Annotated in this window: 95 protein-coding genes, 5 tRNA genes and 1 pseudogene (1 of these 101 running past the window's edge); 55 read left to right on the top strand and 46 right to left on the bottom strand. The window is 47.3% G+C overall.

Annotated features, from left to right (window positions below; genetic code table 11):
- The 3 genes from ACSTTG_RS16375 to ACSTTG_RS16365 all read right to left on the bottom strand — a co-directional run.
- On the bottom strand, positions 1-524 hold the 5' portion of the coding sequence (locus ACSTTG_RS16375; protein WP_438475576.1) for a hypothetical protein. 310 nt of this gene lie to the left of the window's left edge; 524 of the gene's 834 nt are visible here — the first part of the coding sequence; its start codon is at positions 522-524; the stop codon falls past the left edge of the window.
- Positions 517-969 carry a hypothetical protein gene (locus tag ACSTTG_RS16370; RefSeq protein ID WP_438475575.1) on the bottom strand — a complete coding sequence of 151 codons (453 nt, stop codon included), beginning with the start codon at positions 967-969 and terminating at the stop codon, positions 517-519. The genes ACSTTG_RS16375 and ACSTTG_RS16370 overlap by 8 nt, the downstream gene beginning before the upstream one ends.
- A 703-nt stretch (positions 970-1,672) precedes the next feature.
- Positions 1,673-2,674 (bottom strand): transposase, encoded by a 1,002-nt coding sequence (locus ACSTTG_RS16365; RefSeq protein WP_438475574.1) that lies wholly within the window; start codon positions 2,672-2,674, stop codon positions 1,673-1,675.
- 303 nt (positions 2,675-2,977) lie between these two features.
- Here ACSTTG_RS16365 and ACSTTG_RS16360 point away from each other — a divergent pair, with 303 nt between their 5' ends.
- The 3 genes from ACSTTG_RS16360 (at position 2,978) to ACSTTG_RS16350 (ending at position 10,413) form a co-directional block, all read left to right on the top strand.
- On the top strand, positions 2,978-4,360 hold the full coding sequence (locus ACSTTG_RS16360; RefSeq protein WP_438475573.1) for a hypothetical protein: 1,383 nt from the start codon (positions 2,978-2,980) through the stop codon (positions 4,358-4,360).
- A 72-nt stretch (positions 4,361-4,432) separates the two neighbouring features.
- Positions 4,433-5,560: a hypothetical protein gene (locus tag ACSTTG_RS16355; protein ID WP_438475572.1), complete on the top strand. Its 1,128-nt coding sequence runs from the start codon at positions 4,433-4,435 to the stop codon at positions 5,558-5,560.
- Positions 5,560-10,413: an OmpA family protein gene (locus ACSTTG_RS16350; RefSeq protein ID WP_438475571.1), complete on the top strand. Its 4,854-nt coding sequence runs from the start codon at positions 5,560-5,562 to the stop codon at positions 10,411-10,413. The genes ACSTTG_RS16355 and ACSTTG_RS16350 overlap by 1 nt, the downstream gene beginning before the upstream one ends.
- A gap of 80 nt (positions 10,414-10,493) precedes the next feature.
- Here the strand turns inward: ACSTTG_RS16350 and ACSTTG_RS16345 are convergent, their stop codons facing one another.
- From ACSTTG_RS16345 to ACSTTG_RS16335, 3 genes are all read right to left on the bottom strand, one after another.
- Entirely contained in the window at positions 10,494-10,925 is a 432-nt protein-coding gene (locus tag ACSTTG_RS16345) for a YccF domain-containing protein (RefSeq protein WP_438457406.1), read from the bottom strand.
- Between the two features lie 322 nt (positions 10,926-11,247).
- Positions 11,248-12,618: an L-serine ammonia-lyase gene (locus ACSTTG_RS16340; protein ID WP_438457407.1), complete on the bottom strand. Its 1,371-nt coding sequence runs from the start codon at positions 12,616-12,618 to the stop codon at positions 11,248-11,250.
- A 36-nt stretch (positions 12,619-12,654) separates the two neighbouring features.
- Positions 12,655-14,202, bottom strand: a complete 1,548-nt coding sequence (locus ACSTTG_RS16335; protein ID WP_438475570.1) for a sodium:solute symporter family transporter — start codon at positions 14,200-14,202, stop codon at positions 12,655-12,657.
- Between the two features lie 348 nt (positions 14,203-14,550).
- On the opposite strand from ACSTTG_RS16335, the gene ACSTTG_RS16330 reads away from it, so the two are divergent.
- The 5 genes from ACSTTG_RS16330 to ACSTTG_RS16310 all read left to right on the top strand — a co-directional run bounded on the left by ACSTTG_RS16330 (position 14,551) and on the right by ACSTTG_RS16310 (position 22,192).
- Entirely contained in the window at positions 14,551-15,834 is a 1,284-nt protein-coding gene (locus tag ACSTTG_RS16330; protein ID WP_438457409.1) for an MFS transporter, read from the top strand.
- A gap of 105 nt (positions 15,835-15,939) precedes the next feature.
- On the top strand, positions 15,940-16,956 hold the full coding sequence (locus ACSTTG_RS16325; protein WP_438457410.1) for an ester cyclase: 1,017 nt from the start codon (positions 15,940-15,942) through the stop codon (positions 16,954-16,956).
- A gap of 350 nt (positions 16,957-17,306) precedes the next feature.
- The gene (locus ACSTTG_RS16320) at positions 17,307-18,443 is read left to right on the top strand and encodes a porin (protein ID WP_438475569.1); all 1,137 of its coding nucleotides are present in this window, start codon (positions 17,307-17,309) and stop codon (positions 18,441-18,443) included.
- Between the two features lie 141 nt (positions 18,444-18,584).
- Positions 18,585-19,583, top strand: a complete 999-nt coding sequence (locus tag ACSTTG_RS16315) for a LacI family DNA-binding transcriptional regulator (protein WP_438475568.1) — start codon at positions 18,585-18,587, stop codon at positions 19,581-19,583.
- A gap of 248 nt (positions 19,584-19,831) precedes the next feature.
- Positions 19,832-22,192: a Lon protease family protein gene (locus ACSTTG_RS16310; RefSeq protein WP_438475567.1), complete on the top strand. Its 2,361-nt coding sequence runs from the start codon at positions 19,832-19,834 to the stop codon at positions 22,190-22,192.
- Positions 22,193-22,228: 36 nt separating this feature from the next.
- On the opposite strand, the gene ACSTTG_RS16305 is transcribed toward ACSTTG_RS16310, so the two are convergent.
- The 9 genes from ACSTTG_RS16305 to ACSTTG_RS16265 form a co-directional block, all read right to left on the bottom strand.
- The gene (locus ACSTTG_RS16305) at positions 22,229-22,669 is read right to left on the bottom strand and encodes a DUF4174 domain-containing protein (protein ID WP_438475566.1); all 441 of its coding nucleotides are present in this window, start codon (positions 22,667-22,669) and stop codon (positions 22,229-22,231) included.
- Positions 22,670-22,741: 72 nt separating this feature from the next.
- Positions 22,742-23,167, bottom strand: a complete 426-nt coding sequence (locus tag ACSTTG_RS16300; protein ID WP_438475657.1) for a L,D-transpeptidase family protein — start codon at positions 23,165-23,167, stop codon at positions 22,742-22,744.
- A gap of 281 nt (positions 23,168-23,448) precedes the next feature.
- Positions 23,449-23,613 (bottom strand): hypothetical protein, encoded by a 165-nt coding sequence (locus ACSTTG_RS16295; protein WP_438457415.1) that lies wholly within the window; start codon positions 23,611-23,613, stop codon positions 23,449-23,451.
- A gap of 165 nt (positions 23,614-23,778) precedes the next feature.
- A complete protein-coding gene (locus ACSTTG_RS16290) occupies positions 23,779-25,422 on the bottom strand; it encodes a BatD family protein (protein ID WP_438475565.1) in 1,644 nt (547 codons plus the stop codon).
- Positions 25,423-27,333 (bottom strand): VWA domain-containing protein, encoded by a 1,911-nt coding sequence (locus ACSTTG_RS16285; RefSeq protein WP_438475564.1) that lies wholly within the window; start codon positions 27,331-27,333, stop codon positions 25,423-25,425.
- On the bottom strand, positions 27,334-28,302 hold the full coding sequence (locus ACSTTG_RS16280; RefSeq protein WP_438457418.1) for a VWA domain-containing protein: 969 nt from the start codon (positions 28,300-28,302) through the stop codon (positions 27,334-27,336).
- Positions 28,295-28,873, bottom strand: coding sequence for a DUF4381 domain-containing protein (locus ACSTTG_RS16275; protein ID WP_438457419.1), 579 nt, complete (start codon positions 28,871-28,873; stop codon positions 28,295-28,297). The genes ACSTTG_RS16280 and ACSTTG_RS16275 overlap by 8 nt, the downstream gene beginning before the upstream one ends.
- Before the next feature lies 1 nt (position 28,874).
- On the bottom strand, positions 28,875-29,819 hold the full coding sequence (locus ACSTTG_RS16270) for a DUF58 domain-containing protein (RefSeq protein ID WP_438475563.1): 945 nt from the start codon (positions 29,817-29,819) through the stop codon (positions 28,875-28,877).
- Between the two features lie 2 nt (positions 29,820-29,821).
- Complete coding sequence (locus tag ACSTTG_RS16265) at positions 29,822-30,778, bottom strand: AAA family ATPase (protein WP_438457421.1); 957 nt, start codon at positions 30,776-30,778, stop codon at positions 29,822-29,824.
- A 217-nt stretch (positions 30,779-30,995) separates the two neighbouring features.
- Here ACSTTG_RS16265 and ACSTTG_RS16260 point away from each other — a divergent pair, with 217 nt between their 5' ends.
- Positions 30,996-31,193 (top strand): restriction endonuclease subunit S, encoded by a 198-nt coding sequence (locus ACSTTG_RS16260; protein WP_438457423.1) that lies wholly within the window; start codon positions 30,996-30,998, stop codon positions 31,191-31,193.
- A gap of 172 nt (positions 31,194-31,365) precedes the next feature.
- On the opposite strand, the gene ACSTTG_RS16255 is transcribed toward ACSTTG_RS16260, so the two are convergent.
- Positions 31,366-32,700: a (Fe-S)-binding protein gene (locus ACSTTG_RS16255; RefSeq protein WP_438475562.1), complete on the bottom strand. Its 1,335-nt coding sequence runs from the start codon at positions 32,698-32,700 to the stop codon at positions 31,366-31,368.
- Between the two features lie 59 nt (positions 32,701-32,759).
- On the opposite strand from ACSTTG_RS16255, the gene ACSTTG_RS16250 reads away from it, so the two are divergent.
- The 4 genes from ACSTTG_RS16250 to ACSTTG_RS16235 all read left to right on the top strand — a co-directional run bounded on the left by ACSTTG_RS16250 (position 32,760) and on the right by ACSTTG_RS16235 (position 38,573).
- A complete protein-coding gene (locus ACSTTG_RS16250; RefSeq protein ID WP_438475561.1) occupies positions 32,760-34,160 on the top strand; it encodes an FAD-binding oxidoreductase in 1,401 nt (466 codons plus the stop codon).
- 278 nt (positions 34,161-34,438) lie between these two features.
- Positions 34,439-35,383 carry a DUF7973 family transport facilitator gene (locus ACSTTG_RS16245; RefSeq protein WP_438475560.1) on the top strand — a complete coding sequence of 315 codons (945 nt, stop codon included), beginning with the start codon at positions 34,439-34,441 and terminating at the stop codon, positions 35,381-35,383.
- Between the two features lie 14 nt (positions 35,384-35,397).
- Positions 35,398-36,891, top strand: coding sequence for an FGGY family carbohydrate kinase (locus tag ACSTTG_RS16240; protein ID WP_438475559.1), 1,494 nt, complete (start codon positions 35,398-35,400; stop codon positions 36,889-36,891).
- Complete coding sequence (locus ACSTTG_RS16235; RefSeq protein ID WP_438475558.1) at positions 36,888-38,573, top strand: glycerol-3-phosphate dehydrogenase/oxidase; 1,686 nt, start codon at positions 36,888-36,890, stop codon at positions 38,571-38,573. The genes ACSTTG_RS16240 and ACSTTG_RS16235 overlap by 4 nt, the downstream gene beginning before the upstream one ends.
- Before the next feature lie 102 nt (positions 38,574-38,675).
- Here the strand turns inward: ACSTTG_RS16235 and ACSTTG_RS16230 are convergent, their stop codons facing one another.
- From ACSTTG_RS16230 to ACSTTG_RS16220, 3 genes are all read right to left on the bottom strand, one after another.
- Positions 38,676-39,629, bottom strand: coding sequence for a YhfZ family protein (locus ACSTTG_RS16230; protein WP_438475557.1), 954 nt, complete (start codon positions 39,627-39,629; stop codon positions 38,676-38,678).
- A 260-nt stretch (positions 39,630-39,889) separates the two neighbouring features.
- Positions 39,890-40,918: a dihydroorotase gene (gene pyrC / locus ACSTTG_RS16225; RefSeq protein WP_438475556.1), complete on the bottom strand. Its 1,029-nt coding sequence runs from the start codon at positions 40,916-40,918 to the stop codon at positions 39,890-39,892.
- Positions 40,919-41,034: 116 nt separating this feature from the next.
- Positions 41,035-41,199: a YqaE/Pmp3 family membrane protein gene (locus tag ACSTTG_RS16220; RefSeq protein WP_438457431.1), complete on the bottom strand. Its 165-nt coding sequence runs from the start codon at positions 41,197-41,199 to the stop codon at positions 41,035-41,037.
- 164 nt (positions 41,200-41,363) lie between these two features.
- Here ACSTTG_RS16220 and ACSTTG_RS16215 point away from each other — a divergent pair.
- Together ACSTTG_RS16215 and ACSTTG_RS16210 are read left to right on the top strand one after the other, a co-directional pair.
- Positions 41,364-42,215: pseudogene (locus tag ACSTTG_RS16215) on the top strand (MOSC domain-containing protein); the annotation flags it as partial.
- On the top strand, positions 42,216-42,485 hold the full coding sequence (locus ACSTTG_RS16210) for a 2Fe-2S iron-sulfur cluster-binding protein (protein WP_438457608.1): 270 nt from the start codon (positions 42,216-42,218) through the stop codon (positions 42,483-42,485). It begins immediately after the preceding pseudogene.
- Between the two features lie 2 nt (positions 42,486-42,487).
- Here the strand turns inward: ACSTTG_RS16210 and ACSTTG_RS16205 are convergent, their stop codons facing one another.
- Positions 42,488-43,387 (bottom strand): DMT family transporter, encoded by a 900-nt coding sequence (locus ACSTTG_RS16205; RefSeq protein ID WP_438457432.1) that lies wholly within the window; start codon positions 43,385-43,387, stop codon positions 42,488-42,490.
- Between the two features lie 335 nt (positions 43,388-43,722).
- On the opposite strand from ACSTTG_RS16205, the gene ACSTTG_RS16200 reads away from it, so the two are divergent.
- Complete coding sequence (locus ACSTTG_RS16200; protein ID WP_438475656.1) at positions 43,723-44,382, top strand: DedA family protein; 660 nt, start codon at positions 43,723-43,725, stop codon at positions 44,380-44,382.
- Positions 44,383-44,500: 118 nt separating this feature from the next.
- A complete protein-coding gene (locus ACSTTG_RS16195; RefSeq protein WP_438475555.1) occupies positions 44,501-45,289 on the top strand; it encodes an AraC family transcriptional regulator in 789 nt (262 codons plus the stop codon).
- Between the two features lie 213 nt (positions 45,290-45,502).
- Here the strand turns inward: ACSTTG_RS16195 and ACSTTG_RS16190 are convergent, their stop codons facing one another.
- Positions 45,503-45,619, bottom strand: coding sequence for a hypothetical protein (locus ACSTTG_RS16190; RefSeq protein WP_438457434.1), 117 nt, complete (start codon positions 45,617-45,619; stop codon positions 45,503-45,505).
- A 237-nt stretch (positions 45,620-45,856) separates the two neighbouring features.
- Between ACSTTG_RS16190 and ACSTTG_RS16185 the strand changes: the two genes are divergently transcribed.
- Complete coding sequence (locus ACSTTG_RS16185; protein ID WP_438457435.1) at positions 45,857-47,425, top strand: polysaccharide lyase family 7 protein; 1,569 nt, start codon at positions 45,857-45,859, stop codon at positions 47,423-47,425.
- Positions 47,426-47,589: 164 nt separating this feature from the next.
- Here the strand turns inward: ACSTTG_RS16185 and ACSTTG_RS16180 are convergent, their stop codons facing one another.
- The gene (locus tag ACSTTG_RS16180; RefSeq protein ID WP_438475554.1) at positions 47,590-48,246 is read right to left on the bottom strand and encodes an HAD family hydrolase; all 657 of its coding nucleotides are present in this window, start codon (positions 48,244-48,246) and stop codon (positions 47,590-47,592) included.
- Positions 48,247-48,570: 324 nt separating this feature from the next.
- Between ACSTTG_RS16180 and ACSTTG_RS16175 the strand changes: the two genes are divergently transcribed.
- Positions 48,571-49,359: an oxalate:formate antiporter gene (locus ACSTTG_RS16175; RefSeq protein WP_438475553.1), complete on the top strand. Its 789-nt coding sequence runs from the start codon at positions 48,571-48,573 to the stop codon at positions 49,357-49,359.
- 64 nt (positions 49,360-49,423) lie between these two features.
- Here ACSTTG_RS16175 and ACSTTG_RS16170 read toward each other — a convergent pair whose 3' ends face one another.
- From ACSTTG_RS16170 to ACSTTG_RS16160, 3 genes are all read right to left on the bottom strand, one after another.
- A complete protein-coding gene (locus ACSTTG_RS16170; RefSeq protein WP_438457438.1) occupies positions 49,424-50,335 on the bottom strand; it encodes a M14 family metallopeptidase in 912 nt (303 codons plus the stop codon).
- A 2-nt stretch (positions 50,336-50,337) separates the two neighbouring features.
- Complete coding sequence (locus ACSTTG_RS16165; protein ID WP_438457439.1) at positions 50,338-51,645, bottom strand: inosine/guanosine kinase; 1,308 nt, start codon at positions 51,643-51,645, stop codon at positions 50,338-50,340.
- Between the two features lie 332 nt (positions 51,646-51,977).
- Complete coding sequence (locus ACSTTG_RS16160; RefSeq protein WP_438475552.1) at positions 51,978-52,436, bottom strand: CreA family protein; 459 nt, start codon at positions 52,434-52,436, stop codon at positions 51,978-51,980.
- 133 nt (positions 52,437-52,569) lie between these two features.
- Between ACSTTG_RS16160 and ACSTTG_RS16155 the strand changes: the two genes are divergently transcribed.
- The 3 genes from ACSTTG_RS16155 to ACSTTG_RS16145 all read left to right on the top strand — a co-directional run bounded on the left by ACSTTG_RS16155 (position 52,570) and on the right by ACSTTG_RS16145 (position 54,153).
- The gene (locus ACSTTG_RS16155) at positions 52,570-53,061 is read left to right on the top strand and encodes a flavodoxin (protein ID WP_438457441.1); all 492 of its coding nucleotides are present in this window, start codon (positions 52,570-52,572) and stop codon (positions 53,059-53,061) included.
- Positions 53,062-53,379 (top strand): divalent-cation tolerance protein CutA, encoded by a 318-nt coding sequence (cutA, locus tag ACSTTG_RS16150; RefSeq protein WP_438457442.1) that lies wholly within the window; start codon positions 53,062-53,064, stop codon positions 53,377-53,379. It abuts the gene before it with no gap.
- Positions 53,380-53,517: 138 nt separating this feature from the next.
- A complete protein-coding gene (locus ACSTTG_RS16145) occupies positions 53,518-54,153 on the top strand; it encodes a DNA-J related domain-containing protein (protein WP_438475551.1) in 636 nt (211 codons plus the stop codon).
- Positions 54,154-54,212: 59 nt separating this feature from the next.
- On the opposite strand, the gene ACSTTG_RS16140 is transcribed toward ACSTTG_RS16145, so the two are convergent.
- On the bottom strand, positions 54,213-54,839 hold the full coding sequence (locus tag ACSTTG_RS16140) for a hypothetical protein (RefSeq protein ID WP_438475550.1): 627 nt from the start codon (positions 54,837-54,839) through the stop codon (positions 54,213-54,215).
- A 798-nt stretch (positions 54,840-55,637) separates the two neighbouring features.
- Between ACSTTG_RS16140 and ACSTTG_RS16135 the strand changes: the two genes are divergently transcribed.
- The gene (locus tag ACSTTG_RS16135; protein ID WP_438475549.1) at positions 55,638-57,002 is read left to right on the top strand and encodes a sulfatase; all 1,365 of its coding nucleotides are present in this window, start codon (positions 55,638-55,640) and stop codon (positions 57,000-57,002) included.
- Between the two features lie 138 nt (positions 57,003-57,140).
- Here the strand turns inward: ACSTTG_RS16135 and ACSTTG_RS16130 are convergent, their stop codons facing one another.
- The 5 genes from ACSTTG_RS16130 to ACSTTG_RS16110 form a co-directional block, all read right to left on the bottom strand.
- Complete coding sequence (locus ACSTTG_RS16130) at positions 57,141-57,395, bottom strand: hypothetical protein (RefSeq protein WP_438475548.1); 255 nt, start codon at positions 57,393-57,395, stop codon at positions 57,141-57,143.
- Between the two features lie 600 nt (positions 57,396-57,995).
- Positions 57,996-59,642 (bottom strand): P-loop domain-containing protein, encoded by a 1,647-nt coding sequence (locus tag ACSTTG_RS16125; RefSeq protein ID WP_438475547.1) that lies wholly within the window; start codon positions 59,640-59,642, stop codon positions 57,996-57,998.
- An 81-nt stretch (positions 59,643-59,723) separates the two neighbouring features.
- The gene (locus ACSTTG_RS16120; protein WP_438457447.1) at positions 59,724-61,640 is read right to left on the bottom strand and encodes a sensor domain-containing phosphodiesterase; all 1,917 of its coding nucleotides are present in this window, start codon (positions 61,638-61,640) and stop codon (positions 59,724-59,726) included.
- 244 nt (positions 61,641-61,884) lie between these two features.
- The gene (gene fabV, locus ACSTTG_RS16115) at positions 61,885-63,099 is read right to left on the bottom strand and encodes an enoyl-ACP reductase FabV (RefSeq protein ID WP_438475546.1); all 1,215 of its coding nucleotides are present in this window, start codon (positions 63,097-63,099) and stop codon (positions 61,885-61,887) included.
- A gap of 78 nt (positions 63,100-63,177) precedes the next feature.
- Positions 63,178-63,783: an arylesterase gene (locus ACSTTG_RS16110; RefSeq protein ID WP_438475545.1), complete on the bottom strand. Its 606-nt coding sequence runs from the start codon at positions 63,781-63,783 to the stop codon at positions 63,178-63,180.
- Here ACSTTG_RS16110 and ACSTTG_RS16105 point away from each other — a divergent pair.
- The 9 genes from ACSTTG_RS16105 (at position 63,782) to ACSTTG_RS16065 (ending at position 74,303) form a co-directional block, all read left to right on the top strand.
- Positions 63,782-64,468: an ABC transporter ATP-binding protein gene (locus ACSTTG_RS16105; RefSeq protein WP_438457451.1), complete on the top strand. Its 687-nt coding sequence runs from the start codon at positions 63,782-63,784 to the stop codon at positions 64,466-64,468. The two genes, ACSTTG_RS16110 and ACSTTG_RS16105, sit on opposite strands and share 2 nt — an antisense overlap.
- Positions 64,458-66,893 (top strand): ABC transporter permease, encoded by a 2,436-nt coding sequence (locus tag ACSTTG_RS16100; protein ID WP_438475544.1) that lies wholly within the window; start codon positions 64,458-64,460, stop codon positions 66,891-66,893. The genes ACSTTG_RS16105 and ACSTTG_RS16100 overlap by 11 nt, the downstream gene beginning before the upstream one ends.
- A 547-nt stretch (positions 66,894-67,440) precedes the next feature.
- Positions 67,441-67,911, top strand: a complete 471-nt coding sequence (locus ACSTTG_RS16095) for a DDE-type integrase/transposase/recombinase (protein ID WP_438475543.1) — start codon at positions 67,441-67,443, stop codon at positions 67,909-67,911.
- A gap of 190 nt (positions 67,912-68,101) precedes the next feature.
- Positions 68,102-69,094, top strand: coding sequence for an IS110 family RNA-guided transposase (locus ACSTTG_RS16090; protein WP_438475542.1), 993 nt, complete (start codon positions 68,102-68,104; stop codon positions 69,092-69,094).
- A gap of 148 nt (positions 69,095-69,242) precedes the next feature.
- Positions 69,243-69,374, top strand: coding sequence for a hypothetical protein (locus tag ACSTTG_RS16085; RefSeq protein ID WP_438475541.1), 132 nt, complete (start codon positions 69,243-69,245; stop codon positions 69,372-69,374).
- 145 nt (positions 69,375-69,519) lie between these two features.
- Complete coding sequence (locus ACSTTG_RS16080; protein ID WP_438475540.1) at positions 69,520-70,104, top strand: DUF2971 domain-containing protein; 585 nt, start codon at positions 69,520-69,522, stop codon at positions 70,102-70,104.
- Between the two features lie 28 nt (positions 70,105-70,132).
- Positions 70,133-70,510, top strand: a complete 378-nt coding sequence (locus ACSTTG_RS16075) for a hypothetical protein (protein ID WP_438475539.1) — start codon at positions 70,133-70,135, stop codon at positions 70,508-70,510.
- A 42-nt stretch (positions 70,511-70,552) separates the two neighbouring features.
- Entirely contained in the window at positions 70,553-71,068 is a 516-nt protein-coding gene (locus tag ACSTTG_RS16070; RefSeq protein ID WP_438475538.1) for a hypothetical protein, read from the top strand.
- Positions 71,069-72,872: 1,804 nt separating this feature from the next.
- Positions 72,873-74,303, top strand: a complete 1,431-nt coding sequence (locus ACSTTG_RS16065) for an FAD-dependent oxidoreductase (protein WP_438475537.1) — start codon at positions 72,873-72,875, stop codon at positions 74,301-74,303.
- A 36-nt stretch (positions 74,304-74,339) separates the two neighbouring features.
- Here ACSTTG_RS16065 and ACSTTG_RS16060 read toward each other — a convergent pair whose 3' ends face one another.
- The 3 genes from ACSTTG_RS16060 to ACSTTG_RS16050 are packed head-to-tail and all read right to left on the bottom strand — an operon-like array spanning position 74,340 to position 76,728.
- Positions 74,340-75,263: a 5-oxoprolinase subunit C family protein gene (locus tag ACSTTG_RS16060; RefSeq protein WP_438457454.1), complete on the bottom strand. Its 924-nt coding sequence runs from the start codon at positions 75,261-75,263 to the stop codon at positions 74,340-74,342.
- Positions 75,260-75,976, bottom strand: a complete 717-nt coding sequence (locus tag ACSTTG_RS16055) for a 5-oxoprolinase subunit B family protein (RefSeq protein ID WP_438457455.1) — start codon at positions 75,974-75,976, stop codon at positions 75,260-75,262. The genes ACSTTG_RS16060 and ACSTTG_RS16055 overlap by 4 nt, the downstream gene beginning before the upstream one ends.
- Positions 75,973-76,728, bottom strand: a complete 756-nt coding sequence (locus tag ACSTTG_RS16050) for a 5-oxoprolinase subunit PxpA (RefSeq protein ID WP_438457456.1) — start codon at positions 76,726-76,728, stop codon at positions 75,973-75,975. Before ACSTTG_RS16050 ends, ACSTTG_RS16055 begins: the two co-directional genes overlap by 4 nt.
- A gap of 227 nt (positions 76,729-76,955) precedes the next feature.
- On the opposite strand from ACSTTG_RS16050, the gene galE reads away from it, so the two are divergent.
- The gene (gene galE, locus ACSTTG_RS16045) at positions 76,956-77,972 is read left to right on the top strand and encodes a UDP-glucose 4-epimerase GalE (RefSeq protein WP_438457457.1); all 1,017 of its coding nucleotides are present in this window, start codon (positions 76,956-76,958) and stop codon (positions 77,970-77,972) included.
- Between the two features lie 167 nt (positions 77,973-78,139).
- Here the strand turns inward: galE and ACSTTG_RS16040 are convergent, their stop codons facing one another.
- Together ACSTTG_RS16040 and ACSTTG_RS16035 are read right to left on the bottom strand one after the other, a co-directional pair.
- Positions 78,140-78,760 carry a LysE family translocator gene (locus ACSTTG_RS16040; protein ID WP_438457458.1) on the bottom strand — a complete coding sequence of 207 codons (621 nt, stop codon included), beginning with the start codon at positions 78,758-78,760 and terminating at the stop codon, positions 78,140-78,142.
- A 244-nt stretch (positions 78,761-79,004) separates the two neighbouring features.
- Complete coding sequence (locus tag ACSTTG_RS16035; protein WP_438475536.1) at positions 79,005-81,674, bottom strand: DUF2339 domain-containing protein; 2,670 nt, start codon at positions 81,672-81,674, stop codon at positions 79,005-79,007.
- 455 nt (positions 81,675-82,129) lie between these two features.
- Between ACSTTG_RS16035 and ACSTTG_RS16030 the strand changes: the two genes are divergently transcribed.
- Complete coding sequence (locus ACSTTG_RS16030) at positions 82,130-82,741, top strand: beta-phosphoglucomutase family hydrolase (RefSeq protein WP_438475535.1); 612 nt, start codon at positions 82,130-82,132, stop codon at positions 82,739-82,741.
- Here the strand turns inward: ACSTTG_RS16030 and bamJ are convergent.
- Both bamJ and ACSTTG_RS16020 read right to left on the bottom strand, forming a co-directional pair.
- The gene (bamJ, locus tag ACSTTG_RS16025) at positions 82,736-83,209 is read right to left on the bottom strand and encodes a BamJ family beta-barrel-assembly machinery protein (RefSeq protein WP_438457461.1); all 474 of its coding nucleotides are present in this window, start codon (positions 83,207-83,209) and stop codon (positions 82,736-82,738) included. The two genes, ACSTTG_RS16030 and bamJ, sit on opposite strands and share 6 nt — an antisense overlap.
- A gap of 6 nt (positions 83,210-83,215) precedes the next feature.
- A complete protein-coding gene (locus tag ACSTTG_RS16020) occupies positions 83,216-83,848 on the bottom strand; it encodes a thioredoxin domain-containing protein (protein WP_438475534.1) in 633 nt (210 codons plus the stop codon).
- A gap of 157 nt (positions 83,849-84,005) precedes the next feature.
- Between ACSTTG_RS16020 and ACSTTG_RS16015 the strand changes: the two genes are divergently transcribed.
- Complete coding sequence (locus tag ACSTTG_RS16015; protein WP_438457464.1) at positions 84,006-84,623, top strand: OmpA family protein; 618 nt, start codon at positions 84,006-84,008, stop codon at positions 84,621-84,623.
- A 13-nt stretch (positions 84,624-84,636) separates the two neighbouring features.
- Here the strand turns inward: ACSTTG_RS16015 and ACSTTG_RS16010 are convergent, their stop codons facing one another.
- Complete coding sequence (locus ACSTTG_RS16010) at positions 84,637-85,152, bottom strand: NUDIX hydrolase (protein ID WP_438457465.1); 516 nt, start codon at positions 85,150-85,152, stop codon at positions 84,637-84,639.
- Positions 85,153-85,524: 372 nt separating this feature from the next.
- On the opposite strand from ACSTTG_RS16010, the gene ACSTTG_RS16005 reads away from it, so the two are divergent.
- The 3 genes from ACSTTG_RS16005 (at position 85,525) to ACSTTG_RS15995 (ending at position 88,888) form a co-directional block, all read left to right on the top strand.
- A complete protein-coding gene (locus tag ACSTTG_RS16005; RefSeq protein ID WP_438475533.1) occupies positions 85,525-87,180 on the top strand; it encodes an ATPase RavA domain-containing protein in 1,656 nt (551 codons plus the stop codon).
- 11 nt (positions 87,181-87,191) lie between these two features.
- Positions 87,192-88,637, top strand: coding sequence for an ATPase RavA stimulator ViaA (viaA, locus tag ACSTTG_RS16000; protein ID WP_438475532.1), 1,446 nt, complete (start codon positions 87,192-87,194; stop codon positions 88,635-88,637).
- Between the two features lie 177 nt (positions 88,638-88,814).
- Positions 88,815-88,888: transfer RNA gene (locus ACSTTG_RS15995), tRNA-Cys, on the top strand.
- A gap of 33 nt (positions 88,889-88,921) precedes the next feature.
- Here the strand turns inward: ACSTTG_RS15995 and ACSTTG_RS15990 are convergent.
- On the bottom strand, positions 88,922-89,710 hold the full coding sequence (locus ACSTTG_RS15990) for a lipase family protein (protein ID WP_438475531.1): 789 nt from the start codon (positions 89,708-89,710) through the stop codon (positions 88,922-88,924).
- 271 nt (positions 89,711-89,981) lie between these two features.
- On the opposite strand from ACSTTG_RS15990, the gene ACSTTG_RS15985 reads away from it, so the two are divergent.
- The 4 genes from ACSTTG_RS15985 to ACSTTG_RS15970 all read left to right on the top strand — a co-directional run bounded on the left by ACSTTG_RS15985 (position 89,982) and on the right by ACSTTG_RS15970 (position 90,481).
- Positions 89,982-90,068: transfer RNA gene (locus ACSTTG_RS15985), tRNA-Leu, on the top strand.
- Between the two features lie 30 nt (positions 90,069-90,098).
- A tRNA-Cys gene (locus ACSTTG_RS15980) sits at positions 90,099-90,172 on the top strand.
- Positions 90,173-90,253: 81 nt separating this feature from the next.
- Positions 90,254-90,327 (top strand) — tRNA-Cys (locus tag ACSTTG_RS15975).
- Between the two features lie 80 nt (positions 90,328-90,407).
- Positions 90,408-90,481, top strand: a tRNA-Cys gene (locus tag ACSTTG_RS15970).
- A gap of 176 nt (positions 90,482-90,657) precedes the next feature.
- Here the strand turns inward: ACSTTG_RS15970 and trxC are convergent.
- Positions 90,658-91,083 carry a thioredoxin TrxC gene (gene trxC, locus ACSTTG_RS15965; protein WP_438457469.1) on the bottom strand — a complete coding sequence of 142 codons (426 nt, stop codon included), beginning with the start codon at positions 91,081-91,083 and terminating at the stop codon, positions 90,658-90,660.
- An 890-nt stretch (positions 91,084-91,973) separates the two neighbouring features.
- On the opposite strand from trxC, the gene ACSTTG_RS15960 reads away from it, so the two are divergent.
- From ACSTTG_RS15960 to ACSTTG_RS15940, 5 genes are all read left to right on the top strand, one after another.
- Positions 91,974-93,065 carry a hypothetical protein gene (locus ACSTTG_RS15960; RefSeq protein WP_438457470.1) on the top strand — a complete coding sequence of 364 codons (1,092 nt, stop codon included), beginning with the start codon at positions 91,974-91,976 and terminating at the stop codon, positions 93,063-93,065.
- A gap of 21 nt (positions 93,066-93,086) precedes the next feature.
- Positions 93,087-94,202: a TolB-like translocation protein gene (locus tag ACSTTG_RS15955; protein WP_438457471.1), complete on the top strand. Its 1,116-nt coding sequence runs from the start codon at positions 93,087-93,089 to the stop codon at positions 94,200-94,202.
- A complete protein-coding gene (locus ACSTTG_RS15950; RefSeq protein WP_438457472.1) occupies positions 94,195-99,192 on the top strand; it encodes an OmpA family protein in 4,998 nt (1,665 codons plus the stop codon). Before ACSTTG_RS15955 ends, ACSTTG_RS15950 begins: the two co-directional genes overlap by 8 nt.
- Before the next feature lie 253 nt (positions 99,193-99,445).
- Positions 99,446-100,543, top strand: a complete 1,098-nt coding sequence (locus ACSTTG_RS15945; protein ID WP_438475530.1) for a ketoacyl-ACP synthase III — start codon at positions 99,446-99,448, stop codon at positions 100,541-100,543.
- Positions 100,544-100,873: 330 nt separating this feature from the next.
- Positions 100,874-101,062, top strand: coding sequence for a hypothetical protein (locus tag ACSTTG_RS15940; RefSeq protein ID WP_438457474.1), 189 nt, complete (start codon positions 100,874-100,876; stop codon positions 101,060-101,062).
- A 101-nt stretch (positions 101,063-101,163) separates the two neighbouring features.
- Here the strand turns inward: ACSTTG_RS15940 and ACSTTG_RS15935 are convergent, their stop codons facing one another.
- Complete coding sequence (locus tag ACSTTG_RS15935) at positions 101,164-101,721, bottom strand: PhnA domain-containing protein (RefSeq protein ID WP_438457475.1); 558 nt, start codon at positions 101,719-101,721, stop codon at positions 101,164-101,166.
- A 187-nt stretch (positions 101,722-101,908) separates the two neighbouring features.
- Complete coding sequence (locus tag ACSTTG_RS15930) at positions 101,909-102,706, bottom strand: M48 family metallopeptidase (RefSeq protein WP_438475529.1); 798 nt, start codon at positions 102,704-102,706, stop codon at positions 101,909-101,911.
- Positions 102,707-102,783: 77 nt separating this feature from the next.
- Between ACSTTG_RS15930 and ACSTTG_RS15925 the strand changes: the two genes are divergently transcribed.
- The 3 genes from ACSTTG_RS15925 to ACSTTG_RS15915 all read left to right on the top strand — a co-directional run bounded on the left by ACSTTG_RS15925 (position 102,784) and on the right by ACSTTG_RS15915 (position 105,905).
- Entirely contained in the window at positions 102,784-103,239 is a 456-nt protein-coding gene (locus tag ACSTTG_RS15925; protein WP_438475528.1) for a hotdog fold thioesterase, read from the top strand.
- Between the two features lie 63 nt (positions 103,240-103,302).
- Positions 103,303-104,991 carry an SgrR family transcriptional regulator gene (locus tag ACSTTG_RS15920; protein ID WP_438475527.1) on the top strand — a complete coding sequence of 563 codons (1,689 nt, stop codon included), beginning with the start codon at positions 103,303-103,305 and terminating at the stop codon, positions 104,989-104,991.
- Positions 104,970-105,905 carry a LysR family transcriptional regulator gene (locus tag ACSTTG_RS15915; protein ID WP_438475526.1) on the top strand — a complete coding sequence of 312 codons (936 nt, stop codon included), beginning with the start codon at positions 104,970-104,972 and terminating at the stop codon, positions 105,903-105,905. Before ACSTTG_RS15920 ends, ACSTTG_RS15915 begins: the two co-directional genes overlap by 22 nt.
- A 1-nt stretch (position 105,906) precedes the next feature.
- On the opposite strand, the gene ACSTTG_RS15910 is transcribed toward ACSTTG_RS15915, so the two are convergent.
- Complete coding sequence (locus ACSTTG_RS15910) at positions 105,907-108,585, bottom strand: bifunctional acetate--CoA ligase family protein/GNAT family N-acetyltransferase (RefSeq protein WP_438475525.1); 2,679 nt, start codon at positions 108,583-108,585, stop codon at positions 105,907-105,909.
- Between the two features lie 185 nt (positions 108,586-108,770).
- Between ACSTTG_RS15910 and ACSTTG_RS15905 the strand changes: the two genes are divergently transcribed.
- From ACSTTG_RS15905 to yciH, 4 genes are all read left to right on the top strand, one after another.
- Entirely contained in the window at positions 108,771-109,313 is a 543-nt protein-coding gene (locus tag ACSTTG_RS15905; protein ID WP_438457481.1) for an SPOR domain-containing protein, read from the top strand.
- A gap of 196 nt (positions 109,314-109,509) precedes the next feature.
- Positions 109,510-110,508 (top strand): D-alanine--D-alanine ligase, encoded by a 999-nt coding sequence (locus ACSTTG_RS15900; protein ID WP_438457610.1) that lies wholly within the window; start codon positions 109,510-109,512, stop codon positions 110,506-110,508.
- A 160-nt stretch (positions 110,509-110,668) separates the two neighbouring features.
- Positions 110,669-111,049, top strand: coding sequence for a DUF3319 domain-containing protein (locus tag ACSTTG_RS15895; RefSeq protein ID WP_438457482.1), 381 nt, complete (start codon positions 110,669-110,671; stop codon positions 111,047-111,049).
- Between the two features lie 4 nt (positions 111,050-111,053).
- Positions 111,054-111,365: a stress response translation initiation inhibitor YciH gene (gene yciH / locus ACSTTG_RS15890; protein ID WP_438457483.1), complete on the top strand. Its 312-nt coding sequence runs from the start codon at positions 111,054-111,056 to the stop codon at positions 111,363-111,365.
- A 103-nt stretch (positions 111,366-111,468) separates the two neighbouring features.
- Here the strand turns inward: yciH and ACSTTG_RS15885 are convergent, their stop codons facing one another.
- Positions 111,469-111,606, bottom strand: coding sequence for a hypothetical protein (locus ACSTTG_RS15885; protein WP_438457484.1), 138 nt, complete (start codon positions 111,604-111,606; stop codon positions 111,469-111,471).
- Between the two features lie 268 nt (positions 111,607-111,874).
- The gene (locus tag ACSTTG_RS15880) at positions 111,875-113,095 is read right to left on the bottom strand and encodes an ammonium transporter (protein ID WP_438457485.1); all 1,221 of its coding nucleotides are present in this window, start codon (positions 113,093-113,095) and stop codon (positions 111,875-111,877) included.
- A gap of 815 nt (positions 113,096-113,910) precedes the next feature.
- Here ACSTTG_RS15880 and ACSTTG_RS15875 point away from each other — a divergent pair.
- Entirely contained in the window at positions 113,911-115,263 is a 1,353-nt protein-coding gene (locus tag ACSTTG_RS15875) for an ISNCY family transposase (protein WP_438475524.1), read from the top strand.
- The last annotated feature ends 80 nt before the right edge of the window (positions 115,264-115,343 follow it).

Genomic DNA, 115,343 nt, shown 5'->3' with positions numbered 1-115,343 from the left:
TCGGGGCGAGCAGGCTTAAAACGACGTATGAAGGGGCCATCCTCTCGTTGCTCTGTCAGTATCAGATAGTTGTTTTCAAAACTCACGTTAAAATCTATGGTATCAGCCTGACGGCTTTCGTTATTTAGCGGTCGGCTGAATTGCGAGCTATCAAGTGCATTGTGGAGCTGATTAAGGCTAATAACAGGGGCCCTGCGATGTAGTCTCAATTGCATACCTTCGACCGTATAGTGAAGCATTATGTGTGTTTGATACTGATTTCGCAGAATGTCATCAATGGGCTGTCCGTCAAGTAAGTGCAGACGATGATGAATTAACAGGTGATTGTCGGGATAGAAGGTGAAGGTTTTGATCCCCTCCTTCTCATACTCCTGCGTTTCTCCATTGGGGAACTGAACTTCAACCAACTGCCAGCGCCCGAATATATTATCATAAGGTCTACTCAGGTACTGATATGCGATAAGGGCCACTATTAAACAAAGTGCAACGAGTATTATACACAAGTAATTTTGAAGTTTATTCACTTTCGTTTCCTAATGGTGTTTGAGCCAGTCTTAGCTGAGGATAAATGCTTAGGCTTTTACTGCCTAGCTGTTCAAGATTTAGCCACTCTTCTTCTATGCTATAGCGATAGAGGAACGTGCTTTTATGTTCGCGAGTAAGCCTCATAGGGTGACTGTATTCTGAGTAGTGATCGCTGTCGTAAATACCAATATCGAGGATGCCGTTGCTGGCAAAGTAGGTGCCATACCGGGCGGATTGGTATGTCCCCTCTAATACTACAAATCCATCAGCGTAGAAACGGAGTATCAGATCCCGGTCGCTACTGAGAGCACCTTGAACCAGCCAGCGGCCTTCGATGGCTGAATCGCCCCCAGAGAGGGCGTGCCCAGCTCTTGCTTGCCCCCAAGCTATTAAGCTTAAGAAAGCAAGTGTATATAAAGATAGTGTCCTTTTGATGACCTTCATCGATATGTTTTTCCTATGTGGGTTAACTGTACTTACTGAGAGAGAGCTGAGCGCTGTCGGTTATAATGGCAGTATGTATAGTGACTAGCTCAAAAGGCCTGTCAGCGGTCTCATGCAAGTTATTTTGTTCATCTAAGAGGTTCATTAAGACGAAACCTATCAGGTTAGCGATCTTATTTTCACTGGATGAGATCACACCAACTCAAGGTTTCGGTTTATTTGTTAGCAACTGGGGTGTTGTCGCTCGCACCGAAATGCTGCCACTCTCACTTTGGATGACAAAATCACTATAGTTAAAGACGACAGTGGTGAGCCATTTATAAAATCAAAATTGTTGAAATTATAAAATTATCAGAAATTTATCAAAAAAATTTATCAAGACACCCATTTTAAAAACGTAAAACCCACCAGAACACTCGGATTGCAAATGAACTCAGCTAAATCAAACACAGTGATTCTGTACTTCAGTGAAACTAACAAGACACCCATCACAAAAATACAAAACCAACAGAACACTAGGAATACATATGAACTCCGCTAAATCACACAGTGATTCTGTACTTCAATAGGTATGGGTGAAAAAAACACGATTTTAAGCGATATAAATAGTCATAAAACAGTGTCGATAAGTTAATTAATAACATAGATTGCCCGCTTCAATCGTAGAAGCGGGAAGTGCGGTTATTTGTCAGTACACATTGTGCTAAGCCGTTTTAAAGTAACGTTTAGCTCCGTTGATCCCCTGCATTCGCTGTAATCCATGATTATACTGGAATGACCTTAAAGCACCTTCAGATCCAATTGGGCCATGAAAACTTTCTTCCAACGAGGTGACCAGTACAGTCCATAGCGCTTCATCGATGCCAAGTCTCGAGAGTATTGGTGGGCATTCAGATAATATAGCGCCAGGCTTATCTTCTCGGGTCACTCTTCCACTCATATCAATTAGCAGTAGATAATCTTTAAGAGAGAAGGTTAATCCCTCAGGCGCGTTTTGGCTCTCATCACCAACAAATGGGTATAAGCATTTCGGCTGAACTGATGGATGAGACTTGTTCTTTGAATGCTTTAGTGCGTTTATGCGTGTTTTGACGCTAGTAAAATCTGAGTGCTCTGGTGTTTTTGCGATATTGGCTCGAACAGGATTGAGGTCAACGTACGCCATGCAGGCCAAGACCGCTGCCTCATCGAGTAGAGCTTGGGATTTGAAACGCCCCTCCCAAAACCGTCCGGTACAGTCATCTTCTTTGTTTGCCTGTCGAGCGATAGTTTCATTGAGATCGCGCATAAACCAACTCACGTCGTGTAATCGGTTTCTATAAACCTCTACTGTTTCCATCACCGCTCGCAAAGAAGCTTCGTCCAATGACTCATTATCAAGGAATCGAGATGTGAGCAATGTGCCTTTGTGTAACTTGTGCCATCGCTCAAGTACCTTACGTGTATCCCAGCTTAAGGCTTGGTCGCGATTAATGTGGAGCACAACATGGGTATGATTGCTCATTACCGCATAGGCGCAGATATCAATGGCAAATACATCAGCCAGCGCTAGTAAGCGTTGCTCTACCCAGCCTCGGCGGTGCTCAAAGCTTTTCCCAGTTGATTGATCGATACCACACAAAAAGGCACGACGTACACAACGAGAGACACAATGGTAATAGGCGGTATCGTCAAGGCTAACTTGCTCACATCGGGCTTTCGGCATTGTCACGTTCCTCACTAGGGGCTGGTAACAAGTGTAGCGTGTATTCTTCTGCTTACTTAATTATGGGTGTCATGATAGTGGAAAAGTCTTGCTGAACAGCACTAGATTATCCTTACGTTTTGCCTAGTAAATATCTCTAATTGCCTATTGGTTTAGGTACTTCGCATGGTTACTTTAGGCAATATGCAGTTTGCTTGTCTGATATAATACGTCGTTGAATTATAGTGTAATTTTTGCGCTTCCCTTGCTTGCAAGGTGTTGTGGTTAAGTGAAGGTTACATCGGATAGGCGAATGGAGTAAGTATGCAATTTCAGTATGGGCAAAAGCCACCCGTTTTTGTAAAAGCTAATTATGAACCATTACAAAAAAGTGAGCCGGTAAAGGCAGCGCCAGTCGCTGTTGAGAAGACGGTACAACTTGAGCATAAAATAGTGGTTGAAATTGCAGGGCAATGGCCAGCCAATAGTGCTTATTTGTCGTTGGGTTCGACCAGCGAGCAAGTGGCTAAAATTTGTAAGCCAAGTAGTGACACTAAGCATGGTCACCGAAGTTTAGCGGTATTTTCTGGATTAACCACCGAGCCACGCAATCTGTACATTAATATCCCGATGGTTGGCATACCCACACCGCTGAAATTTTTGGTGGCGGCTGATGTGGTACCCGTCGAAAAGAGTACCGATAAAGATCTCTGGGATACAGTGTTGGTGCCAGTGAGGGCCCTTGCGTTTAAAGATAGCGATAACTCTAAAGAGAACAGCTCTGATCTATGTGGTGGTTATCTGTATCTGTTTAAAGCAGGGCAGTTGTGGCGCGAATTAAAGGTTCTGGATAATGGTTATTATCAAGAGGTTGATCTTACGTATTTTAGATTCAAAGAGCAGCGTTTACGCGCTGAGCAGAAGCAGCAAATTCTATTAGATCGTGAAGCCGAAGCATTCCCTATGCTGCAATTTTGGGTTCCAATCAAGGTAGAAGGGGAGAGCCAAGCTGGCTCTGATGGTGTTCGGTTGCTGTTTTCACCGTATCAACGCCCGTTCTATCAATTGGACGAGCTCGCAGAGAACGAAGAGCAACTGCTTGCATCAACGACGCCATTGGATGATTTGCTGGATTATGAGCATGGTGGTGAGTTTCCCGCGACAGAACATATCAATGACATACAACACTCTCAAGTTCAGCCCAAATTAGCTGATGATATGCAGTGGATGAAGGGTGACTCGGTGTTAGTTGAGGTGCTTGAGGACTCAAATACCGCGGCTGCCTATGTTGATGGCTTCAATCAAGCCCTTGTGGTCAAAGTGGATGTTGGCATGCTGGATGAAGGGGTTCACAAAACCCCCTTAATCCACGCAATCTTGATTGATGAACTGAGTGAGTGGCAGGAGTCCGTGGCTTTGGTTGCTGATGATCAAGGCGACAAAGCGCACTGGCGGGAGGCGATGTTCTTTGGCCTGCCGAATGAAGGGCGCTTTACCCTGCTGATCACTGACCCAACGAATCCAGAAAATAGTCACTGTGTGTTTGCCGACCAGCCGTATAGTGCGTTGTTTACTGAGGTGGAAGCGCCAGAGCCAGAAATGGTGCCTAGTGAGAATCCCTCAGAACAGGAAAAAGAACAAGCGCCGAGTGTAAATATAGAGCGGCATAAGGCGGCAAGGCGAGCGCTTTTTACCAGTTGGAAATAATCTCTGACGAAAGCATAGCTTGATACATATTGAAAGTCGCCTGATGAATCGGGCGTGAAGAAAGGATCCAAAATGAACAAAAAAAAATATCTAGCATTAGCTGTGGTAGCAGCGCTAGGGCTCGGGGTTGCGGGTAAGGTGCTGGTTGATCACCTCGAAGAGGCCAGCGCTCGTCAGCAAGAAGAAGAGTATATGGAGTGGCTGATTAAAGTGTTAAATGACCCAAGAGGACGTATTAACTATGGACGTAGTATTGTTTTTGAGCTTCCGAGGTTTCCTCAACGCGTGCAATGGGACGAGGAGTATGAGATGCCACAGGTGATGTTTGTGGTTGATGGAAGTCTGTGGTCGGCGAATTTTAACGGCTCAAATCCGCAGCTTATGGTCCGCAGCGATGAAATGACGCGGGGCGTAGTGCAAAATGGTTTCAATAGACCGAGTCGCTCGCCCAACGGGCGCTATGTGCTCTATAGTAACAACCGCCAGTGTTTTGCTTATGATCTTAAAGAACAGACGCAACAAAAAATAGGTGATAACTCCTGTCGCAGTATAGTCTGGTCAAGAACCCAACCGTACGGGTTTATGTTTAACTCTGGAATTTTGAGGTTTAACTATGAAACAGGAGCCTCTGAGCGCGCTGAAGAGGTCAATGCGAACTTCACACGAGATAATAACGGCAGTGATTATGACCCGAAACTGGAACGTTTTTTGACATTCGTATCGTATACAACGTCAAAAGGAAAACATAGGGTTTATGATCCGGAGACACTAGATCTTATTGAGCAGAGTGACTATTTTGCCAAAGGATGTTCTCTCAGTATTAGATACAGCTTAGACCAAAACAGTTACACGTGTGGAGCAACCTCAAAGGGCGGACAATTAAAGATATTTGATGCCACCGAGCGCGATAAGCAAGTTGGCTTGGTACCTGACGGGGCGGGTTCGGTAATTTTACAAAATGACCAAATCTATTTTGATAGCACCAACCATTTAAGGAGGTATCCAAAAAATGTCGACACACCTATTGTCAGTATGAGCCAAGGTTATGTAGCGGATTATAGCGCCGTTGATTTTTATCTATCAGAGAACCTTTTTAACGATTTTGCTCAGCAAGATTTTGATCAACATTTATGGCCATGGCCGACGCAAGCACAGATCGATGAGGCGAAACGTAGAATTGCTCAGATGGAGGGTAACTGATGACCGATGTTGTCTGTCGTAGCGTCTACCTTATGGGGCGACTATTTAACTCTCAAGGTAAACCAGTCGGCAAGTATTATCCATTGCCTAATCAGCTACTGCGTATCGCGAGCAGTGCAGTGCAAGACTGTGCGGTAACAATCGATAATAAGCAGAACACGGTTAAGCATGGTCATCAACTTTACGTAACCAGTGGCTCTGGTCAGCTGGAGCAGTGTGACCACGCAGTTGATAGTGAAGTGCTAAAACCGGGTGTTGGGTGTAATAGGGTGTTGATGAGTGCAGAAGAAACGGCTAAGGTCATGATGTTGCCCTCAGAGTTATTGCCAGTTGCGCAGCAAACCTTCGATAGCGATTGGCTAAGCCAACTGGAACAGCAACTCAAAGATGACTTTAAAACAAACTTAACAAGCTTACCCTTGTCGAGCTTGTCTCTGCCTGAAGAGTTAAACCAATTGGTCTCGCCCGACGAACTGGGGGGTGATAAGGATGATATAGCGAGCTATTGTGATTGGTATCAACGCTATGAGAGTCTTGGTAAATCAGAGCAGATTTTAGTCTGTACCGTGCCGCAGTTTATTGCCATTGTGGTGACGTTTTCTTCTAGGGTTTATCGAGAAGCTAGTGTAAAAATTTCTGGGTTACCTGAGGGAATGAGGGTCGTTGGTTCAAATCCAGATAATAAGATAGTTGCTTCCGAAAATGGCTCGGCCTCTGCAAGAGTTATGGAGTTTGTGTATGACACGTTTGATGCTGATGAAAACTTTCAGTCCACGGATGATAGGGAGACTTCCAATGGCTTTGCGGCAACATTTTTAATCGAAAGTGATTTACCGTTTGAATTAGGCGATTCTCAACAGTACTGCCGTATTGATGTTGATTTAGACCCTGCTTACAATAAAAATGATGATGCTGGTTACAGCAAAGATTATTTTAACCAGCACAATATGGACATGAAGTACTCATTAACAGAAAAAGTGCTACATTTTCCGCTGGTTACAGCGTGCGGGCGTTTTAGTGTGATTAATGGTGACCCGATTTGTCTTGAGGAGGTATTGATCAGCCACGCGCCAAACTTCCATAACTCATTACTGAGGCAAATACGCAGTGCCCCGCTCGCTGATATCGAGAGTAGCAACCAGCCTCCTGAGGAGTTGCTACATGAGCTACGTACAGTAAAGGGCAATGTCACTAGTGTGCTCAGTGTTGGCAAAAGTGCGCAGAGTCTTGATCTTCTGGGCCTTGCGACAGCGGGTGCTTTTTCTGTAGGTGAGCTTGCTCGTTCTAGTCAAAAAGAAACGGTACAGGGAATATTGAACCTGACTAGAGATGGGGAGAAGTTATTCAAACTTATCAACACCTTAGTCCAAAAAACCGCAGACAAAAAGAAAAACCAAACCCCAGAGGAAAAAAAGGATCTACTCATTGAGGCGATCAACACCTGGGACAAGGCGCTCAACCTCGACGATGTAACGAAGCAGGCACTCAGCAGCAGGGCCAATCAGACGATTAACTACCTATTGCCAAAGCCGATGCAGCGTTTCGTTCAGGGCACTGGTAAAGCCTTGAGGACCATGAACCCAGCAATGCAAAAAGCACTTACTGCCGTAGAGTTTGTGCAGCAGGGCGGAAAATGGGCCAAAGCGAGGGATACGGACACTGATAATCAGCAGCAGTTCAATGAACAAGTCAAGAGTTACTCGGACGCAGTGAAAACGATGCAGCTGGAGTTGATGGAAGCGGATGATGCTGTCTTGCAAACATGTACTGCCACAGAGCAAGAGGCGAATCAAAAATTACAGCAACGACTGGCAAACTATAGCTCAGATTTGGTTTCTATTGAGCAGAGCGCCTGTGGCGACAACCACTTGGTACAAATCCATATAGGATTTGAGTTCGATAGGGGTGAAATCGCGGTCAAAGACACTGACACGTTCAATGAATTCCTAAAAGATATTGCTGGGGTGCTATTGGCTCAGCAAAATCCGATTGAGGTGGAAATTACCGGCCATACCTGTGATATCGGCAGCTTGTCATACAATGACCAGCTTTCACAATCTCGGGCCGACTTTGTGCGAGATGGCCTGCTTGAGGTATTAGGCCAACACGACGACTCCCGCTGGCAGCATGCGATTCGCGCGCAGGGTGTCGGCAGTATTCCTCCAAAGTTTTTAACCCGCTCGACACAGGCTGACAACCCAGAGAAACATCGCGCCGTGGTTTTGCGCTTTTTACTCTCCGAGTATGAGCTTTTTCCTGCTAGCCGCTCAGCAATCAAGCAACTGGAGGCATCACGGAAAAAAGCGGTTGCTGGCCGCGTGGCGGAGAATCAAGAGTTTGTCGACTTGGTCGAGAAAGCGTTCGACGTAGCGTTGCTCGGCGCCGCAGCACTGACTCCGCTGGGTGTGGCAGGGCAAATGATCGCTGCTGGTGCTAGCCATATTGGAGATGCAAAAGATCGAGTCTCATCCTTGGCTAATCTCGATAAGCTAGACACACGACCCGATCATATGAATAAATCCTTGGCTAAGCTTGCTGAAGCGGACTTAGCTCAGCAAAGTATGATGCTAGAGGGGCATGAATACTTTGATGCGGTTGGTGAGATGAAAAACGGTTACCTCAAGCGCTCCCTGGCGCTGAATGGGTTAATCCGCTTGCTGCACCATTATCAATTAGCAACAACCTCAAAGCCTGCGAGTACGGGAACGGGTTATTGGAGCGGAGGCGTAAGAGAATACATCCATGAGCTCAACTCGAAGAGCACATTTGAAGACTACGATATACCGGGCTACATTCGAAACTTTTTACTCTCGGATGATTGGGATATTCACCAAAGAATTGGCATGTTCCATCTTGATGAGTTCTGGTTAGAGACGAAACAACAGGCCAGTTTAGCTAGTTATAACCGACTAACTGCGAATAATATTATCGCGGGTGTTCGAAATGTCACTGCTCGGTATTTGCAACCTGAAAACGCAAAAAGGCAGCTAAAAGAGGGAGAAGCCTTTAGTCGTCAATTTCCGATTCATTACTCTGGTAGTGTTGATGGAGACTACTTCAGAAGTCTGGATATCGGCATGAATCCTGAATTCACGAGTTCCGTTTTCAAGGCAACGTCCATGCTAGCAAGACCAAGAGGTAGGTTCTCAGATAACGACTGGCAACCGTTTGAGGAGTACTACAACAAAGCGGGGCGACGTTTGTCGCCTTACGATCAAGTTCGAATTACCGTGATATTGGACGAGCAAGAGCTGCTTGACGCTTACAACAAACACCGAAGTCCAGAGCGACAACTCAAATCGCTGGATGAGTTAGACTATCCAATGGCTATCCCTGTTGCCGCAACACCAATGCGAAATGACTCTGGTCTCAGCTTCGCTTACGTAGGGCCAGAAACTCGGGAGTATGTCGTTCGCACCAAAATAAGTGACCTGCTTGAGATAGAGCAAGAGTATTTTAAGCAGCAACAGTGCTTTGCCGAGGGGCAAACACATTGCTATGCGGCGGTGATTGTACCGAGCTTTACTTTTGGCAAAAATATTATCAATGGCACCAGACCAATGGGAAAACTGTCTGAAGATGGGAGTTTTTTCGAGGCTTTGAAAGAGCAGTTTGGCGGATTGATGGAAGAGCCTCAGTCTGTCAAAGCCGCTATGAATGCCAGAATTAGCATGACGTATTACTATCAGCTTTCAATCCCAGGTAGTTCGAAAGCGGACTATCATGTGAGTTATAGGCACAGTGATAAATACAAAAATACGCGTTTCGATAATTCGTTGCTTAGAAGCTGGTTTTATCTAAGCCTAGATCCTGAGCGCGAATATAAATTACCAGGGGAAAAAAAGTCGCGTAAAGATGACGCATATTTCTTTGAGAAGAGTTTTTTTGAAGGACGTAATGGTGTTGAAATAGAGTCTCCCCTGACATTTGCCAATCCTAAAATAGAGGTGTGGTATACCAACCATTCAGCGATTCAGGTCCCAGACTTTAAAAACTTCCCGTATGTTACGCCTGGTAAGCGCAGTCGTTTTGATTGGGGTAAACCTACGGAGCTCATTGCTTTAGTCAGTGCCGATGCTAGGTCAACGGTAAAGCACAAAGAGCAAGAGGTTTCGGCAGATGAATTCGATCTTGATGTTTCAATGTTGATGGGGGCCGATGAAATTTCGTCCGAGCACAAGGCGTCAGGGGTTAAGCTTTATCGGGTGGGTAAGTTGAAGCCTAACGCTAACGGGGAGGCGGTATTTGAGCTTGGTGATATCGAGGACAAAGAGACATTGCAATTTGTGGAGCAAGTGCTGGTGCCACAGAGCGGTGGGATGCTGGCAACCTTGATGACCAAGACGTTCTATGGCAAGAAAAAAGAGACAGACCTATTTATTGCTAGAAAAAAACTAGACTATGTTAACGCCGTTGGTAAAAAGATTGAGGGTTTACGACCGGTAACCTTGCCTGACGCAATGAGAATGCGAAGAGCACCAGATTATAACCCCCCTTATAATCTGACCTTACAGTTTGATGCTCTCAAAGGTAGTGGCTTAGACAAGGAACAAAGCCAGACGATTCAACTGTCTCGAATCGACAAAGCAAGCCCGATTCCATCCGTCTGGTTCCAAGCCGATGACGATAATATTAGGATAGCGTTAAAGCAACTAGTCACTGGGCAGCGTGTAGAAAGAAAAACACATGACTATACCAGCTTGATGCGTTGGCTTGAGGCTGGTGATAATGATATCAGTGCCCTTAAAGAGCAAGAGATTGATGAATTGGATCTTGAAGTGTTTAAACCCACATCGTTTGAGCAACTGACCAAGAAACAGGAAAAACTTCTCGCCGATTGGATTACCAAATAGCTGAAACTAAACTCTCCAATAACCTAATCTCACTTCGAGATTAGGTTATTTTTTATCAACTAACTCAGACTTGTCCGTACTTATCTGTGACGGCCAAATATAGCGCGCGCAGCGACTTCCTTGGGCACCACAGTCTTGCCAATTGGCGCGAGGGAGATCAAGGCTAGCTTTAGGTGTTGCAAGGCAAAGGGAATACCAATAATCGTCACAAAGCACGCCACCGCCGAGGTCAAATGACCAATCGCCAGCCAGATACCCGCAAACAAAAACCAAATCACATTACCAATAAACCCAAGCGGCCCAGTGCCAATATCGCGTCGCATGGTCAAATCATCACGCGCAATGGCTTCATAGCCAAACGGAAAGAATGAGAAATTCCCCATCACAAAACAGGCACGCCCCCAAGGGATCCCGACAATGGTGATAAAGGCCAACAAGCCAAACATCCACCACATCAGCCCCATGATCACGCCACCACAAAGAAACCAAATAATGTTGCCCAGAGTTCTCATATCAAAATCTCGAAAATCGTGTGTTGTTAAGTCTAACATAGAACACAGGGGCGGGGAGCGGGTACGGGCGTTGCCCTACGAGGAGCGAGTAATTAGCATGCGCTTTGAGGCTAGAGAAAGCGAAGTTTACAACGACCCTGTAAAAAACGTAGGACACTCTAAACCAAAGATTAACCAAGCACACCCAACCATCGCAAAACTCCTCGAACCCCGTAGCGCAGCGTCCCCGCACCTCGGAACGAAGTGTACCCGCCGCAGGCCGCGTGCATAAAAAAGCCCAGCAAATTCTACTGGGCTTAAAACGATCACAACAGTCTAAACATTACTCACAAGGCGGCGCTAGGTGAATAAGTGCCAGACCACCAAGAGATGTCTCGCGGTATTTCTTGTTCATGTCTTTACCGGTTTGGTACATGGTTTCGATAACCTTGTCCAAAGAGATAAGAGACTTGCTGGTACGCTTAAGTGCCATGCGTGATGCGTTGATCGCTTTCATTGCGCCCATTGCGTTACGCTCGATACATGGTACTTGTACTAGGCCGCCGATTGGGTCACAGGTCATGCCTAGCGAGTGCTCCATCGCGATTTCTGCTGCGATACAGATTTGCTCGTTGCTGCCGCCGCGTAGGGCCGTTAGACCGGCTGCTGCCATTGATGACGATACGCCGATCTCACCCTGACAACCTACTTCCGCACCAGAGATAGAAGCGTTGGTTTTGTATAGGATACCAATCGCGCCTGAGACAGCGATAAAGTCTTTAAGCTGCTTCACATCCAAGTTTTTGATAAAGCGATGGTAGTATGCCAATACCGCTGGGATCACGCCTGCTGCGCCGTTGGTTGGTGAGGTCACAACCTGACCACCTGCCGCGTTTTCTTCACTGACGGCGAAGGCAAACAGGTTAATCCAATCCATGATCTCCATTGGGTCATTCTCGATAACCGCATTAGCTTCAAGCTTTTTCAGTAGGTTAGGTGCGCGGCGGGTCACATTCAAACCACCGTCTAGAATGCCTTCAGTCTGGAAGCCTCGCTCCATACACTTGCTCATCACATCCCAGATCTTCTCTGCTTTGGCATCGATAGCCGCTTGGTCTTGGAACGCTAGCTCGTTGCGTAGCACCATGCCACCAAGGCTTAGGCCGTTCTTTTCAGCCTGCGCCAGCATAGTGTCAGCACTGTTAAAGCCAAACTCAACCTCTTTTTCAGAGCTGCCAGTACCATTTTCTAGCTCGTCCGCAGTTGCAATAAAGCCACCACCGATAGAGTAGTAGGTTTCGAAGCCCAGTTGCTCGCCTTGTGCATCGAACGCGGTAATCGTCATGCCGTTTTCGTGCAGCGGAAGGTTATCTTCGTGGAACAGCATATCGGTTTGGTAATCAAACGCGATCAGGTGGTCGCCACCCACAGCCAGTTCACCATTATCGATAGCATGGCGCATCTTTTGGTTTGCGGCAGTGATGTTGATAGTGTCAGGCTTGTTGCCAAGCAGACCCAAGATAGTGGCACGATCCGTGTGGTGGCCGATACCTGTCAGTGACAGTGAGCCATAGAGATCGACTTGCACGCGAGACACTTTCTTTACGTCTTCACCCAGCATTTGGATAAAGTTGTAACCCGCGATCATTGGACCATTTGTGTGTGAACTAGATGGACCAACACCAATCTTGTAGATATCAAAAATCGATAACATTAGAAGAACCCTTAAGAGTAATATCCTGACTTAATTTTAGGCAAAGGCTGCGTACAGCCAGTCAGGGATAACGAAACATGCAGCAATGGTGATCACTGCAAAGACCAACAGACCGTACTGGCCCATCGTCGGTTTAACAATCAAACGCTTTTGCGTTTGAATAAAATTCAAGTTCGCAGGGGAGTTTTGACCCCATACGTGGCTGGTGGCAACACCAAAAATCAGGAACACAATCGTGCCGATTGGTGCAAACCATGGCCAGGCAATGTTACTGCCTTGGGCGATAAATACCGCAATAATGCTAGTGATACTACCAACGATAACGCCTTTCTCGTTTGCCTTGGCAAAAAACAGACCGAGCACAAACGATCCCAGTCGGATACCGACAAAGATAGAGGTGAGGCTAGCGATGGTTTTTAATACTGATTCATTTGAGATCGCAAACAGAGCAGGGGCAATAACGGTTGCCGCTGCGATAAGGCTCAATTTACGTGCTGTTGCATCATAGTGTTTCGCTTCGGCATCTCGGTTGATAAAACGCTTATAGATGTCAAAGGTGGCTACGGTCGCGATTGAGTTATAAGTTGAGTCAAGCGTAGACATAGCCGCTGCAGCAAGTGCTGAGATGATCAGTCCAATCACAATTGGATTGGTGTGATTAAACACAAAATCCAGAATCACTTCGTTGCTGTTCTCAAAAACGCGGCCATCATAATAGACCGTGAGCAGAATGCCTAGTACCGCAAACAACAAATAGATAAAGAAGGCGCCATAGCCACAAAGCAGCATAGATTTGTTGGCGTGTTCCACTGATTTAGTCGCCAGCGTGCGCTGAATGATCAGCTGGTTGGTACCATAGACGCTCAGGTGCAAGAAAGTCACCGCGAACACACCCGCCCACACCGTGGTATCGACACCAAGGTCGAACGAGGTATCGATAACCGTCAACATTTCATAAGAAGGCGTAGCGGTATTGCCACTCGCTACATTAGCAACCAGAATCGAGATAATGCAGGCTGTACCGATCATCAGCACCAATGACTGCAGCATGTCGGTCCAAATTACGGTAGAGATGCCTCCTGCGTAGGTATAGCAGGCAGTAAAGATGCTGATGTAGATGATCGCCTCTGAAATCGAGACCGGCAGTACTTGGACCAAGATCAGGGCCACCGCATACAAAATCACCCCGGCAGAAATACACTGTACTAGAATGAATACGATTGAGTTGATCGTGCGGGCTAATACACCAAAGCGCAGCTCAAGGTACTCGTAGATCGAGGTTAGGCGCAGCTTGTAAAACACTGGGACGAAAAATATCGTCGCAAAGAAAATCACGATAGGGTAGTTGAGATGAACACTCATCGCCGTCATACCATCGCTGAATACCCAACCGGGCATACCGACAAAGGTCATTGCGCTAATGTAGGTAGCCAAAATAGACACACCGGCCACAAACCAACCGAACTGTTGGCCGCCGGTCGAGTAGTCGCCGCCACTTTTATGCTTCACATTGACCAGATAACTGATGAGTATCGTTATCGCAAGGTACAGTACGATGACCAAAATGCTTGAATACGTAACCATTGGTAGGGGTTTCTCGCTTTAGTATTATAGTTTATTGGTTAAATGTTGTTCCAAAACACTTGTTATTATTCATGTTCGTCCTTGTTTGCAGAGATGATAATCAATATTCAAGGCTAGTTCTTCCTCATTTTAGTCGATTTTGCGTATTTGTGTGATCACGATCACTAAAATTGTATGTTTAGATGAGGTTTGGGTGCGTATTCATTGTGAATTTGACCTCGATCACTTTTTTTTACCGGCAACTTCCTTTAATATTCGCCCCGAATCAGCGGGGAGAGCACGTGCAATAAGCGTGGGAAAACCCAGTTAATTATAAGTAACTATCAGATAAATAGAGGATTCTCGGTTATGACAACCAAGAAACACATGAGCGAAGTGCCAATGGTACAACGTGCTGCAGCGTATCTAGCGATACTTGTGGGTTACGTTTTTTACTGTTACAACTTTGTTGTTATTGACTACGTACGCCCTTACATTGTTGACGCATATGACGCGATCGACCTTGCAGACACTGCTCAGTTCTACACATGGCAGTCACTAGGTGCGCTAATTGGTGCCCTAAGCTGTGCGTGGTTTGCATCACGCTTTGGTAAGAAGAACGTTCTTATCACTATTACTGCCATCAACGGTGCAGCGACCATTCTAAACATGACTTTTACCAGCTACGAAGGCTGGGCTGCAATGCGTTTCATCGTTGGCATCGCGCTAGGTGGTTACTTTACTGTTGCTGTTTCTCTAATGATCGGTCTATTTACTGACTCTGTACGCGGTAAATTGACAGCATTTGCATCAAGCATGTTCTCTGTTGCAGTAATGGCAATGGGTGCGTATGCAGCATACCTGTCAAGCATCAATGCAGCATGGGAAAACATGATGCTAGTCGGTGGTATTCCTCCACTAGTAGCCGCTGTTGCAATGATCTTCATCCTACCAAGCGACAAGAAAGTGATCGCTTACGGTGAAGAAGCACAAGAAGCAAAAGAAGGCGAAGCGCCAGTAGAGCAGAAGAAAGGCTCTTGGGGCGAAATGTTCCGCGGCGCGAACCTACGCATCACTGTTACCTGTCTACTACTGTCAGGTCTGAACTTCTACGGCTTCCAGTTCTTTAACGGTTTCGTGACTACGTACCTAAAAGAAGTACGTATGTTCGATGGTACAACAATGGGTATCATCTTCTCTATCTCTGCATTCGGTAGCCTTCTAGGTGCATGGTGCTGGGGTGCGATCGCAGACAAATGGGGTCGTAAAGTTAACGCAATCGGCTTTATCCTTGCAGGTATCATGGCGTCAATCTTCTTCGTTGCGCCTTCAGATGTGACCTTCATGGGTCTAAACCTACTGGCTATCCTAGGTCTAATCTACAACTTCGGCCTAGCATCAAGCGCGGTGTGGGGTGGCTACTTCTCTGAGCTATTCCCAGCACACCTACGTAGCTTCGGTGCAGCGCTATTCCACGGTGGTCGTCTAATCGGCATGTGGGCGCCAATGGTACTAGTATTTATCCAAGAGCGTTCAGACCTACAAACTGCGATGTGGGGTTCACCAATCGTATGGATTCTAGCGGGTCTACTGTGGTTCTCACTACCAGAGACGCTAAAAGGCGGCATCTTCAACAAGAAGAAAGCAGCTTAATCAAGATTTAAGAATAACTTGTCGGCGATACACACGTCGCCGGCAATAAAGAATATCGAGTCCTGTTCCAAAATTTCGGTCTCGAAGACTAAAAGAGAGATAATTATGTCTAAATATCAAGAAGCTAAACGCATCGTACGTGAATACTTCGATGCAATGGAAAACGCAACTCACGAGAACGTTGCAGAAGTACTAAAAGCACACACTTCAGAAGATTACCTTTTCCGCGGCGTATACCCATTCCGTGAGCAAGAAGGCGCAGAAGCAGCAGCAGAAGTATTCTGGGCTCCTCTAATGAAGTCAATGACACGCATGCAGCGTCGTCAAGATGTATTTATCGGCGGTGAAAACGAAGTAACTGAAGGTGAAATCTGGGTAATGAGCATGGGTCACTTCATGGGTCTATTCGACGCTGAGTACCTAGGCATGCGCCCAACTGGTAAGATCATGAACCTTCGTTACGCTGAGTTCAACTGTGTTGAAAACGGCAAAATCACTAAGACTGGCCTATTCGTAGACCTTCTAGGCATGATGGACCAAGCGGGTTGCTACCCACTACCACCATCAACTGGTCGTCACTTCACTTACCCTGGTCCTCGTAACCACGACGGTCTACTGTTCGAAGACGCGGCACCTGAAGAAGGTCAAGCGACTCTAGATCTAGTAAACAAGATGGTTGCTGACCTGTCTGCTCTAAACGACAGCGGCGCGATGGGTTGTCCACCAGAAGTACTAGAGAAGAGCTGGTCAAAAGACATGGTATGGTACGGTCCATGTGGTATCGGTGCTTCTTACACTATCCCACGTTACCAACAGCAGCACCAGCTGCCGTTCCGTAACAACCTAAAAGACAAGAAGTTCAACGGCCACGTATGTCGTTTCGCTGAAGGTAGCTTCTCTTGTTTCTTCGGTTGGCCAAACCTATCAAACACGCCAATCGGTGGTTTCCTAGGTATGCCTGGCGGCGAAGTTCGTGCGGACATGCAAGTTGTTGACGTTTACTACCGTGACGGCGACAAGCTATCTGAGAACTGGGTACTGATCGACCTACCATACTGGTTGAAGCAGCAAGGTCTAGACGTATTTGACCGTACTTCTACTATCCTGAACCCTTCTTACTAATCAGGTACTGAGTTAAACGAGACGCTAACGCTGCCTTGTTAAACTTGCGATAAGACACTCTGGAGAGACTGATGGTTATCAGTATCAATAGTCTCAGCGCTCTTCAGAGTTATCGTCGAGTTTGTCCGGAGCAGGTCAGCGGCGGCGCCTTGCACAACTGAGTGTCTGTTCCAAAGCCAATACCTACTTGTTGGCTTTGGAATGACCTAAGTCATTTCCACTGGAGACCCCTCTCGGCTCCGGTGGGCTCTCAACTAGTACCTCATGGATGGGGTACGTCTCTAAATATTATTTTTATAACGGGCAAACATGCACGGTGGCGTGGTGCGTCCGAAATAACGAGAATCAATATGAAAAAATCGACTCTATCTGCAGTGATTCTAGCTGCACTGGCTTCTGGCTCAGCTGCTGCTGCGCACACTTGGGTAAACGAAGCGGGTGATAGCTTGACTCTTGACGGTCGTTTTGACGTACGTTACCAAGATAAAGGCGGCGATCACGCTGGCGAGTGGAACAGTGCAAGTTCACGTTTCGGTCTGAAAGGTACTATGGGCCTAGACAACGGCTGGACTGGTTTCGGTCACGCTGAATGGGGCTACAACTCTGGCGCTAACGGCAACAACATCTATGACCGTCTTCTATACGTTGGTGTAGAGCATGACAAATTCGGTAAAGTTGCGGCTGGTACTAAGCAGTGGTCTACTTTCTACGATGTAGCTTGGTACACTGACCTTGGTCGTGTATTCGGTACGCGTGGCTCAGGCGTTTACAACCTATCTGATTGGGGTATCGCTTCAGGCTCAGGCCGTGCAGAAAACTCAATCACTTACCGCAACAAGATCAACGAAGATCTAAGTTACGGTTTCACTTACCAAACCACTCGTGAAGGCGTTGCACTTTCTGGCTCTGAGCACGAAGTATCTGTTGCGCCATTCAATACGCACAACAACCGTGCTACAGCAACACTGAAAAACGGTCTAGGCGCGTCGATGACTTACAAAGGCATCGAAGGCGTAACTCTAGGTGCAGCTTACCACCAGAATGAACTGCAAGACGTGACAAGCAACGTTGAAGGCGCGAAAGATGGCGACCACATGCGTATTATGCTTGTTGGCGCAAACTACTCTAACGGTGGCTTCTACGCGGGTGCAACTTTCCACGTTGGCGAAAACTGGGAAGCGGTTGAGACTTCAACCAACACTAACGCACTAATGGACACCATTGGTGGTGAATTCTACACCTACTACGATTTCGCTAACGGCCTACGTCCAACGTTCATCTACAACTACATGGAAGAGCGTGGCGACAGCTTTGCAAACAACTACCAGCGTCAGCTAGTAGTTCCTGGTGTTGAATACCACTTCCAGAAGAACAAATTCCTAGTATGGACTGAGTACCAATTCGACCTTGGTAAAGACCAGCTAGACGGTGACAAGTTCGTTAACCGTGAAGACCAATTCGCAGCTGGTATCCGTTACTACTTCTAATTGCTTAGTGGGTCGTACCCAAAATAGCTAAATTAGTAATGCTAAAGCCTTATTCTTATTAGAATAAGGCTTTTTCTGTTTATGACTACGTACCTAAATATGCTATTATCAGGAAGTATCAGTAGGCTAGAATAGACAACAATGAATACCATTAAAACTCCAGTTACCTCGAAAGACGTTGCCAAGTTGGCCGGCGTGTCTCAATCCACCGTATCGCGCGTGTTTGTCCCAGGTAGCTCGGTGGCAGAGAGCACCAAGCAGAAGGTTTATGAGGCAGCAAAGGCGCTGAATTATCGCCCTAATGCATTCGCCCGCAGTTTGACCACCAATGAGTCAAAACTGATTGGCTTAGTCTTTCCGGATGCCGATTATCCGATCCATATGAAAACCCTGCAGCTGATCAGTACTGAATTGCAAAGGCAAGGCTATTCAGCGGTGCTTATCCCATGGCAAATGGATGCGCAGCAGCATACCATTCCAAGCATTTTTCAGTACCGCGTTGATGGCGTGATTGCCGCTTCAGCGACTATGAATACTGCACTTTATGAAGAGTGTGCAGAGTTTAATATTCCTATTGTCCAGTACGCTCGCGTGGTTGAGGGAACCAAAACCAGCTATGTGGTGAGTGATAACTACTCAGCAGGACAAAAAGCGGCAGAAGTGTTTTATAAATCGGGCGTTAGAGACGTTGCTTATCTTACCGGTGAGGTACCCACCTTTACCAATGGCGAGCGTCAGCAAGGCTTTGCCAACGAGTTTGAATCACTCTCTGGTCAACCCGTGCGCGTGATTGAAGCTAATTACGATTACAAAGAGTCTATCGAGGTGATCCGTCGGATACTGTCCAACGGCGACAAGCCTGAGGCGGTATTTTGCGCCACCGACAACCTAGCGATGGCGGTAATGGACATCGCACGCTTTGAGTTTGGTCTGTCAATTCCAAACGATCTGAAAGTGATTGGTTTTGACGATATCCCTCAAGCGGAGTGGGTCAGTTATCAGTTAAGCACCTTTAGTCAAGATTTCGCCCGCCTAGCGCGCGAATCGGTGAAGATTATCGTCGATCAAATTCAAGAAAACGATCCGAGCTTGATCAAGTTAATGGTTCCGGTTCGCTATGTTGAGCGCAGTACCTGCTAATCTTATTATGTTTCAGCCAATCAGCTTCTGATTGGCTGATTTACATTGTAAATCCCTTCCAGTTCACTATTTCCATTGCGCCTCACCTCAATAGATGCTGTCAAATTGCTTATAAAGTAAGCAGTTAAACTCAATCTGGCTCTAAGTCACTAAATTTTAACCTTTTTCAAACTAGACTATAACTACAAGATTGCGCCGCTAGAACAAGTATAACGTCAGGACAGAGACTGACGACGGAGGAGGTTAAGATGGCGATAGAGAGTTTAAAAGTAGAGCAGCTATATAACGTTGCTGATTTGGAACAACTTCCGTGTAAGTCGACCAAGGAGCTTCCGCCCCTAGATGAGATAGTCGGACAAGAGCGAGCTCAGAAGGCGGTCGAGTTTGCGATGAATATCAAGGAAAAAGGCTACAACATCTATGCCATTGGTCACAATGGGTTGGGGAAGCGTACCATGATCCTGCGCTACCTCAATCGCCACCAATATGACAGCTCGACCCTGTTTGACTGGTGTTATGTGGCCAACTTCGAGGACATTCGTACACCGAAAGTCCTTAAGTTACCCTGCGGGCTCGGACAGCGGTTAAAACACGATATCGAAATTTTGATGACCAAGTTGGTGACAGCGATGCCGCTCGCATTTGATAACGAGATGTATATCTCTAGAGCGGAGCGACTGAAGAACCAACTCGCCCAGAAACAGCAGCTTGAGCTGGATAAGATCAGCCGGGTTGCAAAGGAGAAGGGCATCAGTCTGACCCTGACGCCACAAGGGGACTATCAATTTATCGCCATGAACGGTGATGAGCTGCACACCGAAGAGAGCTTTGATGCGTTGAGTCGCAAGCAGCAAGAGGAGTTTGGCAGCAGTATCGATGATCTTGAGGTGACCCTGCGGGATATGGTACGCCAGTTAACCGATTGGGAAGAGAGCTACAGTGACAAGATTAAGCGCCTGAATGATGAGGTTACGCTTGACGTGATTGCCCACTTTATCAAGCAGTTAAAAGTGGACTATGCCGAGTTTAGTGAGATCAAGTCCTTTCTTTCTGCGCTGCAGAAGGACATTGTCGATAACGCCGATATCTTCCTTGAGGAAGGGGGAGAGCAGGGTGAAATAGCGACTGCCTCATTGGATAAAAAACTGCCGAGGCGTTATAAAATCAACGTGTTGGTCAGCCGGGAGGGCTGTGACTTTCCAATTGTAGTGGAAGAAAACCCGAACTATCATCGGTTGTTTGGTTACACCGAGACGGCAACTTACAAAGGTACGGTGTTTACTGACTTTTCATTGATCCGTGCCGGCAGCCTGCATAAAGCCAACGGCGGGGTATTGCTTATCGATGCGCAGAAAGTGCTCGAGCAGCCTTACGTGTGGGACGGACTTAAGCGCGCCTTGCGTTCACGCCAACTGAGTTTGACCTCGCTCGAGCGCGAGGTAACACTTAGTGGAGCAGTGACACTCGACCCAGAGCCGATCCCACTCGATGTGAAAATCATTCTGTTTGGCGATTATCGCACCTACCAACTTCTCCAGCACTACGATCCCGAGTTCAGTGAGCTATTTCGCGTCACCGCTGACTTTGCTGATGAGATGCCACGTAATGAGTCATCGGAGCTTCACTATGCGCGGTTTATCTCCAGCATTGTCCATGACAATAAACTGTTACACTGTGACAGAAAGGCGATTGGACGGATCATCGAGTACAGTTCACGAATGGCGGGGGATCAGACTAAGCTCTCACTGCACTCGGCCAAGATTGCCAATCTTCTACGCGAGTCTAATTATGTCGCGCGTCAGGCAAACTCGAATATGATCCGGGCAACTCATGTCGAGGATGCGCTGAATAGCCAAGAGTTGCGGGTCAATCGCCTACAGCAGAATGTGATGGAGTCGTTTATTGATGGCACCACCTTGATCCAAACGGATGGCGAGGCAATAGGCCAAGTCAATGCGTTGTCGGTGTTGTCCACGAGCGACCATATGTTTGGCGCTACTAACCGTATTACGGCCACAACTAGTTATGGAGATGGTGAGGTGATCGACATTGAGCGCAGTGTTGACCTTGGTGGCAGTATCCATTCCAAGGGGGTGATGATTCTGACCGCTTACCTCTCTTCGGTCTTTGGTAAAACCGCTAAAGTGCCACTCACGACCAATATCACCTTTGAGCAGTCCTATGGAGGCGTTGATGGAGACAGTGCGAGTATGGCAGAGTTTTGTGCAGTAGTGTCCGCGTTTTCACGCCAACCTGTGCGCCAAGATATTGCCATTACTGGATCAATGAACCAGTTTGGTGAGGCGCAACCCATTGGTGGGGTAAACGAAAAGATCGAAGGGTTCTTTGATGTTTGCCGGATCAAAGGCCGCAACCACCATCAAGGGGTGATTATTCCACACTCTAATGTGCACAATTTGATGCTACGTCATGATGTGGTCAAGGCGGTAGAGAAGGGTGAGTTTCATATCTGGCCTATCAAACATGTCACCCAGGCGGTGAAACTCTTCTCTGGTAAAGAGGCGGGCGAGGCCTCTGAAATGGGAAGCTATCCGATTGATACCGTGTTTGGTATCGCGCAAGCGAAACTCAACTCACTGAGAAAATAAAACTGGTGTCGCAGTGTGGGCGTGGTAGGTCCTCCCTCACTGCGATTCTGCCACTTTTTGTTGGCGGATTTCTTTTTGTCGCATTGGCATTGCATCAATCTGCTCAAATAGTTCAGCGAGGTTGAAGGTATCAGCACGCGATTTAATACCCCCATCTTTGCCAATCAAGACAACCTCTCTGGTTGGGTCGGAAAACATCGCTGCGATTTCATCGTCCAGTTGGGGTGACATAGGGCCAGCATAGTTGGTCTGCATACCCCGCTCAGACAGCACAAACCAAAGGATATGGCGCTCTTCAATCTCAGATTGGTTGGCAATTAGTTGCGCAATGTCACTGTCCGCCGATGGCATGGATTGGATAAGCAGAATCCGATGTTGCCACTGCAGCTCTGATAGCTGCTGAAGTGATGATGTTGCCCCAATTTGTGCACTGATCACCGCGATAAGAAATCCACTGAGAGCGAGTCGAAATCGCATACCTAACCTCCGATAGACAAAACTGGTTACCAAAGGATAGAAGAAAATTCTATCGGTCAGTGAGTTTTATCCTCACCACTCAATAAATATTGGTGTGCCGTACTCAACCAGTTTTATAAATTCATCCATCTCGTGGTTTAACAGGGCGATACAGCCATCTGTCCAGTCGAAGCTTTGGATAAATTGAGGGTCCCTTTCGTCAGTATTACTCAGACCGTGAATTTTGATGTTGCCACCCGGATCAAGCCCCAGTCGCTCTGCGTGTTCGATGTCCTGATAGTTTGGGTAGTCGATATGCATTGAGCGGTGAAATGCCGAATCTTCCATGACGAAGGACAGGGTGTAGTGACCTTCTGGCGTCTTTTGGTCGCCTTTATGCACTTTATGGCCGCGCGGACTTTTGCCAAGTGCAATTCGATACTGCTTAATCACCTTATCACCATGCATTAGGTACATACGGCGCTCTGACTTCTTTACATGGACCCACTCGACATGCATTTCTTGAGTAGCAGGAGAAAAAGACAAATTGAGTTGGCTAGCGCTGTCGTTGGGAGAATGAGCAATCGCGCTCAAAGGTAACAACAGTGATAGCAAGGCAAGGGCAATAAGTTTTGGCATTAGCGGGGATAAATCATTCAAAGTGGCACATCGGGCGATATTCTAAGCTAAGATGGGCGCAGCGCCTAGTGGAATGGTGAAGATATGTACTGTTAGGTTGAAATTTTCTGCACGAAAAATAGCCTCCGAACAAGAGCGGCTTGAGGAGGGATAGACCGCGACTAGTCTATCGAGAAGATGTCACTCGGCAAGTAACCGAACTGCTTAAACTGCTCGATGGCATCTTGACGTGACTCTGCAGTGAACGTGACGCTCACGATCGCCTTGCCGTCGAAGTAGCGGATGACAAACTGGGTCTGTGGATTGATTTTTATTAAAGCAGCCATATCTTTATTCCACTTTATTTATAAGAGCCTACTTTGTACGAGACTAACTTGTAACAACCTAACTCGCTGTCTCTCATAGTGAACACTCTTTCGCCAACTGATATTTTATACCTATAAAAACGAGGTTAGAGTCCGTCTAACCTCGCGTTAAATTATAAGAGCACTTTACAAATTAGGCAAATTATAGTTTGTATTTTTGTTATTTGAATAATGTTTCGGCTTTTTTAATAGTTGGATTAATTCGCTGCTGTCCCATTTCTGCTCAGAAAGTGAATATTGGCCACGATTCATTTTGTCTAATTCTTCTTCAATTGCACTTCGTGTTTCAGTGCTGAGACTTGGTTGATTATTTAACCACTTTTTCAGGTGGAAATTAATTAATTGTGTGTCTCCGCCTTGAACGATATCGATGAGTTTAGGATCAGTCTCAGGGGCTGGGTTTTGAGTGCTAGCAACATAAGCGATCGAGCGCGCTTTCCTGACGTAATGTAACATGACTGTAATACAGACCAATAAGCTCCCAGCAAGGATGAAGGTCGCATACTTCCAATAGTGAGAAACGCCATCGTAAGTTTCGTTACTTGGTTGAGCTATGAATTGATCAGGCTGAAAACTGTAAAGGCTCTGCTCTGCAGCAACGATGTTTATATCGGTACTTATTGCTTGAGTAGTACGGGCAATATTATTTCGGCTATCCCACCATTCAATTTCTGGTAAATTGATCGTTATTTGATCCTCACGCTGCGGGATCAATACCTGTTTTTTGATCATCCGCGTCAAACCATTTTCAACCTGTTTAAATTCTGGTTTCTGCTCATAAACGCGCAATGCCGTCGGTAGAGGTAGGTCAATTTCTGGAAAATTCTCAGCCTCTAAACCTTCGATGTCTAAGTAGATTTCTCGGGTAATTGACTCTCCGACTGAGAGAGTTATTTGTGCATTATCTGATAATTGATTACCCGTTTCATCGATAAACTTTTGTTCAATCTTGAGTGATTGTGTTGGTAGCCAGTCTCCCGTGTAATCGGCTGGAGGCGGCAAAACACTGATCGTGATTTGCTCAGGTTCGACCTTGGTTGGGACCAAGCGTGTTGAGCCGCGCATGTTATCGCCGTAAATCACTGTGCCATTAAAACCAACACCGGATAGGGTAAAGTCGCCGGCTTGCTCTGCAGTGAGTCGATAGGTTTGCTCAACCACGGTGACCTCAACGCCAGCCAAAACAGAGTTGAACTGATTGGCGTCACCAATCGGCGTGATCTGCATGCCCTCGATTTTCGGCTGCGAAATTTCTGGGTTTTGCAGGCGGCGAGGATCGGTCTTGATGATCACGCGACTAAGCAGTTGGGTGCTTTCTTGCGGGTAAAGCTGATGACGCTGAAGATCGTTGGTCACCACCACAAAGTCATCGGCTTGTGGCTCTCGCTCATCCTTACTGACACGCACATAGATTGGCTCCGAGCGCGCACCATTAAGCTCGAAAGCGGGAATGGTAAAGCGGCCCTCTTTTTGCGCTGCGAGTGAGACGTTCCATTCACTGCGCGTGGTTCTTTGGCTATTGACGATATTGATAGAGGTACCAAAGTTTGGTCGGCCGACAAAGAAATCCTCTTCGAGTACGCTGAGATCGATATCATCGCTGCTGGCTCGGGTATCGGCGACAATTCTCAGTTGGAACACCTCATTGACTACCAGTTCACGGGCGCTGACAGTGACTTGTAAGTTTGCGGCATACGCTGCCGAGCTTACGCTTGCGAAAAGAATAAGGCTTGCAATGATCAGTTGATAAATTGGGTTTGTGACTCTCATTTACCAGGTTTTCTCCGTAACGGGTGGCTGCGGTTTTTGTTGTGCTTGGAGCTGCAATTGCGCTCGGATGAGGCGACTTGGATCGCGCGCGGCTTCGACTTGATCTAAGCGGCGCAGATCACGTTGAGTTTGGGGATCGATGGTGTCTTCATTAGCGAGTTCAACTTGGTTTGCTTCGGGGTCTTGCTGTTCAGGAGCTTGTTGCTCTAGAGACTGCTGCCCTGAAGCGCTGTCTTTTGATTGCTCCTCTGGCGGCGTATCCCCGTTCGTTGAGTCTGGTTCAGCTTCATTCTCGGACTCGGATTGCTCATCCTCAGGAGCCGACTGTTCGGCTGTCTCTTGCTCTGATGAAGACTGAGGTTGATCTGACTGCTGTTGTTCAGATTCTTCGTCTGAAGACTGCGCGTCGGCGGACTGCGCGTCGGCGGACTGCTCGTCTGCGGACTGTGCGTCTGCAGACATATCATCATCAGACTGGTTTTCTTGGTTCTGACTGTTATCAGCATCATTACTCTCAGATGAATCGCTCTCTGAGGAGTCACTCTGCGATTGTTGATCGTCAGCCTGGTTATTGTCTTGTGGTGACTGTTGCTGCTCTTCAAGCAGTCGTTCAACAAGGTCAAGGTTATGTCGGGCATCGGTGTTGTTTGGATCGGCGTCGAGGACGCGGCGGTATTGCTCTGCCGCTTGCTCTAGCTGGCCAGATTGCGCGAGGGCATTGCCAAGGTTGTACTGGGCATCCTGTGTTTCAATACCAGTTAACACATCAATGGCCGTGTCAAAGTCTCCGGCCTGATATGCTGCAGCGCCAAGCCATTCTGGGTCGCTAAACTGTTGCTGCGCACTCTGATAGTCACCATTTTGAAAGGCTTGATGTGCTTTTTGATCATGATTGTGCCAGGGCGAGGCCTCAACGTTCGTTGAGGTCAGTCCCAACATCATTAGCGGCAGACTGTAAAACACGCCGCGGCGGAACATCAGAAGAGCCATGATCAGCAAGGGGATGACTAGCCAAAAGCCTTGGTTTTGCCAGGTTTCAATTTGACGTCTATCGGAACCGGTATCGGTTGAGTTGACGCGCTCCGACAGGGTAGCAATCGCCGCAACGTCGGCATTGTGATGTTGGACGGGGAGGAACAACCCCCCACTTTCACGGGCAAGACGGCTCATATTATTGAAATTACTACTCGCGACTACAGTGGTGCCACTAGACGATTGCAGCATCCCGCCTTGTGGAAGAGGAATAGGAGCGCCGGTCTCGGTGGCCACGCCAAGAATGGCCAGATCCCAGCGCGCATCAAGGTGCTCGAGGATCCCTTGTGTCTCAATCTGTGATAGGTCATCGGCGACTAGGATGATTTGGCCGGCTTGAAAGCCTGCATCGGTCAGCATCGAGATCGCCAGCTCAACCGCTTTATCCGCACGTGCCCCAGGGTAGGGCATAATGTCTGGGCTAAGTAGCGGGAGCTGATTGAGCAGTACGTTGGTATCTCTGGTCAGTGGTGAGACGGAATAGGCATCACCGGCGTAGATAACCAGACCAGTTTGACCATCCTGCCATTGATTAAGCAGGTCGGTAACCTTAAAGCGAGCCTGCTCTAAACGACTTGGTGAGATATCACGCGCATACATAGACAGTGACATATCCATGATCACCACGCGCGCATCGCTTGATTGAACTGAGGGGCGTTCGGTCGGTTTCAGGCTCGGGCCCGCAAGCGCGATAATGGCGATAGACCAAGCAAGCGCAAGCAGTGAGGCGAGCGTGTTGTTTTTTGCTCTCTCTAAGCCCATTGCTTTGGCAATATGTGAAGCAATCAAGGTTTGCTGGCGATTGCGCTTGGCCAGGTACACACACAAGATCAAGCAGGGCACGAGTAGCCATAATAAGTTGGGGTAAACAAAATGCATCTAAATTTGCTCCCGACGATAAAAAGTGAGTCCAACAGATAGCAGCAGTGCCATCGCTAATGGCAGGAAGAACCACTCAGTTTGTGGGCGCCACACGTCTGAGGCGATAGAAATTGGCTCGAGACGGTTGATGGTGTCATAGATCTGCTCTAGATCCTGTTGATCACGTGCACGGAAATACTCGCCACCGGTTAGCTCGGCTATCTGTTGTAAAAGTTGTTCATCGAGATCATGCGCGGTATTGACGGTGCGGCTGCCCATAAAGCTGCGCACCTCCATTTCGCCGGCACCGACACCAACGGTATAGATGGTGGCGCCATGCTGCTGGGCAATCTGGGCCGCCTCCATAGGGTCGAGTACTCCAGCGTTATTGGCACCATCACTCATCAGCACCATCACTCGCTGTGGGGCATCACTCTCAATGAATACCTTAGTTGCAATACCGATACCGTCACCGATGGCGGTTTGAGTGCCAACCAGTTTCAATACCATATGGTCAATCTGTTGCTGAATCGAGTTGGTATCTAGCGTCAATGGCGACTGAAGATAAGCATGATCGGCGTATACGACTAGCCCAAGGCGATCCCCTTGGCGTTGGCGAGTAAACTCAGTCAACACCTTCTTCATCGCAGTCAGGCGGTCAATATACTGATTACCATCGCGCATATCCTCTTGCTTCATTGAGTACGAGAGGTCGACAACCAGCATCAGGTCGCGATGATCGGTGGGCAATGCAACAGGCTCACCATAGTGGACAGGGCGCGCCGCCGCTAAGAGTAGCAGTCCCCAAATTGTCCAAATAAGCGCTGGCACAATGCGTGATTTGGGCTGGCGACTGCCAGCCTCTTCAGGTAGATGTGGAATGAATACGGCACTACGCTGCGTTATAGCAGGTAGCGCCTTTCTTGCTATCCAGGGTAAGGGAAACAGAAGTAGTACCCAAATCCAGATAAGATCGACATCAATCACTTTTTACTCCCAGTGTTTTGTCTGCAAGGGTCTCTTTGTCAGTTTTTTGCTCTGCTGTTGCTTTTCCATTAGGTGATTGGTCGCTAGGTGACTGCTCACTGGCAGAGCATGACTGAACTGTACGTGATTTAGGCGGTAATGCGTGGCGGATCCAATGCTCACAATCGGCGATAAATGAGCTGACATCTTGCTCACTTGTTGGTTGGTAGAGCGCGGCTTGCCACTGCTCTATGCGGGGAACAAAGCGCGCATCACCGAGCTTATTATCCAGAAATTGATACCAAGCATCGCCGTGCAATGAGGCGAGTTGCTCGCGTGAGAAATAACTGAATGAGACCTGTCTTAGCACCTCCATAGCGGCAGAAGGTGAGGTTTGCATTTTGACCAGCTTCAGTGCGGTATTCCTTGGTAATATTCGTCGTTGGTGGCGACGAAGTAGCCAAGTGCCTAGCCCAATTAAAACAATGATCCCGGCAAGGGATAACCACCATGCTGCGGTGAGTGGAAACCAAGAGGGTGCATCGGGTAGATGAAGGCCTTTAAGTGGTAGAGTATCAGGGGCTTGCTGCATGTTAGGCTCTTAATAATTGGGTCAAGATTGGTTGTGCGTTTGATAGGGTGAGAAAACTCATTCCCTGTTGTTGTGCATACGTCTTAAGCTGGTCGACGTGCTGGTTAAAGTGGTTTTTCATCGCATCGCGCGCTTGTCGCGACGAGAAGTCCATCCACAGGGTGCGAGTTTGGCTAGAGACCTGCTCTATGCCACGGTACTCAGTCATACCATGCTCGAGTGGGTCAGACACATGCACCAAGCGGATTGAGTTGTGCTGGCGCAACGCGGTGAGACGGGGCTGATCATGTTCAGCCAAACGATGAAAGTCGCTAATTAGAACGATTTCACTGCCTTTGGGGCAGAGTCGCGTCAACGCCTCTAGCGCAGAGGTCATCGAGTTAGGCTGTTGATGTTGACGTCTGAAGTCATGCTGCTCAGTGACAAGGTTGAGTAAGCGCAGTACACCACGATTGCCCGTTGAGGCTCGCGTTTCAAACAGCTCATCGCCTGTATCAATCACGGCGCCAATGCGATCTTTTCCCTTTGCCGCCAGCCAAGCGACTAAGGCGGCAAAGTGGGCCGCCACGACGGATTTTAGCATTAACGTTGAGCCAAAATTCATGCTCGAGCTCAGGTCAAGGTAGACAAATACAGGGCGCTCACGCTCTTCGGTGAACAGTTTAGTGTGCACCTTGCCCGTGCGCGCGGTGACACGCCAGTCAATCGAGCGTACATCATCACCGCGCTGATATTGGCGCACTTCAGCAAAGTCCATTCCCCGGCCGAGTTGGCGGCTTTGGTGTTGCCCAAGCTGTTGCGACCAAAGACTCATCGCTGGCGGTAGCCAGTGCACGGTGTGCTGCTGGTAATAGAGTAGCTCGTCGAGGCTAAGGTTAACGCCATCAGCGAAGGGTGGTAGTGACGATGAGCCAAAGTCTGGCTCACGGTGAAACGAGTGAGCCATGACTATGCGCTGCCTACACTAGACAGAATGTGGTCTATTAGATCGTCTGGCTTGACCCCTTGCGCTTGAGCTGAGTAACTCAGCAACAGGCGGTGACGTAGTACAGGGTAAGCCATGGTTTGCACGTCTTCTGGCGTCACATAGTCACGTCCAGATAGCCAGGCATGTGCACGGGCACAGCGGTCAAGCGCAATGGTGGCACGAGGACTGACGCCCATCTCGAGTTGACTTGCCAGTGCTTCGCTGTATTTTTCTGGCTGACGTGTGGCAAGCACCAAGCGCACGATATAGCGCTCAATTCCTTCTGCCATATGGATATCGAGCACCTGTTGACGGGCGGCAAAGATACTCTCCTGGCTAAGCATAGGTTTCTCTTTTGCTTCAATGCCTTGGGCTTCACCACGATTGAGGCGTAGGATATCGAGTTCCGACTCTTCATTTGGGTAGTCAACATTGAGGTGCAGCAGGAAACGGTCTAGTTGCGCCTCAGGCAGTGGATAGGTGCCTTCTTGCTCAATTGGATTTTGCGTAGCCATGACCAGAAATAGCTCAGGCAGCGGATACGTCGTTTTACCTACCGAGATCTGCTTTTCCGCCATCGCTTCTAGCATAGCCGCTTGGACCTTGGCTGGCGCGCGGTTGATTTCGTCCGCCAGTACTAGCGAGTTAAAAATAGGACCAGGCTGGAAGCTAAACTGACCTGTCTCCGGGTGAAAAATATCGGTGCCAGTCAGGTCGGCAGGGAGTAGGTCAGGGGTGAACTGGATACGGTGAAAATCGCCTTCAATGCAGTCTGCAAGGGATTTAACCGCACGTGTTTTCGCTAGCCCCGGCGGGCCCTCAACCAGGATATGCCCATCTGCTAATAGGGCAACTAACAGTTGTTTTACCAGCTCTTGCTGGCCGATCACTTGGGATTCTAAATAGGTTTTTAGGGTATGAAATTGCTGTGCAATCATCCTGAATGCCTTTGTTTTTGTTCTAAAAAGTTGTTGCAAAATATGCGTTAGCTTGCAACAGGTTTCAAGAGGGGTGATTGAAAAAATCGTGTCAAAATTTAAAGAGTACGGTAAGGACAAAAAGTTCCCTAAACTCAAAGGGAAAGTGCACACTCGCTTGGAAGCTGATAAACTAGCCGACAATTGTGTTATTTACGTGAATTTAAGAGTTAGCGTTATGAGTGATTTTGATAAAGAGCTAGAACTGATGTCTCAAGAGATGGGTGATGAGCCAGAGGTGAAACTCCCAACCATGGAAGAGCAGAAGCAGATTGCCGCTGAGCTGAAAAAGCTTGAAGAAGAAGGCAAGCTGACACCGGAGGTGCTTGAGGAGTATTTTGGTAAGTTCTACGCTAAGGCTACCCCGGTACACTGATTTAAAAACCGCTCTATGGAGCGGTTTTTTCTTTAGGGGCGAGGTGCGGGTTACGCTTCGCTCCGAGTAGCGAGGGGTGATTGTTTTTAGTTTAGTTCCATGCTGTTGGAGAGTTGTGAGCGCTTTTTATTCTCGTCTCTCGCAGGGCAAAGGCCGAACTCGAGTCTCGCCTCTAGCCAGCCAGACGTTGGACTAATTCAACCCAATGAACCACAGGGATATCGACATAACGCGCCAAGTGCATCTGACACGATGCGTTGGCTGTGACTATTAGGTCGGGGGAGTTTATGGTGAGGTTGTCTGCTTTTCTTTGACCTATGGTTTTGCTCATTTCTGGGTGAAAAAACTGGTAGCTGCCGCCTGAGCCGCAGCAGACCCTAGCTTCATTCACTTCTACTCTGTCTACAGGCAGTTTGTTGATCAGCTCTATCAGTGGCTTGTGTTTGTCCAAACCGTTTTGTAATGAACAAGGTAGGTGCACGGCAACTTTGAGTGGCTCGGAGACACTTTGACTTGCCTGTGATAGTTGCCCTCCAACCAACTCGGCTAGATTGACCAATTTGTTGATCAGTGTGTTAGCCAACAAATAAAATTCACTATTCTCCTCTAGCAAGTCTTGGTATTGGCTCAGCGCAAGCTCACAACTCGATGAGAGAGCAACCACAGCTAGCAAGTTTTTATCGGTTAAATAGGGTCGCCAAGCGCGCAGGTTATTGCGCACCTGCTGTTTGGCTTGCTCAGTATTGCCAAGACCAATATTGATGGCGCCGCAGCAGCCTGAACGAGGAGCGGGTATCACGTCAAAGCCGAGCCAATGCAGCAAGTTTGTCGCCGCTAAGCCCCCCTCGCTTTTAAGGCTCTTATCACCGCACCCTGCGATCAACAGGACAGTCCCGAGTGTTCGCTTTGGCTTGTTTACGTTAAGTTGGCTTGACTTAGGAGGCTGGAAAGGCGCTCTTAATGGGGGAGTGCTTGGCACAAGATTGAGCTTTTCGCCCACTTTAAGCACTAGGTGATTGGGTTCGTTGTGCGGGCTGAGCCGACTTAAGCCGAACTCGATTAGGCGCTGTCTTAATCGTAGTTTGGACTGTTGGTCTAGTGCACTTTTCGCTAATCGAATCAGCTTGGCCACCTCCACCCCTGATGGGCAGTCAGTCTCACAGCGGCGGCAGTTGACGCACTGCTGAATCGAGTGCTTCTGCTCATCGGTTAAGTCTTCCCCCTGCAGAAACTGCTTGATCAGATAGATCCGCCCGCGGGGACTGTTATCCACTTCCCTAGTGGCTAAAAACGTCGGGCAATGGCTGTTGCAAAAGCCCCGATGCACGCAGCGACGCAGGATATTTTGACCTGTCTTTGCCAACTCCTGATCAAAAAACGCCGGATCTACCTCTACCAACATTGTCAGCCTCGCTACCTTGCCTTGGATCCTATCAATATGATCCAGCTCTATTTTTAACCAACTTGTGTTGACAATAACTCGGCAAAGATCAATAGTCAATAACATGAGTACTCCATATATTGATTATTGAGTTCAAGACAGACACTGAGTGAGGTGGAAGCGCTATGAAAAACTATTTAAACGTTGTCGAGCAATTGGAATCACAACTCGGTCAGCAACGAGTATCAACCCATCGTAAAGATCTCGAGGCGAGCAGCCACGATACATGGCCCTTGATGACCAAATTAAACTTGCTCGATCAGCACCCGAATATGGCTGATGTCGTGGTTACTGTGGACAGCGAGCAGCAGATCAGTGAGGTGTTGGCGGTGGCCAATAAAGAGCAGGTGCCGGTTACGGTGCGTGCTTTGGCTTCATCGGTCACAGGGCAGCCGTTGCCAACCCGAGGAGGTATCGTGCTTGATGTATCGCAACTGCCTGCTGACTATTCGGTTAATGAACAGAATATGACCGTAACTGCCGATGCCAGTTTTAACGGTGGCGACCTAGAGGACTTACTTGCCAAGCAAGGTTGGACTATGGGGCACTCGCCACAATCCCTCTATCGCTCGACTGTCGGTGGGTGGTTAGCGACGCTAGCTACGGGGCAGTTCTCCTCGCTTTATGGTGGCATCGAGGATTTAGTGGTGGGTTATGATGTTATCCTTGCCACCGGTGAAAAGATGACCCTTAAAGCCAACCCTCGCGCAGCAATGGGACCGGATTTACGTCAAATCTTTTTAGGATCTGAGGGTACCCTAGGTATCATTACCTCAGTGACGTTGAAAATCTTTCCAGTTGCTCAGGCCGAAGCGTTGATGACCTATGCGGTGCCAAGTGTTGAGCAGGGGCTGCAGATGATGCGTGAAATCACCGCCTCAAATATCAAGCCATTCCTAGTGCGATTCTATGACACCGAAGAAGCCAAGCACGCCATGGCGGACCCGAGCTTCGCCACACCCGTATTGTTCTTAGGCAGTCGCGGTCTGCCTGAGCTCGTCGATGCCGAGCAAAACGTATTAAATGGCATTGCGACGAAACACGGGGCTACTGCGATTGGCACCGAAGGTGTTGAGGGCTGGATGGCGCGCCGTTATGACTTCTCAACGGTGGAGAACTTACTGGCGACCAAAGGCGGTTTTGGTGAGACCATCGAGATTGCCCATAACTGGGATACGATTCATGACCTGTGGGCTGCACTCAAAGTCGCCCTAGACCCTTACGCGGATGAAGTACTGTCGCACTTCTCTCATATCTATAACCAAGGCACTTCGATGTACATGATCCTGCTGGCACAGACCGAGGATGATGAGGTGGCAGTTGAACGCCTGCGTCAAATTTGGAAGACCACCATGGAGGTGTGTATCGAATATGGCGCTGAGCTGTCGCACCACCACGGCGGCGGTCTTGCTCGCTCGCCGTACAGTCGCCGCTCAATCGGGGAAGCGCACCTTATTCTAAGAAAGCTCAAAGCAGCGCTCGATCCGAACGGCATTCTCAATCCAGGCAAGCTCGGATTGGATTAACCACTAATGATTTACATGCAACGCCGAGGTGTGTATGCAACCGACTCTGTTGGCCTTAAGGGCTGACAGAGTCAAAGAGCGAGCATCGAGACACCTCATATTTAGTCACGATGACAGCTTAATTTCCATCACCAAGCTGCCTCATCAAAACAAGGTGCGAGGTACGGGGACGGGCATAGCCCTACGAGGTTCGAGGAGGTTATCGCAGAGCGTTGACTACTCGAACCTCGGAACGAAGTGTACCCCGTACCTCGGTCCTGAACTTAGAGGACAATTATATGGAGAATGTGTTTAATGTTATGCAATTAGCTGGTGCCATTGCTGGTGGATTTCTTGGAGCCACCTTTGGTGCTTTAGTCGCGTTTGTGTTTACTGGATTTGCCATCTTGGTCGGCATCGCCATCGTGATGGGCAGTGGTGACCCAACCTTTCTTAACCTTATCGGCCTAGGTCCCTTCTTCGGTCCGCATATCTCGTTTGCAGCAGGGGTTGCTGCGTCTGCGTATGCGGCGAAGAAAGGCTGGCTTGAGAGTGGGCGTGACATTGTCACTCCATTGGTGAGTTTAGGTAAGCCAGAAGTGCTTTTGGTTGGCGCGGCGTTTGGTCTATTTGGTTTCGTGGTGCAGCAGCTACTGATGCTGGTAGATGGTTTGGGTAACTACACGGATTCAGTGGCGCTGACTGTGGTGATCTCCGCGGTCGTGGTACGCTTGATGTTCGGTAAGTGTGGCATTGTCGGTGAGCACTGCCAGGGTAAGAAAGGGCTGAAACGCTTTGAAACCTGCAAAGAGCACGCTTGGCTTCCTTATCAAGACTCCTTCTCTATGAGCGCGGTGCTCGGTCTATTCGTCGGCGCTATGTCGGCTTATGCAGCGTATGAACTTTTAACTATCTATCCTCAACCCGAAGCGCAGGGCGTGATGCTGTTTGGCTTTGCGATCTCAGCTATCTCATTGCTTTTCTTAGGTATGAATGTGATGGTGCCCGCCACTCACCATATCACCGCGGTCAGTGCGGTGGCGGTCTCATTATTTATGGGCGTTATTGGCAATCAGTTTATGGTGATCACGCTTGGCGCGGTGTGCGGTTTACTTGCCTCGGTATTAGGGCAATTATTTGCAAGATTCTGGTTGATCCGAGCTGATACCCATATCGACCCACCGGCTAGCGCAATCTGGCCGATGACATCTGCTCTTATTGTTATTTCAGTCGCCCTTCAGTAGTTAAGGAGTTACGTATGGACAATAAAATACTAGTCATTGATGCAGGCACCACGGGTATCAGAGCCATTATCTATAACGACCGTTGTCATATCTTGGCGCAGGCTTATACCGAGTTTCCCAACTACACGCCCGAGCCCGGTTTGGTCGAGCAAGACGCCAATGAGATCTGGCAGGCGACCGAGAAAATGATCACCCAGGCGCTGAATGCGCTCGAGCTGCAACTGGATGATATCTCGTGTATCGGGATCACCAACCAAAGAGCCACCACCGTGGTGTGGGATCGCACGACCGGCGAGCCGGTGACACGGGCGATCGTTTGGCAAGATACGCGCACCGCCAAACAAGCCGAATCCTTGACCAAAGCGTGGGGCGATGAAGTCTATTCGCACACGGGCTGGCCGATTGCGCCGGTTTACTCTTCACTCAGTTTGCAATGGATGCTCGATAATGACCCGAGTATGCGCGAGCTAGCCGAGCAGGGGCAACTGGCATTCGGTACGGTGGACTCATGGCTGATTTATCGCTTAAGCGGCGGCGCGAAACACATCATTAGTGCGTCGAATGCGTCGGTTACTGGCAGCTACGATATGGTCAAAGGCGAGTGGTATAGCGAATGGCTAAACTCGTTACAAATCCCGCTCTCTATGTTCCCAGAAGTGTGTGATGACTCAGGTATTGTCGCAGTCACTGATCCGAGTGTGATGGGTGGTAGCGTACCGATTAGTGGCGTTATTGCTGACCAACACGCAGCGCTGTTTGCCCAAGGCTGTACTGAGCCGGGTATGATCAAGTGTACCCATGGCACCGGTACCTTCCTGGATATGTTGATAGGTGAGGAGCCGATTATTGAGCCTAGCAGCGGTGTTTGCTGTCAGATTGCTTGGCAGAAAAATGGTAAGACGCATTATGCACTAGAGGGTTACGCAGGTTGTACCGGCTCCGCGGTTCAATGGCTGCGCGATGGGCTGCAAATTATCGATTCTTCGAAAGAGTCGGAAGCCGTGGCGAAAAAAGCCGATGATAACGGTGATGTCTACTTTGTGCCGGCACTTACCGGATTGTCAGCACCATCGTGGGACTCGTTTGCTCGTGGCGTGATATTAGGTATCACCCCGGGCACCAAACGCTGTCATATCGTCAGAGCGACGCTAGAAGGGATTGTCTATTCGGTGCGCGACTTTATTGAGGAGATGGAAAAAATCTCTGGCTATGAAGTCAAGAGTATCGCCGTAGATGGTGGCGCGTCGAAGAATGATCTCTTGGTCCAGTTCCAGGCCGACCAGCTAGGCGTCGAGGTCGTCAGACCAAGAAATGTTGAGGCAACCGCCTTTGGTGCGGCGTTGATGGCAGGGCTTGGCATCGGTATGTGGAGTAATGAGCATGAAGCCTTTGCCGTGCACCGCAACAAAACCAGCTTCCAGCCAGAGATGTCAGAAGCGACGCGCAGCGAGTTGTATCGCAAATGGAAAGTGGCGGTTGAGCGCGCACGTGGATGGAGCAAGCTATGAGACGAACAGACTTACACTCTATCAGTAAGCAGCAGTACGACTTGATCGTTGTTGGCTGTGGTGTGACTGGAGCGGCGATTGCCCGCGATGCAGCGCTGCGGGGTCTTAAGGTGTTGGCGGTGGAGAAAGAGGACATCGCCTCAGGCACCTCTAGTCGCTCGTCTAAGCTGATCCATGGCGGATTGCGCTACCTTGAAACCTATCAGTTTGGCTTGGTGGCTGAATCAGTGCGAGAACGTGAGATGGCGCTGAGGGTTGCCCCGCACCTGACCAAGGTGCAGCCATTTTTGTATATGTTCTATGATGATGCGCCCGACAAAAAGTGGCTGCTTAACCTTGGCCTGACGTTTTACGATGTGGTGTCTGGTAGTTGGGCGAAGCGCCGCCATCGAATGCTCAGTCGTGATCAAGTGCTGGAGAGACAGCCACAATTTCGTCAAGATGGCCTCAATGGCGCGGCGTTGTTTTTCGATGTCTCTACCGACGATGCTCGCGTGACCATTGATACCATCAAATCGGCATGTGAGCAGGGCGCGGAGGTGATTAACCACTGCGAGGTTGTGGGTTTAACCTTTGATGATAAACGCTGTAATGGTGTTCAGGTCAAAGATCGCCTGACCGACAAGACTGGCGTGGTGCATGGGCACTACGTGGTCAATGCATCTGGGCCTTGGAGTGATAATATTCTGCGCTTTGAAGATGGCAACTCAAAAGTATTGAGACCCACCAAAGGGGTACATATTGTCCTAAGAAAGAGCGACTTTCCACTTCACTCAGCCGTGTTTACTCGCTCGCCAGACGATGGACGCGTGGTATGGCCAATTCCTTCGATGCAAGATGATCGGGTGTTTATCGGCACAACCGATACCACTTATGAGGGCGATCTGGATAATGTCTGCCCCGATAAGCAGGACATCGATTATCTGCTCAATGTGGCCAATCACCTTATGCCTACCGCAAGGTTGGAGCCCAAGCATGTGGTGGGCTCTTGGGCCGGGTTGCGTCCCTTGATCGCGCCAAAAGATGATCTCAACAACAGCAAGACGCCACGCGAGCATCAGATCATGGTCAGTGATTCGGGTGTGCTGTCGATTGTTGGCGGTAAGCTAACCAGTCACCGAGTGATGGCCAAGCAGGTTATTGACCGTGTGATCCGAGAAGATGGCTACAAGTACCTCTCACCGAGCTTACTGCCACACACTGCGCACAAGGTGGTGCTGTCAGGCGCACGTCCGATTGGCCAAGGCAGCTACAGCCATAACCAAGTAGTGGCAAAACTGGTTGAGGGTAAAGTGCCGATGGATCTCGCTCGGGCTTGGGCAGGGCGGTTTGGCTCTAATGCGCTAAAGGTCGCTGAGATATATCGTGCCGCTCCGGCCAACCAGGTGCGACTGTCTGAGCGTGGACTCACGGTGGCAGAGCTGGACTACTGCGTCAATTATGAGGTCGCCAGTCAGCTTGCTGATCTGCTAGTACGTCGCACGTCCGAGTTCTTCTGGGACAAGCAGGGTGGGCTTGCGCAGATCAAGGCCATTGCCGCAGAGATGCAGCAGCGACTTGGCTGGAGTGACGAGCAAACGGCGCAGCAGATAGAGCGTTATCAGAGATTAGTTGAGCAGCACCGCCCGGTTGCTGATGCTCGTGAGACAACTACAGCAGAAGATGTGGAGGTAGTTGTTTAGCTCAACATTCATTACTCGCGCACTTAAGCTTGGGAACGCTAATTAAAGACCATGGGATTTCTAGCCTAATCCCTGGTCTTTCTTTTTTGGTATTATTTGTAGCTAAAAGGCGCGATTGTAAGGATCTTCTTGTTCAAGAGCACGGGTTTGCGCCGCGAGGATCTCATCGCTATCCAAGTTACTCAAAAGAGAATTGAGCTCAGGTCGCTTCGGGTTAGTAATAAACGCCGCCGATGAGATCTTTTGATGCTGCTCAAAAGTTGCCGCGTCGGTTAACGGCGTGGCTTTTAGACCGGCAAAACTGAGCGGAACTGGGCTCCCCGTCATGTGCCAGATCCCGGCATCTAACTCATCACGCAGCACGCGAGCGGGAATTTGTCGAAAGTCCGATTCGATATAATCAAACCCTTGCTGGCGAGGGAACTCACATTGAGTCAGGCCCAAGTGGTCGGTGGAGTGTCGGTCAATCGCAATCCGGCGCCACTGCTCAGGCTGCGAATCCTGGCCAGAGATGATCACGAGTCGTTCTAGGCAGTAATAGGTATTGGGCTTCAATACTTTCATCTGGCCTGATGCCTCGCTGATCCCTTCAATCTCGGCAGCGCCGCTTGAGGCAAGGGTAATATCACTCTTACCTTGCTCAACTTGCGCGATCCGGTCTAAAGCCCCCGGTTGGTTGGAGATAAAGTAGGGGATATTGAGCTCACTGAGCTTGGCCGTAAAGTGACGGATCAAGACATCAATCTCAATCGAGCCACTGCTCGGCATCAAGAGCTGTAGCGGCTTAAGCTTGGCAATATTCCAGCACAGCCCCACGTCAAGGTGGGTAATCACCCGTCCTTGATGCCCACGAGAACGAGTTTTCAGCGCCTCAGTATCACTGAGTAAAGTCAGCGCTCGCTGCATGGTCCCCGCCACGATATTATGCTGCTGCTTAAAAAAGGCATTGGTTGGCAGCTTACCATCGACCCCAGCACTAAGCGCTTGAATCGCGATCTGCCGCTTGGCATTCAATATGGCTTGATCTTCACCAGAATCTTTACTGACTTTCGACATAATTCTTATTTAAAATCAGGGGTTAATATCGGCTATGGTAGCAGATATGCGGCTTTCGAGGAAAGAGCAGGTTCGAGGAAAACGCAGGTTCGAGGAGCGAGTACGGGCTTTGCCCTTCGAGGCTCGAGGGATTTACCAGGTGTTGGAAGACACTCGCACCTCGGAACGAAGTGAAACCCGCTCCTCGCCCCCCTAAACAAAGAAAGCCCAGCAGGCGTTAATACCTGCTGGGCCTTATTAATCAAAGCGAAAGACGAGACTTATTTTACTGTCCAAGCAATCTCTTCGCCGCCGCGGATTGGTACGACGACGTCGCCGCCAAACGGCATGGTTTCAGCGACTGACCAAGCTTGCTTGGTTAGAGTCACGGTGTCTGCGTTGCGTGGGATACCGTAGAAGTCTGGGCCGTTGTGGCTGGCGAAAGCTTCAAGGTTTTCTAGTTTGCCTTCTTGCTCAAACACCTCAGTGTAAAGCTCTAGTGCAGCGTGCGCTGTGTAAGAACCTGCGCAGCCACAAGCGTTCTCTTTTTTGTCTTTGGCGTGCGGGGCTGAGTCCGTACCAAGGAAGAACTTCTTGCTGCCACTGGTGGCTGCTGCAACCAAGGCTTGTTGGTGCGTGTTGCGCTTCAGAATTGGTAGGCAGTAGAAGTGTGGCTTAATGCCACCAACCAACATATGGTTGCGGTTGTACATTAGGTGGTGCGCTGTAATCGTTGCTGCCACGTTCTCGTTGGCGTTGTTGACAAACTCCGCTGCTTCAGCAGTAGTGATGTGTTCAAGGACGATTTTTAGATTTGGGAAATCGTTAACGATTGGTGCAAGTACGGTCTCAAGGAACTGCTTTTCACGGTCGAAGATATCGACATCGTGCGTGGTCACCTCGCCGTGGACTAGAAGCAGCATGCCAACTTCTTGCATTGCTTCAAACACATGATAGATTTTTTGCGCTGAAGTCACACCAGAGTCAGAGTTGGTGGTTGCGCCTGCTGGGTAAAGCTTTGCCGCAACAACTTTGCCTGATGCTTTTGCTTTACGGATTTCATCAGGGGTGGTGTTGTCTGTCAGGTACAGCGCCATAAGCGGCTCAAACTGCTCGCTTGGTTTTTCTGCCATGATGCGCTCACGGTAAGCCAATGCCATCTCGGTATTGGTCACAGGTGGGATAGTGTTTGGCATAATCAGTGCACGGCCGTTGTAGCGGCTGATATCGCGTACTGTATCTTTTAGAACGTCACCGTCACGTAGGTGAACATGCCAGTCGTCTGGACGAGTAATTGTAATCGTTGTCATAAAGCGCTCCCACCGCATATAAGATTGGAATAGCGCCTAAACGCAAACGGTTACGCTTAGGCGACAGGATGATAGTGGAATCCGCGTAAAGAAACAATCACTGTGTGTCTATTTGCCTATTTTAATATCAACCACAGGGCATGAACCATGCCTGGGATGAAAAAGAAGATGGTTAAAATCAGGTTGATCAAAAACTGCGAGCCAAAACCAAACTTGATAAATACCGCGAGTGGGGGGAGAAGAAGGCAGATGATCACCATTAAAAATGTATTGTCCTGCATCGATTGACTCCAATTCACTGTGAGAATAACTAAACAACTAGCAGACTCAGTCGAGAGATCAACCGTCAAACATGGATAAGGCTTGGCCAAATGACTGCATCTCACTTGAGATGCCTTGGTCTTGGTGATAGCGTGAACGCATAACACAATACACGGACCCCATCATGCAAAATGAGCAAAATCGCCAAGATACCCACTTGTCTGGCATTCATATTTTCCCAGTTAAATCTATTCGAGGCATCGAGCTATCCAGTGCCTGGGTTGAAAAGCAGGGATTGGCCTTCGACCGCAGGCTGATGCTTGCCAGTCATGATGGTGTGATGGTGACTGCGCGTAAATACCCTCAATTGGTACTGGTTAAGGCGGCCCTGACCGCGACAGGTTTAGTCCTAAGCTACCCAGGTCGACCGGCCCTGCAACTGAGTTACCACGATTTCTCAATGCAGCCTACAGACGCAACCGTGTGGAGCGATGAGTTCACCGCGTATAAAGTGGATGAGAGGGCGGACGAGTGGTTTAGCGATCTTTTGGATCAGGATGTTGAACTTCTGTATACCGGTGAGCAGTCTAACCGTACACGTGAAAAGCTTGGCCATAATGTCAGCTTTGCCGATGGATATCCTTTGCTGATCATTTCACAGGGCTCGCTTGATGCGCTCAACGCGCGTAGTAGCGAAGAGCATAAGATGGCGCAGTTCCGTCCTAATCTGGTTGTCTCAGGCTGCGAGGCGTTTGCTGAGGATAGCTGGAAGCGAATTCGCATTGGTGAGGTTGAGTTTGAGATCATGAAGCCTTGTGAGCGCTGCATCCTAACCACGGTTGAGACGGAGACCGGTAAACGTCGTGAAAATCGTGAGCCGCTCAAAACCTTGAGTCAGTTCCGCGCCAATGAGTTTGGTCAGGTGTTCTTTGGCCAGAATGTGCGTGCGCTTAATGAAGGGATTATTGAAAGCGGTGCAACGGTTGAGATACTTGAAACTCAACCCGCGGTTGAGTATATCGACCAAAACAGCAGCGTGGCGGTAAAGAAAGAGCTGCTACTCACCATTGATGGACAGCAGATCCAGGGTAATGATCAGGAGACGCTGCTTAGCCAAGCGGAAGCGCAAGACATTAAAATCCGCAGCAGTTGCCGCTCAGGCTTATGTGGCGCTTGTAAAGTCAAGGTAACATCGGGCAGAGTGAAACAGCCACAAGCACCAGCCATCACCGATCAGGAGCGAGAGCAGGGCTTTGCTCTCGCGTGTTGCTGTATTCCTGAAACCGATGTTGAGATCACGCAATAGAGTTAGCTATTGACCGGCTGCGCTGTCTTGCGGCGCAGCCACTGGTGCGGTTTAACTTGCGCCAGCAATACTCCACCAATCACCAGTATCCCTCCTATCAAATGATAGGTATCGATCACCTCATCAAGCAGCACCGCCGCCATGGCCAATGCGAAAACCGGTAGCAAATTCATAAACATTGCGGTTGAGTCGGCGCCGAGCTTTTTGATTGCGGTGACCCACATCCAGGGCGTCAGTGCAGACGCGAGAACGCCAGCGTAGGCAATTAATGGCAGCGAGGCTTGGGTAGGCATTAATTGCTCGCTAGTCAGCCACAAAGGCGTGAGCATCAGTACCGCCAAAACACCTTGGGCGTAGATCATGGTCCAGTTGCCGAGCGGCAGTTGCCAACGCTTAAGCAAAACACAGTAAGTGGCATAAACCACCGCGGCGAGCACCATCAAGCCATCACCTTGAGTCACCGATTGACGCATAAAGAACAGCACGTCACCTTGTCCTAGCATCAAGGCTAAGCCTGAGAGGGACAAGATACCGCCTACCACACTCAAAGGTGAGATAGCTTTGCCGAGCAAAGGTAAGCTTAGAAACACACTCAGTAGCGGTACCAAAGACGTGATTAACGCCATGTTAGACGCCGTGGTTGTCAGGCCTGCGTAATAGCCTAAAGATTGATTCAACACCATGCCCAGACCCGCCAGTATGGCCAGTTTACCGATATGCTTTGTGATCACCTTACGTTGCTTGAGGGCTTGTGGCAGGCAAAAAGGCGACAAAATAACGATCGCCACCAGCCAGCGATAGAAGCTCATGGCACTGGGCTCAATGGCGGTGGCTGCCATCTTATTGACGATAGAATTGCCTGCCCAAATAAAAACGGTGATCAGCGGTAACAAATAAACCATAACAGCCTAGGAAGTAGGGGAGAATGTCGCTAGTTTCTCATGTCGAATGGTTTGCATGTATCTATAAAACGACATTGTAGGTGATGGAGAGACAAAATAGTCCGTGCTACAGCTCATTCGCGTTTTCACGCGTCTATGACACGGCCCGAACGAATGGTAACAAAATCGCGCTTTGGTAAGAGTTGCTTATCAATCATCACAGGTCGTTACAAATTAGCCAAAGAGTTAGGGGGGCTTTTTCTTTAGAATAAACGGTAATCTCGCTCAATGTCCTCGGTTTTTCCTACAGCCGGCAATGAGCGCTCGCGCTACATAAGGAGAACACCGTGCAAGAGATGTTAACGGCCATCTTAGTCCAAGACTTTGATACATTATTGGAGTTTGATTCGTTACACGCTCTATTGCTGTTGTTAGCCCTGATCTTATTTCTTGAGTCGAGCTTCGTGTTTTTGCCTTTGCCTGGCGACGGTCTGGTGTTATTTGTTGGCGGGCTTGTCGGTATTGGCGCGATTGATTTTCACGTCGCGTTATTTGTTTTAGCCTTCGCTGCAGGCAGTGGCAGTGTGATTGGCTATTTGCAAGGGCGCTGGCTCAGCGACACACGCTTTATGACTAAGGTGGAAGCGACGCTTCCCGATGGCGCATTGTCACGTGCGAGTGACTTGCTAGAGCGCTATGGCTTTTTATCTCTGTTTGGCTCACGTTTTATTCCCTTTGTTCGCGTACTCACACCGATGCTAATGGGGGTTTCTCGCCTTAGTATTGCCCGCACGGCGATCATCAGCATGACTAGCTCGCTTACCTGGACGTTAGCGCTGCTGTGTGTTGGCAGTTGGGTGATGCAGCATCCTATTGTCGCAGAGTACCAAGAAGTGCTGACTAAATACTTCTTGATGGGTAGCTTAGCTCTAATGATCAGTGCGTTCATTGGCGTCGCCATCCGTGTATCACGTAATAAACGCCGAGATCCCGCTAGCAATATCGTGGTTGAGTGAAATATCACCAAGTGTGGTTGGGTATCGTCAAGAACGCGCATTTTTACTTTACCCGACGGGTGAATAAAGGGTATCTTGCTGGACAGGCGCGACATCGCCATGTAACTCAAGGAATCGAATGAAAAAAAATGCTCGCAACCTACATCCGTCGCTCGCTATCGATAAGGCGCCTTCGGATGTATTTATGAACTTTGAGGCTTTCCTCTCCAATACTGAGACCCGAGTTCACTCCCACCCTTGGGGGCAGATTCAGTTGATCAGTGGCGGGATCTTAGAGATGGATGCTGAAGATACTCGATTCCTAGCGCCGCCCCATCTCGCTATCTGGGTGCCTGCGGGCGTACGTCACTGCAGCTATAACCGTAAACCACTCGAATACTGCTCACTCAATATCTCGCCAAGCTTAGCGCAAGGCCTGCCAGCGCAAACCAGCCTGCTCAAGGTCACTCCAATCATCGACGCCATCATTGAGGATTTTCGCCAGCGTGGCGTTAATGTTGCAGAGTCAGTGCAAGATCAGCGCCTAGTTCAGGTGCTGCTGGATCAATTAGCTGCCAGCGACGTTGAACACCATTTTCTGCCAAGCACGGATAATAAGTATTTGGCCAAAATTCTCGCTCATGTCGAGGAGAACCCAACCGATGATACCTCACTGTCGATGTGGGCAGAAAAAGTCCACACCACTGAGCGCACCCTCGCGCGCCATTGCCAAACCGAGCTTGGTATGAGCTTTACCGAGTGGCGTCTGCGGGTACGTTACCTGTTTTCGATGGAGCTGCTGCGTAAAGGGCATTCGGTCAAAGAGGTGGCACTGACATTGGGCTATAACCAAGCCAGTCCGTTTATTAGTATGTTCAAGAAGTATTCTGGGCAAACCCCAGAGCAGTATAAGAACCGACTGTTGTAAAATACCGGCGTAGTGCAAACAATATTGTTTTGTTGAATTATAAAGTGCAAATGGAATGAGCGTTTTTGGTTTTGACTGCATGTTAGTAAACGGTGCGGATTGAGTCGGTAAGAGGATGCCGCTCTGATGAAGATGCGCATAAAACACGAGTCAAAGACAAAAAGCTACTGGAAGTCCAGTAGCTTTTTTTCATCGTTGAAGTTAATTGCTTAACTATTTAACAAGGTAAACTGATTGACCTTCTTTGATGGTCTCAAGCACTTTAAGTTCTTTCAGGGCTTGTGGCTCAATCTCAAGCGGGTTTTGGTCAATGATGATCATGTCCGCCATTTTGCCGACCTTCTGCCCTCTATTCTATTCAAAACTGTGACCCAGTTAAATTAAAGGTAAAGCAGAAAGTGTCGCCAGTCTCATTTGTTCAAATAAAAGTTTCATTTGTATTATAAGAATATGTAATCTTTCGGTGTTACCACAAAAGTTCGCAGGTTAACTACTGATTATCAGGTGTTAGCAGACTTTTGTCTCACATATTGAACGCTGTCTTTGTAATATAATAATGGATTTTATATGAAACAAACTATTCTAAAGAGCTTACTTGCTTCCTCTGTCGCCCTTGCGGTGGGTTGTGCGAGCACCAGTGAACCAACGATGGATTTTCCGAATAATAAAGAGACTGGTGAAGCTCTGCTGACACCAGTTGCGATTACCGCAAGTAGCCACGATGGCAACGGCCCTGATCGTCTGTTTGACCAAGACTTGACCACGCGTTGGTCTGCAGCCGGTGATGGCGAGTGGGCCATGCTTGACTACGGCTCTGTTCAAGAGTTTGATGCAGTGCAGATAGCGTTCAGCAAAGGTAATGAGCGTCAGTCTAAGTTTGATATTCAAGTGAGTGTTGACGGCGAAAATTGGACAACGGTTCTGGAAAACCAATTAAGCTCAGGTAAGGCGCTTGGGCTTGAGCGTTTTCAGTTTGAGCCAGCCGTGCCAGCTCGCTATGTCAAATATGTCGGTCACGGCAATACCAAAAGCGGTTGGAACAGCCTTACAGAAATGGCGGCGGTTAACTGTGACGTGAATGCTTGCCCGGCGAGCCATATCATCACACCTGCCGTGGTTGCTGCAGAAAAAACCATGATCGCTGAGATGGAAGCGGCGGAAAAAGCGCGTCAAGAAGCGCGTAAAGATCTGCGCACTGGTAACTTTGGCGTGCCAGCGGTTTACCCGTGTGAAACCACAGTACAATGTAACACCCGCACTGCACTACCAGTTCCAACCAACTTGCCAGCAAAACCGCTTGCAGGTAATGCACCAAGCGAAAATTTCGATTTGACCCACTGGTATCTATCTCAGCCATTCGATCACGATAAAGATGGCAAGCCAGATAACGTTTCTGAGTGGAACCTAGCTAACGGCTACCAACACCCAGAGATTTTCTACACCGCTGATGACGGTGGCATGGTGTTTAAGTCTTACGTCAAAGGTGTTCGCACATCGCAAAATACTAAGTATGCGCGTACAGAGCTGCGTGAAATGATGCGTCGTGGCGACCAGTCTATTCGCACTCAAGGGGTGAATAAAAATAACTGGGTATTCTCAACCGCGCCAATCGAAGATCAGAAAGCGGCGGCTGGTATTGATGGCGTGATGGAAGCAACGCTGAAAATCGACCACACCACCACAACAGGTAATGCCAATGAGGTGGGTCGCTTTATTATCGGTCAGATCCACGACCATAACGATGAGCCGATCCGTTTGTACTACCGTAAGCTACCAAATCAAGCGACTGGCGCAGTTTATTTCGCTCACGAAAGTCAAAATGCTACCAAAGAGGACTTCTACTCTCTAGTTGGTGACATGACCGCTGAAGTCGGTGAAGACGGTATCGCGCTTGGCGAAGTGTTTAGCTACCGCATCGAAGTAAAAGGGCACGATCTAATTGTGACGCTCAAACGTGACGGTAAAGAAGACGTTCAGCAAATTGTTGATATGACCAACAGCGGCTACGATGTCGGTGGTAAGTACATGTACTTCAAGGCCGGCGTGTACAACCAAAATATCAGTGGTGATCTAGACGACTACGTACAGGCAACCTTCTATCAGCTAGACGTATCTCACGATCAATACCAAGAGTAATCTAAGCAGATAACTCCTTGTTAAGGTGAGAAGAAAAATCGGCACTGACGGTGCCGATTTTTTTGTACCTGCAGTGCAACCTGGGATAGCGGTGATTGGTTAAACATCGCTTTTAAGGAAACTAACCGTGAGGGCACCAGGTAATCTTAGCGATCAAAATGACGCTAATCGTTTTCCGTCTGCGTTGTGAGAACTTGTTGCTCTACAAATCCTTGTAGGTCACTGACACTATTAAATAGATAATCTGGCTTGACGGATTCTAGCGCTTGGTAATCAGCACTCGAATCCCAAGCAACCGAGATTGTTTTTAAGCCACATTGCCTTGCCGCAATAACATCACTCGCGGTATCACCCACATAATAGGTATTGGCGCGGTCAATACCTGACTCAAGAATGACTTCCTCGATACGCTGCGGTTTCACCGGACCTTCAATTGAGCCAGTTTTAACTATCGAGAAATACTCATTCAGACCAAATACATCCAGTGTAATTTTGGTACTTTTCTCTCCCTTGCCCGTGACCATAGCGGTGTAAACTTTTTCACGTTTGAGGGTATCGAGTAGACTTCGGATGCCAGGAAATGGGCTGGGACAGCGGTGATGGTTGGCCTCATACAAAGAGAGGTATTTTTCAATCGCCACATCATAATGGTTCGGCGCTAGGGCCAGCACCGTACCTTCTTCAGAGGGCCCAAAGGTATTGATGATGTCTTGGTCAGTCAGGATTTTATCAGAGTACGGCTGTATCGCTTCTTTGAAGGCTGAGATACACAGCGGTAATGTATCCCCTAATGTGCCGTCGAGGTCGAATATAATATTCACAAGATAACTCCTCTCGATAGTAGATTAATTCGCTATTGTACGATCTCTGTTGAGCGTAAAATGTGACTATTATGGTCAGATGGACCACGTTACATTGAGTGTTTTGTTGTTTGATAAAATTGACTATTCAAACGACTGTTCAGTGAAGCTAGTACCAAAATAGAGAGGGCCGTGAAGGTCAGGGAATAATAGTGTGCAAGCCTAAATCGAAAGATTAGCCAACTATGCATTGCTTTTTAGCTAAGTTTTAGCGATTCTATAATGCTGCGTAAAATTTACCGCACCAGCAGTTGCGACTCGTCAACCAGTTTTAAAGGTAAAAAAATGAAGCTTCCTAAGTCCCTTCCTATTTCTCATCAAGAGGTATTAGAGCACATTGTCTCGGTATTATCTCAAGATCCGCGCATTTGTGGCATTGGCTGTAGTGGCTCTTTCGCTTCAGACTCTATGGATCAATACAGCGATTTAGATTTTGTTATCGCGGTTAACCCAGAAGATTACGCTGAGGTCATGGCGCAGCGATTTGATATCCTCAATCAGTTCGAAGATTTACTGGCTGCCTTTACCGGTGAGCATGTCGGAGAGCCAAGGCTGATCATCTCTTTATTTGCGGCTAACGAGCCCGTGCATGTCGACTTTAAATTTGTTTCCTTGCCTGATGCAGCGGTGCGGGTGGATGACACTCAGGTGTTATGGCAGCGTGGAAGTTGTTTAAGTGATGTGTTTGCAACGAAAGAGCCGCATTACCCCCAGCCAGATGCTCAGTGGATTGAAGACCGATTCTGGATCTGGGTCCATTACGGCGCAACTAAGATTGCCCGTGGTGAGTATTTTGAGACCCTAGAGTTCATCTCTTCTCTACGGTTGGTGCTTTCACCACTGGCTTTGCAACAAGCCGGTTTAACGCCATCTGGGGTGCGCAAGATAGAGCAGCGCTTGCCAGAGTTTGCGCGTCAACTTGCTAAAACGGTTGCTATCCCGGAGAAAGCCTCGCTGATTTCTGCGCTTGAGCAATGCATTACTATTTACCTTGAACTGAGATCAAAAGAGAGCGTGGTGGTTAACGATAAGGCGAAACAAGCGAGTCTGGCTTATCTTGCCGAGATTAAATGAACACAACAAACCAATAAAAAAAGCCCTAACGAAGGTTAGGGCTTTCAGTGATTATTCGTTGAGGCTAGCGAGCTATCAGGTAGTCAAGACCACCCACAATTGCCGCGACTTGAGCTTGATTACACTCATCATCCGTCACTTTGGCACTATCAGGATAGACTTCGGTGGTGGTACCGAACTGACAGTTGGTCACACCACCACATAGGCCTAACTCGACCATAGGGTAGAGGATGACGCCTTCCTGAACCACATCAGAGCCAATGATCTGACCGTTTTGGTCTGCCGGGGCAATATGCGTTACTTGACGCACCGAATCGATCACAGCTTTTTGAAAGTCTGGCTGTGGGTTTTCTGTGTCACCAACGGTGTAAAAACCATCAGGGATATTGGCTTCGATATCAACCAGGCCATCACGCGCCGCTTTAGCAGGGCGGAACTCAGTTTGGTCTGAGTCGGTGGTCTCGTGAAGGTCGAAATGTGCGAGCACATCGATCGAGCCAACCAGCGCGCGCAGCGCTGCCGATTCTTCTGCTGGGCTATCCGCATAAAACGAGCGGTTTGGATCAACGGCGTTAGGGTTCCAACGGTTGATCACCTCATAGCCCCAAGGGCTGACACATGGTGCGATGATAAAGTTGAACTGTGCTTCATAGCGTGCGGCGTCACGTTCAGCAAACAACAGCGCGCCGTGAACGCCACTGGTCTCATAGCCATGCACGCCGCCAGTCACAACCACTGTCGGCTTGCTCTCATCCCAGTGCTTGCTCTTAAGGCACAGCAGTGGGAATCGCTCAGGATCATAAGAGAGGGCACCATATTGCTCGACAGTAAATAACTCACTCAAGGCACGGATTTTTGGCACCACTTCATCTTGGTATAGGCGTTGAACTTTACGGCTATCAAGCCATTCACGTCGTTCTTTCTCACCCCAAGGCTGTCCTGCGACACCAATCGGGTATTGAAAATCGGTCTTCATTATTAACGATCCCAGTAAGCTTCTTCTAAGCTGTCCTCTCGTTCTGGTAGAGAGCGGGTCAGACGCGGAGAGTGCTGCGTGAGCACCTCGTAGCTGACTCGGTTGGCGTATTTACAAATCTGCGACAGCGAAGAGTAGGTTAAAAACGGTGCTTCGTGTTTTGAAGAGTTTGGTACATTGTTTAGGTGATACAGGTTCGCCGCCATATCGTGCAGTAGGGCAGAAAGTGCCGCATCACCTGCACCATTGGTGTTCTTAATCTCAAGCGGGCCGCCTAGGTATGGACCAATGTGCGAGTAGGCCTTCATCGGCTTAACGCAATCTGATTTACGCATTGCGCGACTGAACTCATACTTGTTGAACTCAGGAATGTTACCTGGAAGCAGCAGGTGATCGGTTTCACGCTTATGCTGCTCGTCAGTGTAACCTGCCATGTAAAGGCCAACTGGACCTGCAGTGCACAGCACAAGGTCAACCCACTCCAACGCTTTATCAGCAGCGAGTAGAGGGTCTTTTTCACCGGTCAATGCCAGGCCTTCTTCCTCATTCATCGCAAGAATGGTGACATTGTCACGAATGTAGTTTTGCCAGAACTCTTCATTACCTTCAATAACATACTTAGTGCCAAGGGTTAGCACAACCGGTACATTGTAAGACTTTGCAAGCTCAACAGCGCGCGCCACGGCTTTTGGCATTGGATCTTCTGGTTTACCGCGCATCAAGTAAGACGAGACAACCAGTGCAGAGGCCTTCTCAAACACGTTCTCTGGTACGCTCTCTGGCTCAAGCTGGTTCATATGACCTTCGCTGATCGCGAAGGTACGCTCACCACAAGAGGTGATCAGGGTGTAGCAGCGACCAATTGGACCATCGACAGTCTGCAGGTGGTTTAGGTTCATGCGCGATGAGGTGCGGCATAAGTAGCGGTAGGCGTATGAGCCAACCTCAATGTTCTTCGACATCACACCCAACAAAACAGATTTGCTGTCTGCTAACACTGAGTAGTTGTGCAGGGTATTACCAATGGTGTCGCCTGGGAATTGGTGGGTGATCAGTTCACGTTCTACTAGCTCCGCATACAGGGCATCTGCTACGGATTGCTCCACAACCAGTGAGTGTCCTTTACTCAGGTTATATTTTTCAAGGAACGAGTCATCAACTTGCGCTTCAATATCTACGATGGTTTGCCCAACACCGACAATGGTAGGGCGGTGCAGCTTCGCTTTATCGTCATGCATTTGGTTCATGAGCGGATCACGCGATTGAGTCGGGAAGTAGTGTTTTGATTTGCGTTGGCCTGGGAATTTCATAATTCTCGGGAGGTAGTAAAAAACGGGTTGTGGATACTATCACAAAAATTTCATGATAGTTGCAGTAATTACACAGAGATTAATGACATATCGGTCAATATGTCGCCACATTCTCAAAAACAGGACGGCCTGCGAGGTACGAGGTGCGAGTACGGGCTTCGCCCTACGGGGTTCGAGGAGTTTTTCGGGCGTGAATGATTCCTCGTAACTCGGAACTTAAAACCAGGGGCGAGGTTTGGGGACGGGCGGAGCCCTAGGAGGTGCGAGAAGTTTTTCACGAGTGTATGACCGCTCGCACCTCGGAACGAAGTGTAACCCGCTCCTCGCCCCCTTTACTCGTTAGAGTACGCGTGAGTGCCCCAAAGCGGGACGGTTGAGAGGCTGTGTTTGAAGCTGCCGCTGGTTTCTTTGGTGGTGTAGGAGACATACAGAAGGGTTTGGTTCTTGGCATCGTAGATGCGGCGCACCTTCATGGTTTTGAAGAAGATACTCTTGGACTTTTTGAATACCACTTCGCCTGAGGAGCTTTTGTTGATGTTTTCTATCATCTCAGGGGTAATGTCACCGGTTTGGCGGCAGGAGATTGAACTGTCGCTGGGATCAGAGAGGCTCAGATTGGCTTCAATTGACGCAATATGACAGGTTACCCCAGTGACAACTTCATCTTGAAGAGAGGTGATCTTGATGTCTTTCATGGTGAACAAACCCAGGCTCACGTCACCGACTTCGTTTTTGTCACAGCCCGCCAAAGCAAGTGCAGCAACGGAGGTAACTATCAGTTTTTTAATCATATTAGAGTCCTTTGTACTATTTCCCCCAGTGTAGCTTATGTTTTATGTCCAAGTCAGCTGAATTGCCTTGAGAGAAGCGCGTTTGATGCGTATGCTTGACACGAATCAGTTAAACACAAGGACCATTGAGATAATGGACACCCACTCGGCACTGGTTGCCGCAAAAAATGATTGGCTTCACCAGCAAGTTGAAGTTGATTATCCTACCAAGGAAAGCCTCAAAGGCCGCGAACTCTACTTTAGTCGCTACAATAGTGCTCAACTGTTTGACTATGACCAAATCTCTGCCTCAGCAAACTTCACTGCTGACAACATATTTAAGGTCGATTTTCATCGCCTTACGGTGATGTTTTCTTTGCTGCAATCGACCTTGTGGCCAGCATCCAACGATCAAGAGTTGATTGTCGAGTTTCTCTCGCAAATTATCTACTCCGCTCCTTGTGACCTCTATTTGGCCTTTGAGCAAGGCACACCAGTGGCAGCCGCTATCGTGACCTGCGTCGAAGGTCGCGGGCTTATCTCGGATATTGCCACTCATACCGATATCGACAAGCATGGTTTTGTGGTGAGCTTGGCCAAGGTGCTGACAGAATCTGGTGTTGAGGTTCAAGAGGTAGAGTTATAAATGGATGCGACAATGTTTGCGATGGTGCTCACCACCGCAGAACCAGGGAAAGAGCAAGCCATTATTGAATCATTGCTTGAGAACAAGCTGGCGGCATGCATCCAAACCCTGTCGATTAATAGCCACTATGTTTGGCAGGGTAAGATTTGTCACGACGACGAGGTTTTGTTGGTGATCAAAACTCAGCGCAGCCTCTACACTCGGGTGGAGCAAGCCATTCAACAAGCTCACACTTACGATGTGCCGCAGATAGTCATGTTGCCCTTTATTGAAGGGTTTAACCCTTATCTGGCTTGGATTGAGGAAAATACCAAGTAGGGGACCTCAAGCTTAGCTAATGCTCTAGGTACTTTTCTCTATGCGTTTGTTTTTCCGTGAGTTTGTTTTTTCTGTGCGAATTCTTTGACTATGCTTGAAGAGGGATAAGCGCTATTCGATGGATGGAGAACACGAGGTATGGAAGAGAGCCACATTGGTCACCAGGCATATTTTGAGGACAACCCACTAGTCTGGCCGATATATGCAATTATCACTCAGCACAATAGTGGCTGGAAGGTACATACCTTAGCTCAACACTTGCAAGAACTGGGCATGATGCCAAAGCTGGATGAGTGCAGTGAAAAAGATCTGTTCAAACGTAACTTCCTGTTGATGAATGCGCTCTATCACTTACAAAACCTGCTCTATCCACAACAATGGTTACAAGTACAAGCCATGGATATTTGCCTACAAGCGAATAATGGTAAGCAGTGTATTGAGTCTTATGATCCGTTAAGAGAGTACTATCGCGACTGGTCACATTACGACACCGACCATCATGAGGTGAAACGTCTACTGGATCAGTTTTGGCAACGTTATAACGAGCATATGGGCCACACGGCTTGGTCTGATTTTAGTGAGCACAGCGGCTTGGGAGAGAGGGGGCAAGCGTTGGCTCTGTTTGGCTTGGATGAGACGGCAAGTCGACGTGAAATCAGTAAACGCTGGCGAAAACTGGCGCTACGTTGGCATCCCGATCGTGATAACGGTGATTCAAAGCGGTTTCGCGAGCTTTGTCAGGCGTGGAGTGTTTTGCGCCTTCAATCGACTTAATGTAAGTTCAATTTTCTACACTCTAGTTGAGTAGCCTTGAAAATGAAATCTAGCTCCTATTACAAGCCGAAAGGCTTGGCAATCATCGTCAACCAACTGCTAATGATAGAGCTCTTTTTGTGCAGTTTATCGAGGTTGCTGATTGCCTCTTGTTCATACAGCGATTGATGGTTGAGTTGAAACTGTTCGAAGTCCAGTACTTTATCCTTTTCCTTATCGGGTTCCTCGACAATCAGCGCGCGCTCGACAACGTCTTTATTATCCTTTTGATCTGAGACTGAGGTTGGCACCATGTATTGGCCAAACGAGAGGTTTTTATAATCATCACAGCCCTCACGCTCGATAAGAAAACGGATGCGTTTCAGCTCGGAGTCGATACGAATACCAATAGACAAATATTTTTCTCTGGGGACTCGGTTATCACGAATGAATGCGGCCCAGTTATACCAATCAATGGGGTTGTCAAAGGGGATAAGCTCGTCGAATCCGATGTAGGTTAACCGATCAACGCAGTAGGAGCCGAGCATAGCTCTCAGGCAGTGGGCACGAATCGAGAGTTGATACAGCTCGTCAGGGGCAAAAGCATCGGCGTCGCTGTTACACCAACTTTTAGGGTAATACTCGAGGAATATCTTGAAGTACTGCTCAAGGCACTCCTCCAAATCATCTAAAATCCCTTTTTTCATCAGATATCCACCTTAGATGAGCAAAATTCGGTAAATGATAGAGAAACCGAACCATCGACAAAGAAAACGATACCAATGCGTTCCGTAAGCGGAGGCGCGAAGGACACTGGGTATACACGAGCAAACTCAAGGGCATCATTAGGTAACTGATGACACCTGCATCTTGAGACTACTCGAATACATGAGTACTGGAATTGCTGATGAAGTTAAAACAGTGGAAAGGCTCTTTGCAATACAACAGGATCGCACGAGAATATCCTGCTATATGGATCTGACAGCCTGATATACTTCGCATATGAACAACTCCAAAGAGAAACAACTCAATGAATACGGCAGTTCCAAAGTGTTTAGAAATTCGCTGTTCTTCCTGATCTAAGCGTACATCTAATCAACACGGCTATAATGACACTTTTTAATTGACAAAATAAGAGATAACAAGCGGATAATGTGACTGAGGCATCATTATACAGTATGGAGCACAGTTAGTAGACTCTCTTAAATTCTGTGATCTTTGTTCAAAAGAGAATGATAGTGAATAAAGTATCTGATAGGAGTTAATTGTCTATAAAAAGACAGTTCCTGAATTTACCTCTTTACCTTGATGTGTCTATTCACAGTGAGGCACGTAAAATGAGATTGTATAACTATGTAAATATGGTTTTTTGTTAGAAGAATAGCTTTTACTCTCTAATAGTTGGGAACAATTCTCTGTGACGTTACAAGGCATGGAAGGGTAGTTGTCACTCGACATAGAGCTTTAGTGCAGAGTGTTTTAATAAAGACCAAAAGGAACCGGTTATGAAACGTTATTTTACGCTTGCTTTATTGAGCCTACCTTTTACCGCAGTAGCCAGTCAGCCAAATATTGTCTTTATCTATTCTGATGATATGGGATGGACGGGCTCTTCGGTTGAAATGATGGAAAATAATCCAGCGACGAAGAGTGATTATTATCAAACTCCCAACCTTGAACGTTTGGCGGCCAAAGGCATGGTCTTTTCACAAGCGTATTCACCAGGTCCAATGTGCACCCCGAGCCGAGCTGGCGTGCTAACCGGATTAACCCCTGCACAGTTACACCTAACCACACCCGGCAGTGGGCGCACAAAAGAGTCGAAAAAACTGCTCACTCCAAGCCCAAGGCAGAGTTTGCCGAAAGATGTGCCGACTATTGGTAGCGTACTAAAGCAGCAAGGGTATGCGACTGCACTACTTGGTAAATGGCATATTGGTAGGAGCAGTCATGCTGGTATGTATGGTTTTGATTTGCATGACAGTAGTACCCAGAACGACGCGAAAGGCACCAGTCGCGATCCCAAAGAAATCTTCAGCTTAACTCAGCGAGGTATCGAGTTTATCGAGCAAAGTGTTGCAGCGCAGAGCCCGTTTTTTCTTCAGATTTCGCACTATGCGGTTCATTCACCGATTCAAAGTAGGCCAAGTAGTATGGATAAATTCGAGTCTTTGACAGCAGGAAGGGTACATCAACAGGCTGACTATGCGGCAATGACTTGGGATTTAGACGCGAGCCTAGACTTACTCTATGAGAGTTTAGAAAGACTTGAGATTACTGATAAGACCTACATTGTCTATATGTCAGATAACGGTGCTGCGGCCAACCAACGGAAGCCCAATAATTCCCCTCTCTACGCAGGAAAAGGGTCTCTTTATGAGGGGGGTATACGTGTGCCGCTGATCATCTCAGGGCCCGGTGTAAAAGTGGGCTATAGTGCGGAGAGTGTCAGTGGCACGGATCTGCTGGCGACTTTTTCAAGTTGGGCTGGGGCGAGGGTCGATCTGAGTGAGAGTGAGGACCTAACCCCTATTCTTGAGGGCAGGACACAAGATTTTCAACGTCGTCATGATCTTCTGTTTCATTATCCTCATTACGGGCGAGGAAGGTTACAAGTACCGCAATCTGCTCTCGTTGCTGGTCAGTGGAAGCTGTTGAAAGACTGGGAAAAGGGCAGTTATCAGTTGTTTAACTTAGATGAAGATCTGGGTGAGAAGAACGATCTGGCCAAGCAAGAAACTGAGCGTCTGGAAAGTATGATTGAAGCAATGGAAACTAGGTTAACAATGACTGAGGCACAACTTCCGACCGAGAATACAGCACATAGTTCTGGCTCTAATCACACTCGAACCAATAGGCCAAGGCGTTAAATCAGGGCTGGAGTGAAACAGAGTCTTTAGGCTTTCTACCTTGGAGTTAGAAGAGGAACACAGGGTTGATACGTTCCTAGGACTTACCTCAGACCTAGGAACGCACAGCGATTAATATATCGCGAGTAAGCATCGTGCTTATAGGATCGTCATCGCCAAAGTCACTGAAAGGATCATGATCATTAAATATAGGCCGAAGGTTTCACGACGAGACGCCTTACTGCTTGTGATTAATTTACCCAGAATTTGGGTCTGAGACTCATTAAATCCCGCTTGTTTTAGCTGTGATTCAATATCGCCATTTTCCATAAAGTTAACATCAGTCTCAACTGCCTGCTGGGTGCCAACAGGTTGGGTAATTTTCGTCAGTTGCTCATCTACTTGTACATTCATTTGTCATTGTTCCTTTTTCTAATGCGATTGACTGGCTTACTTACTATGTAATTTGTCACCTTGAATAAAATTGATTGTACAAAATCCGTTTGAACAGGGCTATTGGGTGTTGTCCGATGGACACTGAATTAGAATTAGATGCGTCGGTGATTAAGCAATTTAGCTGCATAAGTGATTTAATTATGATTGACTTACTGACCCATATTAATTGTGGCACAGGGGTTCAGAAATCGGTCCAAATAGCCATATATAATGTTCAGCTTGCCTCGATTTTCAGTAGTGAGATGCACTAGTTAAATTGCAGTTGAATAGCATATAATTCTAACATTGGGTAATTTGCTTGCGCGATTAAATTGGTGGCTGTTACTAAGTTTATATAGTGGAAAACAGTAAGAAGTTGAGACGATGTATCAAGAATATCTTCTGCTGGGTTGAAGATAATATGCGTTTACACTGTGGATTGTAAAATTGTATCTAAATATTACTTGCTAGCTATTTAGGAGGCTGGCGTAGAATCTGCCGAGATAAAAAAGGGGATCGAAATGGTTCCGATCCCCTAAATCTGCTCAATTATCGATGATAATCTACGCTTGTTTTATATCATTTAAACTGAGCTTTACGCAGACGGTTGAGTGTTGCCATGGCATCAATCACACGCGGCTTGGCAATGTCACCTTGAATCGGCATTGTCTTATACCAGTCGCCTTGCAGGCTGTCCGCCATCTCTTTGGCAGGTAACGATGACCAACCAGGCGACTGGGCTAGTTGGAACAACAGCCAACCAATGGCATTCACTTCACAGCCCGACTCTAACTGCTCAAGTGCTTGAATATCGACAAACTCTTTACCAAAACGTAGGGTATCGGTGCCTTTGGCGGTCACACGGTACTTACCATCCGCAAGGGTCTTTTGCAGTGCAACTCGACTACAGCTGCGAGGTTTAAAGGTGGCAAGCTCGGCCTCACTCTCGTTCACCCGCTGACTTGGATGCTGGGCGATAACCTGTTTGGCTTTATCGCTGAGATCGACGGCTTGGTAATCATGCATTTGGATCACTGTATCCGCCACATCAAGATAATCACCCGAGCCACCCATAACGATAATCGATGAAATATCTAACGAGTGATGCAGCTGACCAATGCGATCAACAAGCGGCGTGATTGGCTCATCACCCTTACTGACCAATGCTTGCATACGCTCGTCACGGATCAGAAAGTTGGTTGCTGAGGTATCTTCATCAATCATCAGCGCAGTGGCTCCCGCCTCGATAGACTCTTGCAGCCAGGCAGCCTGTGAGGTTGAGCCCGATGCATCTTGGGTCGAGAAATTGGCCGTGTCTTTATTCATCGGCAGGTGATTGATGTAATTGGACAGGTTGAGGTTGTGTACGCAACGTCCATCCTCAGCCTTGATTTTGACGGCATCACGGCTGGTGACAATATACTCACGACCGTCACCAAGGATATGGTTGTAGATTGAGCGCTCAACGGCATTCAATAATGTCGATTTGCCATGGAAACCACCACCGACGATCAGCGTGATACCTTTGGGAATGCCAAGGCCAGTCACTGGCCCCTTATGCGGTGCGTTAAGGGTGACCTCAAGTGATTTTGGTGCGTTAAACGTGACGGCATCACGCATTGGTAGGTCGCTGTTACCAGCAAAACGTGGCAGGGCACTACCATTGGCAACAAACGCAATCAGATTGTGCTGCTCGAGCTGGTCGCGCAGAGCATCTTGGTCCTCAACAACTTGACAGTGTGCGTGTAGTTTCGCCATATCCAACTCACGCTCGAGGGTCGCCTTACGAATGAACTTAGGCAGATGGAAAGTCAGCAGATTGATCGCACGCTTACCCAAGACAGTGCGACCCTCTGCAGGCAGGTTGACTCGAAAGCGTAGCTCAATCCCTTCTTCAGTGAATAGAACGGCGGTACTGTCGAGTACGGTTTGTCCAGTCAGGGCAATATCAATATCGTTTTCTTGCTTGGCATAGTAGGCGAACTGACGGGCAATGAAGTCGCGTGCCGCTATCTGATAGCTTTGTGGCTTAGCTCGTAAGTCATCAAGGCCGGTTACAGACCACGGGCGAATAGCTCGAAAGCGGGAAGCAGATGCGTGAGAGTCACCTTGGACATGGTCGATATGCAAAGTGAAGTCTTTAAAGTCGTACTGACCTTTGATCTGTTGATAAGCGCGGTAGTTCTGACGCTCGATTTTCTTAAGTATTGCCGTTAGGTGGTCCATAACTTTTTATTCGCTTGGCTTTTTGTTTGCTTGAACATTGGAGGCGGCGATTATAGGAACCGCTAGGCAATGAGTAAAGGCTCAAGGCTCGATTTGCGGCGAATTATTCCCTGAATGGCTCTGATTCAAAAGGCAATACTCAAATTCATCGCACGGCATTGGCTTGCCATAATAATAGCCTTGTCCCACGTCACCGCCATGATGAATGATAAAACTTTCATGCTCTTTGGTTTCTACGCCTTCAATTGTCACCTTAAGATCCAACTTTTTGGCGATGTGAATGATAGAGCGTATGATTTCTTTGTCGTAGTAGCTATCCTCAACTTGGTTGAGGAAGCTCTTGTCCACCTTGATGCCATCGAAGGGAAATTTCTTCAAATAGCTGAATGAGGCATAGCCGGTACCAAAGTCATCGAGCAGTAAACCGACACCAGTTGATTTGAGTCGAAACAGCGTCTGTTTGGCCAAGGTTTCATCGGCAATTAATCCCCCCTCGGTGATCTCAAGCTCAATAAACCGGGCAGGGAGATCATGACACCCAAGTAACTCTTCGACCTGCTGGGCAAATAGTGGGCTTTTGAGCTGCACCGACGACACGTTGACGGCAATGGTAAAGTTCTCAAACTGGCTTGCCCATGAGGCGGCTTTTTCAATCGCTGAGCGAAGAACAAAGTTGCCGACCTCAAAGATCAGGCCGTTTTGCTCAGCCAAACGGATAAGTCCTTCATTAGAGATGTCGCCTAATACGGGGTGTTTCCAGCGCAATAGTGCTTCCGCCCCAATCCAGCGGTGGGTCGTTGGGTCGACCTTAGGCTGGAAGTAGAGCAGCAGGTCATCGTTCCTTACCGCCTGAAGTAGATAGCTTTCTTTGACATTGAGGTCATGACTGGTGTTCGAATCTGTCGGCTGATAGAAACTAAATTTATGTCCAGAATCCCGACTGGCTAGCGCCGCCTCTGCCGCATGAGTTAATAAAGAGGTTCCAATGGTTTCGTGTTGAGAAGTCGCGACACCAATATGGCAGTGGAGATGGACAGATTGTCCATCTAGGCGAAACTCATCGGTGCTAATATCAAGCACCTTCTGACAAAAGTCGTGAACCCGAGCAGGTTCAGAGACCGAGCGAAATATCACCACCAGTTCACTGGATGTCGGGCGGCCGACAATGATCTCTCCTTGCTCAACAGCTTCGATACGCTGTGCAAACGCCATCAAGGTTGCATCCCATGCGATATAGCCATACTTGGTTTGCAAGCGGCGACCGTTACTTAGAGTTATGTGTATCACTGCGGTGAAACCCGGGAAATGATGAGTTACGGCGTCACCAAGTGAGTTAAGCTCGTGCTCCAAGGCCCGACGATTGAGCAAACCAGTGCCTTGATCATGCCACTTTTGATATTCAACCGCTCGCTCCGCTGCCTGACGCTTGCTGATCTCTTCGCTGAGAGAAAAATTGAGCTCGGCGATGTTTTTTGCCCGGTTGGACATCCGATGACGCAGGGACTGGTGAGACAGCTTGAGGCTTTCATTTAAGAACAACATCGATAATTGCGACTCGAGACAGTCGCGAAACGCTTCGAGGAGTTTTCGGTACATATCACTGAATGGATTAGCTTTTGTGTCAAACACGCACAAAGTGCCAAAACACTCTCCGGTTGGCCAACTGATGGGCAACCCAAGATAGGCGATCATGCCCATCTTGACCTCGGGCGTGTTTTGCCAACGAGGGTCATTCAAGCTATCGGGGATCAACAGGGCTTGTTGCGAAGCGATCACGGTCTCGCTGTAAAGCCCTTGCCCAAGCTCTTCACCATTGCCTTTTTGATAAACATGGTCCCGGTTATCATTCGATGAGAACACTTCAAGTTGTTGGTCGTGGAAGCGCACGATCAAAACCGAGGGGACATCAATCATCTCAGCGATAAGATTAACGATGTTTTGCCAACTAGCCTGCGTGTTGGAGGGGATAGGAACCTGTGATGTGTCGATTTTAGACATCGTGTCTTCCTTGAATGATTAGGGCTAGTTGGTTCTTTTTTCCTGTAATTTTTTGGCTCAATAAAGTGTAGGCGGATTCTTGAGCGGTTACTCAATAGTTTGCTGCAAAGGATTTAATACTGAGGAATGTCTTATGTTTAAGACAAAACAAACCGGCATTGAGAGGCGAGAAGCGAGAGTCGAGAATCGAGGGGAGTGCGCTTGATCAATCTCAAGACACGCGATTTCGTCTCTCTCTTCTGGTTTAGGTGGTTGTTTCTGAGTCCTTAGTAAACTCAGTGATGTCAATCGGCTGATCGTAGTCGATATTGTTAAAGCCAAAACCGTTGAGGCGCATGAATGCTTGTTTGTAGCCTTGGTAATCACCAAGTTTAGCGAAATTATCGCCATTCATTTGCGCGACGATTTCAGCGACTTCTTGCTGGACAGTGGCATCTAGCTCACGATCATCGATGCGTACTAGGCGCTGACCATCGACGTGTGTGCCTGTTGGAGACATAAACTGCTCAGAGAATAGACGGTGCATCTGCTCGATACAGCCTTCATGGGTGCCACGCTGTTTCATGACCTTATATAAAGCTAGGATGTAAGGGGTGAAGGCAGGGATAAACACGCTCGCCTTGGTCACCAGTGCCTTACAGACAGCGGCATAAGCGCCACCATTAAAGTTGGCGAGTTTAAGGTTCAATGAGTGGCTAGTTTGGTGCAGGTCAATCTTGGCTTGCCCCAAAGTACCATCGAGATAAATGGGATGGGTTAGCTCCGAGCCGACATAGGAAAAGGCCACGGTTTGACACCCTTCAGCTATTGATTCTGCGTTGATCAGCGTATCAATCCAGCTCTCCCAATCCTCTCCGCCCATCACCTTGATCGTATCTTGGACCTCTTGCTCTGTTGCTGGCTCAAGGGTTTGAGCCAGCCACTGATCGGTGTCAAGCGAGACTACTGCGCCTGTGACGGACTGTCCGATGGGTTTGATCACGCTGCGCCACTTTTCGGGTTGGTCACTGGCGTAGTTTGGTCGCACGCCAGTGGCAAGGCTATAGATGATCAAATCTACCTCGCCCTCAAAATAGGTTTCAATGGCTTCGATGACCTGCTCGCGCAGTTGGGGCGAGAAGGCATCACCGGTGATGTTGACGGCTATGCGTCCTGCTTGCTCAGCGTGTTTTTGAAAATAGTGGTTGTTATACCAACCAGCGCTGGCAGTGCTGTGCTCTGAAGGCGCTTTTTCAAACGAAACACCAATGGTATCAGCCTGTGGACCACCAAATGCGAGGGCAATTCTAGCTGCCAGACCAAAGCCAGACGAAGCCCCCAAAATTAACACCCGTTTTGCTCGAGTGGGCAACTGCGGTGCCTGTTTTACATACTGAATCTGTTCAAGAACAGATTGCTCGCAACCGAGAGGGTGAGCACTGCGTGCGACAACCCCTTGAACAATAGGTTTAACTATCATTAAACGCACTTCCTCTGTGTTACTGCATTGACTAAAAACTCTAAACCAAACCCATCAGAGATTTATTGCGCTAGGGCATTAAAGTGGAAAGTAGGGTGTGAGCTTGGTCGCGATAAACTCCGCTATCCAAGGCTGGGCAGCGGGTTTGGGGTGCAGACCGTCGGCCATCATCAGGTCTTGGTTCAAAATCACTTGCTCGAGGAAGAATGGGATCAGGGCAACCTCTGCTTCTTCAGCGAGTTGTGGATACACATCTTCAAACAGGGTTTGATAACGCTTGCCATAATTAGGCGGTACGCGAATTTGCATCATGATGGCTTTGGCCCCTGTTGCTTCTATCATTTCAACCATCTGTTGTAGGTTGTTTTTTAATACCTGAGGGGGAAACCCACGTAAACCATCATTAGCACCGAGTGCAATCAGTACTGATGTTGGCTCATATTCCGTTAGCAGCGCAGGCAGTTTGGCCAAGCCGTTGCCCGAGGTGTCACCCGACACACTGGCATTGATCACAGCGACGTCTTGGGCTTGTTTTTCAAGCTCATCAGGGAGTAAAGAAGGCCAAGCTTGTTCGATAGACATCTGGTATCCTGCACTAAGGCTATCGCCAACCACGAGTAGGGTTTGTGCCGAAACTGAACAAGAAAGTATCATTACAATAAACAAGGAAAAGCGTTTGAACATGTCATCTTCCGTAATAAAAGCCAGTTCCCTCAACCATATCGTTTCAACCAAACAAGAGCAATTAACAATTCTTGAAGATGTCTCTTTGACTATCGACAAGGGACACTCAGTCGCAATTGTTGGTTCGTCAGGCGCGGGTAAGTCGACCCTAATGAGTTTGCTCGCGGGTCTCGATATCCCTAGCTCAGGTAGTATAGAACTCCTGGGGAAATCCCTAGATACAATGGATGAAGAGCAGCGGGCGGCACTGCGCAGCCACTCGGTGGGGTTTGTTTTTCAAAGCTTTCTACTCATTCCAAGCATGACGGCACTAGAAAATGTCACACTGCCGTGCCTGCTCAAAGGCATTGCTGTCGATGAGCAGCGAGCGAAATTCCTGCTTGAGCAAGTTGGACTTGGCCAGCGTATGACGCACACTCCTGATGAGCTCTCGGGGGGCGAGCAGCAGCGGGTCGCCTTGGCGCGAGCCTTTATGATTGAGCCTGAGATCCTATTTGCCGACGAGCCAACCGGTAATCTTGACCAAGGCACGGCCGAGAAGATCATCGATTTGCTGTTTGAACTTAACCAGCGTCATGGCACCACACTGGTGATGGTGACGCACGACCCAGCTCTGGCTGAGCGCTGCGACCGCACGATTCAATTGGCGGGTGGCAAAATAGTGGGAGACAGCGATGGCGAGTAATCAAGCGGTTAAACCCGGCTTTTTGTTGACTCAATGGTGCTGGCGGGAAGTGCGCAGCGGCCAGCTATGGATTGTGGCTTTGGCGCTGATGCTGATCTTTGCCAGTGTGTTTGCACTCACGGCGTTAAGCTCTCGCTTGGAGCAGGTGATCGTCAAGCAGGGTAAGGATGCCTTAACCGCAGATTTGGTGTTTGAGTCTTCCAACCCGATCACTGACGCGGTGCGAGAGCAGATTATTCCTCAACCTGAGTTAGTGACTACAGAGCTCACTCGTTTTGCCACCATGAGCTTTAGCGACAGTCAGATGCAACTGATCTCTGTTACTGCTGTGAACAGTGATTATCCGCTCCAAGGCAGCTTAACCTTAGAACGTGATGGGCAACGTTTTGAGCGGGTTCAGCCCGGAGAGCTGTGGCTTGATGACCGTTTATTTTCACTACTGGATATAAACACAGGTGACGTGCTAAGTGTCGGTGATGCTGAGCTTACAGTGACCGGACGCATCGCCGAGTTCCCCGGATTGAGCTTCAATCCATTCCAGCAAATGCCGGCAGCGCTTATCCACCATAGCTCGATTGAGCAGACGGGGGCAATCCAGCCCGGCAGTCGTGTGCGCTATAAATTATTTATCGATGGCCCAAGCGCACAGCTTGAGCAGTTGCAAGAGCAGATAGAGTTAACGCCAAGTGATCGCTGGCGAACCACAGAGAGCGGCAGTCGCACCAATGATGTGTTTGCTAATACTCAACAGTTCCTCTCGTTAACCGTCGTCGTGGTGATCTTGATGGCGGCCACCACGCTGGTGCTCACCTGCCAACATTATGTCAGTACACGTGAACGCTTAGTCTCAATGCTGAAAAGTATGGGAGCGACGCGAGTATGGCTGCAGCGCTGGCTTGCCACACAATTATTGATGCTTGCCACGATTGCGGTCGTCACTGGTACGATATTAGGTATGCTTTTGGAGTACGGCCTGCGCTTCGCTCTGACAGACCTTTTGCCGTCACCACTGCCAAGCTATGGCATCACGCCGTTTGCCACCGCACTCTTATCTTGTGCCTTAATCTCGGTACCAGCTGTTGGCATACCATTGCTACGTCTGCTTAATGCCAAGGCCAGTCAGGTCATTTCTGTTACAGAGCAACAAGCTAACTACCGCCACTTAGGTCTCGTCTTGGTGCCACTGGTGCCGTTTCTGTTGCTTTATGCCTCAAACAAACTGGTTTGGTTGATCCTGTTTGGCTTGATTGGGTTGGTGATCGCGCTGGGATTAATCAGTGTTGGCCTAGTGAGCAGCGCGCAAAATGTTTCGAGTCAGCCTGCTTATCAACTTGCGCTGAGTCGCATCAATCGTAACACGCTGGCGACCGGCTTGCAGTTTGGTTGCCTGGCCTTTTCGGTGATGCTATTGGCCATCTTGTGGCTAGTGCGTACCGACCTTCTGGCAGATTGGCAACGCACTCTACCAGAGAACGCACCCAATGCATTTGCGCTTAATATTGCCGAATATGAGAAGCAGGCCTATATCGATACGCTGGATTCTGCGCAGATTGACCGCTCTGAGGCTTTTCCCATCATTCGAGGGCGGTTATCGCTGATTAATCAGCAGCCAGCCAAAGAGCAGCAAAAATCAGGCGCTGATACTGATGCCGTTCGTCGAGAGCTAAACTTTACCTGGGCAGAGCAACTACCGGATTACAACGAGGTGCTAGAAGGGCAATGGACGTCAAATGGAGGGGTGTCGGTAGAGAAGGAAGTGGCCGACGCACTTAATATCCAACTGGGCGATATCCTTGAGTTTGTGGTCAACTCTCAGCCCTTTACCGCACAGGTCAACTCAATTCGCGCGGTTGAGTGGCGCGATATGAAGCCAAACTTCTACTTTATTTTCACGCCCGATGTGATGGCCTCAATTCCAACCACTTACTTAGTCAGTTTCCGCCTTCAAGAGCAACACGACGACTTATTTATCCAGCTGTCGCGCGAGCACCCCACAGTCAGCCTAATGGATATCCGCATCATGGGCGAAAAGATCCAACAGTTGGTTAAACAGATAGTTTCAGCCATCACCTTATTGGCTGGCCTCGCTGCGCTGGCTGGCTTGCTGCTGATTTACACTCTCCTCAACCTGAGTCTTGCTGAGCGTCAATCTGAAATGCAGCTTTATCGTACGCTTGGCGCGAGTGAGCGCCGCCTGCGTAAAACACTCTGGATTGAGTATGGGGTGATCGCAATTGTGGCAAGCTTGGTGGCGACTGCTGGTGCCGAGTTGGTTGTTGCCAGCGTCATGACTTTTGGTTTTGAACTCTCAGCCCAAGCGCACCTATGGGTGTGGATACTGCTGCCTTTACTCACCATGATGACCTTAGCCTTGGTGGTGCAAGGGGGGATGCGGCGGATATTGGTGCCTCTGACTAAAGGGTAACAGCAGAGGCGAGATTCGAGAAGCAAGAGACGTTTGATTTGTGTGGTAACGACTCGTGACTCGGAACGAAGTGAAACCCGCTACCCGAACCTTAAAAAAGAAGCCAACCCTAGTGGTTGGCTTAAATGTAAAAGGATTGATTCCATAATGTCATAGATGCGCCTGGAGTTGTCATCCCGTCGCAGAAAATATAGTAACTTAAAGTGGGAACGTTTACATAGACTCATACAGGTAATCTTATTTTTTGCGATCCCAGCAGATGTTAGCGGAGTAATTACTTATAGTCTCATCAGCGTTCATTGTGCCCTATGGATTTAAAGTAGGGCATTAATGACAACTCTCATTTAGGAAAACCGAAGTGAGGCTAATGACATACCATCGATTGGGCGAGATATTCCACCTGTTACAAACTTGCTCGATTGCATGGACCCATCGGGTTTGATCGAAAAAGCACGGACTCGTCAGCCAACAACTTCCTAAACACCGTTACAGCAAAGCAGTTCAGGAGCACATTGAAATCCCAAATCATTTAGATAGGTAGTTTGCAGTGACTGCGCCTAATCAGGTCTGGGTCGGTGACGTGACTTATGTGTGGGCAGGAAATCAGTGGAGTTATCTTGCAGTTGTAATCGACCTTTTTGCACGTAAACCGGTCAGTTGGACGATGTCATATTCGCCCGATAGTCAACTGACAGGTAAAGCCCTTGAGATGGCCTATGAGTCTCGGGGCAAACCCTCTAATGTGTTATTCCAAGTAATCAAGGCAGTCATTATACGAGTACGCAAGTACCGCCAAGCGCCCTGGCGATATCAAATAAAACAGATTTTATCTCGTCGAGGAAATTGCTGGGATAACAATCCGATGAAGCGCTTCTTTAGAAGCCTTAAAACTGAATGTGTGCCAGCTTGCGGCTACCTTAGTTTATCCGAAGCTTGGAAAAGCATTGTTGGCCTAACACCGAGTGAATTGGAGAGGCAGTACTGGGAAGCTTACAAAGCGGTGGCCAATTTTTGTTGACCACTTGTATGTTGAAGCTCTGGGTGATTAGCTATCCCCAAGCTCTAAAATCAGTGAGGATGCTTGACCACATAATGCTCGACATTGATCTGTAGATTATCCCCTGATTTTACTTACTCAAATACTGGATGGTATCCAAGCGCGTAGTCGTATGACTAATGATGCTGAATGTACAAGTGGAGTCGTTGATATGAGTGTAAATGTTGGGATTGACGTCGGTAAAGACAATTTAGATATCTGTTTGCTACACGGCCAAACCAAGAGCAGACGAAATCATCGTAAATTTAAGAACACAAAAAGAACTCATTCGGAAATAAGTTGTTGGTTGCTAAAGGTTTCAAAGTGCGAGTCTAAAGATATTTTGGTCACGATAGAGTCAACAGGCGTTTACCATGAATCGATAGCACTCTACCTACATGCTGTTGGATTTCGGGTATTCATATCGAACCCAGGCAAAGCACATAAATTTTCCCAATCACTAGGGCTCGTGCATAAGACGGACAAGTCAGACTCCTATATGCTTGCACTGTATGGTGAAGCTCAAGGTGAACGTGCTCAAATCTGGACACCTGACAGTGTTTATACTCGAAATATCAGGTCGTTAGTTCGACGGCTTTCAGCTCTAGAAAAAGATCGATTGAGAGAGTCTAATCGCTTAGAGGCTAGCGAAATTAGTGATGCCAATGATCGCGTAAAAAGCTCAGTTATGCGGATCATCAGTGTGATCGATGAAGAAATAGCGTCAATCGAACAAGAGATTGAGTTAGCTATCAATGCAGATGCTGATATGAAGAGGAATCACAAGCTTCTGCAAAGTGTTGTAGGCATTGGTAAAGTCATGTCACGTGAGCTTGTTTACCTGTTCAGCGCTAAAAAATTCGCCACCGCGAAGCAAGCAGCAGCATTTATTGGTCTCATCCCCCAACTGAATGAATCTGGAAAGCTAAAGGGTAGAACGACAATGAGCAAGAACGGACCGTCTAGGGTTAGGGCTAAGTTGTTTTTAGCAGCAATTAGCGCGAGCACCCACAACCCTGACATTAGAGAACAGAAAAGAAGGTTGCTAGCAGCAGGTAAAACCAAAATGCAGGCACTTGGCGCGGCGATGAGAAAGTTGATTCAAATTTGCTTTGGTGTGCTGAAAACACAAACAAAATACCAACCCCAAGTGCTCTTAAGTTAGTTTTGCGTACAAGGATGAGAGATGGTATCTACAAACCGAGATAACGCTCTCTGGCGCACATATAGCCCAAAAGGTACTTGATTGAAGGGTAGTTATTCTGGAATTATCAGATAGATAAGATGTGATTATTTTAAGGGATTGCTCACTAATGGACTCAATTTACCGCTACTATGGCTATAGGGATTTCGACCTCGATAGCTTGGCTAACAGCTACTTGTGGTTCAGCAGGATTGATGATTTCAATGATCCGTTTGAAGGGTTGTATATTGATTACTTTTAAGTACGAAGACAGCTTAATTAATCTTACGGAAGGTGAAAAGATAACACTAATTAAATAAGTTTCAAAGAGGACTGGTAAAGCAGAACCGCATATAATAGAGAAGTATTTAATGTCTTGTTATTGGCTAGGGAAAGTAGACTGTTTATTGAAAGATTACACTAATAAATTTTACGACTTAATAAATGAAAAGTTTGAAGAATACGTGAGTAAGAGAAGGTATTGCTGTTTCGCAAGACAAAGAGGTAATCAAGAACACCCTCTTAAAAGCAAATTGCTTTGGTCCCATTATAGTGACGGACTTAGAGGTTTCGTTATTGAATATGATCTAGAACATCTGCTGAACAGCTTGAGTAACTTTTCGGGTGAAAATGTTGGTCATGGCTCGATGAGATACCAAAATCTCAAATCATACAACTTTCTATCTGATTATGTATACCCATCCAAAGGTGATCCGGATGTTGCTTACTCTCTATTTGTAAACCGATTGACAACAAAATCACCTGAATGGGAGTACGAGCAAGAGTTCAGGCTATTTCACGAGGGAAAGAGCATTAACCACTTCCACCCCGAAGCCTTCAAGCGCATCATCATCGGCGAGAAGATGTCACCCTATAAAGAGAAGACACTTTTATCAATAGTCAGGGAAATCTATCCAAAAGCGATTATTGCAGACGCTAAGGTCTGCAAAGAAACGTTTGAGATCGTCGTTGAAAACCGTAAGTCTGTGTAGCTAGCACGTTGTATTGGGGAACATTTTCATGTCACATGTTCTAGTAGGAATTTTGGGTGTTTTGATTGGAGCATTTCTCGGGCACAGATTTGCTCTTGGGAGAGATCAACGTAAGGAATACAACGCTCTTGTTATGCCAGTAAGGGAAATACTATTAAAGCAACTAAGGGTACTCAAGGCGGGTGATTATGAACATGGGATAAATGAATCCCACATGATCTGTTTGCAAGCAGGAATGAGCAACTCAAAATTTCGACGTTTAGAGAAAATCTATACAAACTATTCTGACTGTCGCTCCAAAGCGGGTGACACGGATATGTATCACCAATTCACAAAAAATGAAGAGTATTTTGATAGATTCATTAAAGAGACGGAAAAGCTATTGAAAGAGCTTCGGCCTAAGTGATAATAGGGCTTCAAATTTAACATCCTATTTTAGGGGGGATACATGAAGTCTAAAATTGATATTTTAGCTCTTGTTGTTGCAGTAATTGCTTTGGGTTTGACTATTTGGCAAGGGCTGACCCAAATAGAACACAATAAGATTTCTGTAGAGCCAAGATTTACTTCATATTTTTCAAATCATATGAACGATGGACAATGGGGTGTTTACATACTAAACAACGGAATGGGAACAGGGTTTGTAAAGCAGCTAGAGGTTTTAGTTGATGGTCGAGTTGTCCCTGAACACCCTTTAGGTCAATTCTATTCAGCTTTGAGTGAACTTAATCTCAATCCATCTTGCTTTATAATCGCTGCTCCTAGGAGCGGCGACTCATTTCAAATCAATAAACAGGAAATACTCATTGAGTCAAACCCACAACGTAGTAATGACTGTAACACAGACAATTTATTGCTGATGCAATATCAAAAAAGCCGCCTCGATTATAAGTTAATCGTTGAATCTCTTTATGGTGTTGAGTTTGAATACCAGTATTCTACTAATAGTCAAAGGAAAAGATAGCTATAGTTAAGGTTGCGGCTCTGATGCTCATACGGGTTTCTCTGTGTAACTAATCGACAGCGGTGTTGAAAAGGGGCTGTGGTTGGATTGAGTGTAGTTCGGAATTCGTGCAGATTAACTACCGATAAAGTTATTTTCACTAGTAAAATAGTGAGATGAATTATAATATATCCTGTATAATCATAGTTTTAGCTAAACATGTTTAAGGTTTAAAATATGGCACATCCAATGTTGTAAGGTGGTATATCTCTAGCGAAACTAACTTATGCAATGGTAGATCAGCTCTTATCGATGTACACTCGGGACGAAATTTATGCAGAGATCATCCCTCATGCAAAAGAACGCCTGCGGAACGGAGAAGATTTTTACGGTGAAGAATTTCAGAAAACCGTTGATGTCTTGAGGAAACTCGTACCATGGGGCGCTACACGTGACAACTTTACTAAACGGTACCTAAAAACACCAAGTGATTTTATGGAATTACCTGATAATCCACTTAATTTTCGGGGGAAGAAGATGTGGTAGCAAACCAAGAAAAATGCACCGGAGCGAAAATATTTTTTTGGGTTTATTTATTATTGAATGTACTCGGTGTATTTGTAGATTTAGACTTCTACTCTGAAGGTATTTCATTATGGTCAATCTATACTGTTCCGAGTGACGTTCTGACAATGAGCTGTCTATTCGCGTTTTGCTATCGAAAAGAGTGGTTCGAGGCTCGTACAGTAAAATTAATATTGGTCAATACGATATTGGTACATATTTTTGCTCCTGTCCATACGATTTGGTTTAGCGGCTTCTACTCGACCCCCAGAGAAAGCCTTGGAATAATAGCTATTTCTACAGTGGTTTGTCTGATTGTTATTAACTACCTAGCAAAACTCCATCAGTTACGAAAGGCTGGCAAAGTTTGAAGCAGTAATTTTCAAAGCCTCAATTTTGGGGCTTTATAATTCCTCACAAACAGCCTATGCCCAACCCAATCACCCTCTAAACACATCACCTAAAGTAGTTGGCTGTGCCAACGTTAGCTCTGCTAACCGATACCTATACAATCACTCCCTTAACAGCTAACACCGTCAGAAAACGCCTCTAGAAGCCCTTACAGGGTTAGAGGAACACAACACATGTATGAGGTACAAATACAGTTGGCGTTAGGGATGACCCTCAACGGGGAGCTGTGTCTAGAAAGACCATTTTCATTAAGCACTTTCCCAACAACCTTCTCTAAGGTGTCAGTACCCAAGCGCTCAAGAATGCTTAACACCAAACGATGAGCTATCAACTATCACCTGTTAAAAGAGATCTTCGGAAAATTTTACCTATGTCAGGGATTCAGATCTGGAAGTAGAACCTTCCTTTGATTAACACCGTATACGGTAATTTGTATGTTAGCTTGTATAGTGTGATGTGTTCGAGTCTGTGTGCTATTTTGTCCACTTGGAACCTACCTCAACACACCTTTCCCGATACAAGCTATTCATAAAACTGTCATGGCAGACCAAAAAAGCACCACAAAAGGGCAATTTCTTCCACTGAAACTGGCCTAGTTATCCACAAAAACGGTGGATAAAGTTTTGGATAACTTGTCCTGTGAATAACTTCGATGGTGGTGAAACGGTTTTGTCACAATGGGTAGCGGGTTTTGAGATACTCACAAGGCTCGTTTTTAATAATTCTGCAATTGAACCGTCAAGTACTTTTTGTGGTTTTTTTTGTGGTTCAAGTGACGGTATAATTGCGTCACTTCAGTGGTTTACCTGCACCCACACGGTGCAGAAGAAGAAACAAAATAGGGCATATAATGAGTGGCAAATCAATAGCCATTATCGGCGGTGGTGTTGCAGGAGCAACAACGGCAGTCCATCTTGCAGAGCTTGGTGTAAATGTGACCTTGATCGAAAAAGGCGCGGGTCTGGTCAATGGGCCACCTATCTGTCATTTGCACGCAGGGGGCAATTTATACAGAGAAATATCAACAGAGCAATGCATCGAGTTGCTAATCCAATCGATCAACACGCTAAGGATGTTTCCGCATACCATCAATCATCGTCCAACCGTGGTTGCGATCCCGGTTAATGATCGCGGCGAGCCGCAAGACCTGATCCCACGTCTGGAGCAAATCCGCGATGTTTATCAACAGCTCGTTGAGCAAGATGCGGCCAACGAGGTTCTCGGTAGCGTTGAGCAGTATTTTCAAACCTTTTCTAAGTCTCAACTTTTGTCTCTCAAGGGCAAAGTTCAGCCAGAACATATTGATACAATCCAAGACTGGTTGATTCCATTTGCTAACCAAGTCGATCTCGACAAAATCAAGTACCCAGTTATCGCTGTCCAAGAGCACGGCTGGAGCGTATTTCGCCTTGGCGCTAGCGCGTCACTTGCCCTAGACAAACTCTCCAACTGTGAGGTCAAGCTTAACAGTGCGGTTGAGAGTATCAGTGCGACAGACCAGGGCTGGCAAATTAGCTACCGTCAAGCGGGGCAGCTAGAGGTCTTAGATGCTGACTATTTAATTAATGCAGCTGGTTTTAAGACCGGCGTGATTGACGATATGGTTGAACAGCCGCGTCAGCGCTTGGTGGAGTTTAAAGCGGCTTACGTGACTCAATGGACAGAGAATCGCTATCAGTGGCCTGAGGTGATTTTCCATGGTGAGCGCGGTACACCAAATGGTATGGCCCAGCTGACGCCTTACGCGGACAACCACTTTCAGCTTCATGGTATGACCAAGGACATCACCTTATTTGAGGGGGGCTTGGCGCAATCTAGTGCTGCTACATCACAGCCCCAGCTTCCGGCAGCGCTGGAGAATAAACAGCAAACAGGCTGGCAAGAAGAGGTAGTGACGCAGCGAACCGAGCGCGCGATTGACTTTGTCGCGCGTCTGCTGCCTGAGTTTGGTCAGGCACAGTGTGCGGGTACGCCTCTGTTTGGTGTCCAGCAAATCCCAGGCAATGACGATACGCTGCGCGCGGCGGATGTGAGCTTCTCTGGTGAGCGCTATGCACGACTTGAGATAGTCAAAGGCTCTTCTGCGTTAGAGGGGGCAATGACCTTAGTTAAGGAGTGGCAACTGGTGGCTGACCTTGATGAGTATCAACACAAGACCATCGAGCAGCTGCATCCTGTGACGCTGTCACTTAATCTTGCTCAAGTCGAGCGTACCGCAATAGATACTGCCGAGCAGCGTGGCTACCCGGCATCCCTTGCGCGCTATTTTGGTCATGCTTAAGTAATTGTAATTACTCAATAACTAGTAGCCCAAGAACTAGTACCCAAAAAACATAGCCCAGCGGCACCAGGCATCTTGCAGTTCATTGACATCCCCAGGGTGAAAATGGACACTTTGACCGGGTTTGGCCTGTCCCAATCGGGGCAGGTCAACCAGGGACACGGTGCCAATTTTGGGATAGCCACCAATCGTTTGATGGTCACTCAGCATCACAATCGGCATGCCTTCTGGGGTGATCTGAACTGCGCCGAGTGCCAGCCCCTCACTTTTAATCCCATCACATGGTGGAGTAAGGTGCTTACCGGATAGGCGGTAGCCCATGCGATTACTGTCTTTCTGTACCTGGTATTCACTTTGATAAAAGGTTTCAAGTGATTGTCTTGAGAATGCCTTATTCTGATAACCTTCAATCACGCGCAAGTAGATAGGGCGGTTATAGTCAGGGATAAAACGAAACGAGACGTATTGCCGACTGCCCTCAAGCGAGTGCTTAGCAAAAGGTAATTTGTCGCCAGCTTTGAGTGCATGCCCCTGATGGTCCACGCCTCCAAGTTTGTCTCGGCTGACCGTTGAGGTACTGCCTAAGGTTTTGGGGACTTTAAAGCCATTTTTTACCGCAAGATAGGCACGCAGGCCGTTTTTTGGCAGTTTGAATTCTAACTGCTGTCCTTCACGAACTAAGAAGCTTGACCAGTTTTTTAGCGCGACACCATCTAACCTCGCCTGCAGATCCGCCCCCGCGATGGCCATCCAACACGGCTTAGTGATTCGAAAACGTGCTTGGCCTAGGGTAATTTCAATCACGGTGCAGTCGATATGGTTCTGCAGCAGGTAGTTTGCCCAACTAAACGCGTACTGATCGGCAGGCCCGCCAGTGGTAATACCGAGATGCGCATAACCGTAACGACCAAAGTCTGTCACGATCACGCCAGGGTGTGACTTCTCTACAATCAGTGTCATGCGCTTGCTCCTAGGTTGGGAAGTTGGCCACCTAAATCGAGAAATTGACGCTGGTTGATGCTCTTAAAGCGCACAGTAGCGCCAACAGAAAACGGCGTGATTGGTTCTTGCTTGGGAAGGTAAAGCGGTTGTGGGCAGTTACCTATAATCCGCCATCCTCCGGGGCTGGTACTGGGGTAAACGGCAGTAAACTCATCCGCAATGCCAACACTTCCCGCGGCCACTTGTGTGCGGGGCGCGCTTAATCTTGGCATAGAAAGTTCGGGATTCAGTCCGGCTAAAAAGGCAAACCCAGGAGCAAAACCGAGTGCTGAGACGTAATAGCTTTCTTGGGTGTGTAGCTCGATAACCTGATTGAGTGACAGGCCCTTTTGTTCATAGGCTTCAATATCGTAGCCAACACTTGGGTGATAGTAGATAGGCAGCGTCAGCAGCTTAGTATTGAGATGAGCAAGCTGAGCGTTGGCCACTAAGCGCTGCAGATCCGCAATAAGGACCCTAGCATCGACTCTATATGGAAGGTAATCGAGTGACAGGGTTTGGTGAGAAGGTGTCACATTCATTAACACCTTGCTGTGTCTTTTGAGCAGCATCTTGGCAACGTGGCCAATTAAATGCGACAGCTCAATACTGAGCGGCGCTTGGAACTCGACCAATAGCGTGGTTTCGGATACCTGCTGCCACTCAATCGCGACTGGTTTGATTTGATTCATCCTAGGTTTCCTTGCTGATCAATAAGTTGTCGCAAACGCTGCGCGATAAGGATTGAGCTCGGGTTATCACCATGGATACACAGGGTGTCAGCATCAATCGGCAGGATTTCACCATCGAGTGTTTTGACCTTTTGATAGCGAATAATTTGATTGGCTTGGTCCAGGATCGCATCAGGATCGCTCAGTACAGCACCGGATTGGCCTCGCGGTGCTAAGGTGCCGCTGGCGAGGTACGCCCGGTCAATAAATGCCTCAAACAGTAGCGGTACATCATAGCGGTCGGCGCAGTCGAGAAAAGGGTCACGATTCGGTGTGGCCAAGGTCATCAGTGGTAGGTGAAAGTGGGCGACCGCTTGGCATACCGCCTCAAACAACCCCAGATCTCGCTGCATGTCATTATATAGCGCGCCATGGGGTTTGACATGGTTAAGAGACAAACCTTGGCTTTGGGCAAGAGCGGATAGGGCGCCAATTTGATAGATCAAGATATGATAGAGCTCAGTATGCTCCATCGTCATTGAGCGGCGACCAAAGCCTTGCAGATCGGGGTAACCTGGGTGAGCCCCAATTTTTACCTGGTACTCGCCGGCAAGCTTAAGAGTTTGAGCCATAATGTGTGGGTCTGAGGCATGAAAGCCGCAGGCGATGTTGGTTAAATCGATATGCGGCATGACGTGTTCATCATTACCCATCCGCCAACGCCCATAACTTTCCCCCATATCACAATTGAGAGAAATGCTGCTCACTGTCATCTAGTGTCCTTGTACGTCCTAGTACATGTTGTAACCTTAATTAGTACAATCAATACGTTAAATTAGCAACTTTCAATTTTGATGATGTCAGTCTGCGCACCTTTCGAGTGAAATAAGGGGAGAGCATAGATGAAATTATTACTGCAGGCGTGTTTGACTAAAGACTTAGCTCGGTCAATGCTTTACACTCACGGTCTGACAATAGAACCCCGTTGAGGCTAGGATAAATGAACGTTTTAGTGACAGGTGGTATGGGCTATATCGGCAGCCACACTTGCATCCAGATGATTGAAGCAGGTATGACGCCTGTAATTCTCGACAACCTTTACAACAGCAAATCAAGCGTACTTGAGCGTATTGAGCAAGTTTCGGGTGTAAAACCTGTCTTTGTTCAAGGTGATATTCGTAATAAAGGTTTGTTGGTTGATGTGATGCAAACGCACAGCATTGACGCCGTGATTCATTTTGCGGGCCTTAAAGCCGTCGGTGAGTCGGTTGCCAAACCGCTGGAGTATTACGACAACAATGTCAATGGCACTCTGGTTTTGGTCGACGCAATGCGTGAATCTGGTGTGAAGAGCATTGTGTTTAGCTCATCAGCGACCGTGTATGGCGATCCAGCATCGGTGCCAATCACGGAAGACTTCCCAACCAGTGCGACTAACCCGTACGGTCGCAGCAAACTGATGGTTGAAGAGTGCTTAACTGATTTCCAAGCCGCTAACCCAGATTGGAGCATTACCTTGTTGCGCTACTTCAATCCAGTCGGCTCACACCCAACCGGTCATCTAGGTGAAGACCCTCAAGGGATCCCAAACAACCTGATGCCGTTTGTGTCTCAAGTTGCAGTAGGGCGCCGTGAATTCCTATCAGTGTTTGGCAGTGACTACCCAACCAAAGACGGCACGGGCGTGCGCGACTACATCCACGTGATGGACTTGTCAGATGGCCATATTGCTGCACTGCGTAAGGTGGGGAAAAAAGCAGGCCTGCATGTCTATAACCTAGGCACAGGTAACGGTTCGAGTGTGTTGGAAATGGTAAAAGCCTTTGAACAGGCAAGCCAGAAGACAATTCCTTACAAGCTGGTTGAGCGCCGACCTGGTGATATCGCGGAGTGTTGGGCTGACCCTAGCAAAGCGATTAATGAGCTGGAGTGGAAAGCGACCCGCACACTGGCAGAGATGACCGAAGATACTTGGCGTTGGCAGTCAAACAACCCTAATGGTTACCCAGACGCTTAACCCATTGTTTTGTTAGCCGTGAATGAAAAATTAGTGGTCTACCGCCTGGCGATAGACCACTTAATCTTTACAGAGCCGCGCTGCTTTTAGCCTACCAACACCGCCTTTTTTGTTATCACCTTGACTAATACCACCTTGACTAACACCACCTTAACTAGTCACCTAGATTAGGTGAGATAAAGCCAAACACCTACGCCCACCATCAGGCTGCCCGCAATACGATTAAGCAATTGGACTTTTTCACTCTTGCCCAGCATACGTTTAAGACCCTTACCGCCCGTGGCGTAAAGCGTCATACAAATAAACTCACATATTAGGATGATCGATACGAGTACAATTAACTGCGGTGTTAATGGGCTGGATTGATCGATAAACGGCGGTAGAAGGGAGATCATAAACGCCCAACCTTTGGGATTGGCTATCGCGGTAATAAAGCCCTGAATCACGAGATCCCAGTCATTACCGGACTTAACAGGTGCGGTATCGGCCGACAGAGCTAACTTGCCTTTTGAGCGCCACATCTGTACCCCAAGATAAATCAGGTAGGTTCCGCCAACGAACTTAAAGCCGACGAATAACCAAGGATAGTTGAGCATGATCGCCGCAATACCAAACACCGCTGAAATTGCCACAACCGCAACCCCAGCTAATTCGCCCAGCATCATCCACAAAGTGCGGCGATAGCCGATACTCATACCAAGGGTTAGGGCAAGTGTCATGCACATACCAGGGGTCACAGAGACAAAAAAGAAAGTGGGGATAAAGACAGTGAGGGCAGCAAAATTCATTACAAACAAACGGGTTAGAGTTTCGATATGGCAAGGCTAACATATTCAATTTGGCAAAAACAGCCATGTGTCTCGCTAGCAGTGATCGGGTCAGTGTTACAGCTTGCCTTAATAAACCAGTTGTTTGGCGTATCTCTTCCTGAGCGAATACGGCCGTAAGACGAGCTGATTTGATTTTGACTCAGCAGTAAAAGAGGCAGTGACCGGGTAACTTTGGTCACCACCAGTTTTTAAGCAGTTATTGCTATAGTGAGTCTGCTGTAGAGTTAGCGGCAGCATCCTCTGCCTTCAACGTTGAGCGATACTGCAAGCGCTGGAAGAGCCAACCTATGATAATCAGCGAACCACCGAGCCCAAGGAAACTAATCGCCCTCCAAATACCGTCAAGCACTGCGGTATCGAGTAAGAACACCTTACAGACGGCAATACCTAATGTTGCCAAGCCGACCTTTTGCAACTGAAGTTGGTCTTTGATGCCCCCGATATAAGTCGTTGCAACGCCAATGAGGATAATTGCGAACGAGTAGCTAAACATCTCAGCCATTCCGGTGGGTTGAGAGAGCATCATGCTACCATCTTGCCAGAACTGGCGGATCGAATAGAGAACCCACAGCCCCAAGGCACCTGCAGCAATGCTATAGAGTTGTACTGCACTAATTGGCGCTGAGAAGTATCCCTTGTATGCCGTTATGGCGAGAATTACAGCAGGTAACACCCAGCCGATCGCTAACCAGTTGAAGATTGGCCAATCGGCACCAGAAACGTAGGTGTTCGTCAGTGGTTGATAGACGGTATTTAATGCTGTGAATAGCAAAGCAGCTAGGGCAAGTAAGCCCAATGAATAGTGCTGATAGAATGGCTTAAAGCGTGAAGTTACCTTGCATTTTGCTTGGTAAACAACGAACAATGCTAGAGCTTGGCAAGTAAAAAGCGAAACACTGTAAAAGCTTACGTCAGAAAAGAAGTTATAGCTGTCGAGCAGCCAATAGCTGGTTTGAGTAAAGGTTAGTAACACTGCTAGGTGCATTGTTGTCGCATCAAACCATTCTCTAAACTCAAAGTTATGTGTGCCAATGACTTGTCGGGCAACAAGCAAAATTGCGATTGTCGGGATAAAGCTAGTGAGAAGCCATGCCCACTCCGGTAGCCAAGTAATTTGTAACTGGGGTAGGAAAGGCACTAATGACAGCTTAATGATAAGTAAGGTCATCATGATTTTGATAACCGACATCCCAGGTGAACAAAGTTTTTGCTGGCTCTGAACACTAGCGATTAGCACCTGTATAGCGATCGTTAAGGGAAGAAGTTCAGGGGCGAAATAACAGTGACAAATCGCCAGAATTAAAGCATGTACCGCAATTGAGTTCTCCATGACAAGCTGTTGGTATCGGTTTGCGACCATCAGAGACAGTGCGATGGACGCGATGCTGAAGACCGTCCAACCATTTAGGTATGCAGTGACGTTATGATTGACATAGACCAGGGTAGTGATAACCAGGGCTGGCAAAGTTAGTGAAGCCATCCAGTAAGCGATTTTGTGTTTATCGCCCAGCAAGTATTGGGTCTGTACTCTTGCACTGGCTAAAACAACGAGCGTAGCGAAGACGAACCAAACCTCACCCGCTAAGGTCTCATTGGCCACAGTAAAGACTGATACGGTCGCCAGAATCATGGCGAGCATGCTAACACCATAGAAGGCTCTTGGAACAAGCTTACCTCGCAATGCAGGCATGATGAGCAGTAATGCTGGATAAGAGAACACCCACAGATAACCAGTACCTAACGCAAGAGAACGCTCCATGACTAGCGCGCTAACGGCAGCAAGCAATACGGCAGGGATCAGTGGATGAAACCATCGCTTTGGCGCGATTTTCTTGTAGCCTAACTTTAGCTGCCAACCCATTAGCGGAGTGCAAACCAACAAATAGGTACTAATCGGAACAAAGAGTAAGAACCAGATGATGATTTGCTGTGATGATATGTTCGTCGCGATTAACAGTAGCCATAGCCCGTGAGCGATAGAGACCGCAGTTGCCAGCCATTTGATCTGGCTGTAGTGCTTGGTCAATAGTCCAGCCAGTGAAATGGTTAATATGTAGCTGGTAAGCAATAGGTAATTGGGTTCACTACCACCAATCCAAAACGGTGCGGAATAGCCTCCAAATAGACCAAGCGCGGCCATTAGTGGTCCTAACCTTACGGTCAATGCGAGGCAGAGCACCGCGAGTGCGGCCATTGATATCAACGCGATGCTTGGGGTGAAAAACTGATAAATCACTGTGGAGAAAATAACTGTGGCGTATAAGCCACTCATGCCCGCAGCATAAAGTGCTGCCGGTATATACGCATCAGCCTTATCACTGAAAAACGTGGTAGAAATAGCGCTGATTTTTCTATGTGCCCACTCTCCAATCGCGATCAGAGCCAAAGATATTGCAGCTGCGGCTAATACTCTCGCAATAGGTGGGAAAGTGAAGTTGCTGCCAACGACCTGAACAAGATAACCGGCACCGATCACCATGGCTAAACCACCAACCCAAACTAACCATTTATCGCGCATATGATCAAAGCACTTTTCAAGCCACGGATGTAGCTCTGCTGGCTCTGATGGCGGAATCGGTTTGAAAACTGGCTTTGGCTTTTCTGTTACTTCTGCAGGTTTCGGCTCCCATGGAGATTCAACGATAAGAGTCTCTTTCATGGTCGGTGCAGTTTTCGGTTGTGAGATCGGAGCAGGCTGTGGATTTTCCTGTTGGGAGGAGGGCTGTGCTCGCTTTAGTTTTTCAACTTCTTCTCTTAACGAGCGGACATGCTGCTCAAGTCGATTCGCTTTTTCATTGGCCCTAAAGGCTACAATAGGTGTGATAACGGCTAATGAGATAGCGATTAGCCCAATCACAATGAATAATTCCATGATTAGATCCATTTTCCCAATCCATACAAGTTGCGAGCGAAAGGCGAAATTAGGCGTTTATGAGCCTAATGAGCAAACACTGATATTGATTGACTGTTATAAGTTATACCAAGCACGCTGTTTAGTCTGTGCGCTACATGACAATAAGACTCAACCAACTTTCGATTGAGACAGCGATTGGCTATCAACACGCTAGGTGTGCCTAATGTACTACAGAGTGCATAGAATATAAAATTTGAATTCGTATAATCACCAATATTATTAACTATTTAGTGATTTGCCAAACTCTCGAAACAGTAATTAGTTTTTATTATCTATGATTGGTTACCTTTCTCGAATAAAAGTGGGAAAAGGTGTCCCAAAAGACTCGGTCTAGTGACTTAACGTCACTATTTGGTCATACTTACCACGTAAGGTAAGCGCGCAAAAATAAAGACAGTTTAGGTCAAATCAACATGAATAATCTTTCAGAGCAACTAATGAAATACCAAGGGCTCATCTTTGACATGGATGGCACCTTGCTCGATACCATGCCATCCCACCTTGAGGCTTGGCAGCAAACCGCACAAGAGTTTGGCTTTCACTTTGATCAGCAATGGTTTCACGCACTGGGTGGGATGCCTAGCCCAAAAATCACACTTGAAGTGAATCAAGAGCAGGGCTTGAACCTCGATCCCCAAGCGGTGTCACGGTTTAAAATGCAGAGTTTTGCGGCAATCCGTGACAAGGGGGCACCGATTGAGGTGACTGTAGACATCGTTAAGGCGATGCACGGTGAAAGGCCGCTGGCGGTTGGCACGGGAAGTCAGAGTGTCAGTGCTAAGGAACTCATTGAGGGTTCTGGCTTGATGCCTTATTTCGAGGCGATTGTGACCGCAAACGATGTTGATAATCACAAGCCTGAACCCGATACCTTCCTGCTAGCAGCGCAAAAGATAGGCTGCGAGCCGACTCAATGTGTCGTCTTTGAAGATACCGACCTAGGTAAGCAGGCAGCCCACGCGGCAGGCATGGACTGCTTTATGGTGAAGGACAATCAATTAGTCTTCCACCCAGTGGGTTTATAAAATCTCGAGCAGTTCAACGTCAAAGATCAATACCGAAGCGGGTGGAATAGCGCCCGCCCCTCGGTTGCCGTAGCCCAACTCACTTGGGATATACAAGCGGAACTTATCGCCTTGTTCCATCAGCTGTAATCCTTCTTGCCAGCCTTTAATCACCTGCATCACGCCAAAATCAATCGGCGTGCCACGCTCTACTGAGCTATCGAACACGCTGCCATCGATCAGTGTACCGTGATAGTGAACCTTCACGCGCTGATCCGCGGTCGGCTTAATACCCGAACCACTTTGGTGAAGGATCTCATACTGCAAGCCTGACTCGGTGGTGATTACCCCTTCCTGCTGCTTATTCTTGTTCAGAAACTCAACCCCTTTGGCCTGGTTCAGGTCGGCTTGCTTAGAACTTTGCATATTGCGATAGAGCCAAAACAGACTCAGAGCAAGGATAACGACGGCTAGGATGGTCTTTGACATTAAAGGTTACTCCATATTTAGTAAGTAATTGATAGTATTTGCAATATCTTGCACATCTTCATGGGCAGAACTGTTGACTTGATACTGCCCATTGACGATAAACGTTGGCACTGCATTGATGCGTGCCTTGATGCTGACGTCATCAGCATGTTGAAATAGCTCGAGCCTTTGGCTGTTGAGCTGCTCGTCGATATCATAGGGGCTTGCCCAGCCATGCTGGCTAAACACCAGCTCGACGGCTTGCTTTTGTTCTTCGGCCGTGACATCGGCCATTTGGATTGCCGAATACAGTTGCTCCATTGTATCAAAGGACAGTGGCGTATCACTTTGCATCACGGCGGTGTAGTAAATTAATGCGGCGATCTGAGCGCTTTCATTAAAGGTGACATGGACTTTATCAATGCTTTGACCGGTAGCTTGCTCTAACTGGGGAAGATAACCCTGCATGGCGCGGCAATGACCACAGGTCAGTGAGAAGATTTTGGTTACAGGCGCCATATCGTCAAGTACCACGTTCAGGCGTTGGTATTGTTCGCCCTCAGTTGGCACTGTTGGCTCTTCACTGCAGCCAACCAGAGTGAGGACAATGGCAAGTAGGGATACCAGGTAAAACTTTGGGGTTTTTATTGACATATTCATGCTCTATCCATCTGATTTAGTGTAATTTCCTATCATACACGTTTGCGGTTAATCCGAGTATGAGATTAAAATTGCAAAATATTACTCAAGTATAATCAGCTTTGGTCGATATGATGAGCGTAGGATTTTAGTTTTGTAGACGTGGTGCTGGTGGGCGATGAAAAAAACCATAATAGTAAGTGCATTGATCTTAAGTGGTTGTGGTAGTTTCGACTCTCAAGGAGGGTATGGCAGCAATCTGCTCGATACCGCACCGAGAAACGACTATGAGGTCAAGCATCCGGAGTGGGGCGATCCACCGTACACAGTGATCACCGTACAGCGTCAGGTGACGTCAACGACCGTTGAACACAATCAATCGAGCAGCTTAGAGCAGTTTTTACGTCAAAATGGCATTGAATATCGCTTGATTCCAGGCGAGTTTGCCGTGATCCAACTTGAGCCCGTGATCCAGTTTGCGACCGATTCTGCCCAAATCAACCCTCAATCACGTCAGTGGCTAGATAGGCTGGCACGCCACCTCGCAACAACTCCAGAAATTGAGGTTGTCATCGATGGCCACACCGATAACGTTGGTTTAAGCCGTTATAATGATCAACTCGCGCAAAAGCGCGCTGAGTCTGTTGAGCAAGCACTGGTTAGCCAGCGTGTGACTAGACAATCTATCTATACACGTGCCTTTGGTGAGACGATGCCCAAGTGTAGTAACACCTCGTCCGCCGGCAAGCAGTGCAATCGCCGTGTTGAGATCAAGTTCATTTATCCTGCGGGATAGATTTAGATCAGGTTTAAAGGTAGCCACACAGTTGCGCCTTACTCAGGCAAGCGATTGTCTTTGCATCAGTGAGTTGATTCGTTTTAATCAGCTCTTGAAGGCGCTCCACTGATATGGTTTCAACCTGAATTATCTCATCATCATCCAGTGCGCATTCACCATGTGCACTCGCTCCCTTAGCAACGAAGAGGTGTTGGATTTCATCACAAAAGCCTGCCATGGGCGTCACTTGACCCAAGGGCAAAAACTGCTCAGCAACAAAGCCGGTTTCTTCAAGCAGCTCTCGTTGGGCGCAGGCTAACGGGCTTTCACCTTCTTCAATCGTACCGGCGGGAAGCTCCAGTAACCACTTTTTCAGCGAGGGACGATACTGATTAACCACCACTATTTCACCTTCAGCATTGATGGGTAAAACCACAGCAGCACCAGGGTGTTGAATATTGGTGTGCGTGATCTGCTTGCCATTGGGCAGGACGACCTCTTCTTGCTCTAGACGGATTGACTTCCACTGGTGAATAAGACGACTCATGTCCTTGGTACGCTCGCTGACAACATTAACTAGCTTTCACTCTAACTACAAAAGTCGGTAATAAAAAGACCGAGGGAGTAAAATCCCAGCGCTTATTCCATTTTTGACCTGTTTCACACAAAGGTGTGATGTGCAATTTCAAAATTACAAACAAAGATTGTGTTGTTCACACTTTTATTCATACATTTATCTGTGTCACATTTTGTTACATAGCATTGGCCGATTTCCATTACAACTGAGCTGTTATTTCAACCGTTTGTCTTGACAGTCTCGGTACTGACTAGAACTAAAGTTGTAAGTGCAGGGTTGGGAATGTAGCTATAATGTTAATTGAAAACAAAGATAAAATGAGCAGTAATAAAAGGAAAGTGGATGTTGAAGCCAGTCTCTACGTCACATGCGAATAAAGCATTGTTATCAGAGCGAATCAATAAGCTCGCTAAGGGCTTATCGGATGGCGTCTATGAGCGTGAGCGCACAATCAAAATGTGTTTGTTGGCGGCATTATCTGGCGAGAGTGTGTTTTTGCTAGGGCCACCGGGAATCGCAAAGAGTCTTATCGCCAAACGCCTTATCCAAGCGTTTGAGGACTCGAGCTATTTTGAGTATTTGATGACGCGTTTCTCAACCCCTGAGGAAGTGTTTGGTCCGCTGAGCATCCAAGAATTGAAGGACAATGGCCGCTATGTGCGCCTAACCCAAGGGTACTTGCCTACCGCTCAGGTGGTCTTTCTCGACGAGATCTGGAAGGCAGGGCCAGCAATCCTGAACACCTTGTTAACCGTGGTTAATGAAAAGACCTTCAAAAATGGCAGCGAAATAGAGCCGGTGCCCATGCGTTTGTTGGTCTCCGCTTCAAATGAACTACCGGATGAGGATAGCGGCCTTGATGCGCTTTACGATCGTATGTTGGTGCGTATCTTTGTCGACCGAATTCAAAACAAGCAAAATTTCCGCTCGATGTTAACCGTCGGCACCCCACAAGAAGTGCAACTTGAGCCAGGACTGGCCATCACGGATCAAGAGTACCATGAGTGGATGCGCGCCTTGGAGGAGATACCACTCGATGAGCGCACCTTTGAGAAACTCTATACAGTCAAGACTGCGTTAGAGCAAGCGCCGCAAGCCATTCAGCTTGGTGAAGAGCAGATGTACGTCTCAGACAGACGTTGGAAAAAAGCGATTAAGCTGCTCAAAGCCAGTGCGTATTTTAATGGTCGAGAAGCCATCAACCCACTGGATCTGCTGCTGCTTGAGGACTGTTTATGGAACAGCCCAGAGTCTCGACAGGTGGTCCATCAGGTGATGCGAGACTATGCCCTCAACCATGCTTTTGACCAACAAGAGGTGGAGCTACAGGTCAACAGTTGCCGTGAGGACTTACATGAAATCCAAGAGGAGATTAACCAAGCGTTTAGTATGACCCTCAATCATGAGGCGGCATCAAGAATTTTGAAAAAGACCAGCATGTCCTATGACCTTAACCAGGCCAAGCTATATAAGGTCGGTGTGATTGGCAATCTAGCTAAACTGGTGTTGCTGCAAAGCAATATGTCCGTTTCCGATGTGGATAAGGGCGACACACAATGGGTCTACGTGCCGAAAAATGACCTTGAAAAGTTGGTCAAAGAGGGCAGTGGTGAGATTTTTGGCTATGTGAATACTAAATCTCAAGTCACTAAACTGCGCTTTGACCTTGATGCGCAGGAGCGTTTGGTGATCAAAGATCTCGCCAATCGTTCGGTGCTGGTCGGATTGGCAACCAGTCAACCCATTGAGACCGATAACTATGCCGAGTGGCTTGAGCGCTGTAAGGCGATTAACCAGCAAGTACAATCGATGCAACACCACGTTCGTCAAGTCAGCTCAGATTTTCGCGGTGCATTGCCACACAACTTCCTCGATCAAGACATCTTACTGGCAATGGAGTCTGGGTTGCAGTTGATAAGCGAGCAAGCAGAAGGCTTTGCCGAGGAGTGTGCCAACATCATTAAGCGTATTCACGCGTTCCCAGAGTTTTTTAGTTAGAGAGGTAGCGTATGTTGGGTGCAGACAGTGTCAACCTAGCCTTGATGGTTGCGGAATCAGGCATTATCGATACCGCGATTAATGATGTCATGGCGCGCTCGCAGATGGTGGTGATGGCGGAAAATCGTGGCGTTTCAACGTCGGTCAAAAATCACTTAATGAAATGGCGTACATCAGTCAAAAAGCGCATCACTAAGGTATGTGAGACAGAGCGGTTCAAGACCGAGCTTGCCCTCTACCAGCAAGTGATCCACTGGAATGAGGCTCAGTTTGAGACTGAGATTGAACGTGTGGTCAAACAGCTCGAATGGCATTCTGCCTTTTATGTCAAAGCGCGCAAGCTGCTTGACGACAACAAGATTAAACACAACCCGATGTTCCCACACTTTTTTTGTGACCAATGGTATCAGCATCTTAAGGCGGCATTGAAACAAGCACAGGTTTCAGAGCTAGAGGCCAACAAAGAAAAGGTGCTCGACGATCTTTATCAACGCATAGAGACCATTCAAGAGATGGATGGAATCACCAGTGCGGGTGACGAGGAGAGTATTGGACGTCTATGGGATATGGCGTCGGCTAAACTCAAACGCAGCGATGTCGGTCAACTGAAACAGTACGCCGATTTCCTCAAGAAAAACCCTGGCCTGCAAGCCATTGCTACCTCTCTTGGCCGAATGGCGGGTGAGGTGGATGACCCGGCCCTAACCACACTGCCAGATGAGACACTGGAAGTGGTTGAGGAGAGCAGTGATGAGGTGGCCGACGATATTGTCGGTGTGCATCAAAGCGATGACCTTAACCGCTTACTGCCCAATGAGACGATGTTTTTAACTCATCCAGAGCTGGAAGTGGTGTTTTATCAGCACCTAATTGACAAGCGTTTGATGAACTATCGCGTTAAGGGGAAAGCACGCACGATCCGTAAAGTGGTGGCGCATAAGCCAGATCACGCCGCTGGTGAGATAGAGAAGGGGCCGTTTATTCTCTGCGTTGATGCCTCAGGCTCAATGAAGGGTTTTCCAGAAAAAAGTACCAAGGCAATGGCCTACGCACTGATGCAAATTGCCTTGGCAGAGGGACGCGATTGCTTTGTGATGCTGTTCTCGACCGATCAGATCACTTATGAGCTAACTAAACAAGACGGTTTGCAAGAGATGGCGGATTTTCTTAGCTATACCTTCTATGGCGGCACGGATATCGAGCAGGCGTTGATCCGTTCGATGGAAATGCTCCAGACCGAGCGATATCGTAACGCCGATGTGTTGGTACTCTCTGATTTTATTGCGCCAACGCAGTCAGAAGAACTAGAACAGCGGGTTAATGATTTAAAGCAGCGTCATTTTCGTTTTCATGCGGTCTGTGTCTCGCGTTATGGCAATCCAGAGCTCACTGAGATGTTTGATCACTGCTGGCATTATGCGCCGAGCATGTTGGAAAGGTTTACCAAGCGACACTAGCATCGTTGACTATGCCAGCACATTGCAGAGTATTTATTCAATTAGACATAAATTGGAAAAAAAGCATTGACTGATACCGTGAAGCAGGTAAAGTACACGCCATCGAATTCGTGCGGCACATGATTACTGGGTTTCAGTGGTTGTTGAGTCATATAGATTTGATGGCAAATCTAATGAGGCGTGTTGGCAGAGTGGCTATGCAGCGGATTGCAAATCCGTGGACCTCGGTTCGACTCCGGGACGCGCCTCCATTTCTTTGTAGCTTTTCTTTCTCTCCTAAAAAGCTACCTTTCATCAAAAAAGTCTTTGTTCCGAATATACTTGCTCATCAGGTGATAGGAAAAAGGGCGCATAATCCAACTTAATACTGAACGCCCAAAGCGAATCAAGCTCGGTGTGTTTTCGTATATCCGTCCATTGTACAACCACAGCATTTTACCCACATGCCAGTAGACCAAAGGCAGTGGTGGCATAAACGTGACCATATCTAAATCGCAGCAGATGCGGTAGGTCTTATGCGACAAACGATAATATTTCCTAAAATGCCAGTCACCAATCGACGGTTGGCCAAAAGTCACAACCCTCTTGATCGATTTGGGGTACTTTGCCTCAAAATAGTCGCCAAAAACGCAGCCAATCGCACCTCCAGACGAGTGGCCAGTGATGGCGATGCGCTTGCCTTGCTCGACGAGGGGAACTAGCGTCTGCTCAAGCCGCTCTAGGACCGATGCGCCAAGGCGATCTTCATTGCGTGAAGGTTGACTCTCTTGATTGAGAAGATAGTAAAACCCAGCATGGATGCGATAGTTAAGCCCAAGCGACCGGCAACTGCGCGTCCAAAGGGCGAAATTGAGCAACCAATCGAACACACTATGAGATCCCTTGATCACGACTACCACTTCTTTGCTGTTTTTACTCCACAGCACGCGCACTAGCGTTTTGCCAAATTTGTTTTTGATGATGCGTTGTCCATTTGGATCGAAACCGTAGCGTGTTTGCTTAAAAACACGTGGATAGGCAAGACTGCACAATACGGCATAACGTTCATACTGATAACGTTTTAAAGGTTTCATTAACTCAGGGCAGGTCATTTAAGCAAATTACACATTAATAAAGCTGTGTGAATTTGTGATGACATTGATCTTCACAACAATCGTTCGGTGCTTGGGTTGATTAACATCTACCCTAATCGGTGCGCCTTTATACTGTAGAGTCGCCTTTTTAACCATCTGAATAAAAAAGACAAAAATTAAGTTGACCTAGAATCTCAATCCGTTAAAGTACGCCTCGTTCTCAGGGCTTAGGCCACTAGAACAGATGGTGTTGCCATCGCATGATTGCGTTGCCCTGGTGGTGGAATTGGTAGACACAAGGGATTTAAAATCCCTCGACGTTCGCGTTGTGCCGGTTCAAGTCCGGCCCGGGGCACCATCACAATCAATGAGATTGAGCGCTATATAAGGCGCCTTGGCAGAGTGGCTATGCAGCGGATTGCAAATCCGTGGACCTCGGTTCGACTCCGGGAGGCGCCTCCATTCTCTATCGCAATATGACGAGATGAGAAGTGGCGAAAGCTCATTGAATAAACTTGAATTAACTCTATGTTAATCACCAAAGGCGTGTTGGCAGAGTGGCTATGCAGCGGATTGCAAATCCGTGGACCTCGGTTCGACTCCGGGACGCGCCTCCATTCTCTCTTACTCGATGAGTTAGAGACAGAGCAGTAATAAGCTCACCTCAAGCAAGATTAACTCCTTGTTAATCATCAAAGGCGTGTTGGCAGAGTGGCTATGCAGCGGATTGCAAATCCGTGGACCTCGGTTCGACTCCGGGACGCGCCTCCATTTTTATTCCTGATTATGTATCAACTGAATTTGTTTTCTTAGTGAACTTGTGTTGGCTTTGAATGCGACCCGGACCGGATGCGGCCCAGTCTGAACGTGACCCGGTCTGAGCGCGACCCGGTCTGAGCGTGACCCGACCCAATTCATTGATCGTAACCAAGTCGCGATTGCTTCTATTAAGATTGAGCAAGCCATTGCTCAAATTGTTGTTTCGGCAGCGCACCGTTGATCACATTCACTCTTTGACCCTGTTTAAACACCATGATGGTTGGGATGCTGCGGATACCAAATCTTGCGGCAAGCTGTTGCTGCGCCTCGGTATCAACCTTTACAAAGCGAGTTTTCGATTGCTGCTCTGCCGCGACCTGTTCAAAAACTGGAGCAAAGTTCGTGCACGGGCCACACCATGGTGCCCAAAAGTCCACAACCACGGTTTGCTCACTTTTCAATAGCGCATCAAAATTGTCTATCGTAGCTTCAACAGGTTTGCCATCAAGCAGCGGAGATTGACAGCGACCACATTTGGCTTCTTGGTTGATTTTATCGCTCGGGACTCGGTTCACACCTTGACAGTGAGGACAACGGGTGTTGAAAGTGTTCATTGAGGCTTCCTTTATTACAGCTCGAAGTTTCTTAGCTATCGCTACTTAGGCACAGCTACTTGGGTATATACTTATAAGTGTTTGAGTATTCGAAACTCATTAGTCAAAACATAGAGTAGTGATTTGAGTAGTATTTTCAATCGCGTCTTGATTGGAAATACCAATTATAACGATAAGTAGGAACTGATTGACTATGTACTACGCAGGAGAGGTTGGGTTGAGTGCTATATTTAACCATCTGTGAATCAACCAGTGCTCAGCGAATACCTTTTCACGTTAGCTTCTATCAATAGCGCCAGATTACGCTTTTGACCATCCCCTTGCTTATAAAGCCAACTTGTGACGCAAGCTCTACCCAAACTTTGGTAGCTGATCACAGTCTATCCAAATGCATAGTTAAACCGTCGTTTCCACAGGCAAAGATGTTACTCTGACAGTTGATTTTAAATAAACAAGTGGCATATGATTTCACGCTGATTTTTCCATAATTTTCAGTTCGATTGATTAAAGTTTTGCTAATAGTCTACATAAAATATCGGCATGCGCTCAAATCAACCCATACCTAAAGAAGAGTTATGAGCTTCCATACTTTTAAACCATCAAATGAACCCATGCCTTATGTTAAGGCAAACTACACGCCTATTGAGCAGCGGAGTTTAGTCAAAAAGCCCTTACCTCCGGCGAAGTCAGTGCCAGTATCGACAAAAGTAATCAATGTCGAGCTAGCCGGTCAATGGCACGCTTCCTCATCGTATTTGTGCTTGAGTAGTACCAAAGAGCAAAATAGACAGATTCAGCCCCCAAGTGCTGATAGAAATAAGCCTCACCGTTCACTGGCTACTTTTAAATCTGTAGGTAATGACCCTCGAAATTTAAGCCTAGCTGTTACGATGCATAATTTTCCCAAACCATTAAACCTGCCCTTGGCTACTCAGGTTTATGGCCAAGATGAGAGTATCGATAAGGATGAGTGGGAGACAGTCTTGGTTCCTGTGATCCCTTTCTATGAACGTAATAGCTCAATTGCAAGCTTCACCAGTGGTTACATCTACGTTGTCTGGCGTGATGAGGTATGGAGGGAGTTAAAGGTTCTAGACAATGGGTATTTCAGCGACATTGATGTTAACTACTATAGACAACTGCAACCAGGCACCAAGGCCACACACCGGTTTGCCGATATCATCCTCTCCGATCCAGAGACAGGATTTCCACTAAGTTATGCCGAGTTTGACGTGCTTGTTGCTGGAAAAGTGAAATTTAAGGGCCGTGTGGATGTTTATGGTAAAGAGCGTTTATTCGGCTTTGAAGCTGAAGAGGTCGAGATACGCTGTCACCAAGGGGATTTTACATTCACTATTAAAACCCAAGAGGCGCCAAACTGGGGAGGAAAATACCATTATCGTGAAGCGGGAGGGATGCCCCTGCCTCATATTCTATTGCCGTATAAAGTTGCCTCAGAAACACAATCGGTCTTCATGTATCACAGCCCTAGCCAGCTAAGCCTCTCTGAGCTGAAATCACTAGAATCTGATCCAGAAGCGTTGGCCACTAGCTTAGACGGTCTATCCCAATACAGTGATTCACAGTCCTTCGTCAGTGATGAGGGCGAAGTTAGAGAACTAATACCAAGTGATGGCGAACAACATTACTGGATTGAGAAGTATGTTGATAGCGGTGTTGCTGCAGTGGTATTAAACCCGCCGACTCAACGGGTAAGACTCACCTATCGGGTTTACGAGGAAGATCAGCCCGATGACTGCTTTATTTTACGTGATAGAGAAAATAACTGGGAGCAACGAATAACGATCAGAGAGATGGAGTTGGTCGCCGATGGTGTAAAAGCCATGTCTTTTTCAGGTTGGCCAAAAGAGACACAGTACGTGAGCCTCACTCGTCTGTGCCGAGGGGAAGATTATGGCGACCAACCGCGAGAAGTTGTGATTTATGACCAAGTTGAATTGGTTGAGCTATTCAATAACTAAATTACTTTTTTGAGAAAAAACATGGTTAAACCTTATTTATTATTGTTATCGGTACTCCTTATAGGCTGTGCTGATAGTCAGCAATCCTCTTCAAACGAAGCCGAGGAAACTCAAAGCCGCTATGATGAAAATGGTCGACGACGCTTTGATAATGAAGGCAGGGAGATCATATGGGTGGATGACTATAACTACTATATTCGCCTGGAAAATGGCGATTTAGCTGCCCGTCTAAATAAAGCAGAAATATGGCCCTTAGAAGATATCAGTGATGAGTCCTCTTATGATATGCCTCGAGTTCAATTTAGTTGGATGAATAGCTTTCGCAGGGGGGAGTCCATCGAAAAACTATTCAGCATGAAAATTGACGGTAGTGATTTACGCCTAGTGATAGATAAACAGCATGGCTGGGGAGGGAATATTAGTGCACGTCGCTCTCCGGATAACCGATATTTGGCCTATGGCCAATATGAAAGCTCGCGACGCTATCACCACTATTTATTGGATTTAAAGACCCAAGAGAGGATAGAGCTTGGCTCTGGCTACTCACCAAGATTTATTTGGGCAGAAGACAGCAGTTATGTTTACTATCAAACTAACCTAGAGCACGCCTATAAATATACGATTGCAACAAAAACTCATGAGCCAATTGACCGACAAATTGGCTTGAATGGAGTTATTATTGATGATAAGCGTTATCAAGTGTCGCAAATTGCTGCATACATTACTGACGAGTTTACTGGTGACGTTGAGTCGAGCACGAAAAATATACCAGAAGGTGAAGATCTACATTATTACGTAATGCGCCGTGGCAGTACTATTAGTCCAGATGGTAAATATGCATGGGGTAGCAGCGGTTATTACAATTTCTGGTTTGACTTAGAGCAAGGCACTGTTACCACGGTACCTGAAAATAGTGGCAAGTTCCATAGTATTGAGCTTATCGTTAATAATGGCGAGTTCGTTACGAGAGGTTCATACGGGCAAAGCTTATATCGAATCGATCATGAGGGGAATATGAAAAAGGTGAGACCTATGTCAGGAGGTGTAATTGAAGGAGCATCGCCGAAGGATCATAGTCTTTATAATACCGGTAACTTTGATTGGCAGCAGTTTGTCAACGGAGGTGAATATGAGTAGGGCAAATCTTGGCGATCCTTACTACCTTTTGGGTGTTGCTCAAAAGCCGTTGAAAAATGAGGATCTGAGTTTTGACTCGTATACACCAGAGAATAGTTCAGAGTTGTCTGAACTTGTTCCTCTTCCTTTTACCTCACTTGCGATCAATCTTTTGGAGAAAGACCAGCGTCAGCTTTGGGCTTCTGACAAAAATGCTCAGTTGTTTAATCTAGGTAATGATGCCATTCTGGCTTCAAGCAATTACACAGATGATAAGCAAACCTTATCGGAAGCTATCGGTGTATTTGGCCACACTTCGCCAATACATAAACTGACTAAAACCAATTATCATATCGTCAATGTTCCATTTAGCACGCTGACTTCGTTATTGGCGGTAGCACCAGATAGAGATACGCTGATGAGCGACGTATATAATATCTGGAAAAACGTGGACTCAGACGTAAAAGACTACACTTATAGTGTATTGGAGTTGGATAAGAATCAACTTAAGCCTCGCTACCAAAAACAAAATTTGTCTGAAGCCGAGACTAATTACAATAATTGGTATGACAGCATCAAAACCTCGAGTATAAATGCTATTGTGTTACCTTCCTATACAACTTGTGTGGTTTTGTTTTCAAACAAGCTCTATAGCGGTGCACAAGTGTCATTGCACACGTTTGAACCTATAAAAGAACAAGTTAGTGAAGGGGCGTTTGACTTTCATCCTGTACTGGGACAGGGAGTTGCCCTTGCCCCCATTAGTCATAATGGCTCGGATAGCTACCCTGTTGCACTACTAAAAGTGCCACAACATGCCCTTGTTGATGGTTATTATACGCTGCGCATACAATGGACCTTTCCAGACGAAAGCAGGGTAATAACTGAACTAAAAAATACTAATCTTAAACCAATTAAAGAGAATGGTTCAATAGTATATCGTTACGATCTACGCGAATACTTGACGGTTAATCCATTCGGGCCACTAGGTCCAATGGCAGTGGTCAGCGGTGATATGGTGTCACTTGAGGAGGCATTATTAAATCAGTTCCCTGATTATCTAGGTAATATCCAAAAGTACTTGGATAACAGTGCTTCACAAAGCAAAGGGGTGGAGCTTATTAAGCGCGCTCGTCTTACATGTGAGCATGCCATCAAGGCGACCATTGCGGGTGGGGGTACACTTGGTAGTGATTTGTGGGAAATGTATGGAAGGAAAGAAGGCGATACGGATGAAGAGAAGAGTATTGATTGGAACGGAGTTGCAGACAGTATTATTGAAGCGATACATAACGCCAACGATCCTCTTCCCCCCGCGATAAGGACCTCACTTGATTTGCACTTTGGTGGTTCTGCACAAGTTAAAAAAATAAGGGACTACGTCGAATCGGTAAAAGCTGCTAGAGAAATAAAAGACTACCGTGTTAAGACGTTTGACACCAATACGATGTTCACAAAGCGATTAGTTGACTTAGGTGGAGCATACTCCATTCTTGAGAGTGATTACTTAAAACCGTTAAAGTTTGTTCCAACTAAGGCTGAACTTGACTCAACAGGATCTCTGCATAAAACCTGGCTGCCAAGACTCCTTGATGGAGTGCCAAAATACTCCGAGATTAAGGCGTTCGGTACAATACACAAAACCTGGCTGCCTAGATATAGCCAAGGGGTTGTCAATGACTTGACCGACACCACAACCAAATCATTCAACCAGCTTAATCGATTAGGCGCGACCTTTGGTGACGTAGAGGACTTTCTAACTAAATATGACAAGTTACAACAGACCAAGCTTACACACTCGCAGCAAAAAATTATTTTTGAGGCGCTAGCCGGTGATTACCTGAAAAAAATACCTGCACTTGAGCAGAGCCAAAACGTCAATTCTGTATATATTGATCAGGTTTATGGTCAGCTTTGCGAATCATTAGAAGCGGTACTAGAAAACTCGGTCGATGATCCGGCTAGTAAGCAAGAGGCCAAATTACATAGTGAGGGCCGCTGGCTCACTGCCCTTGACGATCATCATGGTATTGGGTTGGCTTTCTCAGCCTTTTTTAATGAAAGTGAAGTGGATGTGGGTCGCTATAAGCGAGTCTTTGACATACTGTCTGACATTCTAGTAAAAGCTTCAGACTTTAAGGTGATCATTGCGGGTCACGCTTGTCAAATTGGTACAGAAGCAAGCAACCTTCAGCTCTCTTTACAGCGGGCAGAGCAAGCTAAAAGTGCGTTTTCAGACCAAGTCGCGGATAAAGTTGAGATCGTAGGACGTGGTGCATCTGAAGCTATCCTGAACCCTACTTTTAAAGAGATAGACGACAAAAATCCTTCGCTTGTTGTCAATAGACGTGTAGAGATCAAAATTTATCTTTCTGAGTTTGCCTTGTGCTTTCCAGCGAGTCGAACAGCATCGATTCAACTCGAAAAGGCTCGTCACGACTGGGTAACCACACTGCGAGATAAAAACAAGCAAAGTGATCTCTTTCGCTATGCGATAGTGATGCAAACTCTGCAGTTGACGTTGTACTCTTCAACTGTTGGCATAGCAGCGCAGGGCTTGCTCGTGCTAAATAACGACATCAAACCATTTGTCCAAAGTTCACATGAGATGCTTAATTCCTTGATTTCTTCCTGGTTATATAGTGGCTATGATCCGAGTGTGGCGGGAGAAATAAAAGAAATATCTAAGTTACATATGTCGTTACTCTCTGAGCTAAGTGAAGTTTCTGTTAATCTTGAGCAGCCAAACCCATCGATTGAAAACTTAACAGCGCTCAAGTCAAGTGAGCAAGCTCAACAACAAATCGTTCGTCGCTACCTAAAAAGAGCGGTAGCATTTACCGGGTTAATATTACTGTTAGCCAGAATGAAAAAGGGCCAGAACGCCAGCGTTGCTGATATCGATAATTTTATACAAACCCATAAGGTTCAAGAGTATATAAACATATTGATCTTGAATGATGACTGGTCTTTGTATCAGGGGACCAGAAACAGTTTAGCCTCAATGTGGATAAGCTATGTTCGTTCTGATTTTGCAACGTTTGCCGAGTATCAAGGTGCCACAAGCGCTCGCCGTCGCCAAGTGGATAATCAGTATGACTCGTTCACCAATAACTTCCCTGTACACTGCCAATTAAGTGTATTAGCAGATATCCAAGACGAGGATTTTGATGACGAGCTATTGACTGAACACAATCAATCTAGTGTGAGGGAACAACCCGAAATATTAAGAGATTTTGTTAGAAACTTTAATGTTGCCAGTAATCGTGAAATTAGGCCAGAAGACATCTTATTCCACCGAGTGCTCATTGCTGAACCTTTTAACGGCAGTAAAGAAACCGTTAAGTGGCAGACCTATGAGTCATGGTGTAATCAAGGGCAGTCCAATCGCTTAACCCCATTTCATCGCGTCATGGTCCAGTGTTTGGTCACTGAGCCGCAAAGCGATAAAGCGGCTACTGATGCGGTGTTCAGCCATCTTCTCAGTTATGAGCTAGACCATAACCGCGGCCCGGTTACTGAGGTACTATTTACACCTATGACTGCCGATGCCTTTGCAGTCACAAACTCCAGTAAGAATAAACAGATTGACGATGATATTGCGCATGTTTATCAAAACTTCGGTGTGAAACAAATTACTGGTGCGCAGTATGAGTTCAATTACTGGTTTAAAAATAGGCTAATCCGAGGCATAAAACCTGTTCTGCAGGAAAGCGACTATTCAAAACTAGGCCGTAAAATTAAAGTATGGTGGAAAAGAGACGGAATAAAGATACCAAAATCAGATGATTTGTTTAAATCTTATATTGCTCAGGGGCACTTGAGAGAGATTCAATTGCGACTGGCATTGCTCGATAACAAACAGAATGAGAGCGCAGAACTTGGTGTGTTAAAGTACGGGATCCAACGTGAAAATACCTCCAAAGTAACCGTCGTTGAGGATGGGCAATACAAACAAGTTACATTTAATGAGGAAGTTCTAGTAAAAAATAGAGAGTTTCTTCATCAGGTAAACAATAAATATACCGCGCCAAAAGTCACCACCATTGATGATGTTTCTTTATTCCACAAGCGGATTAATCATACCTATTTTGCTGTTCAGCTCGATAAAGGTCCTGAAGAAGTGCTGTTTGAGCGGGGCTCTGAGCTCGAGCGCTTTAGTTGGACTAAGCGCGATGCATCAGATGTACCTGATAAGGCATTTAGAGTGCGGGTTGGGGTGTTTGCCGAAAACATTAACTCGGAAGCTTATGAAAAGCACGAGTTCGATTGGCAGTGTATAAACGTACAGTTACCGACTAGCTTGCGGGTTGGTATGCGGAAAAATGACGCAGGTCCAACCTATAAAGGGAATCTGATTTATTGTGGCAAGGTTAGCAATGCCGATGGTCAGTGGTCTTTAGATAGCCAAATGGCGCTAACAAAGAACCAGCATATCTTGAGTATTGCGAATGATGCAGCCCTAGACCTTAACCTAAAGCGCAAGTTGATTCCGCAAAGGCGAGTTGGGGATGATATCGAACCGGAACATTACGTTTATCATCATAGACTTTATAGGAATAAAGAGTATCACCTATTTGTGGTTGAGTTTGACCTGTCGTACATATCACCAACCGGTCGAAACGTAAAAGGACTTCGACCATTTGGGCGAATTGCGCGAGCACATGGTAAGACTAAAGAACTGATTTTTGAACACTTGATTCATCAACAGAGCGACAGCATTTCTTATGATTTAAGCTCTAAAGTAGGCATAAATTTACCTGCATTAGAGGAGCAAGAGGTTAATTTGCCGTGGCTTGTCCCGCCAGCCGAACCAACGCAGCTTAATTCTGAGGACTATCAATATTGGCACCGCCATGGCTTTGCGACTGATTGTGGCGCTACGCAAGCGGATATTGTTCAACACTGGATTGAGGAGCAGTCGACGACACGTAGCGGCCTAGATTGGCACCCTAGGTGCAAGAAGATCGTTCAAACTATCGATAATCTTTGCGAGAAAATTGACACTTAACTGGAATCAAACCGAGTATGGCTGAACAGTATTAGTTCAGCCATGTTCTTTTGGACTAACTCCACTTGAGTTCTGTTGCGTTTTTATCGATAGCGGGAGAAATCAAGCTAAGATGGCCATTAAATCAGTATTGGTAACCTTGATTGCAGATCGCTTTCATTAGTAGGGTATATACTTATAGTCAACGCTCATTAGTCGTAATCTAAAGTAGTGATGTGGGCAGTACTTAATTATAACAATAAGTAGGAACTGATTGACTATGTACTACGCAGAGATCACTGGGTGGGGGAAATGTCTACCACCTGCTGTATTAACGAACCAAGACTTAAGCTCCTTTATGGATACCTCTGACGAGTGGATCCAAACTCGCACTGGGATCAGCACTCGTCGTATTAGCCATGTCAATACATCGGACCTAGCCACAGTAGCCGCGCAGCGGGCGCTCGATTGCGCGGGTCTTGCGCCAGAAGATATTGACCTGGTCATTGTCGCCACTTGCTCTCCGGATTCATTGATCCCCAATACGGCCTCGAAAGTGGCACAAAACCTGGCGATCCGCAGCGCTGCTGCGTTTGATTTAAATGCCGCATGCACAGGTTTTCTATATGGCCTTGAGACCGCAACGCGCATGATCCAAGCGGGCAACTATCAACACGCTTTGATTATCGGTGCGGAGCGTTTGTCGTTTTTTATCGACTGGACTAAGCGTGATACCGCGGTATTGTTTGGTGATGGAGCAGGCGCTGCGGTGGTGTCTCGCACAGAGCAAGTATTCGGGCTGCAAAGCGCAAAAATCGGCTGTGATGCCAAGGGACGCGATATTTTGTCAGTTCCTAAATTTGGCACGTCGATGGAGCGGTTTGACCCAGAAAACGGCTACTGGGATTTCAATTTTGTTGGTAAGGAGATTTTCAAGCGCGCAGTTAAAGGTATGGGGGCAGCCACTGCTGAGGTGTTACGCCAAGCGAAGTTAACCCAAGCGCAGGTCGATGTGGTTGTGCCGCATCAGGCCAACATTCGCATTATCCAGACCTTGTGCGACCTGTCTGGTATTCCCCAAGACAAAGCGTTCATCAATATTCAAAATTACGGCAACACATCAGCAGCGACGATACCAATCGCGCTTTGTGAAGCGGTTGAGCAGGGTAAAGTGCAACCGGGTAATACGCTGTTGCTGGCGGCATTTGGCGCGGGCTTAACTTGGGGGGCGGGCATCATCCAGTGGGGCGAGCGAACTCTGCCAATCAATCAGAGTACGGCACAGTTACCTGAGTGTACTCAATCCGCAACAGAGCTTATTGATAGTGCGATTAAGCACTGTAAGCAGTATGCCGCGAATCATCCCTCGTGAATTGCTTTGAAAGAAGTGATTGATAGTGGATTAGTCAAGATTAGAAATAGTAGTGCAGTTTAGATCTGGCTCACCTTTTGGTGAGCTGGTTTTTGTTGGCAACTTGTTACGCCATATTGAGCTTGTGAATATAAATTGCCTGATAATTGCGCCAATTCACTCTTGTTGTGAATAATTATTCTTCACTGTGGGTTAACTTATCGCCGTGCGTGAAACAAACTTTAAACATAAGTAAATCTAATCTGAAGTTAAAGTTTTTGTCATTATTTACAATGCAATTAATCACTTATGATTGTGTCAACAAGGTGACCGAATATTGAGGAGTTAGGTATGGCACAAGCAATGCAAATCGATGCAATCGTAGTTTCAAGTCCTAAGGAAAGCAGAAGCTACTCGGTTAACTTCAAAGGATTGATCAAGCACTTTTTGGATATTTTATTTGTCGATAATACGCCGCGCAGCTATTACACCAGCGACCTTTCAGGGCATATGCAAAAAGATATTGGGCTTTATCGCTAACCTAAGGCCGAGACAAAAAAGCCAGTTCATCATCGAACTGGCTTTTTAACATTTGGAAGAACTGAGCGGAGATAGCTCACCTCTTTTGCGTATCAAGACGCTTATTTCTTACGACAAAACTCGCAACGAAGCCAGATTGATTGGCCTTCGACCTTGCCTGAGAACAGGTCTGGATCGTCTTGCGCAAGACCAATGCCACGAACAACTGTACCTTGTTTGACTACCATGCTCGAGCCTTTTACCGGCAGGTCTTTGATGATTGTGACATCGTCACCTTTTTGCAGCTCAACGCCATTGCAATCTAGGTGTTTGTCGTCTGCTGACATACCCTTCATCGCCCAGGTCATGGTGTCTTCTTCCATGTACATCATATCCAGCGCATCTTGAGCCCAAGATTCGCTGTTAAGACGAGTAAGTTGGCGCCACGCCAATACCTGTACCTGTGGTACTGGGCTCCACATGCTGTCGTTTAGGCAACGCCAGTGGTTGATATCTTTTGGTGCTTCAATCTCAGACAGACACTTGTCACACAGCATTGCCGCGTGGTCAACGGTAATCGTTGACTCTGGCGGAACCGCATAAGCTGTAAGAGAGGTTTCTGCGCCGCAAAGTTCACATTTTGATTCGCAACGTTGTAATAGAGTCGCTTCTGTAGACATGATTATCTTACCTAACATTCAATTTGGGTCGGATTATAGCGGAAGTCAGGCGAAGATGCTGGTAAAAGTTGTCTTTTCCAGCTGAAGAAATGAGTAAAAGTGATACTGTCACTCATTTCTTTACGCTTAGAACACAGCTAGTTAGAGTTCTGTCAGTCAGAGAAACGCGCTTTACCGACAAGTCGAGCTAGCCTGGCACTTGGCAATTAGGTTTACCACCGGCGGCTGGCGGCACCTTGGCGATTTGCTCACGCAGGTCTTTGATCCGGGTTGAATGAGATGGGTGGGTGGAGAAAAATTCAGGAGGCTGAGAGCCTCCAGAGGCTTTGGCCATATTTTGCCACAAAGAGACACTGGCGGTAGGGGTGAAGCCAGCACGTGCCATAAGATCCAAGCCTATAATGTCGGCTTCAGACTCTTGGGCTCGACCATAAGGTAAGATCACACCGTATTGAACGCCGAGCCCAAGTGCGGCCATGGTTGCTCCACGATATTCGCCAGCACCGCTGCCCGCAAGGGCGACATCGGTGATCTGCAAACCAACATTGGCTAACTGACTTTGTGAGAGGCGCTCATTACTGTGGTCTGCCAAAACATGCGCAATTTCATGGCCAATCACAGTGGCTAGCTGATCTTGGTCTGTAGCAACATTTAGTATACCCGTGTAAACACCAATTTTCCCACCCGGCAACGCAAAGGCATTAACCTGCTCACTATCGAAGACAACGACTTCCCACTCAGTGAACGAGGTCTGCGGTGGAACATAGGCAGTAATTGCATTGGTGACACATTGAACATAGGCATTAACTTGCTTATCTTTGCTAATGGCGAGCTCTTGCTTCATTTGTTCAAAGGACTGTGAGCCAAGCGAGCTCATGTCCGAGTCGGAAAACAAGATTATCTGATTACGTCCAGTTGGCGATGAGCTACACGCAGTCAAGGCGATACTTGCAGCGATAAGACAAAAGCGGATCCCGTTAGACATTATCAATCTCCGTATTGATATAGTGATACAACTTCTCTTACCATTATGGCTAACCTACAAATGATGGACAAGTTGGTATGGCATTCAACGACCTAGATTCACTCAATCCAAGCCAAACGATATGGAAACAACGCGCAGACTTAGATGCGCTCAATCAAATGTCTCACAACACCTTGGTCGAACATCTCGAAATCCGCTTTACTGAGATCACCGACAGCTCAATCAGTGCTACGATGCCAGTATGTCAGTTTACCCATCAGCCTTTTGGCCAGTTGCATGGCGGTGCGTCGGTTGTCTTGGCTGAGACCGTCGGCTCTGTGGCGGCCAATTTATGTGTTGATAAGGGGCACTACTGTGTTGGATTGGACATTAACGCCAATCATCTACGTGCGAAAAGCGAAGGGCTTGTGACCGGTACAGCGCGCGCAATGCACCTTGGTCGTTCAACGCAGGTCTGGCAAATCACCATTGAGGATGAAGAGCAGCGTGCGATCTGTGTCAGCCGCCTAACTATTGCCGTTAAACAGCGCTAAGCAACTTTCGAGCAATTGAACTATTTGCTCGAGCAATCTAACCATTAATGATAAGAAGTAACAATGAGCAGTCCACGCCTTAGAGTCCAGTTTGAAACCTTGTTTGAGCACTTTGCAGGTCAAGACAGTCAAGTCAGGATTGAAGAGATCACTGAGGTTTTGTTCTGCACCCGACGTAATGCGCGCATTGTGCTAAACAAAATGGATGAGGAAGGGTGGATAGAATGGCACCCGGCACCGGGTCGAGGCAAATTGTCTCAACTCAACTTTAAGCGCAATCGGACCGATGTCAGTCGCCACTTGGCGCTGCGTTACCTGGAAGAGGGCAAAATTGAGCATGCACTCGGCGCGATGAACAACGATTCGGCAAAGTTAGCTCAAGTCATTGAGGGGTACTTGGGGGTTCAACACGGCCAGGGTGAACAAGTGATCCGCTTGCCTTACTATCGCCCGTTATCAATGCTCAACCCAAGAATGCCGATGCGCCGCTCTGAGCAGCATATCGCCCATCAGATTTTTAGTGGTTTAACTCGATTGGATGATAATGACCAATTAGCCCCAGACCTCGCACACACCTGGGAGATCATCTCCGATTTGCAATGGCGGTTTTATTTGCGCCCCAATATTCGCTTTCATGATGGCAGTATGCTTACTACGCAGCACATTGTAGAAAACCTCAACGAGCTAAGGCAGTTTACTCTGTTTGAGACCATCGAAAGCGCCACATCGCCATCTCCTTTGGTGATCGATGTGCACCTCAACTCTCCTGATCGGCGTTTACCGCTACTGTTGGCCGAGACCTGTGCCAAGATAATCCCCCACAAAGTAGAGAGAAATGACGAGTTTGATCTCGCGCCTATCGGCAGTGGACCATATAAGGTAGTGCGAAATGATGAGCAGAAATTGGTACTACAAGCCTTTGATGGCTATTTTGGTTATCGCGCCTTGGTGGACACCGTTGAAGTGTGGGTGATTGATGAGGCGTACTCAAGTCTGGTTTATCCAAGTGTCTCGAATCCAATCAAGCCCACCAACAGTAATATGGAGCAGAGCGTTGAGCTCGACCCTGGCAGTATTTATTTGCTGCTTAATCAAAGGACAGGTGTCGCTAAGGACCCTCAATGGGCAGAGTACTTTTCAAATAAACTCAATGCGTTAAGTCTATTCCGGGAGCTGCCTAGTGACATTGTCACAAAGCTCGGTGTACTTCCTGCTCATGGTTTGAAACCGGGTTGGTTGCACCATACAGATTGTGACCTGAGCATCAAGCCACCAAGCCAGCGGGTGATCAGGGTCGCCTATCACGACCGGCATCCAACCTATCCACACCTCGTTAAAGCCCTGGAGCAGCGCTTAAAGCAGGATGGTTTAAGCGTGGAGCTATTGGCCTATAACCTTGAGCCTGAGGATACCGAGGAGATTGATATCTGGATCAAGCCAATGAGTATCGCCAATCATCGCGATGACGCATTGGCCGGTTGGTTACTCGACTATGGTGATATCGAGCGCTTGAGCAGTAATGAAAATTTCCACCAGTGGAAGGCGCTGATCTCATCATGGCGTGAGTGCGAGTCCCAACCCTTTCCAGCTCATCAATTGGGCAAGGCACTGATTGAGCAGCGCCAGATAATTCCACTGTTCCACTGTTGGTTGGGTGTCAATCAAGAACAATGTGGCGCACTGCAAAATGCCCAGTGTAATGCGCTTGGATGGTTTGATTTTAGTCAGGTATGGGTTCGCCCAGAACGTTAGTTAACAGAATAAGGAAGAGTGGAGTGATTAGTCCAATAACACTGGAAGCACTGAGTATTCTTGATGCCATCGAGCGCAGAGGCAGTTTTGCCGCAGCCGCTAACGAGCTCAATCGCGCACCATCATCACTCAGCTATCAAATTCAAAAGCTTGAGCAAGATCTTGATATCACTATATTTGATCGCTCCGGTCATAAAGCCAGTTTTACCCAAGCCGGCAGATTGATCCTTGAGCGTGGCAGACTCATTCTCGAACTGGCAGGTAACATGGTCGAGGAGGCCAATATCATTGCCAATGGTTGGGAGCTGGATCTAACTATTGCTTATGATGGCATTATTCCGATCTCGAGCTTTTTTCCAGTGATTGAAGCGTTAGGCCAGCAGAGCCAAACCCGGATTAAGCTTCAAGAAGAGATCTTAGCCGGTGCGTGGGAGTCACTGAGTAGTGGCCGCAGCGATCTCTTGATCTGCCCAGCGATAGAGGGCGTCAGCCAAGATATCAAGGTCCAGACGATAGGGAGCTTATCAATGGTATGGGTAGCCGCAGTTGATCATCCCGTACATAAACGTACCTCTGAATTTGATGATCAAACCAGGCTCAAGTATCGGGTTATCGCGATCTCAGACACTGCACGAGAGCAGCCAACGATGAGCATCAATGTCCTGGATAAGCAGCCACGCCTGACGGTCACTAATTTTGCCAGCAAACTCGATGCCTTAGTCGCAGGCTTAGGTATTGGTACCTTGCCTGAGCCTGTGGCGAACAAACTGATCGCACAAGGTCAGCTGCAACAGATCGACGGGGCAGTATCGCGCCCGATAGACATCGTGCTTGCCTGGCGTCGTAACCAATTAGGCAAAGCGAAATCATGGTTAATCAAATACTTGACCAACCATTGGCAACTTGGCTGTTAGACTAATCGTGCAGTGGAAGCACCATGTCAGCAGTGCCATCTTCAAAATCAATCGACACGGAAAAGCCCAGTGATTTAGCCAGATTGAGCATGCCTTGATTGGATGGCATCGTCATACCGCAGATCTTGGCTGTACGATGATCTTTACAGTAATCAACGATCCGGCTAAGCAATTGCTTGCCTAATCCCATGCCTTTCTGATCAGAGCGGATCAGCACAGCAAACTCAGCATCAAGATTATCTGGCATGATCATCGCTCTTGCCACACCGAGGATCTCAATCGGTGGTGTTAAAGTTTGTGCGACAAACGCCATCTCTCGGTCATAATCAATCTGGGTTAGCGCGGCCAAAGCCTCATGGTTAAACTCACCCACCTCGGTAAAGAATCTCTTGTAGAGATCCTCGTTAGAGACTTGCGAAATAAACCTGTCATGCAGCGGCTCATCTTCAGGTTTGATAGGGCGCATCAACAGCTGACGTCCATCTTTGAGGGTAATGAGTCGCTCGAGTTGATTGGGATAGGGTGTGATCGCAAGCCTTTGTTGTGTATCACCCTCAAAGGATTTGATACGCATATCGGCATCAACAATACACACCTTGCTGCCTTTAATCATTAGTGGATGGATATCCAGTGTATTGAGCTCTGGGTTATCCACTACCATTTGTGAGATGGTGGCAATAAACTCTGCTAACGCATCAATATCAATCGGCTCTGGACGTTTTTGTAGCCGGATCACCCCTGCTTTTACAGCTCGAATAATAAAGTAGCGTGCCAACGCAGTATTAAGCGGAGGAAGGGCGCACACCGAATCTGTCACAGGATTCCACTCTGAACCGCCTTGTCCGATCAGTAAAACTGGGCCAAATAGTGCATCGGTGTGAACTTTAAGGCGGATCTCCTCAGAGCCGGCTGAGTTGGCCATTGCTTGCACTGCGACACCATCGATGTTGGCGTTTGGATAGGTTAGCTGGGCACGATCGAGTATTGCATTGGTAGCAGCAGAGACCTCATTGGCGTCACGCAGTGACAACATAACCCCATGAACATCCGATTTATGAGCAATGTCCGGTGAAAGGAGCTTAATCGCGACGGGATAACCAATCTGCTGCGCAAGATGAGTGGCCTCGCTGGCATCAATCGCCACCCAAGTCTCTAGTAGGTCAATCTGATAGAGCTCGAACAGCTTACGCAGATGATGGCTTTCAAGCTGAACCTCATTATTATCAGTGAGCTGATTATTAAACCATTGTCGAGCAGCTGCTAGGGCTTGTTCCCCGATCATCTCGAGGGAGGTCGGCGTTTGCATTAACTGCTTTTGATTGCGCCGGTATTCGACAAGATGCATGAATGCCGTCACAGCGCTCTCAGGGGTGCGATAGGTGGGAATTTTAGCCGTAGTGAAAAGATTGCGAGCCTTTTTGGCTGTTTGTTCACCTGTCCAGTTGGTAAAAATATTCAGTCGATGCGCCTTTTGTTTATTGGCGTGAATCACTTTTACTATCGCTCTTGCGGTCTCTTCACTGTCAGAAACTGCAGAGGGTGTATGCATGATCAGTAGTGCATCAAGTTCACGACTATCAAGAAGCGTCTCAACCACTTGGCTAAAGCGTTGACTGGTTGCATCGCCGTGAATATCAATTGGGTTGCGACCGCTCCAGCCAGGCACCACCTTGCCGAGTCGTGCGATCATTTCCGGGTCTTCAATGGAGGCCAGTTTACCGCCAAGGTGAATTAGCTTATCCGTAGCAATAATCGATGGACCACCTCCGTTGGTGACGATCATCAATCGCTCACCCCGTAAAGGGGTTGGGTGGGCCAAGGTTTCAACTGCAGCGAACAGCTCGTGCGTGCTGTGAACGCGCAACATACCCGAGCGCTTGATGGCCGAATCGTAGATGATATCCATGGACATAGGGGCAGAGTAGTAGTCTTGCAACGAGGTCAAGCCCTCATGACTGCGGCCGGCTTTTAATACCAGTACTCGTCGATTACGTGATGCTGCTCGAGCAGCGGAAATGAACCGCCGGGCATCCGAAATTGAGTCAACGTAAAGAACGATAGCCTGGGTTTTGCTATCAACCGAAAGATAATCAAGTAGCTCGTCAAAACCGATATCACTGCCATTGCCAAGCGATATGAACGCTGAAAATCCAATGTTTTGTGCATTAGCCCAGTCAAGCACCGTAGTGCACACGCCCGCAGATTGTGAGATAAAACCAATCGAACCCGCTTGTGCTGGGAGAGGGGAAAAAGAGGCATTAACCCCTAACCAAGGTAACATCATGCCCAAGCTGTTCGGGCCAAGGACTCGGATATTATGTTGTTTTGCCAGGGTTTGTACTTGCTCGGCGAGTAGAGCATCTTGCTGATCAAAGTGGGTCGCCAAGACCACCATTGATTTGGTTTGCTTGGCACTTAAGCTCGGGATAAGGGCAAGGTTGACCTCATTGTTGGTGCACATGATAGCAATGTCTGGTGAGAGCGGTAAGTCATCAATGGATTGATAGGCGTATACGCCACAGACCGACCTGTGTTTGAGTGAGATGGGCATGATCGTGCCCGCAAAACCTGCCGAAAGCAGATTCTTCATCACGATATTCCCCGCGCGATGGGGGGTGGCTGAAGCACCAATTACCGCAATAGTTTGAGGTCTTAATAAGCAATCAAGTGAACGCGCCATATCGCCATCTCCACACAGTGTTTGTATGAAGAATAAGCGCTTACGAATACGACTGCTATCACAAGGGCTATCAATGTGCCTTAGTTCACAATGTGCTGTTATTAAATGAGTTTGCTCGCTTGATTCTGCGCCTTGACAGGGGCATCATTGATCCAATTTATAAAAATAGTCAGCTGAGTTTTTCAATGAAAAAAATGCTTGTTGTCGGTTTGAGCTCGCTTGTTGCAGCTTGTACATCGAATACCTACGTCACGGACGTCAAATCCGAGTCTTATGTCGAAGATTATACCCTGACCAAAGAGGCGGCCATCGTCGAGGTAGAGGCGCAATCAACCCAAACTTCAATAACCAAGACTGAAGAAACTGTGGTTGAAACAAAGCTTGAGCGGGTCGTCAAACCGGTACTTGTTACCCCACCAAGTGATGAGCAAGAGCAAAAACAAACTCGTTATGGCTACACCATTCAAGTGGCGGCTATGAGCAATCAGGCCAAAGTCGATAGTTTGCTCAAGGCATTTACCGACAGTACTCAGCCAGTGTGGCAAAATGATAAGGTTGTCGATGGCGTGAAATGGCACACGGTTCTTTATGGTGATTATGCAACCCGAAAAGAGGCGGCGAATGCGATTACGGTTTTGCCTGAACAAGTGCGTCGTCTAAAGCCGTTTGTGAAGAGCATTGATGCGATTAAAAACTCTCAGTACCCAGAATTAAATAAGCTTAAGTAACTAAACAAAAGCAACTTTTACTAAATTAATTGGGTATAAGCCAAAGGACCAAGAGGTCCTTTTGTCATTCTCAGGTCAATAATCGCCTAAGAAGTATGCGTTTGGGAAAAACAATTGCATTTTGTGGTTCTCAAACATGTCACAACACCGCGTTTCCGATTATCATGATCTTAAGCAACTCCAAACCAATGATATTATGACAACACGTAAATCTATTCTGTTACTTTGTGGTGGTGACTCTTCTGAGCATGAAGTGTCTCTGGTGTCTGCAGGTTACCTGCAAGCTCAACTTGAGTCGACTAAGCAGTATTCTGTGTATAAGGTCGAGATTAAAGATGGAGAATGGCGCGCAGATAGTGGCGAGCAGGTTGCTCTTGAGACCAGCTCTAAAATGCTGCTTGGCGATCAACTTACTGTAAAGATCGATTACGTCGTGCCATGTATTCACGGTTTTCCTGGAGAGACGGGTGATATTCAATCGCTACTCAAGATGGCTGATATCCCGTACCTTGGGTGTGATGCTGAAGCGAGTACCAACAGTTTTAACAAGATTACTTCCAAGCTCTGGTATGACGCTCTGGGTATCCCAAACACGCCCTACGTATTCCTAACCGAGAACAATGCCGAGGCAGTCAGTCAGGCTGAGCAAGCATTGGACCAGTGGGGGAGCGTGTTTATCAAAGCGGCCTGTCAAGGTTCATCAATTGGTTGCTACAAAGTGACGGATAAAGCCGAGATCGCGCAAACTGTAGCAAACGCATTTCAATACTCTCACCAAGTCTTAGTGGAAAAAGCACTCAAACCTCGAGAACTTGAAGTGGCGGCGTTTGAGTATCAAGGTGAGCTTAGAGTGACAGTTCCTGGTGAGGTCATCGCCCCGACTGAAGCCTTTTACACTTATGAAGAGAAGTACAGCAGCGATAGTCACACAACGACGGAAGTGGTTGCACCCAATCTCACCGAGCAACAAGTTCTTGATATCCAAACCTACGCATCGCGCGTGTTTACCCATATGGGCTTACGTCATCTGTCACGAATCGATTTTTTCCTAACCGAAGATAACGAGATCTATCTTAATGAAGTCAACACCTTCCCTGGCATGACACCGATTTCGATGTTCCCTAAGATGGTTGAGCACTCAGGTGTTAAGTTCGGTGAATTTTTGAGCGATTGCATCCAAGCTGACCTGCGCTAATCTTCGGCAACCGCGCAAATTACAGTGCGATTCTAAGCATAAATCTACAAACCCCAGGATAATTTACTTCTGGGGCTTTCTTTTGATGATTGTTACTGATATAACCGTAAGTTGTTGTTAAACCTCTTGGACAAGAGTGAACAAAGATTAACGGAATAGAATGGCGTTTAGTAACTATCGAGGCTTCAATATTAAACTCCTGAATCGTGAGAAAGATCTCTGGCAGGTGCAGATTCAAAACAAGGTTTTACAGGGACAGCTTGTCGGCGTGCGTAAGAGCATCGATTGGTTTTGCGATAGTGCATCCATCATCGATCCCTCTGAGTTTTCTTCGCTGGCGAACAAACGCCCGGTCGTAAAAGGGAGTGTGGACAATTTCCACGGCTTCCTTTTACAAAATGACAGCGGTGAATATAATGCTTGGTATTGCATGTTTAAAGGTCGCCTGATAAAGGGGACGAACATCGCCCTGAAAAAACACATTAGAGAGACAATTGCTGCGATCAACAAGCAACGTGCAGCACTTAAAGTGAAGAATTAGAGTCATGACATTAGTTTATTCAACCGAGTCAGGCCGCATTAAGCCTGAAGAAGAGAAAGTTCAGCGTCCAAAAGGCGATGGTATTGTTCGTATTCAACGCCAGACTAAAGGACGAAAAGGCAAGGGCGTTTGTATTGTCACTGGCCTCGACCTCGATGATGCCCCGCTTAAGCTTTTGGCGGCAGAACTGAAAAAAGTCTGTGGCTGTGGTGGTGCTATCAAAGATGGCACGATCGAGATTCAAGGTGATAACCGCGATAAGATCAAGGCGCATCTTGAAAAGAAAGGTATGACAGTTAAGTTAGCCGGCGGTTAACCTTAACATGGAACATCTAAGGCAGCGCAGTGCGCTGCCTTTTCTATTTATACCGCAGTGAAATCGTCAAAGCGAACCATTGAGGCGGCTTGGCTCTAGCTCATTATTCGAGTGTAATGAACCTTAACTCGGTTACTTCCAAGTTGCTTGAAATACAGCAATGCAACTCACTGGCTGCGAATAGATCAAAGCTGTAGATGGCAGCAATACAGGCAATCGCCAGACTAGATGATTTCAGCATAAACTTCTCCCTTCGTAAATGAGCCCATAAATGCAGGTTACAATTGCAGGTGGGCATGATTAATCAACGACGGTGTCAGAATTACACTGAAGAATGGCAAATAGTTTACCGTTGGTTTGGAATGAATTTCACTTGTTGTCCGAGCGACAAGGCTTTGAGGTGAGTAAAAAGTTGGGCGTGAATGATTGATAGTAACAATGCCGTGCTACGGTTCGCTTTTACGCTCCGCGACACGGCATTACAAGTTACAACGATAGTCGATCAGAGATTAATCGTCATTAACCGAGGAAATTCGGTGAATCGCGAGGTCAGCACCATTGAACTCTTCTTCTTCAGAAAGACGCAGTCCGGTAATTTTGTCAAGAATACCGTAGATAATCGCTGCACCGACAAGCGCGACAACAATACCCGCGATGGTTCCCACCAATTGAGTAAGTAGGCTTACACCACCAAGTCCACCAAAGGCTTGCTGACCGAAAATACCGGCAGCGATGCCACCCCATGCACCACACAGACCGTGCAAAGGCCATACGCCGAGTACATCATCAATTTTTGTCTTGTTTTGCAAGTAGGTAAATACCCAAACGAACAGAGCGCCAGCAATACTACCAGTCACTAGGGCGCCAATGGGGTGCATAAGATCAGAGCCAGCACAAACGGCAACCAGACCAGCCAAAGGTCCATTATGAATAAAGCCTGGGTCATTTTTACCAATGATCAGTGAGGCAAGAATACCGCCAACCATCGCCATCAGAGAGTTGACAGCAACTAGGCCACTAATGCCGTCAAGGGTTTGCGCTGACATTACATTAAAGCCAAACCAACCCACACTTAAGATCCACGCACCAAGCGCCAAGAAAGGAATGTTTGAAGGTGCGAAGTTGGTATGCTTACCAGCTTTAATACGGCCTTTACGCATGCCAAGAAAAACGACCGCGACCAAAGCGATCCAACCACCAACACCATGCACGACGACGGAGCCAGCAAAATCGTGGAACTCAGCGCCGAATGTCGCCTCAAGCCATGCCTGGAAGCCAAAGTTGCCATTCCAGATCATGCCTTCAAACAGTGGGTACACCAGACCGACAGTGAAAAAAGTTGCTAGAAGGATAGGGTAGAAGCGAGCACGCTCAGCGATACCACCCGAGACAATCGCAGGGATGGCAGCGGCAAAGGTGAGTAAGAAGAAGAACTTAACTAACTCATAACCGTTACCTTGTGAGAGTGTTTCAGCATCAGCAAAAAAGGTTCCGCCATAAGCGACCCAGTAACCGATAAAAAAGTAGGCGATAGCTGAAACGCCAAAGTCAGCAAGAATTTTAACCAGTGCATTTACTTGGTTCTTTTGACGCACGGTACCCACTTCAAGGAACGCAAAACCTGCATGCATCAGGAAAACCATAATGGCGCCTAATAAGAGGAAAAGTGTGTCAGAACTTTGCGTGAGGGTGTGTACTGCTCCGTGTACCTGCTCTATGGAAGAGGACATGCTTAAATAACTCCTTTATATTGAACCAATTGACCTCATTGAGATAAATGCACCAGATAGGGGCTCTATTTCGATACGGTCACACCAAAATGGTGAGTAATCGTTTTAAAGCGAGTAACAAAGCAAATAGTGTTCCAAAAAAATGACATTAAGAAGATATGATAAGTCGTTGATTTATATGAAATAGGCAAAGGTAACCAAAATGCTGCACATCATTCTTGCCCCAAAAAAGAGCATCGATGCCAAAAATAAGTGCACCAAAATGTAGCGAGTTTGTTAAATCAAGACGTAGTTCGCACGATTCAAGCCATCGAAGCTATCAATTGGCACGACAAAGTAAAAATGAGTCATACTCACTGCAACATTGCGATGCAAGATGTGCATGATAATGGTTCAAGGCGGAATGAGTCGAGCAAGCATGCGCCGAACTCAATGACTCTCTTTATCTGAAATCGGGAAAACCAAACCGGCAACAGAGCAAACAAGTTAAGCTAATACCTTGATATTGATGTACAAGAATGCGCAGCGTTCGCAGGACAACAATATTAATGGATATTAGCTATTTTATGGTAAATACAATTATGTTGAATACAAATCTCGTAATGGCAGTAGTAAGGAGGTAAGGGGGCATTTCGTTCGACGAGCTTCTATTGGTAATAATCTATTTAACATAACACATATAATACGCATCAAATATGTAGGGCCAAAGTTGTAATGTCACTTTATAGCAAAGTTAAAATGTCTCTTTTTTAGGTTCTACAACTAGCCTCATTCTTGTGTAAACCTGTTTAAGGGATATTGGGATGTTGGTAACTATGAGTGACAAAGACCTTTCACGTTACAAAGTGATCAATGATGTTTGTGAACATCGTTTACGCCGTGCAGATGCGGCTGAGATCCTAAACCTGAGTGAGCGCCAAGTACAGCGTCTAATGAACCGCCTACGAGAATTCGGTGCGGCTAGTTTGGCACACGGTGCTCGCGGTAAACCAAGTAATAATCGTATCCCCGATGATTATCGTCACACTATCTTAGCCATTGTTCGAAAGCACTACGCAGACTTTGCTCCAACATTCGCTCAAGAAAAACTGCTAGAGATCCATAACTTGCCGGTTTCCAATGAGACCTTACGTCAATGGATGATTGCCGATGGCCTCTGGGTACCGCATTCTCAGCGGCAGCCTCGCGTTTATCAGCCTCGTTATCGTAGAGATTGTCTTGGCGAACTGGTTCAAATTGACGGCTCTCATCATGACTGGTTTGAAGGACGCAGCGACAAGTGCTGCTTACTGGTCTTCGTTGATGACGCCACGGGCCGCCTGATGAATCTGAGGTTCAGTGAGACCGAATCTGCGTTTGATTACATGGTCGTGACTCGAGAGTATGTGCGCGAGCACGGCAAGCCCGTGGCACTCTACAGTGATAAGCACTCGATATTTCGGGTCAATCAAGAGCAACGAAAACAAGTCGGACAAACGCAATATGGGCGTGTCTTACAGGAGTTGGGGATCGAACTGATTTGTGCGAACAGCTCGCAAGCCAAAGGCCGTGTTGAGCGAGCCAACTTAACGCTACAAGACCGCTTAGTCAAAGAGATGCGCTTGCAAGGGATCAGCACCATTGAAGAGGCCAATGCTTGGCTTCCCTACTTCATCGCTGACTTTAATCAACGCTTTGCCAAGCCGGCCAAATATCCGAAAGACATGCATCGAAACGTACGAGAAACGGAGCAAGAGTTGGACGATATCTTTAGCTGGCAAGAGATCCGCAAGCTCTCAAAATCATTGACATTTCAGTACGATAAAGTCATCTATATGATTGAAGATACGGAGGAAAATACCCGATTGATCCATGAAAATGTCAAGGTACTCGATTACCCCAATGGCGAGATTGCCATCCAATATGGGTATCGCAAACTCAACTTCAAAACGTTCGATAAGCTCAATAACGTCAACCAGGCTCAAGTGGTGGATAACAAGCGACTGGGCAATGTGTTGAAATTTGCCCAGCAAAAACAGGAAGAATTTGAGCAACAGCAGAAACGCACCCGAAGCAAAAAGGCCCCAAAACGCAAAGCCCAGCATCGCGCCCTGCAAGAGCAACTCCGAGCAATCAATCCTGTCCTTACAGACCCAGAATCATTTCAGTCATCCAACTCGAAGACCTAACTCTCCTACTCTGTTAAGACACCCTCAAAGGGACATTTCTACTTTGCTGAAGACAGGACATTTTTAACTGGGATTGACAA

Source organism: Vibrio glycogenivorans, assembly GCF_051660965.1.
Classification (GTDB): domain Bacteria; phylum Pseudomonadota; class Gammaproteobacteria; order Enterobacterales; family Vibrionaceae; genus Vibrio.
The sequence above is the reverse complement of the archived record's forward strand: the minus strand, read 5'-3'. Positions and strand labels throughout refer to the sequence as shown.

What these genes read in the sequence shown, in the direction of transcription:
- ACSTTG_RS16370 (WP_438475575.1), bottom strand. Translation starts at nt 969, where the DNA reads ATGAAGGTCATCAAAAGGACACTATCTTTATATACACTTGCTTTCTTA.
- ACSTTG_RS16365 (WP_438475574.1), bottom strand. Translation starts at nt 2,674, where the DNA reads ATGCCGAAAGCCCGATGTGAGCAAGTTAGCCTTGACGATACCGCCTAT.
- ACSTTG_RS16360 (WP_438475573.1), top strand. Translation starts at nt 2,978, where the DNA reads ATGCAATTTCAGTATGGGCAAAAGCCACCCGTTTTTGTAAAAGCTAAT.
- ACSTTG_RS16355 (WP_438475572.1), top strand. Translation starts at nt 4,433, where the DNA reads ATGAACAAAAAAAAATATCTAGCATTAGCTGTGGTAGCAGCGCTAGGG.
- ACSTTG_RS16350 (WP_438475571.1), top strand. Translation starts at nt 5,560, where the DNA reads ATGACCGATGTTGTCTGTCGTAGCGTCTACCTTATGGGGCGACTATTT.
- ACSTTG_RS16345 (WP_438457406.1), bottom strand. Translation starts at nt 10,925, where the DNA reads ATGAGAACTCTGGGCAACATTATTTGGTTTCTTTGTGGTGGCGTGATC.
- ACSTTG_RS16340 (WP_438457407.1), bottom strand. Translation starts at nt 12,618, where the DNA reads ATGTTATCGATTTTTGATATCTACAAGATTGGTGTTGGTCCATCTAGT.
- ACSTTG_RS16335 (WP_438475570.1), bottom strand. Translation starts at nt 14,202, where the DNA reads ATGGTTACGTATTCAAGCATTTTGGTCATCGTACTGTACCTTGCGATA.
- ACSTTG_RS16330 (WP_438457409.1), top strand. Translation starts at nt 14,551, where the DNA reads ATGACAACCAAGAAACACATGAGCGAAGTGCCAATGGTACAACGTGCT.
- ACSTTG_RS16325 (WP_438457410.1), top strand. Translation starts at nt 15,940, where the DNA reads ATGTCTAAATATCAAGAAGCTAAACGCATCGTACGTGAATACTTCGAT.
- ACSTTG_RS16320 (WP_438475569.1), top strand. Translation starts at nt 17,307, where the DNA reads ATGAAAAAATCGACTCTATCTGCAGTGATTCTAGCTGCACTGGCTTCT.
- ACSTTG_RS16315 (WP_438475568.1), top strand. Translation starts at nt 18,585, where the DNA reads ATGAATACCATTAAAACTCCAGTTACCTCGAAAGACGTTGCCAAGTTG.
- ACSTTG_RS16310 (WP_438475567.1), top strand. Translation starts at nt 19,832, where the DNA reads ATGGCGATAGAGAGTTTAAAAGTAGAGCAGCTATATAACGTTGCTGAT.
- ACSTTG_RS16305 (WP_438475566.1), bottom strand. Translation starts at nt 22,669, where the DNA reads ATGCGATTTCGACTCGCTCTCAGTGGATTTCTTATCGCGGTGATCAGT.
- ACSTTG_RS16300 (WP_438475657.1), bottom strand. Translation starts at nt 23,167, where the DNA reads ATGCATGTCGAGTGGGTCCATGTAAAGAAGTCAGAGCGCCGTATGTAC.
- ACSTTG_RS16295 (WP_438457415.1), bottom strand. Translation starts at nt 23,613, where the DNA reads ATGGCTGCTTTAATAAAAATCAATCCACAGACCCAGTTTGTCATCCGC.
- ACSTTG_RS16290 (WP_438475565.1), bottom strand. Translation starts at nt 25,422, where the DNA reads ATGAGAGTCACAAACCCAATTTATCAACTGATCATTGCAAGCCTTATT.
- ACSTTG_RS16285 (WP_438475564.1), bottom strand. Translation starts at nt 27,333, where the DNA reads ATGCATTTTGTTTACCCCAACTTATTATGGCTACTCGTGCCCTGCTTG.
- ACSTTG_RS16275 (WP_438457419.1), bottom strand. Translation starts at nt 28,873, where the DNA reads ATGCAGCAAGCCCCTGATACTCTACCACTTAAAGGCCTTCATCTACCC.
- ACSTTG_RS16270 (WP_438475563.1), bottom strand. Translation starts at nt 29,819, where the DNA reads ATGGCTCACTCGTTTCACCGTGAGCCAGACTTTGGCTCATCGTCACTA.
- ACSTTG_RS16265 (WP_438457421.1), bottom strand. Translation starts at nt 30,778, where the DNA reads ATGATTGCACAGCAATTTCATACCCTAAAAACCTATTTAGAATCCCAA.
- ACSTTG_RS16260 (WP_438457423.1), top strand. Translation starts at nt 30,996, where the DNA reads ATGAGTGATTTTGATAAAGAGCTAGAACTGATGTCTCAAGAGATGGGT.
- ACSTTG_RS16255 (WP_438475562.1), bottom strand. Translation starts at nt 32,700, where the DNA reads ATGTTATTGACTATTGATCTTTGCCGAGTTATTGTCAACACAAGTTGG.
- ACSTTG_RS16250 (WP_438475561.1), top strand. Translation starts at nt 32,760, where the DNA reads ATGAAAAACTATTTAAACGTTGTCGAGCAATTGGAATCACAACTCGGT.
- ACSTTG_RS16245 (WP_438475560.1), top strand. Translation starts at nt 34,439, where the DNA reads ATGGAGAATGTGTTTAATGTTATGCAATTAGCTGGTGCCATTGCTGGT.
- ACSTTG_RS16240 (WP_438475559.1), top strand. Translation starts at nt 35,398, where the DNA reads ATGGACAATAAAATACTAGTCATTGATGCAGGCACCACGGGTATCAGA.
- ACSTTG_RS16235 (WP_438475558.1), top strand. Translation starts at nt 36,888, where the DNA reads ATGAGACGAACAGACTTACACTCTATCAGTAAGCAGCAGTACGACTTG.
- ACSTTG_RS16230 (WP_438475557.1), bottom strand. Translation starts at nt 39,629, where the DNA reads ATGTCGAAAGTCAGTAAAGATTCTGGTGAAGATCAAGCCATATTGAAT.
- pyrC (WP_438475556.1), bottom strand. Translation starts at nt 40,918, where the DNA reads ATGACAACGATTACAATTACTCGTCCAGACGACTGGCATGTTCACCTA.
- ACSTTG_RS16220 (WP_438457431.1), bottom strand. Translation starts at nt 41,199, where the DNA reads ATGCAGGACAATACATTTTTAATGGTGATCATCTGCCTTCTTCTCCCC.
- ACSTTG_RS16205 (WP_438457432.1), bottom strand. Translation starts at nt 43,387, where the DNA reads ATGGTTTATTTGTTACCGCTGATCACCGTTTTTATTTGGGCAGGCAAT.
- ACSTTG_RS16200 (WP_438475656.1), top strand. Translation starts at nt 43,723, where the DNA reads ATGTTAACGGCCATCTTAGTCCAAGACTTTGATACATTATTGGAGTTT.
- ACSTTG_RS16195 (WP_438475555.1), top strand. Translation starts at nt 44,501, where the DNA reads ATGAAAAAAAATGCTCGCAACCTACATCCGTCGCTCGCTATCGATAAG.
- ACSTTG_RS16190 (WP_438457434.1), bottom strand. Translation starts at nt 45,619, where the DNA reads ATGGCGGACATGATCATCATTGACCAAAACCCGCTTGAGATTGAGCCA.
- ACSTTG_RS16185 (WP_438457435.1), top strand. Translation starts at nt 45,857, where the DNA reads ATGAAACAAACTATTCTAAAGAGCTTACTTGCTTCCTCTGTCGCCCTT.
- ACSTTG_RS16175 (WP_438475553.1), top strand. Translation starts at nt 48,571, where the DNA reads ATGAAGCTTCCTAAGTCCCTTCCTATTTCTCATCAAGAGGTATTAGAG.
- ACSTTG_RS16170 (WP_438457438.1), bottom strand. Translation starts at nt 50,335, where the DNA reads ATGAAGACCGATTTTCAATACCCGATTGGTGTCGCAGGACAGCCTTGG.
- ACSTTG_RS16165 (WP_438457439.1), bottom strand. Translation starts at nt 51,645, where the DNA reads ATGAAATTCCCAGGCCAACGCAAATCAAAACACTACTTCCCGACTCAA.
- ACSTTG_RS16160 (WP_438475552.1), bottom strand. Translation starts at nt 52,436, where the DNA reads ATGATTAAAAAACTGATAGTTACCTCCGTTGCTGCACTTGCTTTGGCG.
- ACSTTG_RS16155 (WP_438457441.1), top strand. Translation starts at nt 52,570, where the DNA reads ATGGACACCCACTCGGCACTGGTTGCCGCAAAAAATGATTGGCTTCAC.
- cutA (WP_438457442.1), top strand. Translation starts at nt 53,062, where the DNA reads ATGGATGCGACAATGTTTGCGATGGTGCTCACCACCGCAGAACCAGGG.
- ACSTTG_RS16145 (WP_438475551.1), top strand. Translation starts at nt 53,518, where the DNA reads ATGGAAGAGAGCCACATTGGTCACCAGGCATATTTTGAGGACAACCCA.
- ACSTTG_RS16140 (WP_438475550.1), bottom strand. Translation starts at nt 54,839, where the DNA reads ATGAAAAAAGGGATTTTAGATGATTTGGAGGAGTGCCTTGAGCAGTAC.
- ACSTTG_RS16135 (WP_438475549.1), top strand. Translation starts at nt 55,638, where the DNA reads ATGAAACGTTATTTTACGCTTGCTTTATTGAGCCTACCTTTTACCGCA.
- ACSTTG_RS16130 (WP_438475548.1), bottom strand. Translation starts at nt 57,395, where the DNA reads ATGAATGTACAAGTAGATGAGCAACTGACGAAAATTACCCAACCTGTT.
- ACSTTG_RS16125 (WP_438475547.1), bottom strand. Translation starts at nt 59,642, where the DNA reads ATGGACCACCTAACGGCAATACTTAAGAAAATCGAGCGTCAGAACTAC.
- ACSTTG_RS16120 (WP_438457447.1), bottom strand. Translation starts at nt 61,640, where the DNA reads ATGTCTAAAATCGACACATCACAGGTTCCTATCCCCTCCAACACGCAG.
- fabV (WP_438475546.1), bottom strand. Translation starts at nt 63,099, where the DNA reads ATGATAGTTAAACCTATTGTTCAAGGGGTTGTCGCACGCAGTGCTCAC.
- ACSTTG_RS16105 (WP_438457451.1), top strand. Translation starts at nt 63,782, where the DNA reads ATGTCATCTTCCGTAATAAAAGCCAGTTCCCTCAACCATATCGTTTCA.
- ACSTTG_RS16110 (WP_438475545.1), bottom strand. Translation starts at nt 63,783, where the DNA reads ATGTTCAAACGCTTTTCCTTGTTTATTGTAATGATACTTTCTTGTTCA.
- ACSTTG_RS16100 (WP_438475544.1), top strand. Translation starts at nt 64,458, where the DNA reads ATGGCGAGTAATCAAGCGGTTAAACCCGGCTTTTTGTTGACTCAATGG.
- ACSTTG_RS16090 (WP_438475542.1), top strand. Translation starts at nt 68,102, where the DNA reads ATGAGTGTAAATGTTGGGATTGACGTCGGTAAAGACAATTTAGATATC.
- ACSTTG_RS16085 (WP_438475541.1), top strand. Translation starts at nt 69,243, where the DNA reads ATGGACTCAATTTACCGCTACTATGGCTATAGGGATTTCGACCTCGAT.
- ACSTTG_RS16075 (WP_438475539.1), top strand. Translation starts at nt 70,133, where the DNA reads ATGTCACATGTTCTAGTAGGAATTTTGGGTGTTTTGATTGGAGCATTT.
- ACSTTG_RS16070 (WP_438475538.1), top strand. Translation starts at nt 70,553, where the DNA reads ATGAAGTCTAAAATTGATATTTTAGCTCTTGTTGTTGCAGTAATTGCT.
- ACSTTG_RS16065 (WP_438475537.1), top strand. Translation starts at nt 72,873, where the DNA reads ATGAGTGGCAAATCAATAGCCATTATCGGCGGTGGTGTTGCAGGAGCA.
- ACSTTG_RS16060 (WP_438457454.1), bottom strand. Translation starts at nt 75,263, where the DNA reads ATGACACTGATTGTAGAGAAGTCACACCCTGGCGTGATCGTGACAGAC.
- ACSTTG_RS16055 (WP_438457455.1), bottom strand. Translation starts at nt 75,976, where the DNA reads ATGAATCAAATCAAACCAGTCGCGATTGAGTGGCAGCAGGTATCCGAA.
- ACSTTG_RS16050 (WP_438457456.1), bottom strand. Translation starts at nt 76,728, where the DNA reads ATGACAGTGAGCAGCATTTCTCTCAATTGTGATATGGGGGAAAGTTAT.
- galE (WP_438457457.1), top strand. Translation starts at nt 76,956, where the DNA reads ATGAACGTTTTAGTGACAGGTGGTATGGGCTATATCGGCAGCCACACT.
- ACSTTG_RS16040 (WP_438457458.1), bottom strand. Translation starts at nt 78,760, where the DNA reads ATGAATTTTGCTGCCCTCACTGTCTTTATCCCCACTTTCTTTTTTGTC.
- ACSTTG_RS16035 (WP_438475536.1), bottom strand. Translation starts at nt 81,674, where the DNA reads ATGGAATTATTCATTGTGATTGGGCTAATCGCTATCTCATTAGCCGTT.
- ACSTTG_RS16030 (WP_438475535.1), top strand. Translation starts at nt 82,130, where the DNA reads ATGAATAATCTTTCAGAGCAACTAATGAAATACCAAGGGCTCATCTTT.
- bamJ (WP_438457461.1), bottom strand. Translation starts at nt 83,209, where the DNA reads ATGTCAAAGACCATCCTAGCCGTCGTTATCCTTGCTCTGAGTCTGTTT.
- ACSTTG_RS16020 (WP_438475534.1), bottom strand. Translation starts at nt 83,848, where the DNA reads ATGAATATGTCAATAAAAACCCCAAAGTTTTACCTGGTATCCCTACTT.
- ACSTTG_RS16015 (WP_438457464.1), top strand. Translation starts at nt 84,006, where the DNA reads ATGAAAAAAACCATAATAGTAAGTGCATTGATCTTAAGTGGTTGTGGT.
- ACSTTG_RS16010 (WP_438457465.1), bottom strand. Translation starts at nt 85,152, where the DNA reads ATGAGTCGTCTTATTCACCAGTGGAAGTCAATCCGTCTAGAGCAAGAA.
- ACSTTG_RS16005 (WP_438475533.1), top strand. Translation starts at nt 85,525, where the DNA reads ATGTTGAAGCCAGTCTCTACGTCACATGCGAATAAAGCATTGTTATCA.
- viaA (WP_438475532.1), top strand. Translation starts at nt 87,192, where the DNA reads ATGTTGGGTGCAGACAGTGTCAACCTAGCCTTGATGGTTGCGGAATCA.
- ACSTTG_RS15990 (WP_438475531.1), bottom strand. Translation starts at nt 89,710, where the DNA reads ATGAAACCTTTAAAACGTTATCAGTATGAACGTTATGCCGTATTGTGC.
- trxC (WP_438457469.1), bottom strand. Translation starts at nt 91,083, where the DNA reads ATGAACACTTTCAACACCCGTTGTCCTCACTGTCAAGGTGTGAACCGA.
- ACSTTG_RS15960 (WP_438457470.1), top strand. Translation starts at nt 91,974, where the DNA reads ATGCATAATTTTCCCAAACCATTAAACCTGCCCTTGGCTACTCAGGTT.
- ACSTTG_RS15955 (WP_438457471.1), top strand. Translation starts at nt 93,087, where the DNA reads ATGGTTAAACCTTATTTATTATTGTTATCGGTACTCCTTATAGGCTGT.
- ACSTTG_RS15950 (WP_438457472.1), top strand. Translation starts at nt 94,195, where the DNA reads ATGAGTAGGGCAAATCTTGGCGATCCTTACTACCTTTTGGGTGTTGCT.
- ACSTTG_RS15940 (WP_438457474.1), top strand. Translation starts at nt 100,874, where the DNA reads ATGGCACAAGCAATGCAAATCGATGCAATCGTAGTTTCAAGTCCTAAG.
- ACSTTG_RS15935 (WP_438457475.1), bottom strand. Translation starts at nt 101,721, where the DNA reads ATGTCTACAGAAGCGACTCTATTACAACGTTGCGAATCAAAATGTGAA.
- ACSTTG_RS15930 (WP_438475529.1), bottom strand. Translation starts at nt 102,706, where the DNA reads ATGTCTAACGGGATCCGCTTTTGTCTTATCGCTGCAAGTATCGCCTTG.
- ACSTTG_RS15925 (WP_438475528.1), top strand. Translation starts at nt 102,784, where the DNA reads ATGGCATTCAACGACCTAGATTCACTCAATCCAAGCCAAACGATATGG.
- ACSTTG_RS15920 (WP_438475527.1), top strand. Translation starts at nt 103,303, where the DNA reads ATGAGCAGTCCACGCCTTAGAGTCCAGTTTGAAACCTTGTTTGAGCAC.
- ACSTTG_RS15915 (WP_438475526.1), top strand. Translation starts at nt 104,970, where the DNA reads ATGGGTTCGCCCAGAACGTTAGTTAACAGAATAAGGAAGAGTGGAGTG.
- ACSTTG_RS15910 (WP_438475525.1), bottom strand. Translation starts at nt 108,585, where the DNA reads ATGGCGCGTTCACTTGATTGCTTATTAAGACCTCAAACTATTGCGGTA.
- ACSTTG_RS15905 (WP_438457481.1), top strand. Translation starts at nt 108,771, where the DNA reads ATGAAAAAAATGCTTGTTGTCGGTTTGAGCTCGCTTGTTGCAGCTTGT.
- ACSTTG_RS15900 (WP_438457610.1), top strand. Translation starts at nt 109,510, where the DNA reads ATGACAACACGTAAATCTATTCTGTTACTTTGTGGTGGTGACTCTTCT.
- ACSTTG_RS15895 (WP_438457482.1), top strand. Translation starts at nt 110,669, where the DNA reads ATGGCGTTTAGTAACTATCGAGGCTTCAATATTAAACTCCTGAATCGT.
- yciH (WP_438457483.1), top strand. Translation starts at nt 111,054, where the DNA reads ATGACATTAGTTTATTCAACCGAGTCAGGCCGCATTAAGCCTGAAGAA.
- ACSTTG_RS15885 (WP_438457484.1), bottom strand. Translation starts at nt 111,606, where the DNA reads ATGCTGAAATCATCTAGTCTGGCGATTGCCTGTATTGCTGCCATCTAC.
- ACSTTG_RS15880 (WP_438457485.1), bottom strand. Translation starts at nt 113,095, where the DNA reads ATGTCCTCTTCCATAGAGCAGGTACACGGAGCAGTACACACCCTCACG.
- ACSTTG_RS15875 (WP_438475524.1), top strand. Translation starts at nt 113,911, where the DNA reads ATGAGTGACAAAGACCTTTCACGTTACAAAGTGATCAATGATGTTTGT.